The following is a 90750-nucleotide window of genomic DNA, read 5'->3' as shown; positions in this document are numbered from 1 at the left end:
GTCTCAAACACCAGTTCTTAGGAGTACCGGTTCGATCCCGGTCCTGGGTACAAAAAACCTCTGGAATCATTTGATTCTCAGAGGTTTTTAATTTTCAGGATGGTCAAAAGGGTGGCTAAAATTATATTATAGCTATATAGTTGGAGAAGGTCAGGAGAAGGTTAGATTATTCTTAACAATCTTGATTGTAATGATAACTTTCAGTATATTTATATTTACAATTACAACTAATGTACGACACTTTAATTGAATACATCAATTCACGGGTCTCCAGACCTTTAGCAGCTAATGAAATTAACATTATAAAAAATAATTTTGTTCCTTATAAACTCAAAAAACGGGAATTCTTTTTGCATGAAGGGGATGTAAGTAGTTATATGGGATTTCTTGCTAAGGGTTCTATGAAAAAATACAGTACAGATATTAAAGGTACCGAACATATCATAAGTCTTTATATTGAAGGCTGGTGGGTAGGTGATCGTGAAAGTTTTTCAAAACATTCACCCTCTTCCTTCAATATTGAGGCATGTGAAGATGCTGATTTATTGGTCTTAACAAAACAAGCCGGAGAAGAAGTATTCACACTTCCTATCATGAATGAACTTACCCGTCATTTAGACCAAAATTATTCTTTCGCCACTCAGAAAAGAATCAATGCTGCCATAAGTATGACAGCAGAAGAGCGATATAATATGCTCATTGATAGCTACCCTGAGTTTTCGCAACGATTTCCACAGCATCTGATTGCATCATATTTAGGTATTACGCAGGAAACGCTGAGCAGAATTCGATCCCGAGCGGTCAAAAAATAATCATGCTTTATTGACAATAGGAATTACCTTTGTCCCAATTAATTCAATCGCCCTAAGCATATTATCTTGGCTCAGTCCTGGATTATCCATCTGAAATGTAAATCTTGATATACCGCCTAACGCCTCACTATGCCGTAAAATCTTTTCTGCAACTTCTTCTGGATCGCCAATAACATAAGCTCCGGCAGGAGCAGCCTGAACTTCAAACATATCCCGTGTAGGAACAGCCCACCCTCTCTCCTTTCCAATTTTACCCATCATTTCCTTATAACCAGGAAAATAGATATTTTTTGCTGCAGTTGTTGTATCCGCCACAAAGCCCAGCGAATGTAATCCTACTTTAAGCTTTTCCCGAGGATGCCCGGCTTTTTCTCCGGCTTCATAATATAAGTCTATCAATGGACGAAAACGATGCGTTTCGCCTCCGATAACAGCCACCATTAATGGAAGTCCCAGGATTCCGGCCCGCATAAAAGATTGTGGAGTTCCTCCTACTCCTATCCAAACTGGCAATTGTTCCTGTACCGGTCTCGGATATACTGCCTGTTGTTTCAGTTCAGGACGGAATTTCCCGCTCCAGGTCACAGTTTCATTATCACGGATTTCAAGAAGCAATTTAATTTTCTCTTCAAAAAGAGCATCATAATCCTGAGTATTGAATCCAAATAAAGGAAACGCATCAATAAATGATCCCCTCCCGGCTACAATCTCAGCCCGGCCTTTGGAAATAATATCCAATGTTGCATATTCCTGAAATACTCTTACAGGATCAGCCGCACTAAGTACTGTAACAGCACTTGTCAGCCGAATATTCTTAGTCCTCGCTGCCGCTGCTGCCAATATTACTGCCGGAGACTCATCCAAAAATTCTTTGCGGTGATGTTCTCCCAGCCCAAAGACATGTAATCCGGCCTGGTCTGCAAACTCTATCTTTGACAACAAATTTTCCATAGCTTCAATATTTTTCTCTGGACGCAATAAGCCATCATACGCACCGGTAGCAATGAAGCTATCTATTCCTATTTCCATTCTAATTGATTTTGTATTATGAAATTTCCCTTATATAAAATATGATCTAATTTCCATTTTTTGAAGCTTTAAAACGATGACCTATATCAAGAAAAGTCGTATGGTTAAACATTTTGCTTCCCCTAATCCTTATCAATACAAAACTTCTACTACAAATTATGAAGCCACATAAACATAGGTTCCAAAGAAAAATAAATTTAAAAAGGCTAAAAAATCAAACACAGGCACTCAAAACATTATCCAAATCTGCAAAAAAATGATTTAATGTTCCAGCCAGCAGTTCACCAAAGCCAAACGGTGCCGTTTTTGATTTTCAGAGGCTTTTGTTTTTAGTAAGTTAAAAAATTGCCTATTTAATAATTTCACATTTAAAAAGCTCAAGTCATAACAGATATGAGCTCATTTGAATACTCAATTAAAAGAAAAAACTTTAATTCTCTTCTGTACCCGCAGATCCCTGAATTCTCTTAATAATCAATTTTCTTAACCGATTTTCGTGCTGATCACCCCACTGTCCCAAAGCACTTACAACAGGAATCAGACTTTCACCAAAATCAGTTAAGCTATATTCTACTTTTGGAGGAACAACGGGATAAATTTTCTTGGTAACCAGCTCGTGGTCTTCCAGCTCTTTTAGCTGAATGTTTAAAACCCTTCGTGATGCATCCGGAATCTTACGCTGCAATTCACTTGGCCTTTTATGTCCCTGATAAATAAACCAAAGCAGGCGTATCTTCCATTTGCCGTAAAGTACTTCACCAATCAGATCAAGACCGCAATTTAAGTTCGGAATTATTTTTCTCTCATACATAATGTAAAATTAAACCTATGTTCCCATTTGCACAATAGGGGAATAATTTATCCCTATATGAATCGTAATTCCGTACTTGTCCGAGCTGTTTTTATACCTCAATTTTGTCCTATAAATAATTCTTAAAAATGGAACAATTTAATTACAACAATGAGCTATCGGGCAAAATTGCATTGGTGACAGGAGGTACAAAAGGCACCGGAAAATCAATAGCAGAAAGGTTGCTGCAGGCTGGTGCAACGGTTATTATTACCGCAAGAAATGCACCTGAACGGGAAAACAGCAATCTGCATTTCATTGCTTCCGACCTGAGCACAGCAGAGGGCTCACAAAAAGTAGTCCGCGAAGTGCTTACGAACTACGGAAAACTGGATATCCTGATCAACAACCTCGGCTCTTCATCAACACCTGCCGGTGGATTCTATGCATTAAGTGATGAAGACTGGGAATCAACCCTACAGGCCAATTTGCTTGCTCCGGTTCGGCTGGACCGAGGATTTTTACCACAGATGATTGAACGAAAAAATGGTGTTATCATTCACATTGCTTCCATTCAGGGTAAATTGCCTCTTTATGATTCTACTTTGCCTTACGCAGCTGCAAAAGCTGCCTTGAGAAACTACAGTAAAAGCTTATCCAACGAAGTTACCCCTAAAGGCGTCCGGGTGCTGACTGTTTCACCAGGCTGGATCAATACGACAGCTTCGGAAGCATGGCTGGGAGAAATTGCAAGAAATTCTAACAGTACGATAGAAGAAGCGCAGCAGGGTGTAATGGATGCATTGGGTGGAATACCTTTCGGAAGACCTGCCGAGCCTGAAGAAGTAGCGGAATTCGTCGGTTTTCTTGTTTCACCAAGAGCCGGCTATTTAACAGGAACTGAATATGTAATCGATGGCGGAACAGTACCAACAATTTAATCATCCCTAACAACAGACAATATGAATTTACCAAAAGTAATCACCGAACTGGTAAGAGCACAGAACAATTTCGATAGTGCTGCTTATGCCGAATGCTTTACAGAAACAGCCGTAGTTTTTGATGAAGGCAAAATCCATAACGGAAAAGCAGAAATTGAAAAGTGGATTGACAAATCCAATAAGGAATATAAAGCCACTATGGAACCGCTGGATTATAACGAAAAAGAAAATATTCTATCAGCGGAAGTTTCAGGATCATTTCCTGGCAATCCGATCATTTTAAAATTTCATTTTGAAATAATTGACGGAAAAATTCAGCATTTAAAAGTAACAGATTAAGAGCGAGTCTGTATCAGAAAATGACGTACTATCAGAATCATTTGTCTGAAAAGCTATTCTCTGGAATGATGTTCAATAAAGCATGGTTCATAAAAAGAGTCCGTTTCACGAGTTGTGAGACGGACTTTTTTTTAACTTAAATTATGAATTAAACAGTATATCCTTTCATATTCAGTCTTTCTTCCTGCAAATCCAATATTCTGAGATGTTTTCGGATGATATTTTCATCCAGTAACAGTTCTTCGCGGTTTTTATTGATAAGCCAGTTTCTTTGGGTATCGAGAATGTCAATATAAATATGTCTGTATTCTTTGTAATTTAAAATAATTTCAGAACTGCTCAACTGATTTTCATATTTCTGTAACTGATCTTTTAACGCCGGAAAACTTTCTATTTTATCAGCATAGTCGCTCCGGATTTTATCAAGCGCTACTTTTGCCAGACTATTCTGAATGTCGTAATCTATCTCTTTCGCACTTCTTATGAAATCCCGGTCTACCGGAGGAAATTTCTTAAGTAAAAAAGGAAGGGTAAGCCCTTGTAAAAGCAGTGTTAACAGAATTACAATAAATGTAATAAACAGGATCATATTTCTTTGAGGAAACGGAGACCCATCATCTAAAGTCATGGGAATGGAAAGTGCTGCTGCCAGGGACACTACTCCCCGCATACCGGTCCATCCAATAATCAGGGGAGTTTGCCATCCCGGTGACTGAGGATCGGCAACGGTGATAAAATTCCTCATAATCAAGGTGGTCACCAGCGCTCCATATCCTGCCAAAATCCGGACAATAATCAACACTATAGTAACTGCAATTCCATACCCTATCGCAGTATAAATATCTGTATCACCTAGACCGGAAACAATTTCCGGTAAATCTAAACCGATAAGCATAAAAACAATCCCGTTCAACAGAAAGCAAAGGCTTTCCCATACCGTTACGGTACGTATCCGGGATGCACTGCTTAAAAAATCGTGACTCCGGTAAGAAAGAAACAGTCCTCCGGTTACCACTGCCAGAACTCCGGATGCGTGCAGTTGTTCTGCAGCCAGATACATAGAAAACGGCGCAATGAAAGTCAGCAGAATATCTATATTTGAGTCGGTAGGTAACATTTTATGTAATTTCAGAAAGACATATGCAATCGCAAGCCCGATTCCAAGGCCTCCCAAGCACATCCATACAAAACTTCCGGCTGCTTCATGCCAAACAAACTGTCCGGTTGCAGCAGCTATCATGGCAAACCTGAAAATAATCAAAGATGAAGCATCGTTCAGCAAACTTTCACCTTCCAGAATAGAGGCCAGCCTTTTTGGGACTTTTACAAATTTCAGAATGGCTCCTGCACTAACGGCATCAGGTGGAGAAACAATCCCACCCAATAAAAAACCGAGAGCCAGAGAAAACCCGGGAATAAAATAATTGGCAAAAGCGGCAACCGACAATGCGGTAAAGAAAACAACTACAAAGGCAAAGCTGAAGATAATCCTGCGCCATCTCCAAAGTTCTTTCCATGAGGTTGACCATGCAGCTTCGTACAGTAAAGGAGGTAAGAAGATGATAAATAGTAATTCCGGCTCTACTTTAATGGATGGCACCCCGGGAATAAAACTTATGATAAGCCCGGCTACTACCAGTAAAACCGGATATGCTACCTTAATCTTATTAGCCAGCATGATAAGCATCGTAATCAGGAAAACCAGGAACAGATAAAATTCAAAGTCTTTAAGCATAGGAAAAATTTGGATACTTAAATATATATCAAATTTTTAAAAAACTATACCTTTACTTATTGCAGCCTCATCAGAAAAACTGTTATTTTTTTCGCTTGTACTGCAGCTGTACCAATCCGGTTTCAAATGTTTTTGCTGTAATAAATTCAAGTGCGCTTTCAGGCCGGCCGTCTTTAAAAAGCTTTGTCCCGTTGCCTAATAACACCGGAATCACCGAAATAATAAATTCGTCTATCAGATCATGCTTCAATAATTCATTTATTATTGAAGCACCACCGTCACAATATATATTCTTTCCTTCACCGGATTTTAAATGGTTAACCAATTCTGTAATATCTCCTGTATAGAAAGTCGTTCTGCCCTCTTTCGGCCTTGCTGTTCTTGTGATTACGTATACATCCCGTTGCCCGTTGTCATAATGAGATGAGCCGATTTCTTTCAGTACATAATCATAGGTTTTTCTACCTATAATAATGGTATCAATTCCGGAAGTAAAGTCCGCATAACCGTAATCCTCACCTTCTTTTTCAACTATCTTCAGAAAGCTCAGGTCATCATTAGGTTTTGCGATGTAGCCATCTAAACTCATTGCAATGAAAAGTGATAATTTTCGCATCGGTTTTGATTTTAATATTGAAGCAAATTTACTTCTATACAACGATCTGTACTTTGTAAAAATGCGACACATTAAAGCAATGAGGGCGCAAGTCCGGTATTCTTCTTGATTTCATTGGTAAGATGCGAATGATCATAATAACCGCATTCAAACGCAATTTCCAATAAGCTCCGGCTTTGATTTGAATTTTTGATCAAACTCATCGCATGCTGAAACCTGATAATATTTGAATATTCTTTGGGTGATAATCCGATTAGTTTTTTAAAATTCCGCTCCAGTTGTCTTACCGTCGTAAAATGTATTTTAGCCAGCTCGTTACTACTTATGTTTCCATTGGTTGAATGTATCTGATTAAGTACTTCCTGCAGTCGGATATTTTTGTTTTTGAGTCTCCCGGAAAAAAACCGGTCAAAATAATGGAAAGGATTGTCAGATGTTTTATCAATATTAAAGGAGTTGGCTTTTTCAAATTCAACAGTGGCATTTGTTAATTCATTTTGTGAGGCATAGCTGTAAAAATTTGCAAAAGTGGCAGGTTTCAGGCATACTCCTGCTAAATGGGTTTCGCTGTCGATAAAACTATCTTTAAAAGAATTCATGGCACCTACCACATAAGTCTTTCCATGTTCCATTGAGAGCAATCCGTTATCCGTTAAGCATTTATTTCCCAAATTTATGAGTACACCCGCACAGCCATCCGGGAAAACCCTTTCCCATTGCCTCTCTATTTCATTTCCTTTCAGTTCCCAATAGAAATGAATAAAAGGCTCTAATTCCTTACAAGGCTTTATTTTTTTGTACTGCATGGTTTATATTGTTTTTTTCACAATAATACTCAGCTTTTTTATAATTACTTCCGTATAAAAGCTTCAGGTTCCCACTTCAATCTGTTTAGCTAGTGTTTGTTTTCTATTTCTTCAAAATACCTCATCACTTTTTCTTCAGTGCTGTTTTGCAAATTTACTTTACTGTCAAAAAGTTCTGCCCTTAGATGCCTGTATAATGACACTGCGTTTCTCAAACTTTCCAATAAGGATTGTCTGTTATAATCCGGAATGGTAAGTTTCAGTTTTTCAAGATCCTGAGTATTTAAAGCAGTTTCCACTTTTCTCACACCGCGAGGTAAATTTCCGTTTTTTATGTGGAGTAACGGCCCCAATACAATCATACGTAGAAATCCCATAAAGTCATATGCTTCAAAATATTCTCCACGTCCTATTTTCAATAATGCATAATGAATCCAGGTCCAAAAACGATCCTCTATCCACTGATAATCCGGATAGGGAAACCCTGCTTCTGTATGATGAATGATGTTCGCAAGTTGTCCACCCTTATCAATGAGAAGAGTTGGGGTTTCAATACGGCTTTGAAATTCTTCAAGGGTTAAAAACTTGATATCCACGTGCAAAAGCGGATTGTCATACAGGCATATCAATAATCTCGGCTCTCCCACATGTTCGCCGGTAAACCCTGACAAAAAACCTCCCAGCTTTCTTGCATAGTCAAGCATTAAATTCTTATCGTCAGAAATTTTTTGTCGGGTTACAAGAATAAGATCAAGGTCTGAAAATTCATCTATTTCATCGGTAAGCCAGGAACCCGCTACAGCTAAGCCAATAACATTGTCGTCCGGTTCTAAAATCTCTTTTGCTCTGTTACCGAATTCTTGTTGTATCATTTATTATCAGTTCTTTTTAAGTTACGTGTAAGTATAAAGCTGGCTTTTGCAGTATATTTTGATGCCTTTTAAATATACAAAAAATTCCTTTTGCAGATTATTTCTAAGCCAAACGCAACGATAGGCTGTTCATGATCAATTTCAACGGCTGAAAAGATTCCAGTTTTTTCACAATTTCAGAAAGATAATCGGTTGGGGATTAATCTGTTGTAGGTGAGATATTTACTTCATAAGCAGCAATATCAACTACACGGATATCACAGCCTTTACGCTACACTAACCCCGAAAATACGGCCCACCAATGCTGTAATTCCCATGGCAACAGTTCCCCAGAAACAAATCCTCAATACTGCGATTTTAATATTTGAACCTCCGGCTCTCGCAGAGATTGCTCCTAAAAGCATCAGGAATATGATTGAAAACCCATATTGGAAATATACCATTTGTTTAATAGGCGCCAAAAGGGAAACCGCAAACGGCAATAAAGCCCCTACCGCAAATGAACCGAAAGAAGCCATCGCCGCCTGCAAAGGTTTGGCTTGTGTTATTTCGTTTATTCCCAGTTCGTCACGGGCATGTGCTCCCAGGGCATCGTGCTCTGTAAGTTCAATTGCTACCTGCATAGCCGTTTCTTTGGTACAGCCTCTTTTTTCATAGACTTTGGCTAGTTCTCTGAGCTCTATCTCCGGCATTTGTTCAAGTTCAAGCTTTTCGCGCATCAGATCTGCTTTTTCCGTATCTTCCTGAGAGCTTACGGAAACATATTCACCTGCGGCCATAGACATTGCTCCGGCAATCATACCTGCCAGCGCTGCAAGGATAATAATATGCCGTTCGGGCTCTGCTGCCGCAACTCCAATAACAATACTTGTGGTAGATAATAACCCGTCGTTGGCTCCCAATACGGCAGCCCGGAGCCATCCTACCCTGTTTACATAATGTTTCTCCAGCTGATGATGCATAACTTTTTGTTTTGATAGCACGTTAAAGTTACCAAATGTTTCGTCAAGAATCGTTTTAAATTAAGGCATTTAGGATAAAGTCTTTATATTTTGAAAGACTTTTTTTGTGATACTGATCTTATTATAAAAATCCAGTACACAATGAATGTTACTTCAAGAATAAAGTCTATCATATAAGTCCATCTGATTACGTCATGTATATAATAATAAAGATCAATTCCTGCGAGTCCGGCAGAACAGAGTATAATGACCAGTATAACCAAAGCGCTCCGCCTTATTTTCAAAACATATAAAATAAGGAAAACATAAGGTAAGATCAGTAAGCTGACCGTTTTCACCAGCCATATATCCGTCTTGGGACCGGTAATTTTCAAAAAGCTATCAAGATGTATAAATGGCCATATTGCGGTAAGCAGAAAATAAAACATCTGAACATAGGCCACTAAATATTTCTTTTTCATGAAGCATGATATATTAGGTCCATTTTCAAAACATAATCTCTTACCCTGGATTGTCTACTTATATCTGGGACAATTCACCTGCAGATTTTCCGGCCGGTTGTTATCCGGTATATTTTTCTCTCTGCGCTGTCTTTCGAGATCTTCATAGAATGTGTGAAGCTGGCTCATCTCATCTTCTGTGAGGTTTCCTGCTTCCCTGTCCTTATTTTCCTTACGTGCAGCCATCAGTTCATCAAGCTTATGCTGAAGCGTTTTTATTTCTTTATTCTGTGTATTCCTGATAAAAAGCACTGCAAGTCCTGCAATACCTAAAAAAGCACTACCTTTAAAATATTCCCGCCAATCCGGCCATCTGTCTAAAATATCCTTTATCATAACTTTTATTTTAAAATTTATTCAAAAACAAGTCATACAGATTACTCCATATGACAAGTTTCAACATTAATCTATAAATCTATGTGAACCGGAAGATAATCTTCCTGTTTTCAGTTGTAACGCTATTATTTTTTCCTGCGCCGCTGAAGCTGAGCAATTGTTGTACTATACGGCAATTACTGAATATTGTAACTTGTTATTTCATAATAGATTGCCCACGCTGCAAACACGATGACAATAATCCATATCCAGAAAGGAATGGTTTGGGGTGTTTCACTCCCATTGATCAGGAAGCTTTTCTGGTTCCCTTTGTCATACGCATTGATCATCAGAGAAAGTGTACCATCTACCACATCTTTATTTTTAAGGCCTTCTATCCGTATTGCAGGGCCATTGGCAACGGTAAACTGTATATTTCTGATACCTTCTCTCCCGGATGGCGAATGGCTTACGATCTTAAGGGTATGCTCTCCGTCCGTGAGCTTTTTGGTATCCAGATCAAAAACAATAGGGGTGTCCAGCTCTGCAATGGGAGCCGGGTCGTCATCAATAAATAAAAAAACTTTGCTTTTATCTTTTGTCATGATCTTTAATTTTCACCTGAAAAAACGGAGTATTTAATATGGGATTTATCTTTTTCTCCTGGTTTGAACAGATATTTTGCAGAAAGGATAAATGCCAGTACTGTTATCAATATGACAAATCCTACGATAAACCAGTCCCAGTTACTTTCCGGGCCGGTTCCGTGGGTAAAGTTTCTTGTTACTTCGGGCTGCTGAAGTTTACAGGCATCGCAGGCAAATGCATAGACTGTAAAGAATATTCCAGACAGGACAGCTATTTTTTTTAAAACATTTATCATTGTTATTTTATTTTATCCATTATTGTTTTTACTTCTTCTGCGGTTACCTTTTTGGCATTGTTTCCCCAGCTGGTCCGCTCATGGTTCATAATGGCAGCTACATCTTCAGGAGTGAAGTTGGCATTGGTGCCCACAGGCGGCATGGTCGCAAATTCCGGTCTCGGATCATAGCCTTTCATGATGATGGTGACATACAGCTCAAGGTCTCCTCCTGTAACCACAGGGCTTCCTTTCAATGGTGGAAATGCTCCCGGAACCCCTTCTCCGTTAGCCTGATGGCAGCTTGCACAATTGGCGGTAAAGAGTGCACCTCCATCCGGTAAATTGGCATTTCCTCCCTGTGCTGCGCCTTCTTCTTTTTTCTGTTTATAGAGGAATGCAGGAACAATAGATTTATCCGTATAATCCGTTTGTTTCAGGGATTTCAGATAAGCTACCAGCAGAAGGGCTTCAGGACCTGCAACAATTTTTTTGTATCTGGGACGGAATTTTTCCGGAACTTTCACCTCAACATCTCCGGGCTGCAGATAATCCCTCTCTATAAAAAGCCAGGGATAAGCAGGCATCACAGATTCTTCAACGGCGGCCCTGGGCTGATAGAGATGAATGAGATGCCATTCTGCACTGGGCTGTCTTTCCCCGATACTGGTGAGATCCGGCCCGGTTCTCTGGGTGCCCATCAGATTGGCTGTGTTTCTCCAGAAATCTGTTCGGGTATTGATGGCAAAATCCGCCGGTATGCTTGGTCTTTTTCCAAAGACATTATCCATTTCGACATTTCTGACCTGCTGGGTATGACATGCAATGCATCCGTTATCTATATAAACCCTTTTACCGGCCTGCTCCTCTTTTGTCAGAATTTTAGACTGTCTTGGTAAAGGCTTATTGATCCTCTGGTTCTCCAAAGCAGGGAATATGGCAATGTAAAGGGTAAGTGAAACAAAAAGTAAAAGTGCAGAGCCGAAAAGGATTCTATGGTCATTTAAAAATATCATGATGCTGATCTTTAAGTGTTAAACTCTGTATTTCCAAACTGTTTCTTCGCGGCCAGGATTTCTGCAGGTGTCCTGAGAACTCTTACCTGATTTTCTTTTCTTACCATCCTGTAAAAATTATAAGCGAAAATCAAATGGGACAGCCACATCAATGTTCCCCCGATAGCTCTCCAAAGCCAGAAAGGCGCCATATTGATCACCCCTTCAATGAAAGGTTTTTTCTTGATCCAGAGTTCTCCTGTCTGCGTCCCGCCAATCATTAAAGCAATAACATAAAATAACAGCCCGATCAGTGCAAACCAGAAATGGATTCCCACTAAAAGCTTCGGAGGCTCCTTTCCTGTAAGCCGGGGAACCAGCGTATAGAAAAATCCCCAAAGCATAAATGTGATGATTCCATACATGGTAAGGTGTGAATGCGCTACAGTAAAATCCGTAAAATGCCAGAGGAGGTTGGTATACCTGAAAGCTTCCACCGTTCCCTGGAATGATCCTGTAAAATAAAATATAATCGCCATAAAGTAAAACGGAAGCGTATAGCTTGTCCTAAGCTGATACCAGGCTCCATTAAACGTCAGAAGGAAGTTGGCTGTACCCGCCGCCACAGGAATCAGCATCCCTGCACTTGCAATAATAGCTGTTGTCTGCAGCCTCCATGGGATGGCACTGAAAATAAAATGGTGGGTTCCAATCAGGGTATAGAAAAAGGTATGGGTCCAGAAAGCCAGCACGCCTAAGCTATAGGAGTAGATAGGTTTATTCAGCTGCTGTGGTAAAAAATAATACATCAGTCCCAGGTTGATCATCATGAACCACATTCCGATAGCCTGATGCATATAATATCCCTGAATAATGGTCTCTCCTACCCCGTCCTGCCAGATGGGAATATAAGCGATAACTATTACAATAACAATAAACATTGTTCCCGATACAATATACCAGTTAGACAAATAAATTTCTTTGGTTTTCCTGTGTGCAATGGGTTTAAAGAAATTATGCAGTGAGAGCGCCACTCCTATCCCGAAAGTAATCATGATCGGCCAGATATATTCCCGGTATTCTCCCCCGCCGTTATTCACTCCTGAAAGAACGGAGATTGTTCCGGCAAGAACAGCTGCATTGACCAGAATAAGAGAAAGATACCCTTGCTTTATATTAAATTTCTCAACATTGCTTACCCGCGGTATCACATAATGAGCGAAACCCAGCATTGCCAGGGAAGCCCACCCCCAGAATACAGCATTGGTATGCCCCGGTCTTAGCCTTCCATAGCTGAACCAGCTTGTATGCTCTATATCCGGAGCAACCAGTTTTATACCTGCATATAAACCGAAGGTTGTCCCCAGCAAAAGCCAGAATATGGCCGTTCCCAGAAAATAAAGAATCAGGCGGCTCAGTTCAGGAGAAATATATTTCTGAAATGAAGATGTTCTTCTCTTGGTGGGAAATACTCTTAACTCTTCTACAGAATTGATGTTTTGTACAACTCCTTTTGTATCTGCAGGTGGCAGGGTACCTGAAAGACCATTTTCCGGAAGGCTGAAGCTGAGCTCTTTTTCCCGCTGTTCATAATCTTCTACTTCTTCAGGAGAAAGGTTTTCTATTTCTTTTTTTCTCTCGAGGGATTCTTTCCGCCTTAATATTTTAGCATAGATGGATAAAAACTTCAGAACCACAATGATAAGGCCGGCTACAATGACCATCAAAGTAAGCAATAAGGTAATCTGTATTCCTGTTTCTTTAAATAATGAGATATCTGCCATAACAATAGTATCATGGGTTAATAAGTCGTGATGTTCCGGTTTATTATCTTAATAGAATTCTTTACTGATCTCTTTTTTTAAAAAGAAATCAATCCCGCTTTAAAACGTCAATGGCTGTAAATACAATTATTTACTTCTTTTAATAGAATCTACATCATACGCAGAGCTGTCCACCGTGGGAGTTTGATCTGCCGAATCCGGTGAAATCTGGGCAGAGCCGGAAGTAAGACTGTCAGATGCCATAATGGTATCTGTATTGGTCCGTTGTGTCTGGGGTTCTTTTTTGCAGCTGACGACAAAAAGGCCGGCAAGCACAATGAATGATACAATGAATTTCATATTATTAAATTTTGTGGTGTGTGTAGTTCAAATGTAGACAAGATACTCCTAACGCTTTATGACTCAGATCATAGAACTCCCGAACAGCACTGTTTTTACAGGAAAATCCTATTTTCCTATCTTTGCAGCAATGAATTTATTATATATCAACTGGGACATCAATCCCGAAATCGTCAATATCCTGGGAATTCCTATTAAATATTACGGATTACTTTTTCTTGCAGGGCTTGTTTTGAGCCTGAACATCTTAAAACGCATCTATAAAAAGGAAGGTCTCAGCACGCAGGCCCATGAAGCGTTATTCTCCTATGCACTGATAGGAATTCTGGTGGGAGCCAGATTGGGGCATTGTCTTTTTTATGATTTTGATTATTATTCTCAGCATCCGCTTGAAACATTTTTACCCGTTCAGAAAGGTCCGGACGGAAGCTACCACTTTACAGGATTTGCAGGTCTTGCCAGTCATGGCGGCGGTATCGGATTGGTCATCATGCTTCTCATTTATGCGAGAAAATATGCTATCCCATTCATGACCGTTCTGGATGCGATAGCCATTGTACTTCCGTTGGGAGGTACTTTCATCAGGCTGGCCAATCTGATGAATTCTGAAATTATCGGAATTCCTACTGATGTTCCTTGGGCTTTTATATTCCGTCAGGTAGATGATCTTCCGAGACATCCGGCCCAGCTTTATGAGGCTATCTCTTATTTTATTATTTTCCTTTCTGTGTATTTCATTTACAGGAAGAATATCTTTAAAATCGGAAAAGGATTTTACTTTGGAATCAGTATCCTGCTGATCTTCATTATGAGAATTCTGATAGAGTTTATCAAGGTAGATCAGGTAGAATTTGAGCACGGAATGATCCTTAACATGGGGCAGCTTCTGAGTATTCCATTTGTTCTTCTTGGATTATTCTTTATTATCAAAAGTATACTGGAGAAAGGAAAGATTAAAACCGCTTGATTTATTATTTCTTTTACAAATAAAAACTCACTGAAAGCTGTTTTCAGTGAGTTTTCTTTTTAATGGATTTTACAAAGTATTATCTTGTTGTATACCCGCCATTGGCAAAGATGGTCTGCCCTGTAATCCACCAGCCTTCTGTCACCAGAAATTCTACCAAAGGCGCAATATCTTTAATATCTGTCAATCCTCCCAATGCGGATGCTGATTTATGATAAGCTACAGCATCATCGGTTTCCTGCCCGTAGAAGAAAGGAGTGTCCATTGGGCCGGGAGCTACTGCGGTTACGGAAATACCTCTGGCTCCAAATTCTTTGGAAGCAGCCCTTGTAAAATGCTCTACCGGTGCTTTTGCTCCAGCATACGTGGAATACAATCCGGTGTAAGCCGCCAGCAATGATGTAACGATCGTACAGATTTTCCCATGGTCATTCAGCTTTTTACCGGCTTCCTGCAAAAAGAAGTAAGCAGATTTTGAATTGACATTGAACATGGTATCATATTCTGCTTCTGTAGTTTCTGAAAATGGTTTTTTCAGCACCATTCCAACAGTATTGATGGCAATATCGATTCCTCCGAAACGGGTAATGGTTTCATCAAAGAACTTCGTGATATGATCTACTTTGGTAAGGTCTCCCTGGAATAAAAATGCTTCTGCTCCCAGTGCCTGTACCTCAGCCAGTGTTTTTTCACTTTCTGCTTTTGAGCTTTCACTGTTGTAATGGATGGCCAGTTTTGCGCCTTTTGCAGCGAAATCCCTGCTTAATAATCCTCCTAAGTTTTTACCGCCTCCTGCAATTAAAACAACTTTTCCTTTTACATTTTGTGTTGACATTGTTTTTATTTTTAAATGTTAATGAGACAAAGATGGATAATAAAAACGGCCTCAACATGGTGAAATTTTCGGGAATTTCATTTTCCTGTCCTATACGGGAAAAAACATTTACTATTTCTATGTAAACAATAGTTATTCAATAGAATGCTATTTACCAGCCAGATACGCCCTGAGAGTATCTTTTTTATTTAAACACCCGGCTATAATTCCCAAACTCACATCAATTTTAGGCATAACATTTGATACCTTCCTCCCGTATCACGCACCACCACTTCATTTTTAATATATTTTTTTATAATCCTCAGGTTTCTGGGGATTTTTTTGTAAGATTATTACCACTTTACGGATACGTTTACACGCACAGCATAACGTATCCTGCAACACTATTTCTGATAATCAATCATTTAAAACCTGATTATTCATTTTATTGTTGTATATTTGTACGTAATAAACCGAGTCACTACTTTGTTTTCTGTAACGACGCGAATATTTTTATTCAGTCTTTGCCTTTTGAGCAGCCATATTTTTAACTTTTATTCTTCTATTAAGAACAATACTTGTCGGAATTTTAAAGCTCTGTATGATTGGAAATATCCAGGACAGGAAACATCGGCGGGCTTTATAGGTCTCATGCAGGCCAGATTGAACCGATTAATTTATAGAAACTAAATACTAAAAATAATTTATGGCAGATTCTTTTTCTAAAAAGGAAAATTTCAAGAAAAAAATTCAAAAGCAAAAAGAAAAGGCGCTAAGACGCGAAGAACGTAAAACGAACAACAACAAAGGGAAAGACATGGAGGATGTATTCATGTATGTAGATGAATTCGGAAGATTAACTTCTACTCCCCCTGAACAGAGACAGGAAGTAAACCTTGATGATATTCAACTGGGTGCAGCTCCTATCATTGAAGAAGATCCAAGAAAAACAGGAATTGTTACGTTCCTGAGTGAAAAAGGATATGGTTTCATTACTGAAGATAACAGCAAAGAAAACATCTTTTTCCACAACAATAACTGTGCAGAGCCGGTGAAAAAAGGAAACAAAGTATCTTTTGAAAAAGAGAAATCTCCTAAAGGATTTTCTGCTGTTGAAATACAGCTTGTTAAATAATACGTACCTGTAAAAATGTTTCTGTGTTAAAAGCAGATCCGTTTTAAACCATACACAAAGAGACTGTCCGTGCGGACAGTCTCTTTTTTTAGGGACATATAAAAAAAGTTAACTTAACTTATAAAAAGTTAGATTCTAACGCAATATCCCTGAATTATTTCAAATATCCTTACGGGAACCCGTAGAATACAGTTAAAATTTAAAAATATAAAAGAAGCTGCCATTTCAGGCAGCTCCTCTCATCGTAAAAAAAGTAAAAATTAATCCAGTTTACCTCCCAGTGCTTTAAACAGCAGGACGTTGTTTCTGGTATTCTGATGCTGGAACTGTAATAAGTCCAATTCAGCGGTTAGTTTGCTCTTCTGGGAATTGATCAGCTCAAAATAGTTGGCGTACCCTGTAAGGTACAGATCATTGGAAACCTCAACACCGCGGTCAAGGAAACCTACTTCTTCTGATTTCAGTTTCAGAACACGTTCATAAATTTTAGTTTGTTTTAAGATAGACTGAAGCTCATTAAAAGCTGTCGTTATACTTTTCTGGTAGTTTAAAAAAGCAATTTCCTGCTCTTTGCTGGCTACTTTAAATTCATATTTCAACTGTCCTTTATTGAAAACAGGAACCATCAATCCTCCCAACAGCTGTCCGGCCAGTGAACCTGGCTTAAAGAATGTTTCCACAGAAAAAGAATTCAGTCCGAAACCGGCTCCCAGATCAATTTTGGGATAAAAAGCAGCTCTTGCCGCCTTTGCATCAGCCTGGGAAGCTTCTAAAACATAGTAATTCGCTGCTACATCCGGCCTGGAATGGATTACATTTTCCACATTAATGGTTTTATTTAAAACATCCATATTGGTAGGCATTAATACTTTCCCCCGTTTCACCTCTCCACCATAGCTTCCTGTCAGGGTTGTAATCGCCTGCTCTACTGTTACGATTTCCACCCGGATATGTTCAATCTCTGCAAGCCAGTTATTGTTCTGTGCCTTGAACTGCTGTACTGCCAATTCGGTAGCTTTACCTACTTCACGCTGAGCCAGAACAATTTCAAAGGCTCTTTGCTGAAGGTTGTAGTTCTTCTGATAAATAGCAAGACGGTTATCCAATGCTACCAGCTGATAATACAGATTGGCAATATCGGTGAAAAGCTCTACCTGCAATAATCTTAATCCTTCTGTTGAAGCCAGATATTTCTTCTGGGCAGCAACTTTCTTATTTTTCAGTTTTCCCCATGCATCAATTTCCCAGCTGCTTCTTGCGCCCAGCCAGTAATTAGGCGTAAAATCCCTGTTGATTTCTGGTCTTCCGTAATATTAGGTGAAAGATTGGTGTCATAATTTCCAACGCCTTCCATTGTATACTTGCCGTATCGGTTACCGGAAGCTTCTATTCCGACTTCAAGGGAAGGCAACAGATCCATCTTTGACCGTTGAAGAAAACTGTTGGCAATCTCCACTCTTTGCTGTGCAATCTGGAAATCAGGATTCGCCTGCACCACCTTATCAAAAAGCTCAAGCAGATAAGGATCCGTAAAATAAGCTTTCAGATTGATCTGCTGAAATTCATCCGGGCTTTTGTTTTTATCGGTTTTAATAAACTCCTCTGGTAATTCCTGAGCCTTTTTCAGTTCTGCTACTTTGGGAACGGCACATGAAACCAGGCTCAGTGCCGCCATTCCATACAATATATTTCTATGATTCAATCTTTTCATCTTTCTTCTTATTTTCAAGTTTTGCAAAGAATATATACAGTCCCGGAATCACCACCAGTCCGAAGATGGTTCCGATCAGCATTCCCCCGGCTGCAGCTGTCCCAATAGAACGGTTACCGATTGCCCCGGCTCCGGATGCTATACATAAAGGGATAAGTCCTGCCACGAAAGCAAAGGAGGTCATCAGGATCGGTCTCAGACGCTGTCTTGCTCCTTCAATGGCTGCAGGAATGATATCAAACCCCTGTTTGTTTCTTGCCACGGCAAATTCCACGATCAGGATGGCATTTTTAGCTAAAAGTCCGATGAGCATAACCAACGCTACCTGTGCATAAATATTGTTATCCAACCCTGCAGCCACCAATGCGATATAAGATCCGAAGATTCCTGTCGGAAGACTTAATAATACCGGCATCGGAAGAAGGAAACTTTCATACTGTGCCGCTAATAAAAGATACACGAATAAAAGACAGATGGCGAAGATATAAACGGTCTGGTTTCCTGATAAGATCTCTTCCCTTGTCATTCCGGACCATTCAATATCAAATCCTCTTGGCAAAGATTCTTTGGCTACACGTTCTACCGCTGCAATGGCATCACCGGAGCTGTAGCCGTCAGCAGGCTCTCCGTTGATCATTGCAGACATATACATATTGTACCTCGTAAGTACTTCAGGCCCGTATACTTTTTCGATGGTAATGAAAGTGGAGAAAGGAACCATTTCACCCTTGTCATTTTTTAAATATAAATTCAGAATACTTTCAGGTGTATCCCTATGTTCCGGACTTGCCTGCACCATCACTTTATACATCTGGCTGAAACGGATAAAGTTCGTAGCGTAATAAGATCCCAGCATAGTTTGCAGCGTAGACATAGCATTGTCCACCGATACTCCTTTCTTCGCTGCCATATCATAATCTATATTAATCATGTATTGCGGGAAAGTAGCATCGAAACTGGTAAAGCTGTTCTGCAGTTCGGGAGCTTCATTCAGCTTTTTAACAAAATCTTTGGTGATCTTATCTGTGTTTTCAATAGTTCCTCCGGTTCTGTCCAGCAAACGCAATTCAAAACCACTGGTATTTCCGAATCCGGGAACGGTTGGCGGCGCAAAAATCTCAATTTGTGCATCTGCTATACCCTTTGTTCTCTCTGAAAGTTCTGAAATCAGATCATTCACTGAAATACTTCTTTCTTTCCAGTCTTTAAGGTTGATCATCGCCATTCCGTAAGATGAACCTGCGATCTCTGTCACGATACTGTAGCCTGCAAGCGTGGTCACATTTTCTACTCCTTTAATCTTCTTGGCAATCACCGTGACCTCATCCAGTACTTTTTCTGTTCTTTCTACTGTTGCTCCCTGTGGAGTCGTCACACTTACATACACCATTCCCTGGTCTTCCATAGGAATAAATCCGGTAGGCAGGAATTTACTGGTCACAAAGGTCAGTCCGATGAATAAGAACAACAGTCCGAAAGTCACTGTAGTTCTTGTGGCAAATTTTGATAAAACACCTACATACCCATTCGTCAGTCTTTCAAATCCTGTATTAAAGCTCTGGAAAGCCCTGTCGATAATGGTTTTCTTCTTATGATGGTCATGAGGTTTTAAAATAATAGCACAAAGCGCCGGAGTAAGCGTCAGTGCATTCACCCCTGAAATCACGATACTGATGGCCAATGTTAATGAAAACTGACGGTAAAATACTCCAACAGGCCCATCCAGGAATGCCACAGGAATAAATACGGCAGACATCACGATCGTAATAGCGACTACAGCTCCTGCAATTTCTTTGGTGGCACTGATGGTGGCATCCAGCGCGTTCATTCCTTCTTCCATTTTCACATGGACGGCTTCAACGACGACAATGGCATTGTCAACTACAATTCCGATGGCAAGGACCAACGCAAACAATGTTAAAAGATTGACAGAGAAATCAAGCATGTCCATAAATGCAAAAGTTCCTATCAATGCTACCGGTACAGCCAGTACAGGAATCAATGTGGAACGCCAGTCCTGCAGGAAGATAAATACCACAATTCCTACCAGAATAAAAGCTTCAATAAGCGTTGTAAGCACCGCACTGATGGAAGCATCAAGGAATCGGGAAACATCATAAGCCATGTTATATTCCATTCCCGGCGGGAAAGAGGTAACTTTCAATTCTTCCATTTTTGCCTTTACACTTTCAATTACTTCGGAAGCGTTGGAACCCGGACGCTGTTTCATCATGATGGATGCAGAGGGTCTTCCGTCTGTTTTGGAAACCATTCCGTAGTTCATCGCCCCGAATTCAACTTTGGCAATATCTTTAAGCTTTAAAATTGTTCCGTCCACATCAGACCGGATTGGTACTTCTTCATACTGTTTTGGCTCAAAAAACTTTCCTTTATATTTGATAACATACTGAAGCTGGCTTGAGGTTTTACCAGAGGTTTCACCTACTTTTCCCGGTGCTGCGGAAATATTCTGTTTTTGCAGGGAAGTGATTACCTCGTCTGCGGAAATATTGTAAGCAGCCATTTTCTGCGGATCCAGCCATACTCTCATTGAGTATTCCTTCTGTCCCATGATCTCTGCACGTCCTACTCCATCAATACGTTTCAACTCCTGAAGGACATTAATGTCCGTAAAGTTATAGATGAACTGTTCATCCTGGCTCGGATCTGTACTTGTGATATTAAGGTACATCAGCATACTGTTCACCTCTTTTTCAGTTGTTACCCCGGCTCTGATCACCTCTTCAGGAAGCTCGTCCAGAATAGTTGTTACCCTGTTCTGAACGTTTACTGCTGCTACATCAGGGTCTGTTCCTACTTCAAAGAACACCTGAATAAGGGTAAGCCCGTCATTGGAGGTTACCGTAGACATATATGTCATCCCCGGCACTCCGTTGATGGCCCTTTCCAAAGGCAGCGCTACCGCATTGGCAGATACTTCGGCATTCGCTCCTGTATATTTTGCCGTAACGGTTACCGAAGGCGGTACGATATCGGGAAACTGGGTGATCGGCATTTTCAGCAACGCCATGATTCCCAGCAGTACAAATAATATGGAAATAACCAACGAAAGAACCTTTCGTCTTATAAACATTTCTACCATTGATTTAAAGATTATGAAAGGTTAATACTTCTTTTTGATTTTGATAATATCACCGTCTTTCAAAGACTGTGTTCCTTCATAAATGATTAAATCTCCTTTTTTAAGACCGTTTTCCACCATATAAGAATCTCTTAAGGTAGTTCCGATCTTAATGCTGGTCATTTTCACTTTATTCTGCTTATCCACTACAAAAACATAGGTCTTATCCTGGATGGAGAAGGTAGATTTCTGTGGAATAAGGATTGCGTTATTCTGCTGTTCGGAAATAATAAGCTTTCCGGAAGTACCGTGTTTGATCAGATGGTCCGGATTCGGGAAAAGTACTTTATACCGGATAGAACCTGTAGTTCTGTCGATTTCTCCTTCGGCTGTTTTTAAAGCACCCTTAAACTGATAATTGGCTCCGTTAGGCAGCGTCAGTTCAATCTTCTGATGATTCCCGATTTTATCATTGGCCAAAAGCTCAAAATATAGGTTTTCAGGGATCGAAAAGTAAGCATAGACTTCATTCAGTTGGGAAAGCGTGGTCAATAATGTTCCATTTTCCACTAAACTACCGTCCTTATGGGGAATCACATCAATCCCCCCATCAAAAGGTGCTGTAATCTTTGTAAAGCTTATTTTCTGAAAAACTGCCTTTTTTTCGGCATCAGCAAAGGCATGTTTTGCTTTCGCGGAAGACAGTTTTGCTTTTACCATTTCCAGCTCGTTGTTGGCTACAAATTTCTTAGCATGAAGACTCTGAATCTGCTTCAGTTCCACTTCTGCAATACGGACATCAGCTTCAGTTTGCTTTAATGCGGCATTCGCTTTCAGAAGCTCCATCTGCAGTTCAGCATCATTGATTTTAAATAAAGCCTGCCCCTGGTGTACAAACTGTCCCTCATTGACATAAATATGCTGTATAATGCCTCCGATTCTGGACCGCATTTCAACATTCTTTTTAGCCTGGATATCTGTGACAAACTGGTTGCTCACCAATGTATCTTTTTCTTTGATTTCCAGTACGGGAACTTCTTTTTCTTTCTGATTGTTTTTTTCCTTGTCTTTACTGCATGACACAGCGAATAATGTTGCAAGAATACAAATTATTACGTTTTTACAATACATTTTTAAATGTTTAAATTATAAGATTTCCGTTAAAAGTGATTTGGCTTTCAGAAATTTAAAATTAGTACAGCTGGAGGAGATGGAGAAAGGATTTAACCCCGCAGATAATGGAAACCGCAATTTCCGGAAGGGTAATTTTCGGAATAACTTTTAATATCCCTGAGAAGTCTGCTACTGCAGAATCATTTTTTCTGACTGAGTGTTTTACAATTTTTGAAGCAGCAGGCAGAGCATGCGTGTTCATATCTGCTTCTTCATAAACATCCAGAACATGAATATTCGTTACAGGAGGGACATGAGGAATATTCTGCAACGATTTTTCTGCCCAATTCGAATTGAAAAGGGAAAAAACCAATAAGATATAGAATAAGAAAAATGACCTCAGACCTGCCATGTCAATCAGAATACTTTAGTTTTTCAGTAAAACGATAGTGGTGCAAAAATAGAGATTTCTGCTGGAAAATCCGGCCATTGAACTGTTAAAAAAACTTAAACAATGGATGAATAATTATATTATTTGAATTTGGATTCCTGCGGATGACAAATAGAACGCGAAGTCTATTCATGCAGTCTGTTATTTTGAAGGAATCTAACTTCTAAAATTCCGGATGAAAAATGGCATTAAGTTTTGGCTAAAGCCCGTTTCTATTGAATGATTAAAATTGTCTAGTTAGAACAATTTACTGAGCACTCTGAATCGGTAATCAAAAATATATTCCAGTTTCTTTCTGACGAAAAGGCGATGGGCAATTTCACCTAAAAATCCCATAGGAAGTTCATAATTTATAGTATCCCTCATTAAAACGCCTTCTTCATTAGGAATAAACTCATGATGATGGTTCCACAATTTGTAGGGACCTTTTTTCTGAAAATCGATGAAGCTTTTACGGAAATCTACGAGGGTGATCTCAGTCTGCCATTGCATTTTGATTCCGAATAAGGGAGAAACATAATAATCGATGAGCATTCCTTCGTAGATTTCATCATCTTCCATTTCCGTCAATACAATAAAGCCCATGTCTTTCGGGGTAATTTCTGAAAGGTTATTGGCTGAGGAAAAGAATTTCCAAGCAGTTTCTATATCACAGTTGAGCTGTTGTTCGCGGAAAAGGGTATGTTTCATAAGGCGGAATCAGTTAACCTGATTGTTATAAAACAAAGGTATAACAAAGATTTAATTATAGATCCACATCAGTACAGGTTTTCCAGACTTTTGAATCATCGGATCAATTTCCTTCATGGCGTTGTTGGATACGGTTGGACAGCCCCATCCTTCGGGCGAACCTTTGGGGAATACCTCTTCATCACTCATCAGATTCCAGGAATGAAAGACGATATATCTTTTTAAAGCATTACTGTTGGTTTCTTCAAGGCCATGCATCAGGTATTTTACATTGATTCCCCAATCGCTGTACCCTCTTCCTTCCAGTTTATATTTCCCTAAAGAGGACAGATGGCTTCCGTCTTCGTTGCTGAATCCCGGATTTGCTTTAGAATCATCTTTACTCCATGAATTGGAGCCACAGCCATGCCCTACCAGATATTTTTTTGAAATTTTATTGTTTTTAAAATCCCAGACAAAAAAACGGTTAACCCCGGAATGAAGGCTCATATCAATCAGAATACAGAAATCACGGTTAAGATTCTTTGAGGTACAAAATTCCAGAGCTTCTTCAGCCTTTATTTTTAGCCTGGAAAGATTGGCTTCAGGCTTCTTTTCGGCAACAACAGGTGTATCAACCGTCTGTATTGTATTTCTGTTTTTCTCCTGAGAGCATGAGCATATCCAAAAAACAACAAAAAACAGATAAATCCTTTTCATGAATTATTTATAGTGCTGAAAAATTCCAAAATCTGTAGGTGTCCAAAGCGCTGCTTTTTGTCCGGCAGCTTTTAAAGCGTTATTTGACCAGGTATTACAGGTGTAAAGAAAGCTGTAAGTCCCTTTGGCATCATAAAAGGCATCATTATCACCATATACCGCATTGGTTGGAATTAATATGAAGTTACCGTTCTGATCTTTGTCGAACTTATCTTCTACATATTTCACCAGATTTTCATACTGCCCTCTGCTGATCATAATCATCTTGCAGTCTTCACCTTCCTTCATTGTATTATAGTAAGTACAATGCATGGCAGAATCACTTAACCAGAAGGCTGCTTTAACGGCTGTAGAAAACTTAAGGTCAGCCCAGGTAGGGGTATCCAGGTAAAAGCCTTTGTCTCCCCATCCTATTCCGATATACTGATAGTCTGTTTTTTTTGATTTCGTATTGGCAAAAGGAATTTTCCGGCTCCAGTCCTGAAGATCATTTGTCACCGGCATTACGATATCCGTATGCACTCCGTTGGTATAAATATAGATCGGGATTTCTTTCTTCTGCCCGTCATCTTTTGCTGAAACGGGAATATAAGGAATCAGCAGTCCAAGGATTACATATATAATCACAATTCCCAGAATGATGCCCACCACTTTCAGGAGATACATTAAGATCATTTTCACAGTCATGTTTTTTAATAAAATTTAATCTGCAATTTTTGGTAAAAGTATTTGTTTTAATCGAAAAAATGGCTATATTTAGTTACGAAATATTTACAAATATGCGTAAAAATACCAAATCCCAAAAAAGATTTAAAATAAGAGTAAAAACTGCTCCTAAAAGAATACAAAAAAGACGTTGATTTTCGGTGAGATTCTGATCTCCTGAAAATCAATTTTCTTTATAGGAAAGGCTTTTCAAGAAACTTATTGATGTAAATCTTTACCTCCTTAAAGCGGAAAATTTAAGGAATGGTCGGTTATCAGCTCTGGTTTGGAAATTCAAAAAATTCCAAAGGAGGAATTGTCACCGAAAGTTCCGGAGAAAATCAGTCAGAAGACTTCTGTAAAAACTCAATATTTCTCTTGAGCCCTGCAAATTTGGTCCGTTTTACGGGAGATTTTCTGAAAATTTCAGAGAAAATTTCCTGGGTAAGTTCTTTCCATTCTCCTTTTTTGAAGTTTTTCAACGCTTCGTTGGGCTGAAAGCGGCTTTGTTTATTGGGAGCTGAGAAACGGTTCCATGGGCAAACGTCCTGGCAGATATCACAGCCGAACATCCAGTCTTCCATTTTATCTTTAAAATAATCTGGAATTTCGTTTTTGAGTTCTATGGTTGCATAAGAAATACAGCGGCTTCCGTCAATAATTTTCTCGGAAACGATAGCATCTGTGGGGCAGGCATCAATGCATTTTCTGCAGGTGCCACAATGATCTGTGGTGGCATGATCCGGAATCAGTTCAAGATCACAGATAATTTCTGCCAGAAAGTAGAAAGAACCATTTTGCTTGGTAATAAGATTGGCATTTTTACCTACCCAGCCAATTCCTGATTTTCTGGCCCAGCTTCGTTCCAAAACCGGTGCAGAATCAACAAAAACCCGGAATCCGAACTCCCCTATTTCTTCCTGAAGTTCCGCTACCATCTCACGGAGAATTTCTTTGATTACTTCATGATAATCTTCTGCATAAGCATATTTTGAGATTTTATAATTCTCCAGTACTGAAATTTTCTCCTCGGGAAAGTAATTGTAAGAAAGTGAAATAACAGATCTGGACCCTTCTACCAGAAGACGTGGATCAAGTCTTTTGTCGAAATGATTTTCCATATACTTCATTTCGCCATTATAGTTATTCTTCAGCCATTTTTCAAGATGAGGGGCATCTTCTTCCAGAAAATCAGCTTTGGAAATACCACAACTCTGGAATCCAAAACTTTTTGCCTTGGATTTTATCAGTTGGGAATATTTTTCGGCGCCGGCATTCATTAATTTCACACTGCAAAATTAAGATTATTTTATCAATCTGATCATTGACATCGAAGTTCAGCTTACAGTTGGCTTCCTGTCTCTTATTTTCTGAAAAATTTATGTTTTAATTAGGATTTTTTTCAAAAAAAAATTGCGTAATTTCGTTTCTGATTTTAAAATAAACAACTATGTCTTTAATAGAAGTAATACAATCCGGAAACTATGAATTAATCGACGTTCGTGAGCCAATGGAGCTTGAAATGGACGGTAATATAGATGGAGCCAAGAATATTCCTCTGGGTGAAGTAGAAGATAGACAAGATGAAATTCTATCTATTGAAAAGCCGGTAATCTTATTCTGCAGAAGTGGAAACAGAAGCGGAAAAGCATTGGATTATCTTAACGCTCAGGGATTAAAGGACGGTTATAACGGCGGAGGCTGGGCTGAGCTGAAGGCTGTTCTGGAAGCAAATCAGGGAACTTTTTAAAAGTTCCTTTTTTTATCCCTTTATTTCTATGAATCTGAAAACTCGATTTGAACAGCTATGTTCTCCTTTTACAGAAGACAGACAGCTAATCCACAGTCTCTGGAATGAAATTGAAACCAGGTATTCTGAAAAAGGCAGGCATTACCATAATCTTCTTCATCTTGAAAATATGTTCAGGGAGCTTGATGATGTGAAAGGTAACATTTCAGATTTCACAGCGATTTCTTTTTCCGTATTTTATCACGACATCATCTATGATGCCACATCAAAATCCAATGAAGAAAAAAGTGCGGCTACTGCAGAAAAAAGGCTTGCTGAGCTGCATGTAAGTAAAGATGATATTTCAGTGATTTCGGAACAGATTATTGCTACAAAATCCCATCAGCTGTCTGGTCATAACGATACCAATTATCTTCTGGATGCTGACCTTTCTGTACTGGGTAAAGATCTTAACACTTATATGGAATACACCCGGAATATAAGAAAAGAGTATTCTGTTTATCCTGATTTTCTTTATAAGCCGGGAAGAAAAAAAGTTCTTAAACATTTCCTTGAACTTGAAAGTATCTTTAAAACAGAATATTTTAAGGAAAAGTATGAGGTTCAGGCAAAAGAGAATATTAAAGCTGAGCTTCGGTTACTGTAACTGCAAAATGCAGGATTCATTTTGCATAAAACAAAGACATCTCAGTGATAAGATGTCTTTTTTCTATATTGCAGGTAATTTATGAATATTTACTGATAAACTCTGTCGCTTTTTCCAATACAAGCTCAGGAATTTCTTTATGTGGTGTATGCCCAATATTGGGAATAATATATTTCTCAGCACTTCCACTCACCTGAGTAACTGTTTTTTCTACCTGATCCAAGCTTCCGTATTCGTCTGCTTCTCCCTGAATAAATAATAATGGCGCCGTGATGTCTTTCAGGAGATATTCAATATTCCAGGTTCTGTAATCATCCCGTGTCCAGGTTTCCGTCCAGGCTTTGAACAGTGTTTCTACCTTATCACCATGATACTTCTGCAGCCGCTCAGGCAGATTTGTTGTTTTGTAGGCTTCCCATGCATCATAGACACCTTTTAAAGTAATGTCTTCCACAAAAATATGTCCTGCTTCACAAATGACAGCTTTTATTCTTTCAGGATATTTTGCAGCAGTGATCAGAGCTATTGTCCCGCCATCACTGTGCCCGAAGAGAATAACGTTATCAACATTCATTTCAGCCAGCAGGTCATTCAGTAAATCGGCTTCCAGCTCCACATAATTTACCGGTCTTTCATGAGTAGACATGGGATATGATTTTCCATATCCCAAACGATCATAAGCAAGAGTATTGCACTGTACGGCTTCAGCAAGTTTTACCGGAAAGTCTCTCCAAAGCTGTACGGAGCCTAATGAGTCATGCAGAAAAACAACCGTTGGTCTGTCTTTAAACTGATTATTATGTTCTAAATATATTTTTTTACCCTTTACATCAATTATTCTTTCCTCCATTGAATCAATTAATATTTAAAACGTTGGCATTTTTGTTTCTTCAAATTCTTTTAAAAGATGATTGAAAACAGTTTCCACCGGAAGAATCTCATCAATCAAAGCTGAAACCTGGCCTATTTCAAGTTCTCCGTCTTCCATATCTCCTTCAAACATTCCGCGTTTTGCTCTGGCTCTTCCTAATGAAGCGATTAAAGCATCTTTGTTTCTTCCGCTCTGGTAGATTTCTTCCAGCTCATTAAAGAATTTATTTTTAACCATTCTTACCGGCGCCAGTTCTTTCAGGGTAAGATGCGTATCTCCTTCCTGAAGTTCTGTGATTTTCTTTTTCCAGTTTTCATGGGCACTGGCTTCTGTAGTGGCAGCAAAACGGGAGCCTATTTGCACACCGTCTGCACCAAGAATCATTGCGGCTTTGATCTGTGAGCCCAGGGCAATTCCTCCTGCAGCGATTAACGGCTTAGAAATATGTTTTTTAACATTGGGAATAAGACAGAATGTTGTTGTTTCATCTCTTCCGTTGTGGCCTCCTGCTTCAAAACCTTCCGCAACAATAGCATCTACTCCGGCATCTTCACATTTCACAGCAAATTTGGTAGAGGAAACTACGTGAGCTACTTTTATTCCTTCTTTCTGAAGGGTTTCTGTATAGGTTTTAGGGTTACCGGCTGATGTAAAGACAATCTTTACTTTTTCTTCAAGAATGATTTGAATGATCTCCTCAATATTAGGATACAGCATAGGCACATTTACCCCAAAAGGTTTATCTGTTGCCTTTTTGCATTTCTGAATATTTTCTCTGAGGATATCAGGATACATACTTCCTGCTCCTATGATACCCAATCCGCCACAGTTGGAAACAGCCGAAGCAAGCCTCCATCCTGAATGCCAGATCATACCTGCCTGGATAATCGGATATTTAATATTAAAAAGGTGTGAAATTCTATTTTGTGTAGCCTCCATGTCATGAAGTTTTTTTGCAGCGTTGAAATCTATAAAATTGCTCATGCGTAAAAATAATAAAAACAATGGTTTTCCGGGAAATATCTGTCAATATTTTCCATGACGGGTTTTCGTCTTTATAACGTTTAATGATAAAAAAAACCTTCAGAAATTCTGAAGGTTTTGATTTTATTTTGTCATGGATTGTTTCTTCCAGTTCGACTTAAAGTTACAGCTGTCGTAACGCCCGTCAATTGAAATAAAAGTTGTCGGTAACTTGGAGTTGACAAACTTTTCAACCATTTCACTTTTCTTTTTATTCAGCGCCATCTGCTTGATTCTGCTGAAGTCCGTTTCCAGTGTAATCTGGTGAGAAGGAATCACATCCTCCACTTTGATGATCTTGATTTGCTTTCTCTTGTTTTCTTCGTCTTCAAAAGCAGTTGTGATATCTCCTTTGTTCAATCCTGCCAATTCATAACTGATTGTTCCCGGGATGCTTTCTCTTTCAATCTTATCAGAACCATCAGCTCCCGGAATTACTCCAGCGTTGAATTTTGTTCTTTTATCATCTGAGAATTTAAAAGCAGCATCTTTAAAAGTCATTTTACCGTCTATAATAAGACCTCTGATACTGTCTAATTTTGCTTTTGCTGTTTTGATCTCTTCATCAGTTGGAGTAGCCTTTAACAAGATATGTCTTGCATCATACACTTTACCTGATCTTTTCACCAGCTGAATAATGTGGAACCCGAATTCAGATTCAACAGGATCTGAAATTTCATTTTCCTGAAGGTTCAGTGCTGCAGCCTCGAATGGCTTCACCATCTGTCCTTTGTTGATATTTTTATATAATCCTCCGTTAGCAGCTGATCCTTCATCTTCAGAATAAATTCTTGCCTGGCTTTCAAAAGTCTCCCCGGCAAGGATATCCTGCTTGATTTTTTTCAACCTGTTGATAAGGTCTTGTTTGTGAGCTTCTGTAAGGGATGGATAAATCATAATCTGAGCCAGAGTAACTTCATCTTTTACCTGTGGCAACTGTGTTTTATACATATTGTAGAAGTCAGTTACCTCATTTGGAGTTACGTCTGCTTTATCAGTAACTCTCTGGTATTTTGCCTGCCCGTAGTACTGGTCTGTGTCTATCTTCTCGATAGCATTTTTCATCTCATAAGCATTTCTGAACTTATAAGCGGCCAGCAATGTCTTTTCATCCGGAAATTGAGAAAGCAACTGACGGTATTTTGCATTAGCCTGTTCTTTGATGGCTGCAGAACGGTTTTCAATTAAAGTATCTTTTTTTGCTTCGTATACAAGAAGCTTATTGCTGATAAGGTTTTCCAGGAACTCACATTTGTCTGTGTTGGCAGCCCCCTGCTGTTTACCATAATTCATCTGCTCGATTACATCAGATTCCAACACAATCTCATCTCCGATAACAGCTGCAATACCATCCACCAAATCTCCTTGTTTTAGCTGGGCATTCATCATATTTGAAGATAATATCATGATGAAAATCCCAAGAAGAAAAGTGATTTTTAGTTTATTTGTCATTTTACTATTTTAACAAGTTGCAAATTTAGAATTCTTAACGAATTTCACTCAATTTTTTATTATAAATATTTCTTAAAAAGACTTATTTACTGCAGTTCAACATCAAATGTTGTTAATTCTTTGAATTGTCTCAATCTGCTGAACATATCTGCTTCGTTTACTTCTTCTATTCTTTCAGTTCCGAATTTCTCTACGGTGAATGAAGCCATTGCAGATCCTACGATAAGGGCAGACTTCATTGTTTCGAAATCAATTTTTCCTTTTTTAGCAAGATAAGCTGCGAAACCTCCTGCAAAAGTATCTCCGGCTCCTGTCGGATCGAAAACATCTTCCAATGGAAGCGCAGGGATAGCAAATACTTTATTGTCATGGAAAAGTAAAGCTCCGTGCTCTCCTTTTTTGATGATGACATATTCAGGACCCATTGTGTGGATCTTTTTAGCTGCTTTTACTAAAGAGTATTCTCCTGAAAGCTGTCTTGCCTCTTCGTCATTAATGGTAATTACATCTGTTCTGGCAATCATATCCATTAAGATATCCCAAGCAGAATCCATCCAGAAGTTCATGGTATCAAGGATAACCAGCTTAGGACGGTTGTTCATTTTTTCAAGTACAGATAGCTGAACTCCAGGGTGTAGGTTTCCAAGTAGCAAAATCTCGGCATCCTGCATTGAATCAGGGATTTTCGGATCGAAATTCTCAAGAACATTTACTTCTGTAGCCAAAGTATCTCTTGTATTCAGGTCGTTGTGGTATTTTCCGGACCAGAAGAATGTTTTTCCTTCTTTCACGATTTCAATTCCTTCGATGTTTACATCTCTGTTGGTAAACATATCAAGATGTTCCTGTGGAAAGTCTCCTCCTACTACAGAAACAATTCCGGATTTAACGCCTAAAATTGATGAAGTGATCCCTATATAAGTGGCTGCACCTCCTAAAATTTTGTCCGTTTTACCAAATGGTGTTTCAATTGCATCAAATGCAACACTTCCTACAACTAAAAGTTTCATATATTTTTCAATGTATATTAAAAGTAATTATTTTTTCCATTCAAAAGTGTCCAACAGGTGTTTCATATCATTTTTGATATAGTTCACCGCAGGGGCAAGAGAGTCCGGTTTCGGTCTCGTGTTAAAGTATAAGTAAGCAGTTACGAAGTGTTTCGTACTGTCTGTAATGTAGAATTGAAGATTGGAAGCACTTTGGCCTTTCAGCTCATAGAAATTCCCGTATACTTTCTTTTCAGGGTACTCAAAGGATTTTGTATCTATGGAACTGGCTTTAATGGTATGCTCATATACCATTTTTTCAGCTTCCTTGATATGGTCTGCAAAGTCATTTTGTATCGGGTAATAGGTAACGAAAATTTTGGCTTTCATCTTCGGATAGTTCAGATAGAACCAGCAGGGCTTTTTGGCTGGCGCTATGGAAGCAAAGTCCGAATACTCAAAGGTATAGGCGCAATCGTTTTGAAACTTCTGGTATTTCGGTGCAGGATACTCAAGACGCAGTTCTCCATAAGGTTTTGGTGAAGGGTCTTTTCCACATGAAATTAAAAGCAGCGATACAAAAATAAAAATGACTTTTTTAATCATTTTGCAAAAGTACAAATTAGATTTCAGATTTAAGAAGACAAATTTCAGTCTTTCAGAGAGTTTTGAATGTAATTTTCCAAAGGTTTCGGAAAAGATTTTTCATGAGAGCCTTCAACGTCTGTAATCAGGTATTGATTTTCAGCGATAAAATGATTCCAGATCTTTTCTGAAGTAACCTCAACATTCAATATTTCAATGCTTAAATTTTTGTGGGTCAGTTTATGGGTAACGGTTTTTGAACCTGTAATGAATAGTTCCATATCAGCAGAAATAGTGGCAGGAAATTCAAATAATTTCTTCCAGATAAAATCGTCCGCTCTCTGACGGATCAGGAACTTGCCGTCTCTGTGTACAAAATAATAGGTCAGAGCAAGATCTTCGGCTTTTACTTTTTTTGTTTTTACCGGATAATCTGAAATTTTCTGCAGGGAAAATGCCAGGCAGTCTTCATTAAGAGGACATTCTCCGCAAAGTGGATTTTTGGGCTTACAGATCTCTGAACCTAAGTCCATCATAGCCTGGTTAAAATCACCCACATTTTCCGGCATTACCAAAGCAGCCAGTTCAGAAAAATAGGTAAACGCTTTTGAATTCGAAATATCAAAATCATCAGCAAAAAGACGGCTCAGGACGCGGTAGAAGTTTCCGTCAACGGCAGGTATTCTTCCACCAAAACATATGCTTGAAACAGCTGCTGCAGTATATTTCCCTACTCCTTTTAATTTCAGGATTTCTTCGTATTGGTGAGGAAAAACTTCCTGATAATCATTCATGATCTGCCGGGCAGCCTTATGGATATTGATTGCTCTTGAATAATACCCCAATCCTTTCCAATACAGTAAAACTTCGTTTTCTTCAGCTTCTGCCAACGTTTTTACATCGGGAAATCTTTTAATGAAATTATTGTAATGATTCAGGCCCTGATTAATCCTTGTCTGCTGAAATACAATTTCACAGATCCAGATCTTATACGGATCTTTTGTCTGTCTGAAAGGCAGATCTCTCGCATTATTCCTGTACCATTCCAAAAGCCGATTCCCTATATGAAGAAACTCTGAAGCCGTTTTATTTTTTTCCAAAAACCAATCTTGTTTTAAATCATTGAAGAGATTGTTTCTCTTCATCTTATTTTCAGTGCTGCAAAGATAGGTTTATTTTATTTTTTCTTTACATTGTATACCGGAGCAGCTTTTAACCATTGATATTTAAGATTTCTGTCTTTGGCAATAAAGCGGTATCCTTCAAGCTTTTTCAGATAAACATACATGGAATCTGTGCTTTTTATCTTCAGCTTATATTCTGATAAAAACAGCATTGGCATTTCTACAGCAGAATCTCTTACTGTTTTCAATACTTTTCCTGATTTTACTTTATAAAGAAAAAATGATTTCCCACGTCCTTTCGAGCTGTCCGAGAGCTTAACCTCTGAACTTGCAATAACCAGTTCACTGCCATCAAAGCACTCATCTTCATTCATTACATATGCTTTTCCTTCCTTATGCTCATCTGCAAAAAGATCATTTTCGTAATGACCCGGACTTTGGTATTTCTTTTCACAGCTCATCATAAGTGCCATCAGCAGAACCGGTAAGACAAAGATCAGCTTCTTATTCATATTACATTTCATAGGTGTTGGTTGAAAAAAAACCGATGTAAGATTGCATCGGTTTTTGTTATATAAAGTAAGTTTAGTTTACTCCTGAGTATATTCTGCATCCCATTCGTTACCATCATCTCCTTTGTGTCCGTCAAGTTTAATAACGAAACTTTTTGTAGGGAAATAAGGTGTCATACGGATATCCAGCCATACTCTGTCTTTGTTTACTCTATCCTGCTCGAAACGAACAATTTTGAATTTTTCGATCAGCTTGTCCGGTCCTTTGATATTGTCAAGGAACGTTACAATCTGTCTTCTTAAATCATCTTCGTTTTTAGCATTCCAGTTTTCGAAAGCTCTTCTGTTCAGGAAATCAAGCAATACTTTGGTTACATAGTCGAATACACGAACTACAGAATACGTCTGAAGACCGATATTGTCTCCTGTAAATAATGTCTTCGCAGAGAAGGCCATAATTTTTCCGTATTCGTTTACCATTGGTACTAGACCCATTTTTTCCAGCTGAGAAATTTCACTTTTCTTCAGTTCGAATTTTACAGCGTCTACTTCGTTGATATTACCATGTTTTTTACCTGCTGCTACCTGAGACATCAGTGTTTTATGGATTTTTCCTGCTAATGAAGTGGAAGGCGGAAGTTCTACGTTTTCCTCTTCTCCTACTTCTTCAGCTTTACCACGTCCTACCAGCCAGTTACACGTCATAATAACGTTACTTCTGTGAAGCTCACCTCCTGTAAGGTTTGCGGAGTGGAATAAGTCTACAACGTCATCCGGCTTATCAAGGTTGGCGAAGTCTGTAACCATCATTACTTTGTTTTCGTTACAGATTTTTGCCCATTTCTCGATGACCTTATTTGATCCTAAATATCCCGGTATTGCAAGGATTGAATAGTTATCTCTAAGGTCAAGGCGGTCGTAATAGTTTTTGAATTCTTCTGCAATAGCATCAATGAACAAAGGATTATCCAGATCGGAAACCTGCTCAAGGCTTGCATTTACGATACTTACGTTATCCACTTTATCCAATTCTGTATTTTTATAGAATTGCGCTACTGTTCTGTAGTTGGTTTCCAGCATACGAACAGCATCCAGTGTATTTTTTAAGTTTTTCTTTAAGTTCTGATCGGCCTGCTGTGCTTTGGTTTTGCACGTTTCGGCCATTTTATCTGCTGATTCATTACCCTCCAAAAGGCTTACCCAAAGATTGATCTTCTGAAGAAGCTCTTTTCTTTCTTCTGCTTTATTGCTGTCATTCAGGAAAATTTCTTTTCTTGCCTTTCTTGTTGGGTTCATATTGGCAATACCGTCTACAACGGATTCAACAAAGCCAAATCCTCCCATTTTATTGAGCTCTGCAAGCGGGTTGCCCTTCGGCTGCCCTGCATGTTGCTGCTGCCCCTGCTGCTGGCTTTCTTGTGCCTGTAATTTGCTATCCATGATTTAATGTAAGTCTTTAATTATTTTTCAAGTTCTTGTGCCACTTCTTTCAATACTTCTATGAACGCCGCTCTTGTCTGATCGTTCTCCAGCATATTGCGTAGAATTTTGTTGGTTTTCAGCTGACGTACTATTTTATTGTACTGCTCCTGTTCCATGCTCAGCTGCTGCAGATAATCTGACTTCTGAGTAAGGCTTTTAGGAGTAAAGTCTCCAAGGTTTTGAAAACGGAATTCCTCTTCTACTATTCCACCATCTTCTGTTTCGTGCTGTACCGATACTGAAGGCTGGAAATGTCTGAAAACGTCTTCCACTGTTTTTAATCCTGTTACGATTTCAGGGGTATAAGACTCTTCTGTTGTAAGTTGGCTTACTATCAGTGATTTATTTTCCTGTATTTCCTGAATAGCTTCATTAGCGTCTACTTTTACCTCGTTTCCGCCAACACCATAATTAAACATTGCCATATTATTGTTATTTTGAGATTTACTATTTTGGTTTGGATCTGTCTTTGAGTAATTTACAGATGAATCGAATAAATTACCAATCCAATGTTTAAATTTTAAAAAAAACTGTAACATACAAAATTTTACTAAGATTTTTCTTGAATCATGTAAATTTACAAATATTTATCCAACATAAAATCACCACATTACGATATCACTAAGCTATGAAAAAATAAATAAACTCATTCAAGAAAAATAAAATAAAATTTCTGTTTGCTTTATTCCGTACAAATGTAGCAAATGATATTAAAATAAGAATTCCTCAGACTTTACAAAAAATATTCTTTATATTTAAACAAAGTGAACCGTGTCATGAAAGATGTAAAAATAGCGTTTAGAAAGCCCATATTCCCTGTTTCAGAAGCATTACATCAATATCTGGAAAAATATAACAGAACCACTAAGATCAGATTTCTGTATGAAGACCTGCTGAGGTTCAGTGACAGTGTGAGCATTCTGGATAAAGACGGCAAAGATACATTGTGGCTTGGGGTACTGTATTCTGAATACGAATTTAAAGAAATAGAAGCCAATTTAAATAAAATTTATACTCTCCTCCATTCTGATGGAGATACTGCTACGCTACCTTATCTGACAGTAGATACGATCGATTTTTGTACTTTCGGAAATTCAAAACCTTTCCGGATCCGGGTGAGAAATGTACTGAATGATAATTATACCTATTTTTATATTAAGCAGGCTGATGCCTCACGAATATTCGGGCTGGAACTTGAAGACCTGCTTTCTCCCAACCGGATTAATTTTCTGGTGTACAAAAACACGTTGATAGAAGAGCATATTTTAGGAATTCCGGGAGATGTTTTCATTCAAAAACATTTGGCGAACTGTTCCGAACTGGAAAAGGCACAGATTTCCAAAGAATTTGTGAAGTTCAATGAGCGCTGCCTTATCGGGCTTCTTGGTGATATGCGTTCTTATAATTATGTGGTGATTCCCATACATGATTTCGACCAGGTTATTTATCGGATCCGTCCCATTGATTTTGATCAGCAGACTTATGAAGGCAATCTGAAAGTGTATCTTCCGCAGTATTTCAAAGAAAACAATCAGATGGTGAATATGGTTCTGGAAAAACTGAAACCCAGTTCAATAGAACAGTACCGTAAGGAAGTACGTTCGCAGATCGTAAAAAGGGTGACCAGCAGCAAAAACCGGTTTGATGAACTCATTGCTATCATGAAAAAGGATAGTATTGCGCCTGAAGCTAATGTGATAGAATTAAGAACTGCTTTGCAAAAACTGACCTATGATGTGAATTTCAAGTATTGTAAAACCATGGGTGACATTATGGAAACCGGAATTAAATTTGTGCTCCGGAATTATAAGAAAGAATATTAAAAGAAAATCCATCTCAAACAATATGAAATGGATTTTTCTTTTCTAACAATTTAAGGTAAAATTACCAGATTTTTATTCTGTCCTGAGGAGCTTTATACATTTTGTCTCCCGGCTTGATATCAAATGCTTTGATGAATGAGTCCTGGTTTACCAGCGGACCGAAAGCCCTGAACATTCCCGGAGAGTGCGGATCTGTTTTCACCTGGTTAATCATATACTGATCGGTAGCTTTTGTTCTCCAGACAGTGGCCCAGCTCATGAAAAATCTCTGATCCTGAGTAAATCCGCTGATTTTTCCAGGGTTTCCGTGATCTTTCAGGTACATCTGAAGTGCATCGTAGGCTACGGCTACTCCTCCTAAGTCTCCAATGTTTTCACCACTTGTAAATTTACCGTTTACGAAGCTTCCTTTTACTGGTTCGTAAGCACTATACTGAGCTGCCAGCTGACCTACTTTTGCATCGAAGTTTTTACGGTCTGCATCCGTCCACCAGTTATTAAGGTTACCATCTCCATCGAAACGGGAACCACTGTCATCAAATCCGTGAGAAATCTCGTGACCGATAACGGCTCCGATTCCCCCGAAGTTCACGGCTGCATCAGCTTTAGGATTATAGAAAGGCGGCTGAAGAATAGCTGCAGGGAATACAATTTCGTTATTTGATCCGCTGTAGTAAGCATTTACAGTCTGCGGAGACATGCCCCATTCTGTTTTATCAACCGGTTTTCCAACTTTATCCAGACTTCTCTGATACTGCCATGCTGCCACATTCTGAAGATTAGAATATAGAGTGGCCCCTTCTTTCGGAGATTCTACTTTCAGCTGGCTGTAATCTTTCCATTTATCCGGATAGGCAATTTTTACGGTAAACTTGGATAATTTTTCCTGAGCTTTTACTTTAGTTTCAGGAGACATCCAGTCGATATTGGCGATATGTGTTTTGAATGATTTTAAAAGGTAATCAATATAGGTTTCCATCTGCTTTTTGGCTTCAGGAGTGAAATATTTGTCCACATACAGTTTTCCGAAAGCTTCTCCAAGAACACCATTCACAAGGGTAAGCCCTCTTTTGTTCATCGGACGCTGTTCTTTCTGACCCTGTAAATATTTAGCATAGAAATCGAATCTGATCTGCTCTAAGCTGTCGTTCAGGTTGCTCGCATTCCCGTTAATGATATGATATTTCAGATAGTCTTTCAGTAATGGAAGGTTTTTCTGAGTAATGAACTGATCCATATTCTGGTAATATTTCAATTCTCCGATGATTACTCTGTCTGTATTTACGCCTGCATCTTTCAGATATTTTGCAAGATCTACATTTTTAACAAGCCCTGATAATTCGGATACATTTTTAGGATTGTATCTTAAATTGGCATCCCTGTTCTGTTCAAGCGTCAGTAAATAATTGGCTAACTGCTTTTCAAAGTCTACCACATTCTGCGCAGCCTGAGTATTATTTTTATATCCTAAAACTCCAAATAGTTTTCCAACATAAGTCTGATATTCAGCCAGTGTTTTAGTATTGGCATCATTTACTTTCTGGTAATAATCTCTTCCCAAACCAAGATCCGGACCGCCAAGATACACTGCATTCATGTTGGAATTCTTCATATCTGCTCCCACTCTCCATCCATAGAAAGAGTTGTCTCCTAATCTTGTAGCTTCCAGAAGGTATTTCTGAAGATCATTAAGGTTTTTGATGGCATCTACTTTGGCAAGATCCGCCTTGATAGGTGCCAGCCCTTCTGCATTTCTTTTATTGGTATCCATAAAAGAGGCATACAGATTCTGGATTTTCTGTCCTTCTGATCCTGCAGGATATGATTCTGTAAGGATTTTGTTCAAAATATCTAATGAAGCATCATCTACATTTTCTCTCAATGCATTGAAAGAACCCCAGTTTGCCTTGTCAGATGGAATCTGAGTAGTTTTCACCCAGTTTCCGTTCACATAGCTAAAAAAGTCATCCTGTGGGCGGACACTTGTATCCATATATGATAAGGTGATCCCCTCTTCTTTCACTTCTTCTTTCACCGGCTCAGCCACTGTTGCTGTAGCTTCGGTTTTATTCCCTGTCCCTGCAGTCTTAGCTGCACCACACGAGTTGAGAAATACAATACCTGAAAGGGCAAGTATTCCAATATTTAGCTTTTTCATTAAAGATAATTTTTGATTTTACACAAACTTACCAAATATACAAACTTTAATGATATGTAATGAATGGTAATTGATAATTTTTGGGGGGTAAAGTTTAAGGTTTAAGGTTAGTGGATATGCAGACCACCCCGGCAAAAATTCAAAGAATTTTTGCCACCCCTCCAGAGGAGGGGAATGATGGAAGCCGTTATGACAAATAGGAGCCTGCTGGTAATCTCTAATCTCTAATCCCTATCATCTATTCCCACCACCTGCCTCCTAAAAAACAAAACCGCCCATTGCTGAGCGGTTGTTATTTTTTTACCAGATTTTGATTCTGTCTTCCGGAGCTTTGTACAATTTGTCTCCTTTTTTCACGTCAAATGCTTTGTAGAAGGCATCAACATTGATTAGTGGACCGAAACTTCTGAAATATCCAGGAGAATGCGGATCTGTTTTTACCTGATTCACCATATATTTCTCGCTTGATAATGTTCTCCAAACGGTTGCCCAGCTTAGGAAGAATCTCTGATCCTGAGTGAATCCACTGATTTTCCCTGGGTTTCCTTTGTCTTTCAGATACATTTGAAGGGCATCATAAGCGATGTTTACACCTCCTAAGTCAGCGATATTTTCTCCGTTTGTGAAAGTACCGTTTACAAAAGTACCTTTTACAGGCTCGTACTTATCATACTGGGAAGCAAGGGCTTTAGTTGCTTTTTCGAAGTTTGCTTTATCTTCCGGAGTCCACCAGTCTACCAGGTTACCGTCTGCATCGAACTGTGCTCCTGAATCATCAAATCCGTGGCTCATTTCGTGACCGATAACCGCACCAATACCTCCAAAGTTTACAGCAGCGTCAGCATTCGGATTGAAGAACGACGGCTGAAGGATCGCTGCAGGGAATACAATCTCGTTATTTACCGGGTTGTAATAGGCATTAACAGTCTGTGGAGTCATTCCCCATTCTGTTTTATCAACCGGCTTTCCTATTTTTGCTAAATCTTTGTTATACTGCCATTCCGTAATATTCTGAAGGTTCTTATAAAGACTTCCTCCTTTAGCTTCAGAAATGATATTCAATTTTGAATAATCTTTCCATTTGTCAGGGTAAGCAACTTTTACAGTGAACTTGTTCAGTTTCTGCATTGCTTTTTCTTTAGTGGTAGAAGACATCCATGCTAAGTTGTTGATATGAACAGCAAAGCTTTTCTTCAGGTAGTCAATCAGTTCCACCATCTGAGCTTTTGCTTCAGCAGGGAAATATTTCTCAACATATAATTTTCCGAAAGCTTCTCCCAAAGTTCCGTTGATCAATTCAAAACCTCTTTTGTTAAGAGCTCTCTGCTCCTGCTGACCTCTAAGGTATTTACCATAGAAAGCAAACTTCATATTTCCTAAATTTTCACTTAAGTAAGAAGCACTTCCATGGATCATGTGGAATTTCAGATAATCTTTGATCACAGAAAGATCCTGAGCATTGATCAATTTATCGAAGTTTTTATAGAATCCTAATTCGCTGATAATTACCTTGTCGGTATTTACTCCTACTTTTTTAAGATATTCAGGAATATTTACTCCTTTTACCAACGTTGAAAGTTCAGCCATTGTTTTAGGATTGTACTGAAGGGTATTGTCACGGCTCTGCTCATTGGTCAGGTATGTATTGGCGATACTTTTTTCAAAGTTTACAATACCTTTTGCAGCTTCATCAGCATTTTTATATCCTAATTCTTTTAGCATAGAAGCTACATATTTCTGATATTCAGCGATAGCTTCTGTATTTTTTTCATTTACTTTCTGATAGTAGTCTCTTCCTAAACCTAAAGTAGCATTTCCTAAATAAACAGCGTTCATTTTAGAATCTTTAAGATCTGCGTCAACTCCCCATCCGTAAAGGATATTCTCTCCGTCTTTGGTTACAGAAATCAGGTAATTCTGAAGGTCAGCCATATTTTTAATGGCATCAATTTTATTCAGGTTATCCTGGATAGGTTTGATTCCGTCTGCATTTCTCTTCTGCATGTTCATATAAGTAGCATACAGATCCTGGATCTTTTTACCTTCGCTTCCGTCAGCAAATTTATCTTTCAGAAGGGAGTTCAGGATGGTCATGGAATTGTTATCCGTATCCTCAGCCAGTTTGTTGAAGCTTCCCCATGTTGGTTTGTCAGATGGAATTTTGGCTGTTTTCATCCATGTTCCACTCACATAGTTGTAAAAATCATCCTGTGGACGCACAGAAGTGTCCATCAGGCTAAGGTCTAAGCCTTTGTCTGTGTTATTTACTGCTACTTTAGCAGCTTTAGCTTGTGCGCTCATAGTCGTTTGAGTGCAGATCCCTGCTATTAAAAACAAAGAAAGCGTTATTTTTTTCATTATGATAACAATTTATAGAATATGTATGATTTATTTTGAATTTGTTACTTTTCAGAAAAACAAATTTAAATAAATAAGTCGGAAGCCGGAGGATGGAAGCTGGAAGTTATGAAAATCATAAAGAATGGTAATACTATCTCTACAATAACTTCCTGCTTCATTCTTCCTGCCTCCGGCTTTTTCTAAGAAGTTGCTATCTCTTTTACATTTCCGGTTCTTTTCAGAAATCCCCAGGACTGCATTTCACCTTTCAATGCTTTTCTTAAACTTTTAAATAATACAATATACATCAGCCATCTATACCCGAATCTCTGCGGAATAATATACAGCAGATTGATCAGCTTTTCCCGCTGCATGATGAATGCAATCAGCGCTAGGGAAGCATCCACCAAAAGGAAGATCAGATAATAGGTAAATATTTTATCTCCGTTTCCGGACAGGATTCCAAAGAACATAATCACATCTGCCAATGGCGAGAAAAACGGGATAATATACTGGAATAATAAAATATTCGGCATCGCCCAAAGTCCCAGTCCTTTATATCCGGGGTTAAGGAAAGTCTGTCTCTGTTTCCAGAACATCTGCATGATGCCATATGTCCAGCGGAAACGCTGTTTTAAAAACTGTTTTACGGTTTCCGGGGCTTCAGTTACCGCAACAGCTCTGTTTTCGTTGGCTACCGTATATCCGGCTTTTAAAATCTTCACGGTAATATCACAATCTTCTGCCAGGGTATCGGATGAATAACCTCCGGTTTCAATGATCACAGATCTTTTAAATGCCCCGATGGCTCCCGGAATTACGGTAATCGCATTGATATTGGCATAAGCCAGCCTATCGAAATTCTGACTCGTCGTATATTCTATAGCCTGCCATCTGGTCAGCCAGTTTACTCTGTTTCCAACTTTCACATTTCCTGCAACGGCTGCAATTTTTTCTTCAGGGGTTGAGTTTAAAAACCTTGCAATCAGATATTTTACGGCATCCTGCTGCAGTTTGGTATCTGCATCAATACATACTACATATTCCGCATCCGTCTGTGAGATCCCGAAGTTCAGAGCAGTGGCCTTTCCTCCGTTTCCTTTGGTGAAAATTTTCAGTTTCGGGTGATCAGGAAATGCTGCTTTTGCTTTTTCATAAGTAGAATCCTTACTTCCGTCATCTACCATAATAACATCAAAATTAGGATACGTCTGTTTCAATAAATTCTGCAGGGAAGACACAATATTGACTTCTTCATTGTAAGCGGGAACAATAATGGAAACTTTCGGATAGGATTCCAGAACCGGAAACTCTCCCAATTTTTTCTCTTTTTTTCTTTCTTTAAATGCCCAATATGCCATCAGCAAAAGTCTGATCAAGCCTAAAACAATGAAAATAGTAAATAATGCTACGAGAAAATGACTTACTCCATAGATAACCGTAGCCAGCACAAGGTTTAGCTGCATAATATAGTACGATTTCGTTTTAGGAACTTCAGGCATCAGCTCATTTCTGCTTTTGTGCAGAATGCTCGTAAGGTTGGTAAAATGGTATCCCTGTTTCTGAAGAGTTGGGATCAGAATTTTTAAAGCTTTTACCGTTTCTTCCCTGGTATCTCCGCCTGCATCGTGAAGAAGAATGATATTTCCTCTCTCCTGTCTGATGCCGGCCATTACACGTTTTACAATTTCATCTGCTTTTATTCCGGGCTGCCAGTCTTCGGGGTCTATATTTTCCCCGATGTCCAGATAATTCTGCTGTCTTGCCAAAGCTACCGGAATAATCTCTTCCGAAGTGGTAGGCTCTGAGTCTGCGTTGTAAGGTGCTCTGAACAGAATTGTACTGTGTCCCGTCACACACTCTATCAGCAGCCTTGTCAGTTTCAATTCAAGCAAAGCCCTTTCGGGACTTACTTTTGCCACATTTTCATGGGTAAATGTATGGTTTCCGATTTCATGCCCTTCCCGATAAATTCTTTTCACAAGCGGAAGGTTCTTTTCTGCATTTAATCCTACCAGAAAGAATGCTGCCGGAACGTGATATTTTGACAATACATCTAAAACCTGCGGCGTGTATGTTTCATCCGGACCGTCATCAAAAGTAAGCACAAGCTCTTTCTGAGGGGCACTTCCGTATTTCTTCACTTCATAAGAACTCGGATAGGTAACATAGTTTTCGTCTGTGATAATTTTCTCTTTGGGATCAATTTCCAGCGCGATTTTCCCGTCGTGAGGCGTATTCAGAACATCCAGCACTTCTCCATCCCCGATGTAATCTACCATGGTCTGCCCTTTTACGTTTTCAAGTGTTTTTAAATTGAGTTTGGAAAGGCCGGCAAATGTAAGGTCTTTATCATAGAAGTTCCATACCCTGCTGTCTTCACTTCCCAGTCTCCAGAGCGCAGTTCCTGCCAGTGGATATTCTGAAGAGAAACGCATTGTATTGAAAATAGAAGCTGCATCGTTGAAAAATACGGTATGGGTCAGATTTTTAGAATCCGTATAAGAGTAATTTAAATTAAACGTATTGTCATTAAAATCAATAACTGCTTTACTGGCACTGGCTTTGGTAATCGCCTGCATGTAAGTAACAGAAGTATTATCATCCGGATTGGAACTCCAGTCATAGCCATAAGCTCCAAGGCCTAGAATAATTTTTTGCGGAGAGGCTTGTTTTACAATTTTACCTGTCTGTTCTTCGATCCATTTCTGAGAAGAAACCGGGCCGGCATCACTTCCTGCTGAATATTCATCATAAGCCATCAGCACAAAGTAATCTACATAAGGATTCAGTCCTGGAATATTGTAATCATCATTATCCGTCATGATATCCATAGTAACCAGCAACTGATTCTTTTTGAAGGTTTCCGAAAGCTCTTTCATAAAGGCGATCAGGTTTTCATCAGAATTCAGGTTCATATCCTCAAAGTCTATATTGATTCCTTTGAAGTGGTATTTTTTACATTGCCGAGTAATATTTTGAATCAGATAGGTTCTTTTCTGCGGATCATTAAGAACTTTTGTCAATCCTTCTGAGCGGAATTCCCTGTCGAAGTTGTTGCTCAGCATCGGCATGGCAGCCACCCCTGTTCTTTTGATCACCTTGTACCCTTCCGGATCTACATTGGTTTTCAGGTCGCCCGTTTTGGGATCAAGAAAAAACCATTCCGGAAAAACAAGGTTCACATGTCTGATACTTCTTTTCAGTGACATCAGAGACTGAGGATCCCATGCTACATAAAATGCAGACCGGATTCCTCCCGGAAACTGAGCCCAGTTTCTGTTCTGATTTTTATATCTTTCTGCTCTTGCCTTTTCAATTTTGTCAAGATTGGTATGGATTGTTTTTTCAGAAATAAAGCTTCTGAAACCTTTATATTCTTTGGAAATTTTATTCTCCTGAAGGTAGGGTTTATTAGCGGTAATTACAGCTTTATAATCTTCTTTAAAAGGAATTTTAGGACTTCTGTCTAGGGTCATCATCAGACCTAAAGCAAGAAGAAGCAGTATTCCTACAAATATAAAAACACGGCTTCCCCATTGTACACTTTTCCAGCGTTTCTTGCTGCTGGTCTGAAAAATCTGTTTGGAATTTTCCACGATTTTGAAATTTATTGAATGGCTTTCAAAAAGTGTGAAAAACTGTATAAAAATTAATTAAAAAAAAATTAAAAAACAATCTTCTATCTAACTGTTTATAAGAAGGCTTACAAGATCCTGAATTACTTTTTGAGAAACAAAATTCATAAAGTCTAATCTTTCCAGATGAGGCATGTATAATTTTGAGGTTACTTCCTGATCATGAATTCTGATCGTATAGTAAACCGTTCCAACATCTTTACCATCTTCTCCTTTCCCCGGGCCCGCAACACCTGTGGTAGAAAGGGAAATATGAGTTTCAAACAATTCCTGACAGCCTTTTGCCATTTCCTGTGCGACCTGTTCGCTCACCACGGTAAACTGTTCGACGGTTTTTTCAGAAACATTTAAAATTTTAATCTTTTTTTCTGTTGCATATGCAACCATTCCCCCAAGGAAATATTTTGAACTGCCGGAAACTGAGGTGATCATTTTTGCAAGCTCTCCTCCTGTACAGCTTTCTGCAGTGGAAATTGTCAGATTTCTTTCAGTAAGCATTTCTGCCAGAATTTTTTCAATCTTATCCTCAGATACTGCAATGACGTGCCCTTCTACCAAAGGAAGCAGTTTCTGAATTTCCTCTTCTGTCTGTTGTTTCAGCAATTCTTCATTCTCACCGGAGGCTGTCAGACGAAGCTTTACACGGGAACCTACAGGAAGATAAGACAATGCAATATTTTCAGGGAGCGCCAGTTCCCAGTCCTCAATGATATCTGCAAGAATGCTCTCAGGAATTCCAACCACAGAAACAATTCTGGTATGAATATAATGAAGCCTGAATCTCTGCTGTAAATAAGGAATAATCTGATCTTTTACCAGCGGTTTCACTTCATAGGGGACTCCCGGAAGGCTGTAGCACAATTTTCCGTCCTGTTCCATCATCATACATGGAGCCGTCCCGTAATGATTCTGAAAAACGATAGATTGGGTAGGAACGAAAGCCTGTTCACGGTTTCTTTCAAGAATATCTGCCCGTCCTCTCCTTTCCATATAGCCTTTCAAATGATTGAAGGTTACCTCATCCAGAGCAATTTCATCATTGAAATATTCAGCCAGTGCTTTTTTGGTTTTATCATCACGGGTTGGCCCAAGTCCCCCTGTTGTAATGACTAAATCGCCGGTTTCAAAGGCTGCTCCCAATGCATTTTTAATGGTTTCAATTTCGTCTGAGATGGTAAGAATCTGGATAACTTTTATTCCTATATTTTTAAGTTCCGAGGCAATAAAATTAGAATTGGTATCTACCGTGTTTCCGGAAAGGATTTCATCACCGATAGTAATCAGAACAGCTTTTTCCATATGCTTTTTGTTGAAAAAATTCTATGCAAATGACGGAAAAATCTCCGGCCTCGGCAATATAAATTGATTTTTTCTATTTTTGACGGAATTTATCTAAAACTACAATAAGAATTATGTCTAAATATGATGATGCTTCATGGCATTATGGCGGTGATTTTCCGGAAGGACTTCCTCAGAAAAACGGAGCAACACACACAGGAATGTTCCTGAACTGGTGTATTCACAATAACCTCATTTCTGATGAACTGAAAGAAGATGCGGCGGAGGGAATAGAAAAAGTAAAACGAAGAGAAATAACCGGAGCTGAGTTTGTCATGGAGTACTGTGATGGCAAGTTTTCTGAATATGATCTGAATGAACTCGGAAATCTTTTTGCAAAGGATTATTATGCAGATGATACCGTTTTTGGAAACAGATACAGTTCATTTGCTGATGATTATGTGAATATTTTTGATGCCAAAGCAGAGGAAAACGACTATGAATATGAAACGTTCTATCACATTGAGGATACCTATGAAAATTATGATCTGATGAAGCAGGTTATAGATCACCGTTTTGAAGAATGGAAAGAATATATTAACAGCTAAAAGGCAAAAGGGTAAAATCGTAAAACAAAATACTTATCTGCCTTTTTACGGTTTTGCCCTTCCTCAATTTTGCTTACTTCTCTCTATTGATTATGTCTCACCCAGATCAGTTCATCGGTATTATAACCGATTTTTTTTGCTTTCTGAATGAAACGCTGACGGATGCTTTCAGGAATACTGGTAGTACGGGAAAGAATCCAGAGATATTTTAAACTGCTTCCGGCAACGAGGGCATATTGATAGTCTTCATCAATATCTATGACATTGTAACCTGCCCAGATAGGTTTAAAAAATGAAACTTTGAGACGGGCTTCTTTCGGATCTTTTACAAATTTTGCTTCTCCGATAGATTCGTTCCATATTTTTTTAACATAATCATAACCTTTGTTTCTGACCTGAACAGTCCCATCCGGATTCTCAGTATATTCAGCGGTCACATTATCCATATTTTTCTCGAATCTGTAATCAAAACGGGCTATTTCATACCATCTGCCCAGATATTTTTTAAGATCAAAATTCTTTACAGCAGATGCTCCCCTGGGAATTCTTACAGAACATGCATTGAAAATAATAAGCCCGAGGGCTCCCAACGAAACGGGAAGGATAATTTTATGAACGGTTTTCATGACAGGAATATTTTGATGGTTATTATTGAACGTCAAAAATAATGCCTTTGGTCTGTTAAGGACCCATAAATTCTATGAAAAGACTTTCAGGAAATTGTCTTTAAAGCTTCCTGAAACTTCTATTTCAGTATCGTCAGACAGCATTACTGTTCCGCTTTTATGATATGATTTTACAAATGTTGTATTGATGATATGAGAACGGTGAACCCTGACAAAAGGATTTTCCAGAAGATCATCAAAATGTTTCAAAAACCGGCACACCATTTTCTTCGACCCATCAGTAAGGTATACCTGGGTAAAGTTTCCATCTGCCTGAAGCCTTACAATATCTTCCGTTTTTACCACATCAAATCCTTGTAAAGTAGGAAGAATCAGCTGCTGTTTTTCAGGTTTAAGCTTCAGATTTTCAAGAAGAATCTTATTCCGGTTAAGTTCTTCTTTTTTCTCAAGGCTTTCCGCCACTTTATTAACTGCCAGGATCAGTTCCTGAATATCAATAGGTTTTAAAATATAATAACTTGCCGATTTGTTTAAAGCCTGTAATGAGTATTGTGAAAAAGCTGTGATGAAAATGGTTTCGTAAGGTAATTCTTTAGTGGCCTCCAGCACATCAAAAGCGTTTCCAAAAGGTATTTCTACATCCAGAAACACCAGTTGGGGTTGTCTTTCGGTGATTAACGGAACTGCTTCTTTAATATTTTCAGCTTCGCCAAGGATTTCCACCTGCGGACAGTATTTGGTAAGATAGGTTCGTAAAACTTCTCTTGCTATGATTTCATCGTCTACAATTACGGCTTTTATTTTCATTGAGGTCAGATATTAGGTGGCAGTTAATAGGTTACAGGTGCAAATTAGGAATATTTAGCCAACTCTACAATCTCCAAAAGACTTACAGCGTTATAGGCCTTCTTATTTACCTGGTTCAGAAACAGCGGTTCAACCTGAATTCCGGCTAGGTCAGATTGATTTGAATGGTCACCACAACACCCCTGTTATTTTCCTTATCCTGTACAGTGCAGGTAATATTTTTTTTATATAAATCATTCAGCAGATGAATTCTTTCCAGTGTATTTTTCATTCCTCTGCCCTCTCTTGTTTTCTGATGATGGGTTTTCTGTTTTTTACTTTCCTCTATTCCTATTCCATTGTCTTCAATAAGGATTTTAAGATGCGATTCACTTTTCTCAAAGCTTAATTTTAAAAATCCCTTATCCGTTCTGTAGCGGAGTCCATGCCAGACAGCGTTCTCAAGAAAAGGCTGTATAAGCATTCCCGGAACCAGAAGGCTCTGCATATTCAGACTTTCATCCACATTAATTTCGTAATCAAATTTATCTGCAAAACGCGTTTTTTCTAAAGCAAGGTAATTCTGGAGAAGGTCAAGTTCCTGCTGGAAAGGAATGAAATCTTCTGTAGAATTCTCCATCACGCCCCGCATCAGCTTGGAGAATTTTGTCAGATACTGATTGGCCTCCAGTTCATTATTGGTGGCTATAAAATGGTTGACACTATTTAAACTGTTAAAAATAAAATGCGGATTCATCTCTCTTCGCAGCGACTGAAGAGCAATCTTCTTATTTTTTGTCTGAACTTTCTTAAGCGTTCTGAAAATGAAAATAATGAGTCCGGTGAGCAAAACCAATGCTCCTATGAGACTGTAATTAAAGACATTTTTTTTTCTGATGAGCTCATCTTTAAGTTCTTTTTCTTTTTCCAGCTGTGAGATGCGCTGTTCTGTATCTTCCAGAATTTTATTATCAACAAGGCTTCTGTCTTTGGAAACAAGATTCGGAAGTTTTCCCAAAAAGTCTCTGTAAAGCTGCACTGATGCATCAATATTACCTGAAATTGCATACAGGCTGTCCAGCTTTTTTACACTTCTTTGTGCTTCCAGTGTATGACCTTTGTATAGGGCAATTCCGTAAGCGTTTTTCAAAAGGTCTACCGCTTCCTTCGGATCGTTTTTCTTAATATAAATATCTGCCAGTTCCTGAATCTGATTGACTTTTTCCTGCGAGTTTTCTTTTACGAAGTCTTCTTTCAGCACTTTCTTTTTGGCTTCAATAGCTTTTTCAAAGTTTTTGTTTTCTACATAGAGGTCGGCTAATTTCTGGTTGATAGCCAACGCCTGCTGAGGAGCTTCCCGCTTCGAAATTTTATAGGCTGTGTTAAGGTTTTCTTCAGCACTGGAAACATCTTTCTGCTTCAGATTAACATCGGCCAGCTGGCTGTAGCTTTCCGCAAGATCTCCCTGCTCACTTTCTTTTTTGCTCAGGTTAATATTATTCTGAATGGCTTCTGCTTTCAGTTCGGGTGTAGGAGAAGAAAGCCTTGCCACGTCATTAGAATTTACAGCCTTACTTTTTTCGCTGTAGCTTGCCTGTGCAGCGGTGCTGTAATTGCTTATGGCTGGTGTTATTTTATTCTGTTTCTCCTGTGACTGGGCTAATCTTCGGGCTGCTTTCTCAATATTTGGTTTGTCATTGAGTTTTTCATACAGCTTTTTAGCTTTGGTATAATATTCTTCACTTTTCGGAAAATTTCCGCTGTTAAAAAATGTTTCACCAATATTATAATAAGAATCTGCCTGTACAGGTTCATTTTTAGTATCCATTGCTTTTTTCAGCCTCTTTGTTTCCACCTGCACTTCTTCCACAGCAGTAGTACTGTTGGTAGTGGTCTGGGAATATATGATATTTCCCCAAAGCACCGGTAAAAAGATCATAAAGAGTGTAAGCATTTTCATAAAACAAAGATATACATATATATAGTCTGCTCAAAAACTATTCACCAAGTGAAAGTTCCATTTCACCAAGTCTTCCTTTTTTCCGCTTCTGATCCATGTAATTTTACATCAGAATTAAAAATTTAAAAACAGGAAATTATGAAATTGAAACATTTTTTATTAATCGGAATTTTAATCCTTGGAAGCTTTGTAAATGCTCAGGAAGTAAAGAAAAATGCAATTGAAGTAACAGGTGTCGCCGAAATGGAAGTAGAACCGGATGAAATCATCTTCAGCATCGGAATAAAAGCGGATAACAAAAACGATCTGGCAGATAATGAGAAGAAGTTATTTGATATCCTGAAAAACGCAGGTGTAAAGAACGAAGATATCAAGTTCAAATCAATGTATCAGAATATCTATTCTAAAGCAGCCAAGTTTTCTAAAAACTATCAGTTTAAAGCCAGCACAAAATCAAGTCTCAGCAAAATCTTTGAAGACCTGAATCAGAAATGGGTAAGCAGCCTGAATATCTCTGAGGTGAAGAATACCAAAATTGCAGATTTCAGAAAAACAGTAAAGATCAACGCTTTGAAAGCAGCCAAAGAGAAAGCAGATTATTTATTGGAAAGTATGGGTAAAAAGACAGGAAATGCCCTTGAAATTGTAGAGATAGAAGATTACACCAGCGATACGATTATGCCCGTAGCTTACAGAGGAAAAGCAAGCAATATCCAGCTGGAAATGGCAGATGCTCCGGTAGATTTCTCTTTTGATAATATTGAAAACATCAAGCTGAAATACAGCATTAAAACAAAATACGAAATCCTTTAAAATAACAGATTTAAAAGACAGCTCCTTTGGGAGCTGTTTTTTATTTCATTTCTTCTTCCCAGCTCACCAAGTCAAACGGCAGCTTCACCAAGTTTCCTGATTTCAAGCTTCAAATAGGGATAATTTTACTTCAGGAATTTACAATTATAAGGATTTAAGATTTCCGATTACAACAAATAACCAATAAAAAAACAACAATATGACAACGTTAAAAATCTTAGCACTTGCAGCAGGTACAGCTTTATTAAGCTCTGGAAACATTCCGGAAAACCGTTCTGTAAATAGTAATGCTGACAATTATTTACCGGTACAAAAAACATCACTCATTCCGGTAACCTCAACTGTAAAAGACAATAAAATTCAGGTTGCCCTTTTACTGGACACCTCCAATAGCATGGACGGATTGATTGATCAGGCAAAATCCAGACTATGGAATATTGTGAATACGCTGACAACCCTTAAATATAATGGTAAGGCCCCCGAGATTGAAATTGCCCTTTACGAATATGGCAACGACGGAATCCGTGATGAAAATTATATCCGTCAGGTCACCCCTCTTACCCAGGATCTTGATCTTGTTTCTGAAAAGCTGTTTGCGTTAAGAACCAATGGCGGCAGTGAATATTGCGGTGCCGTGATCCGTGATGCTTCTGTCAATCTGAACTGGGACAGCAATGATAAAAGTATGAAGCTGATTTATATTGCAGGGAATGAAGCATTTGATCAGGGAAAAATAAATTATAAGGAGGTTGTTTCAAAAGCCAAAAATAAAAATATTTATACCAATACTATCTTCTGCGGGAGCCGAGAAGAAGGAATCCAGACGTTCTGGCAAAACGGAGCATCATTGGGAGGTGGAAAATACTTCAATATCGACAGTGACAGAAAGGTACTCTATATTGAAACTCCTTACGATATCAGAATCTCCGAATGCAATGCCAAACTGAATGATACTTATATCTATTACGGAAATCATGGTTCAGAATACAGGCTTAAGCAGATTACACAGGATAAAAACGCAGAAATGCAATCTGCTTCCAACCTGGTGGAAAGAGCTGTTGCCAAATCTAAAAAGAATGCTTACAAAAATGATCACTGGGATCTGGTAGATAAGGCTGAAAAAGATGCGGGGTTTATTGCTACTGTAAAAGAAAGTGAACTCCCTGCAGAATTGAAAGGAAAAAGCAAAGAAGAAATTCAAAAAACGATTGAGGTGAAATCTGCGGCCCGGGAAAAAATACAGAAAGAAATAGAGGAAATTTCCAAAAAACGCCAAACTTATATAGATTCTGAAATGAAAAAAAGAGGAACAGATGATTCTGACGATTTGGGAAAAGCTATTGAAAGTTCTATTCTTGAACTGGCAAAAAAGAATGGGTATAGTTTGTAGTTAAAGCGGGTTGAGACCCGCTTGTATGTTATTCAATATTTTTGTGATAAAAAAACTCTTTTATAACAGAAAATAATTTAGTTTAGATTCCTACGGAATAACACCATTGAAATAATGATTTATCCAGACAGTATGTCATTCCGTAGGAATCTAAATAACCTTTTTATATCAGACACTCACAACTCTGAAGCTTAAAATATGTAAAAGATTCAAAATCTTTTGTGACTTTTGTAGTTAGTTTTTCCCACAGATTTCACAGATTTTCACAGATGATTACAGTTAATATTTGCAGTTATAAAAAATCAAAGATTTTAAAAACTTATGTGAACTTATTAAGCGCAAGGATATCCTCTAAAGCTTATTAATGTGCTTAAAAACTTTGTGACTTTTGTGGTAAAAAGATCATCTTCCAAACTTAAAATACCTTGATAACGGGTGCTTTTTATTCTTCATAAATAAAGAAGCCATTTCCATTCCCGTTACGGAAAAAGTAATTCCGTTTCCTCCGAAGCCCAGCACAAAATAAGAATTTTTAAATTTTTTATGCTCACTGATGTAAGGTAATCCGTCTTTTGTTTCTCCAAAAGTCCCTGCCCATACAAAATCAGGATAAAAGTGGTAATCCGGCTCTATTTTCTTTAAGATTTTGATGATCTTTTTTTCCTTTTCATCTAAAATAGCATCACGCTTTTCTGCATTATAAAAGTCTTCATCTTCGCCTCCCATCAGAAGCCTTCCGTCATCAGTCGTACGCATATAAAGATAAGGAGAATCGGTATTCCAGACCAGTGTACTGCTGATATTTTTAAACTTACTTTTATCAATTTCCGAAACGACTGCATAAGTACTTTTCAGGGTAACAAAGTTTTCCTTCAGCAGGCTTTTACTTTCGTAGCCTATACAGTAAATAATCTTTTTAGCTTTGATCTGATATCCGCTGTCTACCGTAACAAGATTAAACCCTTTACGTTCCTCTACTTCTACCATTTCGGTCTTATCAAATATTTTCAATCCTTTCTTTACATTATGCTGAAAAAGCTCATGTGCAAACTGAAAAGCATCAATACTTGCTCCCTGTTCAGATAATATTCCACCATATGTATTTTCAAATCCGAATTGCTCCAGAATCTGATCGTCCGAGAGCCATTTCACTTCAAATCCTGCATTTTTTCTCGCCTCAAATTCTTTTTTCAGCCATGCTACGTCTTTCTTTTTCGAAGCATAATATAATGACTTCTTGCGTTTGAAACCTGCATCAGACCGTATGAGTTTTGCCAGCTTTTCTATTATTTCAATAGCGTCACTACAGGCTTTATAGCTTAAAACAGCACCTTTTTCACCAATCTGTTCTATCAGTTCATAGAGCGGAACATCTATTTCGTACTGCAACATTGAAGTGGTGGCAGAAGTGCTTCCATTACATATTTCCCGTTTATCAATAAGAATGGTATCATATCCGTCTTGTATCATCTGATGAGCGATCAGGCTTCCTGTAATACCGCCTCCTACAATAAGAACATCACATGATTCATTTGATTTTAATGAAGGATAAGATGCTAACAGTCCGTTTTTTAAAAGCCAGAAAGGTTCATTTGATTTGAGATCCATATTAATATTTTACATTGAAACTAACAACATTTATACCTTTTTTAACAATTTTCTACTAAATTATGGTGTAATTATTGTTATTCTTTTAAACTGAACCACCATAAAATATTGATTATGATAACAATTATTCCAGAAGCCCCGGAGAATGTTGCGGCATTCAATGCAACGGGAGAAGTAACAAAAGAGGATTTTGAAAAACTGGTAATTCCGCGTGTAAAAGAGAAGGTAGAGCAGTTCGGTGAGCTGAATTATTTATTGTATTTGGATACCGATCTGGATAATTTTACCATGGGTGCGTGGCTTGAAGATTTGCTGCTGGGACTGAAAAATCTTACCAACTGGAATCGTTCGGCCATTGTTACTGATAAAGAAGGAATACGTAATTTTACCAGTATCTTCAGCGTTCTGATGCCGGGAGAGTTTAAGTCTTTCCCCAAAGAAAATTTATACAATGCCCTCTATTGGTGCAAAAACGGAGATGAAGTAGAGGCATAAGCTTATTTTTATAAAAAAGAACCTGTTTCTCTCTGAAACAGGTTCTTTTTTTATGTTCAGTTATGATAACCGTACGCTTATTGATCACAGGAAACACATTCAGCAGCAGTTTCCTCTTCATTTTGAGTCTGAGATCCGTACAGGTACATATATCTTATACTTACAACCAATCCAATAAAGGTCATCCCCACTCCTACCAGTGAAGGATAATTGAATGAATACCCATATTCTAAAGGGATTCCTCCCAGGAAAGCACCCATTGCATTCGCAATATTAAAACCGGCCTGCATAAAAGCAGCGGCCATCATTTCACTTTTCGGGGCTGCTTTCATCATCATAATATTGATGGGTGATGCAATTGACATTGATAAAGCACCACACATAAATGTCAGTACCAAAGCAATATTTTTATACTCTGCAAGGAAGAAAACTCCTCCAAGGGAAATCATCATCAGGAAGATCAGGAGTACACAGGTCTTTTCAGGACCTAGTTTATCTGAAACAACTCCTCCCACAAGATTTCCTACCACCATACCGGCTCCGGCAAGAACCATTACATAAGCCATCTGACTGCTTTTGATTCCGGCAACAATGGTCATCAAAGGGGTAATATAGCTTAACCATGTAAAAAGTCCTCCAAATCCGATTGCTGTAATAGTAAGCACCAGCCATGACTGTTTATTTTTAAGGAACTTCAGTTCTTCCATGAAATGAGTATTCTGGTTGGATTCCAGATTCGGAAGCCACAGTTTTAAAAATAGAATGGCAAAAAGTCCAATCACTGCTACGATCGCAAAGTACAGTCTCCAATGGAAGGTATGTCCAATATAAGTAACTAGAGGAACCATTGCGAGATTGGCAACGGTAAGCCCGGTAAACATCATGGATATATAAAATGCTTCTTTTCCTTTTCCGGCCATTCTTGAAGCGACCACCGTTCCTACTCCGAAGAACGCCCCGTGAGGCAGTCCGGACATAAAACGGATAATTAACATACTGTTATATCCCGGAGCAATTGCAGAAAGAGCGTTAAACAGTGTAAAAAGGATCATAAAGGCCATCAGTACTTTTTTAGGTGGAAATTTTACAGAATATCCAATCAGAATTGGAGCTCCGATAACCACACCCATGGCATAAGCAGAAATTAAATGACCGGCCTGCGGTATTGTAATCTGCAATGTTTTTGCTATATCCGGCAACAGTCCCATTACGGTAAATTCCGTAGTTCCTATTCCCAAACCACCGATAGCCAGTGGTATTATTCTTTTATCAATCTTCATTGTATCTAAATCTTTTCTGAATTAATTTTTCTTAATCACTTGTTCATTTCTGTTTTGAAAGTGCAAAATTCGAAAGAAATTTTGAAATTCACTTCTCTTTAAATGATAAAAATTTGCTCCATATTAACCTTTTTATTTAATTTTAAATTCAGAAACAATCAAAGCAGAACAAGATGAAAATCCAGAAAGAAATTATTGAATTTGAAAAAGGGAAATCATTCAAATTATTTGCACCTTCCCTGAAAAACTGTTTTTTCTGGCATTATCATCCGGAAATTGAGCTGGTATATGTAGAAGCAGTGAATGGCATCCGGCATGTCGGGAAAAATATTTCAGGTTTTACAGACAGTGATCTTCTGCTGATAGGCTCCAATGTTCCCCATCTTAATTTTGATTACGGTATTCAGACCGAATGCAAACAGCTGGTAGTACAGATGCGGGAAAGCTTTCTTCAGGATATCATTCTTCCTGTTCCTGAATTTGAAAATATCAAAGTGCTTTTAGAACGTTCCTATCTCGGACTGTCATTCTCCGGAGAAACCAAAAATACAGTTATTGAAAAGCTGCAGATCATCAAAGATAAAAACTCTTTTGAGTCTTTGATGGGATTAATTGAAATTTTACAGATTCTTGCAGATTCAACGGAAGTCAAAGAACTTAATAAAGAAGATACCAGAATCAAATGGTTTCTGAACGATAAAATCAGAATGGGGACCATCTACGATTATATTCACGAAAATTACGACAGGAAACCTAATGTGAATGAAATTGCAGAAATTGTGAGCCTGAGCACTCCGGCTTTCTGCCGTTATTTTAAAAAGCAGACCAACATGACATTTACAGATTTTGTTAACAATTACAGGATCAATCAGGCTAAAATATTTCTTCTGAAGGATCAGTCTGTAACAGAAGTCTGTTTTCAGGTAGGTTTTGAGAGTCTTTCTTATTTTAATAAATTATTCAAACAGCATACGGGAGAAACTCCTTCTGAGTTTAAGAAAAAGCATTTCAGACCTATTGAAGTCAATGGAAAAATTGCTTCTATTACAAGGGAAACGGTTTGTAATAAGTAGGTTTGGCAAAGCCGATTGATGATGTAATAGTTTAGAGCGGACTAAAGTCCGCTTCTACTGATGCATTTAACCACCCCGTCAAAAATTCTTTGAATTTTTGCCACCCCTCCAAAGGAGGGGAATAATGGATGCCGTTATTATAAAGATTGCCGATCCTAATTCCCTAATTCCTAATCCCTATAACTTATAACCTCTGCTCCACCATCTACTACCTAATCCCTGCTACCTAAAAAACAAAAAACCGCTCATTGCTGAACGGTTTATATTTTAATGAATATGTTTTTCTGCGTGGTAAGAACTTCTTACAAGAGGAGAGCTTTCAACGTGTCTGAACCCTAAGCTTCTTGCAAAATCCCCAAACTCATCAAACTCTTCCGGAGTAATGAATTTTTTTACAGGAAGATGTTTTTTAGTCGGTTGCAAATATTGACCAAGTGTAATTACATCTACATTGGCATTTCTGATATCTTCGATCGTCTGAAAAACCTCATCTTTGGTTTCGCCCAATCCTAGCATTACTCCTGTTTTGGTTCTTCTTTGTCCGGCTTCTTTCAGATATCTTAATACTTCAAGGCTTCTTTCATATTTTGCCTGGATTCTCACTTCTCTGGTAAGACGTTTTACTGTTTCCATGTTGTGGGAGATCACTTCAGGAGCCACTTCTACCAGCCTGTCAAGGTGTTTTGTAATTCCCTGGAAATCCGGAATCAGGGTTTCCATTGTGGTTCCCGGAGAAATTCTTCTGACAGCATTTACTGTTTCTCCCCAAAGAATAGACCCCATATCTTTCAGGTCATCACGGTCTACAGAGGTAAGAACAGCATGTTTGATCTTCATCAATTTGATGGATCTTGCTACTTTTTCAGGTTCATCCCAGTTAACATCGAGCGGTTTTCCTGTTTTTACACCACAGAAACCACAGCTTCTGGTACAGATATTTCCTAAAATCATGAAAGTAGCCGTACCTTCACCCCAGCATTCTCCCATGTTCGGGCAGCTTCCGCTTTGGCAAATGGTATTTAATTTATATTTATCAACCAAAGTTCTCAGCTCTCTGTAATTCTTTCCGGTAGGAAGTTTTACGCGGATCCATTTTGGTTTTTGAACGGTAGTGTCTTGAACTGAATTTTCCATTTCTAAAATTGAAGTTCAAAGTTAAGGATTTTTTAATGGAAACCATCAACCGGAAATATTGATGAAACTGATCATCCGAATTCATTTGTATATTTATGGCTCTAAAATATTCTTGAGAACATTATTCTACCTATATTAAAAAAGAATAAAGATCAATCTGCAGAATATAAACCAGGAAAAACAGCAAAAGATAGTTCTTCCGAAAACAAAAGAAGAAGTGTATTTCTAAGTAATAAGTTTTAGCTAAAGCCTCTTTTAAATTTATATTTTAGTGAACGGGCTAAAGCCCGTTCCTATTGAATAGGATTGACTTTCTGATATTTAATTATCATCAAACTCATTATTCTTCAACAATTCGGCTAAGACTTTTTTAGCGCGCATTACCCGTACTTTGGTATTGGCTACCGAAATCCCCAGTTCTTCAGCAATTTCTTTGATACTTTTCTCTTCAAAGAATCTCAGTTTAATAATATCCTGATAGTTGGCATCCAGGGACTCTATGGTTTTGATGATTTTCTTCTGTTCTTCTTCAGAGATCAGAAGTTCTTCCGGAGATTTTGCATATTGGTTTTTGACCTCATCAAGATTTTCCACGGCATCTTCGGTATCACGGTTCTTTTTTCTCCAGAAATCAATTACGGTATTCTGAGCAATGGTCAGCACCCAGGTTTTAAACTGAAAATGAGGATCAAACATATCCAGTTTTGAAAGCACTTTTGAGAAAACATTAACGGTAATCTCATCAGCATCATTTTCATCTCTCACTTTCTTCATGACAAATGAGAAAACGTCCACCCAAAAAATATTAATGAGTTTCGTCTGGGCCTTCTGGTCTTTATCTTTGGCCTTCTGGATGAGCAGGAATAGCTGTTCGTCGTTCATTACTAACAAATATAGATTATTTGGAATGAAAAACAAAGGATGGGAAGGGTAAAAAGGCAAAACAGCAAAACAGCAAAATAACAAAGTGGCAGATTAATCGTTTATTTGTACAATATCAGCATTGCTCCAATATAGCTACAAAAAATCGCTTCACAATTTTACCGTTCCTCCCTTTTGCCTTTTCGCCCTTTTACTGTTTTGCAGTTTCTCTTTTTTACCCTTAATACTTCTGAATTTACTATCTTTGCATCTTAAAATTTTAAAGTTAAAAATCAATGAATTCCTTTATAGAAGAACTGAAATGGCGTGGTCTGTTTGCCGATATGATGCCAGGAACCGATGAACAACTGAATAAAGAGGTAACTACTGCATATATTGGTTTTGATCCTACCGCCGATTCTTTACATATCGGAAGTCTTATCCAGATAAAAATCCTGGCTCACTTCCAGCAGCACGGCCATAAGCCTATTGCTTTGGTAGGAGGTGCTACAGGAATGATTGGGGATCCATCAGGAAAATCAGCAGAGAGAAATCTTCTGGATGAGGAAACCCTTTTACATTATGTTGACTGTTTAAAAAACCAGCTTTCAAAATTTTTAAATTTTGAAGGAAACGAACCAAACAAAGCAGAGCTGGTTAACAATTACGACTGGATGAAAAATATTTCTTTCCTTGATTTTGCTAAAAATATTGGTAAGAATATCACCGTCAATTATATGATGGCTAAAGATTCTGTAAAGAAAAGATTCTCAGGAGAAGGTGGTGCAGACGGAATGAGTTTTACAGAGTTCACCTACCAGCTCATCCAGGGATATGATTTCCTTCACCTGTACCAGAACAATAATGTAAAGCTGCAGATGGGAGGTTCTGACCAGTGGGGAAATATCACAACAGGAACAGAACTGATCCGTAGAAAAGCGCAGGGTGAAGCATTTGCATTAACGGTTCCTTTGATCACAAAAGCTGATGGTTCCAAATTCGGAAAGTCTGAAAGCGGAGAAAACTACTGGCTGGATAAAAAGAAAACATCTCCTTATAAATTCTATCAGTTCTGGCTGAACGCTACTGATGAAGATGCTGAAAGATTCATCAAGTTCTATACTTTCTTAGGAAAAGAAGAAATTGAAGCTTTAATTGAAGAGCACAAAACAGCTCCACACGAAAGAAAGCTACAGAAAAAACTTGCGGAAGAAGTAACGGTTTGGGTACATGGAAGAGAGGAATATGAAAAAGCATTGAAAGCTTCTGAAATTCTTTTCGGACGTTCTACGGCTGAAGATCTGGTAAGCCTTGATGAGGAAACATTCCTTGAAGTTTTTGACGGGGTTCCTCAAAAAGAAATTGCAAAATCAGATGTGCTGGGAGTGAGTATTGTTGATCTTCTTTCTGAAAAGTCAGGATTCTTAAAATCTAAGAGTGAAGCTCAAAGAGAGATTAAAGGAAACGCCATCTCTGTAAACAAACAAAAAGTAAATGATACTTTTACAGCTAATGAAACTGACCTTATCGACGGTAAATTCCTATTATTACAAAAAGGTAAGAAAAGTTACTTTATTGTAAAAGCTCAATAAATAAAGATTTCATTATAATAAAAAGACTGTTTTACACAGTCTTTTTTTGTTTAATAGCTTATACAAAAAGCCGTGAAAGAACTTCACGGCTCAGTTGAGAAAGCTACCATTTTTTAAAACTTACTGTCATTGCTGACATCGTATAAGAGCTATGAAAAAACTGATTGATATTGAAAATAATTGTATTGTCCGGTTTATTAAAATTTATAGGTAAGTCCTGCCTTTCCTCCAGAAGCTACTGTTCCTCCACCCAATTCTACGTGTACTGCAAGGTTTTGAGTAAAGAAATACCGCCCTCCGATTTGCCCTGCAAAACCTACTCCTGAAGATTTGCCATCAAAATAATCGAAATCTGATCCGTTATATTTATAGGAAAATGAATTGTAGGCCAGGGTAGCTCCTGCATATACATCCCATTTGTTCGGAATTTTAAGTAAGGTATTAAAATGATAGTTGCCATTGGCTCCTACGCCAAACCAACTTCCCTTAACATCTCCTGAATAATTTTCAGTAGCATAACTCCCTTCAATTCCTACTGTTATATCATTGTGTATAGCGTAATCTACCCCCACAGAAACAGGCAGCCCCCATCCATTTGCTACTCCTAAATCCACATTGATCTGTGCCTCTCCTTTCTGTATTCTCTGTGCATGCATACTTCCGAAAAGGAAGATCATTCCCAGTATAACGATTCTCTTTTTCATTCTTAATAGTTTATTTTTTTGTTATTGTCTGCCTGCAAAACTATTGGTCAGCATAACAGGATACAACCCTTAAAAAAATGTATTTTTTTCTACTTGTTTTTAGGTATTTCTCTTTCTTGAATTTTTAATTATCTTCACATTTAATAAAAAACTATCCTACCAAACACTGAAAATTAAAACAATGAAGAGATTATTCTGTCTTCTCTATCTTTTAATCCACTTTACATTACAGGCTCAGGGATTGTTTCCGCTCAATGAAAAGAAATATATTGACAGCCTGAAGACTTCTGTGAACAACACATCTGATAACACCTCTAAAGCCAATGCTTATTTTTTATTATCCAGCTATTATAAAAGCACAGATACCACCGTAAGCAAAAAGTACCTGGAAAACGGTAAAAAACTTAGGGGAAAAGATTCCTTCACCGAAGCTATTTATTATTATTACGAAGGAGTGTACGAACAGGATCTGAACAATGAAAAGGCATCGGCATTATTTCAGAAAGCTATTACGGCATTATCAAAACTTAAAGGTCAGAAACCAGCTATGTACACGGCTCTGTGCTGGTATAATTATGGCATTTTACAGAAAAATAAAGAAGGATATCCTTTTCTATGATTGAAAAGAGTATTCCCACTGCTGAAAAGTATGGTGAAGGCAAAATATTAGGATTTCTTTATGCCCAGCTTGCTCTGATGTTTACGTATAATGCTGAGTTTGAAAAAGCAGGAAGGTACAATGAAAAAGCGCTTCAGATTCTTGAAAGGAAAGAGCCTAACTCTACTGAGCTATTCTATGCCTATCTTAATACAAGCAGTAACTATTGTTACCAGGCAAAATGCAGCATGGGAAAACAGTTTCTGGACAAGGCAGGAAATATGGTTCGTTCTTATCCCGATTCTTCGTCAAATACTTTCTATTATTATAACAGAGTATTATATTTCATTGGTGTTCAACAACATGAAGAAGCCCTGCAGACTATTGAAAAAGGATTATTTTATGCTAAAAAATTTCATCAGAAACTGCAGATGCAGATGTTTTATTTTCATAAATATGACATTTTCAAAAAGCTGAAAAGATATGCCGAAGCCAAAAACCTTTTAGAAGAAATTCTGGAAGAAAAAACGCTTGCACGGGATCTTAACAACCGGAAAACCATTTACAGCCATCTTTCAAGCATCAATGAAATTATGGGAAATCTTGACGAGGCTTTATCATGGGAGAAAAAATATTCAAAATTAAATGACAGCCTGAATGCTGAAAATGTAAAGCTGGAGATCAATAAACTTGAAACGAGGTTCAATACCTCTGAAAAGGAGAAAAAAATAGCTTTCCTGAATGCGGAAAAGAATCAAAAGCAAATGGAAGTGAATCAGAAAAATTCTTATCTGTGGCTACTGAGTCTTGTTCTGCTGCTGTTTTTAAGTCTTCTGATCTTCCTGTTCATCATTTACAGAAAAAACAAAAATCTGTCTGAACAAAAAGAAATCAACCTTCAGCAGAAAATAGAAGATATTAAACAAAAAGAAGAGCTCTCGCTTACCAAAGCAATTCTTGATGGTGAGGAAAGGGAAAGAGAACGTATTGCAAGGGACCTTCACGACGGCCTGGGCGGCATGCTGGCCGGTGTAAAGATCAATTTTTCTACCTGGTCCTCCAATCACCTGCATCCCGAAAAGGATCAGGAGTTTTATAAGATTCTGGGGCAGCTGGATAACTCTGTCAGTGAACTCAGACATGTAGCAAGAAATTTAATGCCTGAATCATTGCTTAATTTTGGTTTGGAAACGGCAATCCATGACCTTTGCGAGTTCTACAGCAGAAAAAATCTTGAAATTGATTTCCAGGCTATTGACATTAATAAAACATTACCTTTAAACATCCAGCTTAATATTTACCGGATTGTACAGGAATTATTAGCCAATGCCGTAAAGCATGCCGAAGCCAGCAGTATTTTACTGCAATGCTCACAATCCGGCGAAAAATTCCTGATTACCATTGAAGATAACGGGAAAGGATTTGATAGGAATATAGAAAACACTACCCAAAGTATGGGTCTCCGCAACCTGAAAAACAGAGTTAATTACCTTAAAGGAAAAATGGAAATCAATTCCGATGATCAGGGAACAACAATTAATATAGAACTCAACATCAATGGAGAATGAAAAAATAAATATCATCATCGTAGATGATCACCCTATCGTCATTGAAGGACTCAGAATGATGCTCAAAAGCCAGCCTTTCTTTAATGTAGCAGGAAGCTTTACAACCGGTGGAGAAACACTTGACTTTATCCGGTCACAAACGGTGGATATTATTCTCCTGGATATTACTCTACCCGACGGCAATGGCACGGAACTCTGCAGAGAAATAAAAAAAATATCTCCCAATACTTCATTATGTTCAGTAACCGCTCAGAAAGGAGTATTATTATGCAGTCTATACAAAACGGAGCAAGTGGTTATCTTCTTAAAAATACTTCTATTGATGAGCTTGTGATATGCATCAGAGGAGCACTTTCGGGCGACATTGTTTTCTGTAATGAAACCAAACAGATCATCAGCCGTCTTTCCCAAAATGATCTGCCTGTTCCCAGGCTGACTAAAAGGGAAAAACAAATTCTACAGATGGTGGCACAGGGAAAAACCAGTAATATGATTGCTGAAGAACTGTTTTTAAGTCCTCTTACCGTAGATACCCACCGTAAGAACCTTCTGCAGAAATTCCATGCCAAGAACTCAACAGAATTAATCAGCCGGGCCATACAGCAACGGATGATTGAAGAATGAAAAAGACCGCTTTAAAGCGGTCTTTTTATATAATGTTAAAGTAATTTACGGTTCCAGGAAGCTGTAATCAATTGAAGCAACCAATACACCTTTACCTTTCTTCTTCACTGTTCTTGCCACTTCTCCATCAATATACAGGGTGATTGTTAATTCAGAATTATCATCCGGCATTGAAGCATTGGCATCAAGATTCAGCTGTGCCTGGCTGGAGTTCACAAAGAATTCTCCACTTGTCCAGGGTGAATTTACAGGTGTCTGCGGAGTATTGTAAATTGTATTCTGAGTTGTACCTACCTGGGTTACAACGCTTATAATTTCTCCTCCGGCAGTTGTTTTCACTTCAAACTGAACTACATGATCTGTAAACTCATCATCATCATCTTTTTTACAAGAACTGACAACGGTGATTACAGAAAATAATAAAACGAATAAAAAAGAAAGTCTAAGTAAACTTTTTGAATTGTAAAATTGCTTCATTTCTCCAAATAGATTTTTTAATGTTTCAAATATAAGTTTTTTATTAATATAAAAATAATTTTTATGAAAAATTTCCAATAAAGATTTCCAAATAATATCAAATCAATAAAAAGAAAAAATCATCGGAAAAATTCAAAAATACAGCACAAAGAATCAATCATTATACATAAATCATCCTGCACCTGAAGTTCGTTGTATGAATAATAAAAGTTAAGATTCTGCATGTAATTTAATTATATTTGCTGTATGAATTTAGATTATCTAGTAAGAGAGCCGGAAAATATTACATCCAACACTCCTATTCTTTTTATGCTTCATGGCTACGGCAGTAATGAGCAGGATCTTTTCAGTTTCAGGGAAACACTTCCCTCTGACTGGATCATTGTCAGTTTCAGAGCTCCGCACGATACTCAATTTGAAGGATATTCATGGTATGACATCAATTTTAATGATCCTGAAAACTTTATCAATGTTTCCCAGGCAAAAGAATCTCTCAATGCAGTTCTGGAAAGCATACTAAAAATCATCAACCATTACGGACTGATGGAAAGCAAAGCCCATTTGTGCGGCTTCAGCCAGGGAGGTATATTATGTTATGCTTTAGCCTTACAACATCCTGAACTTTTCAACCGCGTTGCCTGCCTGAGCAGCTATCCTGAGGATAAAATTCTTGACGGTATTGTAAAAGACAAAAAGAAACTGGAAGGGCTCCGTTTCTTTATTTCTCATGGTACTGATGACGCTGTGATACCATTGGAATGGGGAAGAAAGGCCGCAGACCTCCTTTATGATCTTAGCTGTTATTTCTCTTTCAGAGAATATATGAGCGGACATGGCGTGAATCAGAAAAATTATATGGATCTTATGGATTTCTTTTCCAAATAAAGAAAGTGAATTTTAAAATAAATTCAACAAAAAATAGTACTTTATTGTAGTTTATATAAACATTCCAGCTCTTGGAGTGTTTTTTTATTATCATATGGATAAATTTGCTAAATTCAGTAAATGAAATTTAAATTGCTTTTACTGGGATTATTTCTATGCATTTTTGTAAATGCCCAGAACTCTTTTGAGTTGGTCAATACTAAAAAAGCAGTTATTCCTTTTAAGTTTATCAACAATCTTATCTTTATTCCTATTACTGTTAACGGTGCGGAACTTACCTTCCTGCTGGATACGGGAGTTTCGGATGCCATTCTTTTTAGCCTGGAAAATAAGGAGCTCAAACTGAGCAATGTTGAAAAAGTTAAATTTTCCGGCCTTGGTGGCAGTGTGAGTATTGATGGTTTAAAATCCGAGCGTAATATGGGCAAAATAGGTGATGAGATTATCAATACCTCTATGTCTCTCTATATTATCATTGATGAAGAATTTAATATTTCGCCTCACGTAGGAATTCCTGTAAATGGAGTAATCGGATATCATTTTTTCAAAGACCACCCTATTTATATAGATTATACATCCAGGAAAATAACGGTGTATGAAAGTGCTGATCTTTTAAAAAAGAAAATCAAAAGGTTTGAAGAATTTCCAATCACAATTGAAAAAGATAAACCTTATTTATACGCCGGGGTAGAAATGACGAATGAAAAGAAAGACTCAAAACTACTGATAGATCTTGGCAATAGTGATGCCATATGGCTTTTCCCTACGCTTATTAAAAATTTTGTGTATAACAGACCTAATATAGATGACTTCCTTGGCCGTGGTTTCAACGGAGATATTTATGGAAAAAGAAGCCGTACTCATAATTTTTATCTTGGGGATTTTAAATTTGAAAAGCCGCTTACCGCTATGCCGGATGAATTTTCTATCCAGCACGTCAATTTAGTAGAAAACAGAAAAGGATCTATAGGCGGAGAAATTATGCGTCGTTTTACGGTTATTTTTGATTACCCTAATAAAAAACTGTACCTGAAGAAAAACAGAAATTATGATGATCCTTTTCATTTTAATATGAGTGGGCTGGATTTTAAACAGGATGGCCTGGAATGGCAGGAAGACAGAGTAAAAATTGAAACCCAAAAATCTGCTATGGTAACAACTGAAGTTTATAACAGATGCTTTTCAGTATAAATTCATTTTAAAACCTATATTTTCCATTACAGGAGTAAGAAAAGATTCTCCGGCTTATGAAGCAGGCCTGAAAAAGGACGACAAAGTTATCAGCATCAATGGTGAAAGAACAGCGGATATGACACTGGAAAAAATAGTAGAATTAATGAAATCCAGTGAAGGGCGAAATATTACTATGGTCATTCGAAGAAAAAATGAAGAGCTGACATTCCGCTTCATGCTTGAAGACCCAATTCCTTATCAAGAATAAAAGTATGAAAACTGAAGAAACCACCTTAGACAGGATAAGAACCAGGCCAAGATTTAAAATGTTTACTCATCTCACCAAGGAAGAGTATGCTGAAAACCTGAAAAAATATATGGAAGAGCATAAAGATGAATTTTCCGGTAATATCAATAAAGAAGTTGCCACCATTTGGGTCACAACAAAGGATGACAGTTATTGGAAACCAAGGCTTGCCTTACGTGTAGAAATTGAAGATGAGCATACCGTAATACGGGGAATATTCGGCCCCAGTTCTGCGGTGTGGGCATTCTTTATGTTCCTGTACTTTTCTTTTTCTATTTTCTGGATGACCTTTTTCACCATGTATTATGTGGAAAAGCAAATAAAAAGCGCCGAATACCCATGGGCATTGAGCGCTTCTTTTGTTATGTTGTTTTTTATTCTCCTTACTTATATTGCTGCGAGATTCGGACAGCATAAAGGCAAAGATGAAATGCTTAAGCTTAGAAGATTTGCTGAAGAATCTACTTTACAGTTTGAAAAGAAAATTAATTAGACTGAGATTCTACAGGTTTTTCGTTTTGAATCGGTGTCACCATTGCTTTTGCTGCTTTGATAGAATCTACTACTTTTTCTCTGTTGCTTTGTTCTTTCAGCATTTTCGGAACTTCAGGTTCCAGAAGTTTTGTAAGTTCTTCAACAGATATATTATTGGCATTAGGATCATCCAGCAGATTTCGCCATGGTTTTCTTCCGCCCCATTTATAATCTCCGAATACCATTACTGCGGTACCTTTTGCTTTGGTAGTAGCTCCGCCGGGATTCAAAATCCAGGTATCAGCATAAGAATACAGCCATTGGGCATCTTTCCTCAGTAATCGTAAGCAGGAATGCGAAGCAGGATATCCGGGAAGGGTATATTCATGCCATCCGATTCCTCCGATATTGTGAATGTTGAAGTTATAAGGAAGTTTCCATTCGGTGCTCACTGTAGAAATAGCCAGTTTCTTTTTCCAGTTGGCGAAAGTAAGTCCTCTTGTGGTCTGAGCAGCTTTTTTACCCATGCTGGTAGGTCCCCATTTTACAAGACTTCCGTTAGAATAGACAGCAAAAGCCTGTATAGGATATGAGAAGATGACAAACTTTTTCACCCCGCTTAATACATCAAGCTGCATGGGAAATGGTGAATACGCCATCAGGGTTGTATCTATTTTGGCAGGAACTACCAAGGTATCAGCATTCCATTTGCTTTTAGAATCCAATCTGTTTAAAGCTAAAATAGCGGTTCGTTCTTCTACACTATATTTCTTGCTGAATTCTGCATACACAGAATCACGCATTTTTTTATCTTTTGGAAGAACAAAAGCATTATAGAAGCCATTTTCCTGCATTACAGGAGGAACTGATTCTTTCTTTACCACAGGAACAGAATCTTTCTTTACGGAATCTTTTTCTGCCTCCGGCGTTTCCGAAGCAGAAACAGTATCTTTAAAAGTATCGCTTATTTTTTCTATTTCTTTTTTACATGAAACAAGGAAAACAGCGCATAAACATGCATAAAGAAAGGATTTTTTCACAGATATGTTTTTCATAAATAAATCGGCCGTTTAGTTTGGCTACCCAGTACAAATATCAGACCTAAAATTGAATCATAAAAGAGATTGTTAAAAATACCGTAAAAAAACGGTGATTTCAGACATTTAATAGAATATTATTCATTTTTCTGTTCTTTAGTATTTACTCATTCTAAAGCTCCCTCTTAGCAACAACTCTCCTTCTGACCTGATATTTAATAATTTGTTAAAGATACCATGCTCATATTATCTATAATTTTGGCAAAATATCAGTTATCATGCTATACATCATTATGGTAGTTGTACTACAGGCACTTATCACTCTTACCCTGCTTATGTCCCTTATCAGAAACAGAGAATCTGTACTGAATATGCAGCTTCTCTATATCGGAGTGGTTACACTGGATATGGGATATGAATATTTTATCATTCAAAGGTTCGGCTATGAATCTGTTCTGTATGAAATCCCCGGAAGTCTCCGTGTTTTCAAAGGTCTTATTTTCCTATATATCACAACCTATTTAATTCATGCAAAATGGAGAGATAAACTCAAGTACGTCATTGTTCCGTTAACGCTGGTAGTTATTCATCATGCTATTGCAGTTTCTGCAAAAATGCTGGGTCTTTCCTGGGCTGACCTGGCCATCAGTTCCTATAAATCTTATTTTGTCTACTACAGTTATTACTGGCTTGCCAGTCTTATTTTGTGCATTTATTTACTGACAAAATACCGCAAAAATATTACTCATCCTGCAGCAGGTAATTTCCGTTATCTGGTTTGTTATGTATTGCTGGGTGTGCTGATATTCTGGGCAGTTTACAAACTGGGCTGGAATACTTTGATCTATCAGAAAATCTACAGCCTTCTGTTTCTTTTTCAGTTCGGGTGGATTTTGTACGTTTATATTTTAACGTACCAGCATAAGCTGCAGCAACAAAATACAGCCAATCTTTCTGCTCCCAGAGAAACCTATCAATATAAAGATCTTTCAAAAATAGATTTTGACGCAGTACAAAATTCCATTATCTCTTTCTATCAGGAGAGTCATGATTATCTGGATGAGGAATTTACTTTAGACCAACTTTCCGGCCATCTGAAAATAAGCAAGGCAGATTTAAGCATCACTTTTAATAAGCATCTTCATTCCAACTTTCACGAATACACCAACAGACGCCGTATTCAGCACTTTAAACAAATCTTACAGGAGGATCCTTCGGCCAGTGTAACAGATCTTGCATTTCAATGTGGATTTAAATCAAAATCTACCTTTTATAAATATTTTAAAATGGAGTTTGACTGTCTTCCTTCTCAGCTTGTTCATTAGTTACAATTATTTAATATTAGCAACTCACTGGTTTACAATATAGTTCGCTTCGAACTCGAGAGAAATAGTTGGATAAAATTTAAATGAACCAAAACTTTTGCAGGAGCCGACATCTTTGCATCAAACTTTATAAGGATGTCACGAGAAAGACTTTTTTTAACAAAAGCAGCATTTTTTCTTCTTGGGCCTTTGGCCTTTGCACAAACTACCGTTCACGGAACAGTAGTAGACAGCCAGGGAAATCTTCCCAATGCCCTGGTTTATATTGAAAACAGCGGACAGAAGGTTACTTCCGATACTGATGGTTCCTTTGTTCTTAATAATGTTTATGACGGCAGTTATAAGCTTGTTGTAGAATATAAAGGGTATGACAGTGTTTACATTCCTTTCACCGTAACGGATAAAAAGGAAGTGAATCTCGGATTGATTAAATTCGGAGCTAAATTTAAAGAAAACAATCTTCAGGAGGTAGTTGTCACCAGTGTATACAAAGCATCACAGGCCAGGGCGATTACCATGAAAAAAAATTCCAACACCATTACAGAGGTACTTTCTGCCGATGCCATCGGGAAACTGCCGGACCGTAATGCTGCGGATGCCGTACAGCGGATGCAGGGCGTATCTATTGAAAGGGATATGGGTGAAGGACGCTTTGTAGCGGTAAGAGGTACACCTATACAATGGACTGCTTCTACCCTTAATGGAAACAGAATGCCAAGTGCCAGCGGTGATAATGCCAACCGCGGCGTTCAGATGGATATCTTTCCTTCGGAGCTTATTCAGAATGTACGTTTGTCTAAGGCTCTTACTCCGGACCTTGACGGTGATGCCATTGGCGGAAATGTGGATTTTATCACGAAAACTTCGCCCAACAAAGAAACACTGGCTATCAGTATGGCTTCAGGCTACGTCAACATGTCCAAATCCCCCACCTACAATACTTCCATCGTCTACGGAAATAAAGTCACTGATAAGCTGAAATTCATTACCTCAGCCGTGATCTGGGAGCGTTCTACAGCTATAGATCAGATGAGAAATATTTACAACTATGGACTGAAAGATAAAACCGCTTCTTATTCTATTAACCAGTTACAGCTTCGTGATTATCTGGCGAACCGCAGAACTTTGGGGTTCAATTTAGGACTGGATTATGAGATAGACAGCAGAAATAAATTATATGCAAAAGGCCTATATAGCCAATATAAAGACGGCCAGTCGGTAAGGGAAACCTATTTTAATTTTGACAGTAAAAATGTTCTGCTTCAGGCCCGTCATGCGGACTATCTTACTGATTTATATTCTATGCAGCTGGGAGGAAATCACCAGGTGGGACAGCGTATGCAAGTGGATTGGTCTTTGTCTAAGGCGCGTTCTGAGTTTAAATTTAACTCTCCGGACAACCTTGACCCTTATGAAAGAGGATATCCTATGGTGAATTTTATACAGTCCATGACCTATGGAAATTTATCTGCTGACGGAAGAAAGTATATGGCAATGGATGCGCCGGACGGGATCGGAGATACGGGAAGATATACCCTGCCTTATAACCAGCAGGTCATCTCAGCAGATAAGCTCAGACTTAACCAGATTATCCTGAGCCAGAATCGCAACAGTGAAACGGATCTTAGAGGGCAAGTTGATATTAAATATAAAGTTACCAATAATTTTGAGCTGAAATTCGGAACAAAATACAACAACAAAAATAAAATTGTAAACAGTTCCCTGCTTGTCTGGATGCCCAAATCATCATTGGGGATTCCCGGAGCTCCGGTCACTTATCTGAATCAGCTTGAGCGTGAAAATTTCCCATATAAAGGAGGTTGCATGAATCCTTTAGGCAATCCTTATAATGCTGTGATCATTGATCAGATTACAAACGGACAGATTGATCAGATGTACAGTCCTGTCACACAAAACAGCTTAGGGCTGATGCAGGTGAGCAGTAAGGAAAGCAACTCCAATATTACCAGCTCCTACAAAGGTACTGAAAATGTATGGGCAACTTACCTGATGGGAACCTGGAAAATTTCAGATCAGATCCAGGTATTGGGAGGATTCAGAAATGAATATAATGACGTTACCTTCTGGGGTAAAAAAGTAGTCTCAGATAAAAACAATAAAACGGAAGATATTAAAGATACAAAAACCTACAACGTAGTCCTGCCAATGGTAAATATGAAATGGAATATCAGCAGTGACCGCATTCTGAGGCTGGCTTATACCCGATCTTTTGCAAGACCTGATTTCAATGACCTGAATCCCGGAACCATTGTGAATGATATTACCAATACCATCACCCAGGGAAATACCCAACTTGATCCTACACTTTCAAATAATTTTGATCTTATGTTTGAGAATTACTTCGGAAAACTGGATCTGATAACAGCCGGGGTATTTTATAAGAATATCACCAATCTTATCTATAAAGACCAGTCTGTGGTAGATCTTGCAGGAAGAACCTATACATTCACAGCCCCTAAAAATCTGGAAGGAGCAAAGCTTTTTGGTTTTGAATTCGGAATATCCAAACGTTTTGAAAACCTACCCGGTTTCCTGAAAAATATTGGCTTTGAAGGAAATTACACGTACATCTCTTCCAAAATGAATATGCCGATCTATGAAAACGGCCAGCAGACAGGGACCATGACGACCACTATCCCTAATCAGGCCAAGCATATTTTCAATACCATTCTCTTCTATGAAACGAGTAAGCTGATGGTCCGCCTGGCCGGAAATTATAAAGGAAACTATGTAAGTGAAATCAGGGCGGCTGCAGGTGCAGACCATTATCAGTATTTTGATAAAAACTTTACGGTAGATCTTTCCACTTCTTATAGCCTTACAAAGAAAGTTCGCCTTTTTATTGAGCTTAACAACATCTTCAATGAACCCAACCGCTATTATATGGGCACTAAAGACCGCTTAGAAAATATTTCTTACTCAGGAATACGCGGACAGCTGGGATTCAATTTCAATTTTTAATCAAAAAATTTTTATTCATATGAAAAAGTATATATATGGAGCTGCATTTTGTATGACAGCACTTGTACAGGCACAGGATAAATGCCAGGATATAAGAATCAACCAGCTGCAGGTTGTAGGAACGCATAATTCATACGCTCAGCCTGCAGATCCCAGAGTACTGGAACTGGTGACTCCAATTATCAACGGGATGATGCAGAAATACAGCAGTATGATGTCTGAGGAACAAAAAGCCAAATTTAAAGAATATCATCCCTACGGAATGGATTTGAAAGAAGGGTTAAATTATAATCATCCCGACTTCACAGAACAGCTCAATGCCAATCTGAGAGGGCTGGAAATAGATGTTTATTATGATCCGGAAGGTAGCAGATTCAGCCGTCCTGCAACGTATGAGATTTTAAAAGCTAAAGGAGTAAATGACCTGGCTCCATTTAATACCAAGGGACTGGATCAGCCGGGATTCAAAGTACTCCATATGGCAGACATCGACTTCAGGACACACTACCCTACTTTAAAAGATGCCCTTATTGCTCTTAAAACATGGTCTGATCAGCATCCCGGGCACACCCCTGTTTTTATGATGATTGAAGCCAAAGATTCCGGTTTCCCAATTCTTGAAAACAGTACAAAAATTCTTCCTTTTGATAAAAAAGCTTATAATGAACTAGATGAAGAAATTGTAAAATATCTGGGAAAGGATAAGATTATCACCCCAAAGGAAGTGCAGGGTAATTTCAAAACGCTGAAAGAAGCTGTTACCCACAACAACTGGCCAAGGCTTAATGACAGTAAGGGAAAATTCATTTTTATGCTGCTTCCCGGAAGTGCAGGAACTCTTTCTTCCAAAAATAATCCTTATTTAATTGATGGCTCATTAAAGGAAAGAATTATGTTCCTTAACAGTGAACCGGATGATTCTTTTGCAGGGTTTATATTAAGGGATAATGCTATTGTGAGACAGAAAGAAATACAGGATCTGGTAAAACAAGGTTATATGGTAAGAACCAGATCTGATATTGAAACCTACGAAGCCAAAACCAACGATTTTACAAGGTCTAAAGCAGCTTTCAGCAGTGGTGCCCAGGTCATTTCCACCGATTTTTTCCGCTCTGGAAACACCTATGGAACGCCCTATTTTGTACAGCCTCCTTAGGGAAAAGCTTATCTTAATAATCCTTTAAATTCTTCCTGCAGATAAATATCAAGATTCTGACGAATCTCCATAACAAAAAAAGTCTTCTATTTCTAGAAGACTTTTCGCGATCCGGACGGGACTCGAACCCGCGACCTCCGCCGTGACAGGGCGGCATTCTAACCAGCTGAACTACCGGATCAATTAAAAATCGTTGTTTTTAACTGGCGCAAATATATAGCTTTTTTTAAATTTTCCAAAGAAACCGATTTCTTTTCTTTCAAAGCTATCTGTAAAATACACATTTTCAAATATAAAAAATTTGAGATACACCTGCTATTAAATACCCTTTTATCAAATTTCACTTAGAAAATTCAAGAAAGCCGATTATAAAAACACACACAAAATCAACATTCTTGTTACTTTAAAATTATACGCGAAATTCTCTTTCTTTGATCAGTTTGTTGTATTCACTTAAAATGGCATTCCAGATCACTGACTGCTCAAACCGATCTTCAATCATCGGTCGTGCATTCTTTTTTAATGTCTGATAATAATCTCTGTCTGAGATCATTTTATCCATTTCTTCTTTAAGTCTTTCACTATCTTTTACAGGAACAATGACTCCGTTTTGATTTTCTACTATAATTTCATTACATCCGTTGATATCAGAAACAATACTTGGCAATTCCATAGCTCCGGCCTGCATCACCACATTGGGGAATCCTTCACGATAACTGGGAAAAACCAATGCATCAGAAATAGCAAAATAAGGACGTACATCTTTCTTAAACCCTACTGATATAATATCCGGGTTAGTCTCAATTTCCTTTAATGTTTCAGGGTATAATGGATCCAGCTCCTGTTCCAGCGGACCTACAAGTAATAATTTTGAACGCCTCTGATTTTTATTTAAAGCTGAAAAAGCTTTTATCAGTTCATTAATTCCCTTATCTCCTACCAAACGTCCCACAAAGACAAAAACAAAATCCGAGTCTTCTATTTTTAATTCTTTTTTAAGAATAGTTTTCTGATCTTCTGAAACTTGTTCAGGTGAAAAGAATGATGTATCAATTCCGTTTGATGAACCATTTCCAATTACTTTCAGTTTATACTTATCTGTATATTTATGCTGAATGATATAATCAGACAGCCCTTTTGAGTTTGGATATACTTTGGTAGCAGAAGCATATGTTAATTTTTCAACAAAATCTAAAACCTGGCGTTTTACTCCTGTTACTTCCATTAATGGCAAGCCTGCTACCGTATGCAATCTATGAGGCACTCCTGCCATTCTTGCTGCCAGCATCCCTACAATACCAGCTTTAGGAGTATGAGTATGAACAATGTGTGGTTTTTCTTTTTTTAAAAGTTTATAAGTACTCCATAAAGATTTGATGTCTTTAATAGGTGTAATCTTACGAGACATATCAATTGCTCTTACCTCTATTTCTTCATCTTTTTTCACATCTTCCAGTTCTTTACCGGGTGATGAAACTCCTATTACGTCAAAATGTTCTGACATAAACCGATGTTGCCCTTTCAATAGAATTTTTAAAGAAAGTGGCACTGTTGTAATCCGTATCAATTTAGCTTTCAACTTCTATTATATTTTATTGTTTATTTCTAATAACCTAGAACCAACTAATAAAATTTCTTTCATAAAATATTTTGTGTATTGTCATTTTTCACTTAACCTATTATAAATCACGAAATCGAGATTTCTAATAAGTTAAAGCATTTTTTTAAAGCTAATGTCAATCCATAACTTTATTTCAAAACAGAATTAGTTTTGGTTAACATAGCCTATCAGTTACTATTCTGGAAAATCATAAATTTTCCATTTATAAATGTGTTTCTTGAGTTTAATAGCTTTTTTGTGGCAATGACATAAGTATTTTGGTTGTCAGGTTTTTGCCAGCTATTTATAAATATTGAATACTTAATAACAATTATTCATTTAATCTTAAATTAATCAATGTTTATTAATATTTTAATTTACTGTTATCTTTAACATTTTTTAAAAGTGACTGTGTAGAAGTATCAATTTTGTTATTAATGTTAAATTTATAATTGTTCATTTGAATCGTAGGATATAATCCAAACTGGTCTCTTTTTTCAAAAGGTCTTGTCACATTATTTGTAACAAAATTATCAACTTTAAAATAGCCTGTTATTTCCTTGATATTAGGTTTATTCTTGTATCCCGCTATATAAATTCCGGAATTGGCATTTTCAACCGAGATATCTTTACAGGAAATAGTGACAGATTTTGATATATTCTGATTACCGTACTGCGGCAAATTTAAATCTATGCCTACATTTGCATTATTTATCTTAACATTTTCAATATTAATATTTTCTAATATATTAGAACTATCATCAGGCTCAATATCAATACCGGCCATTGGATTTGTTCCATTAATATTTGCAATTAACAGATTTTTTATAATTATATCCTTACCTCCAGCAATTGTTATTCCATTTCTTCTCACATTATTAATAAATCCTCCTATAATATTAATATTTTCTGTTGGAAATATATTTTCTTTGGTAATACCCGATCTCATATTTCTCATAGTTTTTACCAAAACAATACCATCTCCCCAGCAATCAGAGATATTAGCATTAAAAATTTCTATATTTCTGGAACCTCTTATATCAATACCAAATCCCCATTCTCCTTTCGACCCCAAATGCTTGTCACGATCTCCTATTAAAGTAGGATTATAAATTTTTACATTTTCAACTGCATGTAAACTTATGATCTGATATCTGACGTCAGCCGTGGGCTTTAAAATCAGAGAAGAATTTTTTTGAAAATATATTTGTGAGTTTGATTGTGCAAAGATTCCACTTGTCATTAGTGGAAAGTCCGGCATCATCACTTTACTATTACCATCAATAGCTTTTTGAATATAGGCCGTATAATCTATCGAACCGTCTTTCACATAGCCTTTTGGAAGTACTGTTTCGATTTTAAAAAAATCATTGGTTTGAACAGTAATTTTCTGATTTACTATTAATGAATTATCAACCGCTACTTTGTCTTTTCGCTGAGAACAACATAATGTAGAAAATGTTGACAACCCTAGTATTAAAAATGATTTTAGAGTTTTCATAATAGACCTTTTATATTATTTTTTACTATTCTATATTTACCGCTGCCCTCTACAGGAATCTCATTTACATAATTGAGCTGTATTTTCATAACATCTCCCACTCTGTCTCTCCAGTTTGTAAGAAATACTTTTTCAATCTGCTTCGAATAGATTTCCTGATCAACAACAACATATAGCTCAAGTTCATCTAATTTATTCTGTACTGCCTGAAATCTGATAATCCCTTTTGTATCTTTTAAAGTATTGGAAACATTCCCAAGATTGATTTTACCATTTTCAACTGAATAGATAAAATCATCAATTCTTCCTAGAATTTCTTTTACCAAAGGATTATTATTACCACAGCTACATTTTTTATCTGCGTCCTCAAGTGTTATAGAATCACCGATATCATATCTTACCAATGGTGTGGCAGCCGTGGTAAATGAAGTAACCACTAACCTTCCCGACTGTGCCGGCTGATTGTTTTCATCTAAAACTTCAAAAACACCTGTTTGCAGCTCCAAATGAAGATTTCCTTTTTCGCATTCAATGATGAAAGGAGCTCCTTCGGAAGAAGCATATTGATTATAAAGTTTTGCTTTAAAAAATTTCTCGATATAATATCTTGTTTCTTCAGTAATGGTTTCTGCTGTCGGAAAAATTGCTTTTACCTTATTTTCAGGAAAATCATACCCATTGGCAATACCATATTTGGCTATTTCCAATATGGTAGACGGAAATCCAACTAAATATTCAGGGCCGAAATGAATTAAATCCTCTACATAATATTTAAGATAATCATCTTTAATATGAAACGTGGAATAATAGCGAACATGATGTATAAAATCTGTTTTCCAAAATACATTTTTCTTCACATCCCTGGCTGTCAACAGATTTTTCCCAGAAAACCATGCTGTTTTTTTCCCCAGTTCATACCCGAATCTCGATCTGAAATCATCTAAGAAAGCAAATCTTTCCTGACTGTCTCTAAAAAAGAACTTCACCTCCAAAGATTTGCCTGTAGTACCTCCTGTTTTGGATTTTTCTAATTTCTCGGAAGTTTTTACCGTTATAGAGTCAATATTATTACGAAGTACTTCTTTGTTAACGATCGGTAAACTGGAAATATTATCAATAGATTCCACATTCTCAATATTACCAATCGATTTTTTATAATACTCTGAATTTTTAATTACAAATTTGATAAACTGTGAATATCTGTTTTTTTGATATTCTTTGAGCTCTTCCAATGATAATGTGCGGTTTTCTTTTTTCTCTTTTCTGAAATTTTTATACTCGCCTCCATATCTTCTTTTATAGGCCTGTTTATTATACATATAGACCATAAAGTTCTGAAGGAAATCAGGCAATATTTTATATATTTTCTCTTTCATTTAAAAACCCTGTTTAATCATTAATTTAATAAAGCTTGCAAAATCAATATTCTTCAACAATGAAGCATATTTTCTATAAAGTAAATTTTTCAAATATTTTTTCTCATCCGAAGATGTTACTTTGGAAAAATCCAAATGGTAGACAATAGATTTAGTAATATCAGATTTTCCTCTACTATTGTTCTCGGCCTCCTGCAGATATAATTCGGTAATTACCGGTGAATAGGCTATTCCGTATTCTCTGGCTAATCTCCCCCATAGATCCATATCTTCTCCTCTTGAAATTCTTTCGTCAAATAATTTTGCTTTTAATAACGCTTTTTTACTTACACAAACACAAGAAGTATGTATTAACCCTTTTCTGAGAATCACTTTGAAATAATCTTTAACAACTCCTTCTTTAAGTTCATCCTGCTTTCTATTATCAACAATTTTTTCTTCCGAATACTTTCTTGCAAAATTCGTGACAAAAACATCAGCACTACTTTTATATTTGGTTATCAGTTTATGAATTTCCTCTAAATGATTAGGTAACCATTCATCATCAGCATCCAAAAAAGCTATATATTCAAATTGAGATTTTTCTATCCCTACGTTACGGGCTGAAGAAACTCCTCCATTCTCTTTATTAAACAATTTCACTCTGGAATCATCAATTTCATTGACTATTTCCGGACCTTTATCTTTACTTCCATCATTAACAATAATGATTTCAAAATTCTGATACGTCTGGTTCAGTACTTTACGGATCGTTTCCTTAATATATTTTTCTTTGTTATACAAAGGGATTACTACTGATATCATTATTTTAAATTAAACATTAAAAACAGGAAAAAACAGATAAAAAACACTCCAAACAAATTAACAACTCCAATTTTTTTGTTAGTTTGTGTATATGGATACATCAGAAAAGGGATGAAAATCCATGACAAGAAGCCAAAACGGTCACTGAAAGCAGCAGAAAACATGAGAAAGAAAAAAGCAGAGGTCAGCATGTATGTTACATAAAACCTTTTATATTTTAAATGCTCCTCAATATTTTCAATACCTTTAAGAGTGTAGTATCCAATCACGGCAAATATAGTGTTGAATACAAAGAAGTTTATCCTAAAACCAGTTTTATAAGCAACTTTAACTCCCTTGGAATAGTATTGATCTAATCTTTCCTGCACTAAAATATTGATTACAGGTATTTTACCTAAAAGTTCATTAAGATTAAAATTCGCTAATGACAATACTGTAGCCGCCACATAAATAAAAAATATGACTTTGAGATTTTTAATTCTGGTAGACACTAGGAAAATCAGAATAGGGATTATAATAGAAGCATGATTAAAAAATGCAATAATGAAGAATATAATGGATAACCATTTTTTCTTATCAAAAAAGGTTACTGCAAGAAAAAAGAAAGAGAATGCGATACCCTGTCTGGTTGTGTTAATACCCATAGTCTTAAAAAAGAACATACTAATCACAATAAAGAAAATAAGAAATCTGTTTTTTTGTGTAAGATTTCGTATGCCTATAATAATAGGTATCACATACAATGCCGCATTTAATGTAAAAAATACTTTATAATTATCACTAAGTTTACGGGCAAATAAAGAAATAAAGTAGGTTCCTATATCTTTGAGTTCACTTAAAGATCTTACTCTATCGCCGGTAAAATAGATTAATGATCTTTCTGAATCTGTGCCTACTTTTTTATCTCTGATCCCTATCAATAGTATCATTACCAATGCATAAAATAATAATAGAAAATTCTGAACATCATCAGAATTCTTTTTTCTGTAGACATATTCATTAATCAGAATGACTGCAAAAAGTGCTACACTCATATAAACAAGTGTAAATCTTAAATCAAATGCATTTATAATAGCTTCCATTTCTCTGTTTCTACAACTTCTGCATGATTTTGTCTAATTCAAGATCATAATTATAACTGGAATAAAATGATTTAGCATTACCGGAATATTCTGTATAGTTTTTCAAAATACTCTGCAGTGTTTCAGATACCTGATCTTCTCTCTGGAAATCAATACACTCTCCCATTCTGTTTGCCACAATTGTATTAATAAGTCCCGGAATATCATTTCCTATCATAGGCATAGCAAAATTAGAAAACTCCCAAAGTTTGTTTGGTGCACAAAATATATTGTTCAAAGATGAATGATCATAGGTTAATATACCAATATCTGCATGACTGGTTACATGTAAATGATAAGGAGGAGTAACAAACGGAATATGGATAATAGAAGGACAGATGGTCTGTAGCTTTTTCAAATATTCTGTTTCTTTACCCATTATAATTAATGCAAAATCTTCTGATTGATTGATATAACGACAGATTCCTTCTAATTCTCTTTCTGGAAAAATAACTCCCTGGTAAATAATTTTCTTTTTTCCTTTTACAGGTTCCAAAAGGTTAGACAATTCATCCGTCAAAGGAAGATTTCTTTCAGACAGCTCTGAATAAGGTTTATTCAGAATAACCTCCGGTGTCTTGTTTAGCTTCCACCAAACCCGAAGTATATTGGCTCTGTCTAAATTTGAACAGATGACCAGCTTCGCATTTTTCGCAAATTTTTCAAGGCCTTTTATATACCTTGGTGCATAATCGAAAAGCTCATATAAATTAAGCACATAATTCAGTGACAATAGTTTTTTTCCTAAAGCCAGTGTGGTATCTGCTGCCGGTATCCAGATCAGTTTATCCTGATATTGATTTTTATATATAATTTTCCAAAAGGTGTTTCTGATCTTAAACCAGTATAAAATCTTCTTGGATGAAGGTTTTATTCCGGTTAAATGAACTTTATAACAAAGACGGTTCAGCTCATCTATTAAGTTTCCTTTCTCAAAACCTAAAACAAGATGTATTTTATAACCATTTTTATTCAGATATTTTATAAAAGCCAGCAAAGGAGGGTAATCTGAAACGCAGGTTTTATGAACAATTACAATTTCTTTATTCTCCATTAAATGTACTGTTATATTTTTTCACAAATTGATACAACATTTCATCAGCTTTCGATCTTAAATCAAATTCGATCATTAGTAAATTAAAGTTACTATTATCACATTCTCTTATCAGTATATTCATGAAATATAATATTTTATAAAGTGATTTACTATAATAATAATAACCATTATAGCTGTAATGAAAAATAACTTTTTGATTCTCGCTTGTCTTTTTTCAGACTTCGAAATATCCCAGAATCTCATTATAAACATAGAATAAAATCCAAGTAAAAATGAAATAGAAATACCTTGTAATCCTAACTTCTGTATAAGAATCACACTAAAAGCTATTGAAATAATTGCCCCTATTAAAGAAGTAATGGTAATTTTTAATGTCTTTTTCTCTCTTTGATATTTTAATCCCAAGAAACCGGCAATTGCATTGAAACCTACCCCCAAATACAAATAAGGCATATACTCCCATGCCTCAAAATATTCTTTTGACACCAATATTTTTGTCATGATAGGAGAAGCTACACCCAGTATAAAAGCTAGAGTTATTTCAAAAAGAATGAACTTATCAAACAGCCTGTTAAAAGTAGCATCATCTTTTTCTCTTAAAATCCTATCTTGTAATGGCAGCAGTAAAACAGAATTGATCACTAACAATAACGTTGGAAAACGGCTAGCTACAGCATATAATCCATTTCCTTCAGGCCCCATATAATGCAGTATGATAAATTTACTGGCAAAAGATATAGCCCACCAACTTATCAAATTAGGAATCAAAAGCAAGGAATAGGACAACATCGATTTTATAAGCTTAAGATCATAATATCTAAAGCTGAAATATTTAGTTATTTTTATCTTATATAAAATCGTGATACACGCAATCGTATACGCTACAATATTGGCAATGAAAATACCTTCAACATTTAATTTTAACAAGTAAATGAAAACGAAATTAAAGACCACGATTAAAAAAGTAGTTAAAATACCGTTGACAGCAAACGCCTTTGTATTTCCCTGCCCTCTTAAAATACTCTGTAATAAAGGAAGAAAGCTATTAAGAAAGATCAGAATTATAAAATATCCCTGATAATTAAAGCTGCTAAAAAGAACATAAATAGAAAAGCAAACACAAAAAATAATATAACCTATACATAGCACTATGATAGAATTGGTTATAATTTTTGCTTTTTCAGTTTCTCTTATATATTCTTTATCAATTAACCATCTGTATGTTGCTTCAGAAATTTGCAATGATACTAAGGGCGCTACAAGACCTATTGACGCAAGCAATAAGTCATATTCTCCTAATTCTTTTTTAGTAAGAAAATAAGTATAAAAAGGAACTAATAAAAATAAAAGAATCTTTGACCCAAAACTTCCTATGGAGTATGTTAAAGTTTCTTTAAACATCTTCGTTTTAACAAGAGAAGATATATTCATTTATTTACTTTTTATAAAATTTACAATGCGCTCACATGCAGTTCCGTCTCCATAGGGATTATGCAACTCTCTCATGGATTGATAACGTATCGGATCGCTTAATAAACTCTGCGCTTCCGAAACAATTTTATTTTTATCTGTACCTACCAGGATTACCGTGCCAGCATTCACTGCTTCAGGCCTTTCTGTGGTATCACGCATTACCAGAACAGGCTTTCCAAGACTTGGAGCTTCCTCCTGTATACCTCCGGAGTCCGTAATGATCATATAAGATTGATTCATGAGCCATACAAAAGCTGGGTATGCAAGAGGTTCTATCAGTATTACATTTCTAACATCAGATAAAATTTCGTATACAGGTCCTTTTACATTAGGATTCAGATGTACAGGATAGATAATCTGAATTTCAGGGTTTGTAACAGCTATTTCTTTTAAAGCTTCACAAATATTAATAAATCCCTGTCCATGATTTTCTCTTCTGTGTCCTGTTACCAGAACTATTTTTTTAGATATATCAATTTTAGCCTTAAGAGCATCTATTTCTGTATTATCTATATGCTCCACTTTTGCAGAACTAAAGAATAATGCATCTATCACGGTATTTCCTGTAATCAATATATCTTCTTCCCTGGTATTCTCAGCCAATAAATTCTGTTTTGACTGTTCTGTGGGAGCAAAATGATAATCTGCAATGCGTCCCGCCACCTGTCTGTTAATTTCTTCCGGAAATGGAGATCTTTTATCATGAGTCCTTAATCCCGCTTCTACATGACATACTTTCGCACCGGAGTAAAAACTTGCAATACTGGTTGCCATTGTAGTCGTAGTATCTCCATGCACATATACATAATCCGGATTAAAATCTTCCAAAACAGATTTCATGCCTGTAATAATATCAGCGGTCAGATTATATAAATTCTGGCCTGGCTTCATTAGATTTAAATCGTAATCCGGTTTGATATCAAAAAAACTTAAAACCTGATCCAACATCTCTCTATGCTGAGCTGTAACGCAAACTTTAGTCTCAAATGATTCTTCTTTTTGAAATTCCTTTACCAGAGGAGCCATTTTTATAGCTTCAGGTCTTGTCCCAAAAACAATCAGATGTTTTTTCTTCATAATTTTAAGCAAATTAAATAGTTACAGTCTGGAATCACATTCCTCCAGCACTCCCTTCACATCATAAATAATTCCTCCTTCATTCAGGTAATTATTCAAATTTACTCCCATGAATTCTTTGTGGGCAACTGTAAGAATAATCGCATCAAATTTCTCTTCCGGAATTTCATTGACAACGGTAAGGTTGTACTCATGCTTCACTTCTTCAGGTTTAGCCCATGGATCAAAGGTAGTAACATGTAAAGAATAATCTTCAAGCGCCTGAATAACATCTACAGCCTTCGTATTACGTACATCCGGGCAATTCTCTTTAAATGTTATTCCTAAGTTCAATATTCTGGCTCCATTAATTGAGATCTTCTTTTTGATCATCGTTTTTACAAGCTGTGAAGCCACATATTGCCCCATAGAGTCATTAAGACGGCGTCCTGCCAATATAATCTCCGGATGATATCCATTCTCCTGAGCTTTTTGAGCCAGGTAATATGGATCTACACCAATACAGTGGCCTCCTACCAATCCTGGTTTAAACGGTAAAAAGTTCCATTTGGTTCCTGCCGCTTCCAATACCGCATGGGTATCAATTTCTAAAAGGTTGAAAATTTTAGCCAGTTCATTGACAAAAGCAATATTGATATCTCTCTGTGAGTTTTCAATTACTTTAGCCGCCTCTGCAATTTTGACCGTTGGAGCCAGGTGAGTTCCGGCTACAATCACAGATTTATATAAAGTATCTACCACTTTTCCGATTTCCGGTGTAGAACCTGATGTAACTTTCAGAATTTTCTCTACCGTGTGCTCCTTATCACCCGGATTGATTCTTTCCGGTGAGTATCCTGCATAGAAATCCTGATTGAATTTGAATCCTGAAACTTTTTCCAGTACAGGAATACATTCTTCTTCTGTAGCTCCAGGATATACCGTAGATTCATAGATAACAATATCACCTTTGGACAATACCTTACCTACAGTTTCTGAAGATTTGTATAATGGAGTAAGATCCGGACGGTTATGCTTATCTACAGGGGTAGGAACTGTCACGATATAAATATTTGCATCTTTAATATCATTAATGTCTGCTGAACAGTACAGTCCATTCTCACCGGTCTGATTAAAAGGGCTTTGGTGTTTTAAGACCGCTTTCAGCACATTGTCTTCCACTTCCAGAGTACTGTCAGTTCCTGTATTTAATTCTTCAATCCTTTTCTGATTGATATCGAAACCTACAACCGGATATTTTGTTGCAAATAACCGTGCCAAAGGCAGACCTACATATCCTAATCCAATTACGGCAATTTTATATTGTTTTTCCACAAAGAATCAATTTAAGCTTGTTTATTTTAAATTTTCCCAATACCAGCTGATAGCTTCTTTTAATCCTTTTTCTATCGTATGGCTTGGCTTATAACCTAATAATTTTTCTGCTTTTTCAACAGATGCCAGAGAGTGAGGAATATCTCCTACACGGTTCGGGCCATGAACAACCTCCACATCACCAATCTTCTCATCAAATTCACTTAAATACTTTTTAAGATAACCCACCAGATCATTCAATGTGGTACGGTCCCCTACTGCTGTATTATAAACGGTATTTATTGCTTCAGGATTTTCAGTAAGCATGGCAAGCTCATTCATCTGAATAACATTATCAATGTAAGTAAAGTCACGTGAATAATCTCCAGTTCCGTTTATTGTAGGAGATTCATGGTTGATTAACTGTTTTACAAACAAAGGAATTACAGCAGCATAAGCTCCGTTCGGGTCCTGTCTGCGACCGAAAACATTAAAATATCTCAGGCCGATGCATTTTATGCCATAAGTTTTCCCAAATACATCAGCATATAATTCATTAACATATTTAGTGATGGCATAAGGAGATAAAGGTCTTCCGATCACAGCCTCCACTTTAGGTAATGATTCAGAATCTCCGTAAGTAGAAGATGAAGCAGCATATACAAAACGTTTTACGTTAGCATCACGGGCTGCAACCAGCATGTTCAGAAATCCTGATACATTTACATCATTACTTGTGATAGGGTCCTTAATAGATCTTGGAACTGAACCGAGTGCTGCCTGGTGCAGAATATAATCTACATTTTCTACTGCTTCTTTACAAACTTCCAAATCACGGATATCCCCTTCGATGAGTCTATAATTTGGATTTTCAAGGAAAGGTTCAATATTATGACGGTGTCCTGTTGCAAAATTATCTAGGCACACCACATAATAGCCTTTGTTTAAAAAATACTCTGTTAAGTTAGAGCCAATAAAACCCGCTCCACCTGTAATTAAAATTTTATTCATTTTTATGATTTGAAAATTTTACTCCACCAACTTTTCTTGGCCTTAGTCTGGCTGTAACCATAACCATAGCTATAGTTGTATCCATATCCGCCTGCACGTTTTGATACGTCATTAATTACAAAAGACACATTGGAAAGTTTTGAATCTCTTACCAGATCGTTTGCAAAATCAATCAGAATATTTTTCGATACTCCTGACCTTACCACGTATAATGTTGCATCTGCGGTATCTGCAATACTTAATGTGTCTGAAACCAGCATCAATGGTGCAGAGTCAATAATAATATAAGTATATTGAGAAGACATCTGCTGAATAAGCTTCTGGTAACGTCCGTTGGAAAGTAGTTCCTGAGGGTTTGGAGGAATAGCTCCCGCATAGATAACATCACATGAAGGATTGGTTGTTGAAGTATGGATAAGCTCTTCCTCCTTTACCGATTCATCATATAAAAACTCTGTAAGACCTTTCCTTTTAACAGGTTCGTTATCATACCTCTGAATCTGAGGATTTCTGATATCAGATCCAATCAAAAGAGCTCTTGCATTTTTATTAGCGATGGTAAGTGCAAGATTCACAGATACCAGGGTTTTTCCTTCTCCTTTCACAGAAGAAGTAACCATGATAACTTTAGCTGTATCCTTTACAGGTAATACAAATTTTAAATTGGAAACAAGACCCCTGAAGGCTTCTGCCAATTCTGAAAAATCGTTTTTCTGTACCAAATGATTTTCAGAATCTGTAAGTGAAGGGATATCCACCAATACACCAAGCCCTGAACGTTCTTTAATATCCTCTCTGCTATAAATTTTATCATCCAGCAGGAATAACAGATAGAAAATACCAAATGGAATTAATATTCCCAGTAATAAAGCCCCTGGAAGAATGATTTCTTTTTTGGGCGATACCGGCGTATCGTCTGTAAATGCAGGATTTACAATTTTTGCTTTCGGAACATCTACAGAAAGATTGATTGCATTTTCCTCTCTTTTTTGAAGAAGGAATAGAAATAATTGTTCTTTAAGGTTTTGCTGACGTTCAATTCCTCTGTATACTTTAGATTGTCCGGGAACCTTTTCGATCATATTATTATTCGTATTGATCTGGTTCTGAAGCTGAGAAATACCTGTCTGCACTGCTTGCTTCTGCTCTTGGATATTATCACGGATAACTTCCTTCAAGGAAGCAATTTCCTTGTTCATTTCTATAATAGCAGGGTTTTCATTAGTAGCCTGTTTAAGGGTTTTATTTCTACTGATGATCAATGAATTGTATTGAGAAATAGCTTGTTCAAGTGAGGGATTCAAACCAAGATTTGATGGCATAAGCTGGTTATTGCCTTTCGAAGCTTCTCCTGAAAGTGAATTAAGGAGGTCAAGTTGAGCCTGCTGCTGTAGAAGAAGCTTGGTGTTTTCACTTGTATTCTGTAGTGCCAGTTCAGCCTGTGCCTGAAGGTCTACAATACGGTTACGGTTCTGAAAATCTTCTTTTTGGTTTTCTACCCCTGAAAGGTCTTTGGTTATTACTTCCAGTCTTTTATCAATAAATTCCTGTGTATTCTGAGCCTGCAAATTTTTATCCCTCTGTCCATCCAGATTATATTGCTTAGTAATCTCATTAAGAATAGCTTCAGATTTTTCAGGAACAGATCCTGTCATACTGATCTCCATCAGCATTGCTTTTTCATCAGGAATATTGGTCTGTATGGTTTTTTCAAGTTTTTTTATTTTCTCTAGCGGACTTGAAAAAACAATTTTATAGTTTGATTTAACGGCAAAGCCTGGATTTCTTTGAAATACAACAGTTCCGAAATCAAGCTGTATAGGAGTATTGAACCTCCCCGTAAGCTCTTTTTTCTTAGCACTTTGAAGCGTAAACTGATCACCCTTTACGTCTGTTAAGATGTATTCAACTTTTACAAATTTTTCTTTTGCATAGCTCAATACCTTTGCTGTAATAGGAGTTTTACCGAACAATTGTGAATCTTTAATATCCCCCGCACTGAAATATTCTACAGTAAGGTTAAGATTTTTCACAACCTGCATTAACAACGGCCGCGAATTAACAATTGCGGCTTCACCTTTCAGTTCATCAGAATTCCCCAGACCAATTCCAAGATTATCAAGATCAGCAAGAGCAGAAGTAAGATCGTTTTGCTTTTTATCGAATTTAAGGGTAGTTTTTGACTGATATTTTGGGACACTATATCTTAAATAAATAAAAGCAACTGCTACACAGATTATAATGGAGGCTATAAACCATGACCATTTATAAAGATATTTGGAGATGGCTTTCTTTAAGTTTAATTTCTCTTCCTTTGGTTGAAGTTCTATCTGCTGCATATTTTATCGTCGTGTTAAAGCAATAATAAGTGTACCAGCTGTCAGTAAAGCACCAATGATCTGGAAAGTAAGGGCTCTGTTAGGGTTCGAGTTAGCTTGGACTTGTTTATTTTTGTCCGGCTGTACATATAATATGTCATTTTGCTTCATATAATAGTACGGCGAACTCACAATATCGGATCTGGTAAGGTCGACATTAACAATCTGGTCTGTTCCATCCTCTCCTGTACGGATAAGCTTTACATTCGTACGATCCCCGAAATCTGTCATATCACCTGCAAGCCCAAGTGCCTGAAAAATATTGATTTTCTGAGAAACACTTTCTTTCTGTCCCGGTTCTTTTACTTCACCTAAAATACTTACATTAAAATTTTTCAAGGTAATAGTCACCAATGGGTCTGTAAGGTATCTCTTAAGACGGGATTCAAGTTCCTGTTTTAACTGTACCTGGGTCATTCCTTTTGCATACACATTTCCTAAAACCGGAAAAGAGATATAGCCTTCTTCATTCACAAGATATTCACTTGGCTGGGAATATTGATTAGTCCCTGTGCTCGATACACTCCCTACTTTATTTACAGTATTAAGATTAAAAGGTTTTACAGCAATTTCGTCAAGTGCAGATACAAGAATCAGGAGAACATCTCCTTCCTGAATATGTAAGCCCTGAAACTTGGCTTTTGCAACCTCCTCTTCCATATTATGCTTTGACATATATACCATGTTCTGCTTCGGTCTGCATGACAATAAAGTAACCGATAACAGTACTATATATGCAATAATAGTTTTATTCATATGTTATTATTCTTATCTACTTGTGTTATTATTTAGGTTTACAGAGTTGATTTCAATCTTATTTAATATAATTACAGTAAAGCTTACCATATTATTTAAATATTTTAAAATGTACTTTAAATTCCCCATGTTGAAATCAATTCTTTCTCTAGCAATTTTCATTCCGTTTAAAAACAAAACGGCGAAATTATTATTTTAATATTATTTTTTTTTATTTATATAATTCTTTAATTTTGATTATATAGTTCATTTTCAGACATTCTGTTATTCCTTGTTAATGTAATGACAATAGTTATTTTTTTATAATTCATGACCTCAATTTTCTCAATCAAACTCTGATCTCATTATTTTCTTATGTGAAGGATTATTCTCATAGATTTTCCCGTAAAAAAATTTGGCTGTGATTCTGAAAAGAATATCAGAAATACTAAGAAAAAAAGAACAGAAAATAAATAAACAGGCTTATCTGATGTGAGCTCTGATATAAAACTCAATCCCAGAAATACTACAAAAGCACTTACAGAAAACCGTACAATTCCAGATAAACCAAAAGAAACAAAGTGTATTATACTTCTCTTTATTTTTTCATTTTGATGACCAATTAAATTAATTTGTATATCCAGATTTTGCAGGGGAAAATATAAGATAAAGACAACTGAAATATGGATAAGAAAAGCCAGCCACTCGGGCATATATCTTAAGACTCTGATTTTAAAAACATTCCCCATATACAATAAATCTAAAATTCCATTTTCATTAATTCAACAACCGGTGGCTTTTATTATTGAACGAAGGTAACAATTATTATTAATATTTTTAATGCTATATGTTAATTTTATTTAAAACATTAGCGTTGATATCGCAATATTGTAAAAGTAAATTTTGATTTTTTTTTATTCCGAGATTCTAGAACTTATACACAAAAAAAATACTGCAAAATCATATTTTACAGTATTTTATACTACTTTGATATCATAGCTGCGATCCGGACGGGACTCGAACCCGCGACCTCCGCCGTGACAGGGCGGCATT

General features: G+C 37.3%; 84 protein-coding genes and 1 tRNA gene. 25 read left to right on the top strand and 60 right to left on the bottom strand.

The features are described from left to right. The first annotated feature begins 230 nt into the window (after window positions 1-230). Complete coding sequence (locus ACE3RB_RS07950; RefSeq protein ID WP_374463737.1) at window positions 231-812, top strand: Crp/Fnr family transcriptional regulator; 582 nt, start codon at window positions 231-233, stop codon at window positions 810-812. Here the strand turns inward: ACE3RB_RS07950 and ACE3RB_RS07945 are convergent, their stop codons facing one another. Both ACE3RB_RS07945 and ACE3RB_RS07940 read right to left on the bottom strand, forming a co-directional pair. Next, entirely contained in the window at window positions 813-1841 is a 1029-nt protein-coding gene (locus ACE3RB_RS07945; protein ID WP_374463736.1) for an LLM class flavin-dependent oxidoreductase, read from the bottom strand. A gap of 430 nt (window positions 1842-2271) precedes the next feature. Next, entirely contained in the window at window positions 2272-2652 is a 381-nt protein-coding gene (locus ACE3RB_RS07940; RefSeq protein WP_374463735.1) for a winged helix-turn-helix transcriptional regulator, read from the bottom strand. A 128-nt stretch (window positions 2653-2780) separates the two neighbouring features. On the opposite strand from ACE3RB_RS07940, the gene ACE3RB_RS07935 reads away from it, so the two are divergent. Then, a complete protein-coding gene (locus tag ACE3RB_RS07935; RefSeq protein ID WP_374463734.1) occupies window positions 2781-3572 on the top strand; it encodes an SDR family oxidoreductase in 792 nt (263 codons plus the stop codon). Window positions 3573-3593: 21 nt separating this feature from the next. Continuing rightward, the gene (locus tag ACE3RB_RS07930; RefSeq protein ID WP_374463733.1) at window positions 3594-3911 is read left to right on the top strand and encodes a nuclear transport factor 2 family protein; all 318 of its coding nucleotides are present in this window, start codon (window positions 3594-3596) and stop codon (window positions 3909-3911) included. Window positions 3912-4059: 148 nt separating this feature from the next. Here ACE3RB_RS07930 and ACE3RB_RS07925 read toward each other — a convergent pair whose 3' ends face one another. The 12 genes from ACE3RB_RS07925 to ACE3RB_RS07870 form a co-directional block, all read right to left on the bottom strand. After that, window positions 4060-5646, bottom strand: coding sequence for a Na+/H+ antiporter (locus ACE3RB_RS07925; protein ID WP_374463732.1), 1587 nt, complete (start codon window positions 5644-5646; stop codon window positions 4060-4062). Window positions 5647-5728: 82 nt separating this feature from the next. Further along, window positions 5729-6262 carry a dihydrofolate reductase family protein gene (locus tag ACE3RB_RS07920; protein ID WP_374463731.1) on the bottom strand — a complete coding sequence of 178 codons (534 nt, stop codon included), beginning with the start codon at window positions 6260-6262 and terminating at the stop codon, window positions 5729-5731. Window positions 6263-6333: 71 nt separating this feature from the next. Then, window positions 6334-7068: a DUF6597 domain-containing transcriptional factor gene (locus ACE3RB_RS07915; RefSeq protein ID WP_374463730.1), complete on the bottom strand. Its 735-nt coding sequence runs from the start codon at window positions 7066-7068 to the stop codon at window positions 6334-6336. A gap of 89 nt (window positions 7069-7157) precedes the next feature. After that, entirely contained in the window at window positions 7158-7940 is a 783-nt protein-coding gene (locus tag ACE3RB_RS07910) for a hypothetical protein (protein WP_374463729.1), read from the bottom strand. A gap of 266 nt (window positions 7941-8206) precedes the next feature. Next, the gene (locus tag ACE3RB_RS07905; protein WP_332385919.1) at window positions 8207-8902 is read right to left on the bottom strand and encodes a VIT family protein; all 696 of its coding nucleotides are present in this window, start codon (window positions 8900-8902) and stop codon (window positions 8207-8209) included. An 83-nt stretch (window positions 8903-8985) separates the two neighbouring features. Then, on the bottom strand, window positions 8986-9363 hold the full coding sequence (locus tag ACE3RB_RS07900) for a hypothetical protein (RefSeq protein WP_374463728.1): 378 nt from the start codon (window positions 9361-9363) through the stop codon (window positions 8986-8988). A 54-nt stretch (window positions 9364-9417) separates the two neighbouring features. Continuing rightward, entirely contained in the window at window positions 9418-9738 is a 321-nt protein-coding gene (locus tag ACE3RB_RS07895; protein WP_374463727.1) for a low affinity iron permease family protein, read from the bottom strand. 176 nt (window positions 9739-9914) lie between these two features. Beyond that, window positions 9915-10322 carry a cytochrome C gene (locus tag ACE3RB_RS07890; RefSeq protein ID WP_374463726.1) on the bottom strand — a complete coding sequence of 136 codons (408 nt, stop codon included), beginning with the start codon at window positions 10320-10322 and terminating at the stop codon, window positions 9915-9917. A gap of 5 nt (window positions 10323-10327) precedes the next feature. Next, entirely contained in the window at window positions 10328-10600 is a 273-nt protein-coding gene (locus ACE3RB_RS07885) for a hypothetical protein (RefSeq protein ID WP_374463725.1), read from the bottom strand. Between the two features lie 2 nt (window positions 10601-10602). Then, entirely contained in the window at window positions 10603-11595 is a 993-nt protein-coding gene (locus ACE3RB_RS07880) for a cbb3-type cytochrome c oxidase subunit II (protein ID WP_374463724.1), read from the bottom strand. Window positions 11596-11606: 11 nt separating this feature from the next. Continuing rightward, window positions 11607-13358, bottom strand: coding sequence for a cbb3-type cytochrome c oxidase subunit I (locus ACE3RB_RS07875; RefSeq protein WP_374463723.1), 1752 nt, complete (start codon window positions 13356-13358; stop codon window positions 11607-11609). Between the two features lie 126 nt (window positions 13359-13484). Next, window positions 13485-13697, bottom strand: a complete 213-nt coding sequence (locus tag ACE3RB_RS07870) for a hypothetical protein (protein WP_374463722.1) — start codon at window positions 13695-13697, stop codon at window positions 13485-13487. Window positions 13698-13827: 130 nt separating this feature from the next. On the opposite strand from ACE3RB_RS07870, the gene lgt reads away from it, so the two are divergent. Continuing rightward, complete coding sequence (gene lgt, locus ACE3RB_RS07865; protein ID WP_374463740.1) at window positions 13828-14664, top strand: prolipoprotein diacylglyceryl transferase; 837 nt, start codon at window positions 13828-13830, stop codon at window positions 14662-14664. 79 nt (window positions 14665-14743) lie between these two features. Here lgt and ACE3RB_RS07860 read toward each other — a convergent pair whose 3' ends face one another. Continuing rightward, the gene (locus ACE3RB_RS07860) at window positions 14744-15499 is read right to left on the bottom strand and encodes an SDR family oxidoreductase (protein ID WP_374463721.1); all 756 of its coding nucleotides are present in this window, start codon (window positions 15497-15499) and stop codon (window positions 14744-14746) included. 685 nt (window positions 15500-16184) lie between these two features. Between ACE3RB_RS07860 and ACE3RB_RS07855 the strand changes: the two genes are divergently transcribed. Beyond that, window positions 16185-16613: a cold shock domain-containing protein gene (locus tag ACE3RB_RS07855; RefSeq protein WP_002981005.1), complete on the top strand. Its 429-nt coding sequence runs from the start codon at window positions 16185-16187 to the stop codon at window positions 16611-16613. Between the two features lie 260 nt (window positions 16614-16873). Here the strand turns inward: ACE3RB_RS07855 and ACE3RB_RS07850 are convergent, their stop codons facing one another. The 9 genes from ACE3RB_RS07850 to queG form a co-directional block, all read right to left on the bottom strand. Further along, window positions 16874-17854 carry a TolC family protein gene (locus ACE3RB_RS07850; RefSeq protein ID WP_374463739.1) on the bottom strand — a complete coding sequence of 327 codons (981 nt, stop codon included), beginning with the start codon at window positions 17852-17854 and terminating at the stop codon, window positions 16874-16876. Then, window positions 17833-18324, bottom strand: coding sequence for a TolC family protein (locus ACE3RB_RS07845; protein ID WP_374463720.1), 492 nt, complete (start codon window positions 18322-18324; stop codon window positions 17833-17835). The genes ACE3RB_RS07850 and ACE3RB_RS07845 overlap by 22 nt, the downstream gene beginning before the upstream one ends. Next, the gene (locus ACE3RB_RS07840; protein WP_374463719.1) at window positions 18305-21427 is read right to left on the bottom strand and encodes an efflux RND transporter permease subunit; all 3123 of its coding nucleotides are present in this window, start codon (window positions 21425-21427) and stop codon (window positions 18305-18307) included. The genes ACE3RB_RS07845 and ACE3RB_RS07840 overlap by 20 nt, the downstream gene beginning before the upstream one ends. Window positions 21428-21448: 21 nt before the next feature. Beyond that, window positions 21449-22537, bottom strand: coding sequence for an efflux RND transporter periplasmic adaptor subunit (locus ACE3RB_RS07835; protein ID WP_374463718.1), 1089 nt, complete (start codon window positions 22535-22537; stop codon window positions 21449-21451). A gap of 61 nt (window positions 22538-22598) precedes the next feature. Continuing rightward, a complete protein-coding gene (locus tag ACE3RB_RS07830) occupies window positions 22599-22931 on the bottom strand; it encodes a hypothetical protein (RefSeq protein ID WP_374463717.1) in 333 nt (110 codons plus the stop codon). 276 nt (window positions 22932-23207) lie between these two features. Beyond that, window positions 23208-23660, bottom strand: coding sequence for a hypothetical protein (locus tag ACE3RB_RS07825; protein ID WP_374463716.1), 453 nt, complete (start codon window positions 23658-23660; stop codon window positions 23208-23210). A gap of 51 nt (window positions 23661-23711) precedes the next feature. Further along, window positions 23712-24359 carry a murein L,D-transpeptidase catalytic domain-containing protein gene (locus ACE3RB_RS07820; RefSeq protein ID WP_374463715.1) on the bottom strand — a complete coding sequence of 216 codons (648 nt, stop codon included), beginning with the start codon at window positions 24357-24359 and terminating at the stop codon, window positions 23712-23714. A 3-nt stretch (window positions 24360-24362) separates the two neighbouring features. Continuing rightward, entirely contained in the window at window positions 24363-25046 is a 684-nt protein-coding gene (locus ACE3RB_RS07815; RefSeq protein WP_374463714.1) for a TIGR02117 family protein, read from the bottom strand. Window positions 25047-25405: 359 nt separating this feature from the next. Then, a complete protein-coding gene (queG, locus tag ACE3RB_RS07810; RefSeq protein ID WP_374463713.1) occupies window positions 25406-26344 on the bottom strand; it encodes a tRNA epoxyqueuosine(34) reductase QueG in 939 nt (312 codons plus the stop codon). Window positions 26345-26514: 170 nt separating this feature from the next. Here queG and ACE3RB_RS07805 point away from each other — a divergent pair, with 170 nt between their 5' ends. Together ACE3RB_RS07805 and ACE3RB_RS07800 are read left to right on the top strand one after the other, a co-directional pair. After that, window positions 26515-26814: a rhodanese-like domain-containing protein gene (locus ACE3RB_RS07805; RefSeq protein ID WP_047377132.1), complete on the top strand. Its 300-nt coding sequence runs from the start codon at window positions 26515-26517 to the stop codon at window positions 26812-26814. A gap of 28 nt (window positions 26815-26842) precedes the next feature. Further along, window positions 26843-27460 (top strand): hypothetical protein, encoded by a 618-nt coding sequence (locus tag ACE3RB_RS07800; RefSeq protein ID WP_374463712.1) that lies wholly within the window; start codon window positions 26843-26845, stop codon window positions 27458-27460. A 79-nt stretch (window positions 27461-27539) separates the two neighbouring features. On the opposite strand, the gene ACE3RB_RS07795 is transcribed toward ACE3RB_RS07800, so the two are convergent. From ACE3RB_RS07795 to ACE3RB_RS07755, 9 genes are all read right to left on the bottom strand, one after another. After that, on the bottom strand, window positions 27540-28310 hold the full coding sequence (locus ACE3RB_RS07795) for an alpha/beta fold hydrolase (RefSeq protein ID WP_374463711.1): 771 nt from the start codon (window positions 28308-28310) through the stop codon (window positions 27540-27542). 15 nt (window positions 28311-28325) lie between these two features. Continuing rightward, on the bottom strand, window positions 28326-29315 hold the full coding sequence (locus tag ACE3RB_RS07790) for an NAD(P)H-dependent flavin oxidoreductase (protein ID WP_374463710.1): 990 nt from the start codon (window positions 29313-29315) through the stop codon (window positions 28326-28328). A 123-nt stretch (window positions 29316-29438) separates the two neighbouring features. Next, the gene (locus tag ACE3RB_RS07785) at window positions 29439-30806 is read right to left on the bottom strand and encodes a peptidylprolyl isomerase (protein ID WP_374463709.1); all 1368 of its coding nucleotides are present in this window, start codon (window positions 30804-30806) and stop codon (window positions 29439-29441) included. Between the two features lie 86 nt (window positions 30807-30892). After that, window positions 30893-31816, bottom strand: coding sequence for a PfkB family carbohydrate kinase (locus ACE3RB_RS07780; protein WP_374463708.1), 924 nt, complete (start codon window positions 31814-31816; stop codon window positions 30893-30895). 27 nt (window positions 31817-31843) lie between these two features. Continuing rightward, window positions 31844-32401: a gliding motility lipoprotein GldD gene (gene gldD, locus ACE3RB_RS07775; RefSeq protein ID WP_374463707.1), complete on the bottom strand. Its 558-nt coding sequence runs from the start codon at window positions 32399-32401 to the stop codon at window positions 31844-31846. Window positions 32402-32445: 44 nt separating this feature from the next. Beyond that, window positions 32446-33480 carry an A/G-specific adenine glycosylase gene (gene mutY, locus ACE3RB_RS07770; protein ID WP_374463706.1) on the bottom strand — a complete coding sequence of 345 codons (1035 nt, stop codon included), beginning with the start codon at window positions 33478-33480 and terminating at the stop codon, window positions 32446-32448. Between the two features lie 77 nt (window positions 33481-33557). Next, window positions 33558-34028 (bottom strand): hypothetical protein, encoded by a 471-nt coding sequence (locus ACE3RB_RS07765; protein WP_374463705.1) that lies wholly within the window; start codon window positions 34026-34028, stop codon window positions 33558-33560. 66 nt (window positions 34029-34094) lie between these two features. After that, window positions 34095-35456 carry a DUF5458 family protein gene (locus ACE3RB_RS07760; RefSeq protein ID WP_374463704.1) on the bottom strand — a complete coding sequence of 454 codons (1362 nt, stop codon included), beginning with the start codon at window positions 35454-35456 and terminating at the stop codon, window positions 34095-34097. A 20-nt stretch (window positions 35457-35476) separates the two neighbouring features. Further along, a complete protein-coding gene (locus tag ACE3RB_RS07755; RefSeq protein WP_332385944.1) occupies window positions 35477-35923 on the bottom strand; it encodes a hypothetical protein in 447 nt (148 codons plus the stop codon). Window positions 35924-36274: 351 nt separating this feature from the next. Between ACE3RB_RS07755 and ACE3RB_RS07750 the strand changes: the two genes are divergently transcribed. Further along, window positions 36275-37321: a hypothetical protein gene (locus tag ACE3RB_RS07750; RefSeq protein ID WP_374463703.1), complete on the top strand. Its 1047-nt coding sequence runs from the start codon at window positions 36275-36277 to the stop codon at window positions 37319-37321. Between the two features lie 61 nt (window positions 37322-37382). Here the strand turns inward: ACE3RB_RS07750 and ACE3RB_RS07745 are convergent, their stop codons facing one another. The 4 genes from ACE3RB_RS07745 to ACE3RB_RS07730 form a co-directional block, all read right to left on the bottom strand. Further along, window positions 37383-39479: a M13 family metallopeptidase gene (locus tag ACE3RB_RS07745; RefSeq protein ID WP_374463702.1), complete on the bottom strand. Its 2097-nt coding sequence runs from the start codon at window positions 39477-39479 to the stop codon at window positions 37383-37385. Window positions 39480-39779: 300 nt separating this feature from the next. Beyond that, window positions 39780-41837, bottom strand: coding sequence for a M13 family metallopeptidase (locus ACE3RB_RS07740; RefSeq protein WP_374463701.1), 2058 nt, complete (start codon window positions 41835-41837; stop codon window positions 39780-39782). A gap of 182 nt (window positions 41838-42019) precedes the next feature. Then, a complete protein-coding gene (locus ACE3RB_RS07735) occupies window positions 42020-45418 on the bottom strand; it encodes a polysaccharide deacetylase family protein (RefSeq protein ID WP_374463700.1) in 3399 nt (1132 codons plus the stop codon). An 87-nt stretch (window positions 45419-45505) separates the two neighbouring features. Continuing rightward, window positions 45506-46756 carry a CinA family nicotinamide mononucleotide deamidase-related protein gene (locus ACE3RB_RS07730; protein ID WP_374463699.1) on the bottom strand — a complete coding sequence of 417 codons (1251 nt, stop codon included), beginning with the start codon at window positions 46754-46756 and terminating at the stop codon, window positions 45506-45508. A gap of 113 nt (window positions 46757-46869) precedes the next feature. On the opposite strand from ACE3RB_RS07730, the gene ACE3RB_RS07725 reads away from it, so the two are divergent. Then, a complete protein-coding gene (locus tag ACE3RB_RS07725; RefSeq protein ID WP_374463698.1) occupies window positions 46870-47343 on the top strand; it encodes a hypothetical protein in 474 nt (157 codons plus the stop codon). Between the two features lie 83 nt (window positions 47344-47426). Here ACE3RB_RS07725 and ACE3RB_RS07720 read toward each other — a convergent pair whose 3' ends face one another. The 3 genes from ACE3RB_RS07720 to ACE3RB_RS07710 all read right to left on the bottom strand — a co-directional run bounded on the left by ACE3RB_RS07720 (window position 47427) and on the right by ACE3RB_RS07710 (window position 50709). Continuing rightward, window positions 47427-47969 (bottom strand): lipocalin family protein, encoded by a 543-nt coding sequence (locus ACE3RB_RS07720; protein WP_374463697.1) that lies wholly within the window; start codon window positions 47967-47969, stop codon window positions 47427-47429. Between the two features lie 72 nt (window positions 47970-48041). Next, window positions 48042-48776, bottom strand: coding sequence for a LytR/AlgR family response regulator transcription factor (locus tag ACE3RB_RS07715; protein WP_374463696.1), 735 nt, complete (start codon window positions 48774-48776; stop codon window positions 48042-48044). 145 nt (window positions 48777-48921) lie between these two features. Next, window positions 48922-50709 (bottom strand): histidine kinase, encoded by a 1788-nt coding sequence (locus tag ACE3RB_RS07710; RefSeq protein ID WP_374463695.1) that lies wholly within the window; start codon window positions 50707-50709, stop codon window positions 48922-48924. Window positions 50710-50853: 144 nt separating this feature from the next. Between ACE3RB_RS07710 and ACE3RB_RS07705 the strand changes: the two genes are divergently transcribed. Together ACE3RB_RS07705 and ACE3RB_RS07700 are read left to right on the top strand one after the other, a co-directional pair. Beyond that, window positions 50854-51528, top strand: coding sequence for an SIMPL domain-containing protein (locus tag ACE3RB_RS07705; RefSeq protein WP_374463694.1), 675 nt, complete (start codon window positions 50854-50856; stop codon window positions 51526-51528). Window positions 51529-51727: 199 nt separating this feature from the next. Next, a complete protein-coding gene (locus ACE3RB_RS07700) occupies window positions 51728-52918 on the top strand; it encodes a VWA domain-containing protein (RefSeq protein ID WP_374463693.1) in 1191 nt (396 codons plus the stop codon). Window positions 52919-53320: 402 nt separating this feature from the next. On the opposite strand, the gene ACE3RB_RS07695 is transcribed toward ACE3RB_RS07700, so the two are convergent. Beyond that, on the bottom strand, window positions 53321-54526 hold the full coding sequence (locus ACE3RB_RS07695; protein WP_374463692.1) for an NAD(P)/FAD-dependent oxidoreductase: 1206 nt from the start codon (window positions 54524-54526) through the stop codon (window positions 53321-53323). 114 nt (window positions 54527-54640) lie between these two features. Between ACE3RB_RS07695 and ACE3RB_RS07690 the strand changes: the two genes are divergently transcribed. Continuing rightward, complete coding sequence (locus ACE3RB_RS07690; protein WP_002981039.1) at window positions 54641-55021, top strand: STAS/SEC14 domain-containing protein; 381 nt, start codon at window positions 54641-54643, stop codon at window positions 55019-55021. Window positions 55022-55098: 77 nt separating this feature from the next. On the opposite strand, the gene ACE3RB_RS07685 is transcribed toward ACE3RB_RS07690, so the two are convergent. Then, complete coding sequence (locus ACE3RB_RS07685) at window positions 55099-56301, bottom strand: MFS transporter (RefSeq protein WP_374463691.1); 1203 nt, start codon at window positions 56299-56301, stop codon at window positions 55099-55101. A gap of 173 nt (window positions 56302-56474) precedes the next feature. On the opposite strand from ACE3RB_RS07685, the gene ACE3RB_RS07680 reads away from it, so the two are divergent. Next, window positions 56475-57374: an AraC family transcriptional regulator gene (locus ACE3RB_RS07680; RefSeq protein WP_374463690.1), complete on the top strand. Its 900-nt coding sequence runs from the start codon at window positions 56475-56477 to the stop codon at window positions 57372-57374. A gap of 267 nt (window positions 57375-57641) precedes the next feature. On the opposite strand, the gene lipA is transcribed toward ACE3RB_RS07680, so the two are convergent. Both lipA and ACE3RB_RS07670 read right to left on the bottom strand, forming a co-directional pair. Then, window positions 57642-58508, bottom strand: coding sequence for a lipoyl synthase (lipA, locus tag ACE3RB_RS07675; RefSeq protein WP_002981042.1), 867 nt, complete (start codon window positions 58506-58508; stop codon window positions 57642-57644). Window positions 58509-58829: 321 nt separating this feature from the next. Beyond that, entirely contained in the window at window positions 58830-59390 is a 561-nt protein-coding gene (locus ACE3RB_RS07670; protein ID WP_374463689.1) for an RNA polymerase sigma factor, read from the bottom strand. Window positions 59391-59665: 275 nt separating this feature from the next. On the opposite strand from ACE3RB_RS07670, the gene tyrS reads away from it, so the two are divergent. Continuing rightward, window positions 59666-60961, top strand: coding sequence for a tyrosine--tRNA ligase (gene tyrS / locus ACE3RB_RS07665; RefSeq protein ID WP_374463688.1), 1296 nt, complete (start codon window positions 59666-59668; stop codon window positions 60959-60961). A 197-nt stretch (window positions 60962-61158) separates the two neighbouring features. Here the strand turns inward: tyrS and ACE3RB_RS07660 are convergent, their stop codons facing one another. Further along, a complete protein-coding gene (locus ACE3RB_RS07660; protein ID WP_374463687.1) occupies window positions 61159-61665 on the bottom strand; it encodes an outer membrane protein in 507 nt (168 codons plus the stop codon). A 181-nt stretch (window positions 61666-61846) separates the two neighbouring features. Between ACE3RB_RS07660 and ACE3RB_RS07655 the strand changes: the two genes are divergently transcribed. From ACE3RB_RS07655 to ACE3RB_RS07640, 4 genes are read left to right on the top strand one after another with little or no spacing between them, the layout of a single operon-like run. Beyond that, a complete protein-coding gene (locus ACE3RB_RS07655; RefSeq protein WP_374463686.1) occupies window positions 61847-62284 on the top strand; it encodes a hypothetical protein in 438 nt (145 codons plus the stop codon). Continuing rightward, entirely contained in the window at window positions 62281-63831 is a 1551-nt protein-coding gene (locus tag ACE3RB_RS07650; RefSeq protein ID WP_374463685.1) for an ATP-binding protein, read from the top strand. The genes ACE3RB_RS07655 and ACE3RB_RS07650 overlap by 4 nt, the downstream gene beginning before the upstream one ends. After that, entirely contained in the window at window positions 63821-64165 is a 345-nt protein-coding gene (locus ACE3RB_RS07645) for a response regulator transcription factor (RefSeq protein ID WP_374463684.1), read from the top strand. The genes ACE3RB_RS07650 and ACE3RB_RS07645 overlap by 11 nt, the downstream gene beginning before the upstream one ends. Next, window positions 64099-64455 (top strand): DNA-binding response regulator, encoded by a 357-nt coding sequence (locus ACE3RB_RS07640; protein ID WP_374463683.1) that lies wholly within the window; start codon window positions 64099-64101, stop codon window positions 64453-64455. Before ACE3RB_RS07645 ends, ACE3RB_RS07640 begins: the two co-directional genes overlap by 67 nt. 45 nt (window positions 64456-64500) lie before the next feature. Here the strand turns inward: ACE3RB_RS07640 and ACE3RB_RS07635 are convergent, their stop codons facing one another. Beyond that, window positions 64501-64932, bottom strand: a complete 432-nt coding sequence (locus tag ACE3RB_RS07635; RefSeq protein ID WP_374463682.1) for a hypothetical protein — start codon at window positions 64930-64932, stop codon at window positions 64501-64503. Between the two features lie 246 nt (window positions 64933-65178). On the opposite strand from ACE3RB_RS07635, the gene ACE3RB_RS07630 reads away from it, so the two are divergent. The 4 genes from ACE3RB_RS07630 to ACE3RB_RS07615 all read left to right on the top strand — a co-directional run bounded on the left by ACE3RB_RS07630 (window position 65179) and on the right by ACE3RB_RS07615 (window position 67790). After that, a complete protein-coding gene (locus tag ACE3RB_RS07630; RefSeq protein ID WP_131438361.1) occupies window positions 65179-65817 on the top strand; it encodes an alpha/beta hydrolase in 639 nt (212 codons plus the stop codon). Between the two features lie 120 nt (window positions 65818-65937). Further along, complete coding sequence (locus ACE3RB_RS07625; RefSeq protein WP_374463681.1) at window positions 65938-67008, top strand: retropepsin-like aspartic protease; 1071 nt, start codon at window positions 65938-65940, stop codon at window positions 67006-67008. Further along, window positions 66977-67258 (top strand): PDZ domain-containing protein, encoded by a 282-nt coding sequence (locus tag ACE3RB_RS07620; protein ID WP_374463738.1) that lies wholly within the window; start codon window positions 66977-66979, stop codon window positions 67256-67258. The genes ACE3RB_RS07625 and ACE3RB_RS07620 overlap by 32 nt, the downstream gene beginning before the upstream one ends. 4 nt (window positions 67259-67262) lie before the next feature. Further along, on the top strand, window positions 67263-67790 hold the full coding sequence (locus ACE3RB_RS07615) for a hypothetical protein (RefSeq protein ID WP_374463680.1): 528 nt from the start codon (window positions 67263-67265) through the stop codon (window positions 67788-67790). Here ACE3RB_RS07615 and ACE3RB_RS07610 read toward each other — a convergent pair. After that, the gene (locus ACE3RB_RS07610; RefSeq protein WP_374463679.1) at window positions 67783-68826 is read right to left on the bottom strand and encodes a L,D-transpeptidase; all 1044 of its coding nucleotides are present in this window, start codon (window positions 68824-68826) and stop codon (window positions 67783-67785) included. The genes ACE3RB_RS07615 and ACE3RB_RS07610 overlap by 8 nt on opposite strands. A 260-nt stretch (window positions 68827-69086) precedes the next feature. Between ACE3RB_RS07610 and ACE3RB_RS07605 the strand changes: the two genes are divergently transcribed. The 3 genes from ACE3RB_RS07605 to ACE3RB_RS07595 all read left to right on the top strand — a co-directional run bounded on the left by ACE3RB_RS07605 (window position 69087) and on the right by ACE3RB_RS07595 (window position 74271). Beyond that, window positions 69087-70133 carry a helix-turn-helix domain-containing protein gene (locus ACE3RB_RS07605; RefSeq protein ID WP_374463678.1) on the top strand — a complete coding sequence of 349 codons (1047 nt, stop codon included), beginning with the start codon at window positions 69087-69089 and terminating at the stop codon, window positions 70131-70133. 135 nt (window positions 70134-70268) lie between these two features. Next, window positions 70269-73115 carry a TonB-dependent receptor gene (locus ACE3RB_RS07600; RefSeq protein WP_374463677.1) on the top strand — a complete coding sequence of 949 codons (2847 nt, stop codon included), beginning with the start codon at window positions 70269-70271 and terminating at the stop codon, window positions 73113-73115. A 19-nt stretch (window positions 73116-73134) separates the two neighbouring features. Beyond that, complete coding sequence (locus tag ACE3RB_RS07595; protein WP_374463676.1) at window positions 73135-74271, top strand: phosphatidylinositol-specific phospholipase C domain-containing protein; 1137 nt, start codon at window positions 73135-73137, stop codon at window positions 74269-74271. A gap of 107 nt (window positions 74272-74378) precedes the next feature. Here ACE3RB_RS07595 and ACE3RB_RS07590 read toward each other — a convergent pair. From ACE3RB_RS07590 to ACE3RB_RS07530, 13 genes are all read right to left on the bottom strand, one after another. Further along, window positions 74379-74452: transfer RNA gene (locus ACE3RB_RS07590), tRNA-Asp, on the bottom strand. A gap of 228 nt (window positions 74453-74680) precedes the next feature. Next, window positions 74681-75775, bottom strand: coding sequence for a glycosyltransferase family 4 protein (locus ACE3RB_RS07585; protein ID WP_374463675.1), 1095 nt, complete (start codon window positions 75773-75775; stop codon window positions 74681-74683). A gap of 460 nt (window positions 75776-76235) precedes the next feature. Beyond that, on the bottom strand, window positions 76236-77372 hold the full coding sequence (locus tag ACE3RB_RS07580) for a hypothetical protein (protein WP_374463674.1): 1137 nt from the start codon (window positions 77370-77372) through the stop codon (window positions 76236-76238). Then, complete coding sequence (locus ACE3RB_RS07575) at window positions 77369-78748, bottom strand: phenylacetate--CoA ligase family protein (RefSeq protein ID WP_374463673.1); 1380 nt, start codon at window positions 78746-78748, stop codon at window positions 77369-77371. Before ACE3RB_RS07575 ends, ACE3RB_RS07580 begins: the two co-directional genes overlap by 4 nt. Then, window positions 78749-79552, bottom strand: a complete 804-nt coding sequence (locus tag ACE3RB_RS07570) for a glycosyltransferase family 2 protein (RefSeq protein ID WP_374463672.1) — start codon at window positions 79550-79552, stop codon at window positions 78749-78751. It abuts the gene before it with no gap. After that, window positions 79552-80634, bottom strand: coding sequence for an EpsG family protein (locus tag ACE3RB_RS07565; RefSeq protein WP_374463671.1), 1083 nt, complete (start codon window positions 80632-80634; stop codon window positions 79552-79554). Before ACE3RB_RS07565 ends, ACE3RB_RS07570 begins: the two co-directional genes overlap by 1 nt. A 10-nt stretch (window positions 80635-80644) precedes the next feature. Beyond that, the gene (locus ACE3RB_RS07560) at window positions 80645-81727 is read right to left on the bottom strand and encodes a hypothetical protein (protein WP_374463670.1); all 1083 of its coding nucleotides are present in this window, start codon (window positions 81725-81727) and stop codon (window positions 80645-80647) included. Window positions 81728-81847: 120 nt separating this feature from the next. Then, on the bottom strand, window positions 81848-83161 hold the full coding sequence (locus ACE3RB_RS07555) for a lipopolysaccharide biosynthesis protein (RefSeq protein WP_374463669.1): 1314 nt from the start codon (window positions 83159-83161) through the stop codon (window positions 81848-81850). Continuing rightward, window positions 83162-84280, bottom strand: coding sequence for a non-hydrolyzing UDP-N-acetylglucosamine 2-epimerase (wecB, locus tag ACE3RB_RS07550; RefSeq protein WP_374463668.1), 1119 nt, complete (start codon window positions 84278-84280; stop codon window positions 83162-83164). Window positions 84281-84301: 21 nt separating this feature from the next. Next, entirely contained in the window at window positions 84302-85594 is a 1293-nt protein-coding gene (locus ACE3RB_RS07545; RefSeq protein WP_374463667.1) for a nucleotide sugar dehydrogenase, read from the bottom strand. A 21-nt stretch (window positions 85595-85615) separates the two neighbouring features. Next, on the bottom strand, window positions 85616-86584 hold the full coding sequence (locus tag ACE3RB_RS07540; protein ID WP_374463666.1) for an SDR family oxidoreductase: 969 nt from the start codon (window positions 86582-86584) through the stop codon (window positions 85616-85618). Between the two features lie 2 nt (window positions 86585-86586). Next, complete coding sequence (locus ACE3RB_RS07535) at window positions 86587-88923, bottom strand: GumC family protein (protein WP_374463665.1); 2337 nt, start codon at window positions 88921-88923, stop codon at window positions 86587-86589. A 3-nt stretch (window positions 88924-88926) separates the two neighbouring features. Then, window positions 88927-89718 (bottom strand): polysaccharide biosynthesis/export family protein, encoded by a 792-nt coding sequence (locus ACE3RB_RS07530; RefSeq protein WP_374463664.1) that lies wholly within the window; start codon window positions 89716-89718, stop codon window positions 88927-88929. Window positions 89719-90750 lie beyond the last annotated feature (1032 nt).

It is taken from the genome of Chryseobacterium sp., from assembly GCF_041914225.1.
Taxonomy (GTDB): domain Bacteria; phylum Bacteroidota; class Bacteroidia; order Flavobacteriales; family Weeksellaceae; genus Chryseobacterium.
This window is presented reverse-complemented; position numbering and strand designations above follow the sequence as displayed.

Bases quoted from the DNA above. Each gene is read 5' to 3' on its own strand.
- ACE3RB_RS07650 (WP_374463685.1), top strand. From the start codon at position 62,281: ATGATTGAAAAGAGTATTCCCACTGCTGAAAAGTATGGTGAAGGCAAA.
- ACE3RB_RS07935 (WP_374463734.1), top strand. From the start codon at position 2,781: ATGGAACAATTTAATTACAACAATGAGCTATCGGGCAAAATTGCATTG.
- ACE3RB_RS07535 (WP_374463665.1), bottom strand. From the start codon at position 88,923: ATGCAGCAGATAGAACTTCAACCAAAGGAAGAGAAATTAAACTTAAAG.
- ACE3RB_RS07820 (WP_374463715.1), bottom strand. From the start codon at position 24,359: ATGAAAAGGATTTATCTGTTTTTTGTTGTTTTTTGGATATGCTCATGC.
- ACE3RB_RS07890 (WP_374463726.1), bottom strand. From the start codon at position 10,322: ATGACAAAAGATAAAAGCAAAGTTTTTTTATTTATTGATGACGACCCG.
- ACE3RB_RS07880 (WP_374463724.1), bottom strand. From the start codon at position 11,595: ATGATATTTTTAAATGACCATAGAATCCTTTTCGGCTCTGCACTTTTA.
- ACE3RB_RS07645 (WP_374463684.1), top strand. From the start codon at position 63,821: ATGGAGAATGAAAAAATAAATATCATCATCGTAGATGATCACCCTATC.
- ACE3RB_RS07630 (WP_131438361.1), top strand. From the start codon at position 65,179: ATGAATTTAGATTATCTAGTAAGAGAGCCGGAAAATATTACATCCAAC.
- ACE3RB_RS07575 (WP_374463673.1), bottom strand. From the start codon at position 78,748: ATGAAAGAGAAAATATATAAAATATTGCCTGATTTCCTTCAGAACTTT.
- ACE3RB_RS07715 (WP_374463696.1), bottom strand. From the start codon at position 48,776: ATGAAAATAAAAGCCGTAATTGTAGACGATGAAATCATAGCAAGAGAA.
- ACE3RB_RS07885 (WP_374463725.1), bottom strand. From the start codon at position 10,600: ATGATAAATGTTTTAAAAAAAATAGCTGTCCTGTCTGGAATATTCTTT.
- ACE3RB_RS07640 (WP_374463683.1), top strand. From the start codon at position 64,099: ATGCAGTCTATACAAAACGGAGCAAGTGGTTATCTTCTTAAAAATACT.
- ACE3RB_RS07615 (WP_374463680.1), top strand. From the start codon at position 67,263: ATGAAAACTGAAGAAACCACCTTAGACAGGATAAGAACCAGGCCAAGA.
- ACE3RB_RS07740 (WP_374463701.1), bottom strand. From the start codon at position 41,837: ATGAAAAAAATAACGCTTTCTTTGTTTTTAATAGCAGGGATCTGCACT.
- ACE3RB_RS07815 (WP_374463714.1), bottom strand. From the start codon at position 25,046: ATGACTGTGAAAATGATCTTAATGTATCTCCTGAAAGTGGTGGGCATC.
- ACE3RB_RS07555 (WP_374463669.1), bottom strand. From the start codon at position 83,161: ATGAATATATCTTCTCTTGTTAAAACGAAGATGTTTAAAGAAACTTTA.
- ACE3RB_RS07930 (WP_374463733.1), top strand. From the start codon at position 3,594: ATGAATTTACCAAAAGTAATCACCGAACTGGTAAGAGCACAGAACAAT.
- ACE3RB_RS07730 (WP_374463699.1), bottom strand. From the start codon at position 46,756: ATGGAAAAAGCTGTTCTGATTACTATCGGTGATGAAATCCTTTCCGGA.
- ACE3RB_RS07705 (WP_374463694.1), top strand. From the start codon at position 50,854: ATGAAATTGAAACATTTTTTATTAATCGGAATTTTAATCCTTGGAAGC.
- ACE3RB_RS07610 (WP_374463679.1), bottom strand. From the start codon at position 68,826: ATGAAAAACATATCTGTGAAAAAATCCTTTCTTTATGCATGTTTATGC.
- lgt (WP_374463740.1), top strand. From the start codon at position 13,828: ATGAATTTATTATATATCAACTGGGACATCAATCCCGAAATCGTCAAT.
- ACE3RB_RS07670 (WP_374463689.1), bottom strand. From the start codon at position 59,390: ATGAACGACGAACAGCTATTCCTGCTCATCCAGAAGGCCAAAGATAAA.
- ACE3RB_RS07635 (WP_374463682.1), bottom strand. From the start codon at position 64,932: ATGAAGCAATTTTACAATTCAAAAAGTTTACTTAGACTTTCTTTTTTA.
- ACE3RB_RS07800 (WP_374463712.1), top strand. From the start codon at position 26,843: ATGAATCTGAAAACTCGATTTGAACAGCTATGTTCTCCTTTTACAGAA.
- ACE3RB_RS07920 (WP_374463731.1), bottom strand. From the start codon at position 6,262: ATGCGAAAATTATCACTTTTCATTGCAATGAGTTTAGATGGCTACATC.
- ACE3RB_RS07825 (WP_374463716.1), bottom strand. From the start codon at position 23,660: ATGAAACATACCCTTTTCCGCGAACAACAGCTCAACTGTGATATAGAA.
- ACE3RB_RS07755 (WP_332385944.1), bottom strand. From the start codon at position 35,923: ATGGCAATGTTTAATTATGGTGTTGGCGGAAACGAGGTAAAAGTAGAC.
- ACE3RB_RS07690 (WP_002981039.1), top strand. From the start codon at position 54,641: ATGATAACAATTATTCCAGAAGCCCCGGAGAATGTTGCGGCATTCAAT.
- ACE3RB_RS07925 (WP_374463732.1), bottom strand. From the start codon at position 5,646: ATGCTTAAAGACTTTGAATTTTATCTGTTCCTGGTTTTCCTGATTACG.
- wecB (WP_374463668.1), bottom strand. From the start codon at position 84,280: ATGAAGAAAAAACATCTGATTGTTTTTGGGACAAGACCTGAAGCTATA.
- ACE3RB_RS07660 (WP_374463687.1), bottom strand. From the start codon at position 61,665: ATGAAAAAGAGAATCGTTATACTGGGAATGATCTTCCTTTTCGGAAGT.
- ACE3RB_RS07795 (WP_374463711.1), bottom strand. From the start codon at position 28,310: ATGGAGGAAAGAATAATTGATGTAAAGGGTAAAAAAATATATTTAGAA.
- ACE3RB_RS07605 (WP_374463678.1), top strand. From the start codon at position 69,087: ATGCTATACATCATTATGGTAGTTGTACTACAGGCACTTATCACTCTT.
- ACE3RB_RS07680 (WP_374463690.1), top strand. From the start codon at position 56,475: ATGAAAATCCAGAAAGAAATTATTGAATTTGAAAAAGGGAAATCATTC.
- ACE3RB_RS07760 (WP_374463704.1), bottom strand. From the start codon at position 35,456: ATGGATAGCAAATTACAGGCACAAGAAAGCCAGCAGCAGGGGCAGCAG.
- ACE3RB_RS07945 (WP_374463736.1), bottom strand. From the start codon at position 1,841: ATGGAAATAGGAATAGATAGCTTCATTGCTACCGGTGCGTATGATGGC.
- ACE3RB_RS07595 (WP_374463676.1), top strand. From the start codon at position 73,135: ATGAAAAAGTATATATATGGAGCTGCATTTTGTATGACAGCACTTGTA.
- ACE3RB_RS07785 (WP_374463709.1), bottom strand. From the start codon at position 30,806: ATGACAAATAAACTAAAAATCACTTTTCTTCTTGGGATTTTCATCATG.
- ACE3RB_RS07750 (WP_374463703.1), top strand. From the start codon at position 36,275: ATGAAAGATGTAAAAATAGCGTTTAGAAAGCCCATATTCCCTGTTTCA.
- ACE3RB_RS07790 (WP_374463710.1), bottom strand. From the start codon at position 29,315: ATGAGCAATTTTATAGATTTCAACGCTGCAAAAAAACTTCATGACATG.
- queG (WP_374463713.1), bottom strand. From the start codon at position 26,344: ATGAATGCCGGCGCCGAAAAATATTCCCAACTGATAAAATCCAAGGCA.
- ACE3RB_RS07835 (WP_374463718.1), bottom strand. From the start codon at position 22,537: ATGTATTGTAAAAACGTAATAATTTGTATTCTTGCAACATTATTCGCT.
- ACE3RB_RS07805 (WP_047377132.1), top strand. From the start codon at position 26,515: ATGTCTTTAATAGAAGTAATACAATCCGGAAACTATGAATTAATCGAC.
- ACE3RB_RS07845 (WP_374463720.1), bottom strand. From the start codon at position 18,324: ATGAAAAGATTGAATCATAGAAATATATTGTATGGAATGGCGGCACTG.
- ACE3RB_RS07695 (WP_374463692.1), bottom strand. From the start codon at position 54,526: ATGGATCTCAAATCAAATGAACCTTTCTGGCTTTTAAAAAACGGACTG.
- ACE3RB_RS07540 (WP_374463666.1), bottom strand. From the start codon at position 86,584: ATGAATAAAATTTTAATTACAGGTGGAGCGGGTTTTATTGGCTCTAAC.
- ACE3RB_RS07950 (WP_374463737.1), top strand. From the start codon at position 231: ATGTACGACACTTTAATTGAATACATCAATTCACGGGTCTCCAGACCT.
- ACE3RB_RS07585 (WP_374463675.1), bottom strand. From the start codon at position 75,775: ATGTCAGAACATTTTGACGTAATAGGAGTTTCATCACCCGGTAAAGAA.
- ACE3RB_RS07580 (WP_374463674.1), bottom strand. From the start codon at position 77,372: ATGAAAACTCTAAAATCATTTTTAATACTAGGGTTGTCAACATTTTCT.
- ACE3RB_RS07895 (WP_374463727.1), bottom strand. From the start codon at position 9,738: ATGATAAAGGATATTTTAGACAGATGGCCGGATTGGCGGGAATATTTT.
- ACE3RB_RS07530 (WP_374463664.1), bottom strand. From the start codon at position 89,718: ATGAATAAAACTATTATTGCATATATAGTACTGTTATCGGTTACTTTA.
- ACE3RB_RS07765 (WP_374463705.1), bottom strand. From the start codon at position 34,028: ATGAAATGTAATATGAATAAGAAGCTGATCTTTGTCTTACCGGTTCTG.
- ACE3RB_RS07860 (WP_374463721.1), bottom strand. From the start codon at position 15,499: ATGTCAACACAAAATGTAAAAGGAAAAGTTGTTTTAATTGCAGGAGGC.
- ACE3RB_RS07700 (WP_374463693.1), top strand. From the start codon at position 51,728: ATGACAACGTTAAAAATCTTAGCACTTGCAGCAGGTACAGCTTTATTA.
- ACE3RB_RS07875 (WP_374463723.1), bottom strand. From the start codon at position 13,358: ATGGCAGATATCTCATTATTTAAAGAAACAGGAATACAGATTACCTTA.
- ACE3RB_RS07870 (WP_374463722.1), bottom strand. From the start codon at position 13,697: ATGAAATTCATTGTATCATTCATTGTGCTTGCCGGCCTTTTTGTCGTC.
- ACE3RB_RS07780 (WP_374463708.1), bottom strand. From the start codon at position 31,816: ATGAAACTTTTAGTTGTAGGAAGTGTTGCATTTGATGCAATTGAAACA.
- ACE3RB_RS07625 (WP_374463681.1), top strand. From the start codon at position 65,938: ATGAAATTTAAATTGCTTTTACTGGGATTATTTCTATGCATTTTTGTA.
- ACE3RB_RS07900 (WP_374463728.1), bottom strand. From the start codon at position 9,363: ATGAAAAAGAAATATTTAGTGGCCTATGTTCAGATGTTTTATTTTCTG.
- gldD (WP_374463707.1), bottom strand. From the start codon at position 32,401: ATGATTAAAAAAGTCATTTTTATTTTTGTATCGCTGCTTTTAATTTCA.
- ACE3RB_RS07600 (WP_374463677.1), top strand. From the start codon at position 70,269: ATGTCACGAGAAAGACTTTTTTTAACAAAAGCAGCATTTTTTCTTCTT.
- ACE3RB_RS07655 (WP_374463686.1), top strand. From the start codon at position 61,847: ATGAAGAGATTATTCTGTCTTCTCTATCTTTTAATCCACTTTACATTA.
- ACE3RB_RS07830 (WP_374463717.1), bottom strand. From the start codon at position 22,931: ATGGCAGGTCTGAGGTCATTTTTCTTATTCTATATCTTATTGGTTTTT.
- ACE3RB_RS07725 (WP_374463698.1), top strand. From the start codon at position 46,870: ATGTCTAAATATGATGATGCTTCATGGCATTATGGCGGTGATTTTCCG.
- ACE3RB_RS07710 (WP_374463695.1), bottom strand. From the start codon at position 50,709: ATGCTTACACTCTTTATGATCTTTTTACCGGTGCTTTGGGGAAATATC.
- ACE3RB_RS07745 (WP_374463702.1), bottom strand. From the start codon at position 39,479: ATGAAAAAGCTAAATATTGGAATACTTGCCCTTTCAGGTATTGTATTT.
- ACE3RB_RS07940 (WP_374463735.1), bottom strand. From the start codon at position 2,652: ATGTATGAGAGAAAAATAATTCCGAACTTAAATTGCGGTCTTGATCTG.
- ACE3RB_RS07855 (WP_002981005.1), top strand. From the start codon at position 16,185: ATGGCAGATTCTTTTTCTAAAAAGGAAAATTTCAAGAAAAAAATTCAA.
- tyrS (WP_374463688.1), top strand. From the start codon at position 59,666: ATGAATTCCTTTATAGAAGAACTGAAATGGCGTGGTCTGTTTGCCGAT.
- ACE3RB_RS07905 (WP_332385919.1), bottom strand. From the start codon at position 8,902: ATGCATCATCAGCTGGAGAAACATTATGTAAACAGGGTAGGATGGCTC.
- ACE3RB_RS07560 (WP_374463670.1), bottom strand. From the start codon at position 81,727: ATGGAGAATAAAGAAATTGTAATTGTTCATAAAACCTGCGTTTCAGAT.
- lipA (WP_002981042.1), bottom strand. From the start codon at position 58,508: ATGGAAAATTCAGTTCAAGACACTACCGTTCAAAAACCAAAATGGATC.
- ACE3RB_RS07685 (WP_374463691.1), bottom strand. From the start codon at position 56,301: ATGAAGATTGATAAAAGAATAATACCACTGGCTATCGGTGGTTTGGGA.
- ACE3RB_RS07915 (WP_374463730.1), bottom strand. From the start codon at position 7,068: ATGCAGTACAAAAAAATAAAGCCTTGTAAGGAATTAGAGCCTTTTATT.
- ACE3RB_RS07840 (WP_374463719.1), bottom strand. From the start codon at position 21,427: ATGGTAGAAATGTTTATAAGACGAAAGGTTCTTTCGTTGGTTATTTCC.
- ACE3RB_RS07570 (WP_374463672.1), bottom strand. From the start codon at position 79,552: ATGATATCAGTAGTAATCCCTTTGTATAACAAAGAAAAATATATTAAG.
- ACE3RB_RS07910 (WP_374463729.1), bottom strand. From the start codon at position 7,940: ATGATACAACAAGAATTCGGTAACAGAGCAAAAGAGATTTTAGAACCG.
- ACE3RB_RS07720 (WP_374463697.1), bottom strand. From the start codon at position 47,969: ATGAAAACCGTTCATAAAATTATCCTTCCCGTTTCGTTGGGAGCCCTC.
- ACE3RB_RS07565 (WP_374463671.1), bottom strand. From the start codon at position 80,634: ATGGAAGCTATTATAAATGCATTTGATTTAAGATTTACACTTGTTTAT.